Genomic DNA, 113,900 nt, shown 5'->3' with positions numbered 1-113,900 from the left:
TTGCAGTATTTCAAAAAAGAATTGCAATGAAATTTATTTGGATTTTATTACTCGCTTTACCTCTTTTTGGGGCAAAAATTCTTGATTACAATATTTATCCAAGAGAAGATAGGGTGGATATTACTTTTTCATTTGATGTTCCTTATAAAGAAGGTATTAGTCAAAAGAAAAAAGATGGTATTATTATTTTTACTTTAAATGCTAAAAGTGCAAAAGAGGAAGATAGAGCGTTAAATTCTGATATTATAAAAAAAATTAAAATTTTTTCAGAAGATAAAAAAACTTTTATAGCTTTAAGTGTAGGTAATAAAATACAAATTACCGCTGATGCGATTGGTGAATATGGTTTAAGATTGCGTGCTCGAAAAGAAGGTGTAAATTTAAGTACTAAAAAAAGCTTAGAGGAAAAAAACGAGGAAATAAAAATGCAAGAATATGATTTTACAAATTATATTTTAGTTGTAAGCGTTTTGATACTTTTGCTTGTTGGACTTTGGTTTTTAAAAATATATCTAAGACAAAAACACCCTTTAGATAGGAATTTTAATTTAATCTTTCAAAGACCACTTGATAGACACAATCAACTTGTAGTTTTTGAATATGGTTTAAAGCGTTATACTATGATTATAGGAAATTCTAATGTAGTATTAGAAACAAATGAAGCTTTGATAAAAAATGAAGAACAAAACAAAGCACCTCAAAAGCCAAAAGAAAAAGATTTTGACTCTTATTTTGAAGAAAATAAACAAAGATTGCAAAATTTACTTTTAAAACAAAATAATTAATTTTGCTGATTAAAAGCCAAAATGATAAGTTTTGGCTTTGAAATTTTTTTGATTTCTTCTTTCGAAAAATAAATTTGTTTTTTAGTCGAGTATATATACAAAGTATGATTTTTTAGCGTGAAATCAAGATTCTCATCAGTGTCTTTTGCAAGTTTTTTTGATAAAGCTAAAATAAAATTAAGCCAAGCTAATATGTGATTATTTGGTAATAAATCTTTTATATTTTCTATTGCAAATGGATTGATTTTTTTTCCATTAGCTTTTAAAATAGTAGAAATTAATAAAATTTCTTTATGTGAAAAACCAAAATGCAGGCTATTTAGAGCTATATAAGCACTATGTTCATTGGCAAAATAAAAATTAATTCTCTCACCTATATGCGATAATTTTGCAGCATTTATAAGATCTTTTTTAAAAGCAAGATTAATTTTATGGATAGGTAAAAGGGCATCAAATAATTTATTTGCAAAATAAGCACTTTTATCATTATAATCTATACTAAAACGATCTTGTATAGATTTTAAGCTTGGATTGAAATTCGGAGGAAATTTGGCATTAAATTTTGAAAAATCCGTTGTTTCGTTTTTTATTTTAGTATATTTTTGAAAAAGATTAGATAAAAATACACCTTCTCTAACACCCACTGCAGAGGTGATGATATTTTTAGCTTTTAAATTTTTTGCTAGTGCTAAAAATATCACACATCCTTCTTTTATAGTATCAAAACGATCTTTTTTTATGTTAAAATCATTTAAATTTTTAGCATTTTGAATTTTTTCTATGTGATTTTTTTCTTTTTCAAAACTATAACTAAAATTATGAATCATTTTTAACGGGTAAGAGTTTTTTTTCATTATAGAATTTGACAATGCCCTTAAACTTCCACCTATGGCAATGATATTTTCATTTTGAAAATGCTTTGGAACTTGTTTTAGTGCTTCTTGTATAAATTGGTCTAGTGCATTAAATTTTTTTGTATCGTAAAAAATTTCTTTTAATCTTACTGTGCCAAGATCAAGTGAAATACAATCTACAATCTTACCTTCTTTGATTAAACAAAGCTCAGTCGATCCTCCACCTATATCTATAGTGGTGGCATTTTGAATATCTGATAGTAAATTTAGCGCAGCAAGCCCACCTAAAAATGACTCTGTTTTTCCATTAATACATTTTATATTTAAACCTACATTTTTTGCTATTCTAGCTATGAAATCTTTAGCATTGGGTGCATCTCTTAATGCGGAAGTTCCAACAGCAATAATTTTTCTACATTTTTCTTTTAAAGCTTTTTCCTTAAAATAAGTTAAAGCTTTTTCGGCTTTAAGCATGGCTTCTTCTTGAAGAATTTTATTATTATTGTAAGCATTTTCTCCAAGTCTTACTTTCTTTTTGTGCTCACTGCAAATGAAAAAACCATATCTTGAGGTTTTTTCAAAAACTACCATACGAACGGAATTAGAGCCAAGGTCAATTACTGCTGTTTTTTTAGCCATTAAATATCTTTATTTTTATGTTTTAAACGAAGCTCATCAATGCTTTCTACATTATCAGGATCAGGTATGATACAATCTACTGGACAAGCTACTATACAAGCTGGTTCTGAAAATTCATTCACACATTCAGTACAAAGATCAGGATCTATGACATAAATTGGATCATTATCATAGATTGCTTCATCGGGACATTCTTCCCTACATGCATCACAGGATATGCATTCTCTAGTGATTAAAAGTGACATATTTTTTTCCTTTTTATAAGTAATAAAGCAAACTTATACTATATAAAAACTTATAGGTAATTTAAAATGAAAGAAAAAACAAAATCTACTTTTTAGAATGATTAAATCATTCTAAAATTTTAGTTAGTTTTTTTAGGAAAACAAAAACGATACCCTCTACGACGCACGGTTTCTATGGTAGAGATGTTAAGCGGTTTATCCATTTTTTGTCTTATTTGATTGATTGCAACCTCTATAACATTTGGAGTTACAAGTTCAGGTTCTTCCCAAATAGCATCTAAAAGTTGTTCTTTTGACACAATCTGATCTGAATGTCTAGCTAAATGAGTTAAAACTTCAAAAGGTTTTCCTTTTAATTCTATATCTTTTCCTTGATAAGTGATTTTTTCTTCATCAGGATCAATCACTAAATCATCGATTTTGATCACATTTGTTCCGCCAAATCTAAGTCTAGCTTCAATTCTCGCCATTAAAATTTCAAAATCTAAAGGTTTTTTTATATAATCATCTGCTCCAGCTTTCAAAGCTTTGATTTCATTTTCTTTATCTGCTTTTGCGCATATTGTAACTATAGCGGTTCTTGGAGATTTTTGCTTAATGGCATTAATTAAATCACTTGCGTCATTATTGCCAATAGTCCAATTTGATAATACTAAATCATAGTGTCTAATACCTATAAAATACTCAGCGTCTTTAAAATTTTCTGAAGTATCACTTTGGTAGCCAAACTCATTTAAGGTATTTGATAGAGTTTTATTAAGTGATGCTTCATCTTCTACAACTAAAATACGCATTTTATTCCTTTGAAGATAGTTTTAGTCCAAAAGTATAACACAAATTAAGCAAATGTTCAAAATTCTTTAAAAAAATTTTAATATTTTTTACTCAGACTAGCTCCAACGCATGCATTTTTGATAATATCAGGTTTGTAACAAGTGATATTTATAAATTTAAGCTTTTTATTATGTTTTTTAATATCCTTGCATATGTATTTTAAAGATTTTTCTATAGTTTTAAATTTTTTCTTTTTATAAATTTTTTCTATTCTAATACAAAGTTTTGCATAATCTAAAAATTTTTTACTTTTAGCTTCTAGTTCTATAATAACTTTTTGTTCTTGAATTCTTTCAAAATCCAAAAGCCCTATAATACATTTAAATTCTAAACTGACTTTTATATGACTTTGCATTCTTGTTTTCCAATAAGCCTTAAAATATTTGGTATATGTTTATAAATTACTATAAATGCAATAACAAAAATTGGTGCATGGGTGTTGATCACAGGCATGTTATAATGAAAAATAAATGAAGTGGCTATTAAAACAATTAAAGCTCCTAATGAAGCTAAGCTTGAAATTTTAAATACCTTTCCTATGATAAACCAAGCTAAAACCGCAGATATTATTTCAAAAGGTAAAAATACTGTTAAGACCCCAGCCCCTGTAGCCACTCCTTTGCCACCTTCAAATTTTAAATAAGGAGAAAAGCAGTGCCCAAATACTGCTAAAACAGCCATAGTCCATAAGATATTTTCATCATAGCCCATAAATTTTGCCACTAATATAGGTATGATTCCTTTTAATGCGTCTAAAATAGCGGTTGCAATAGCAAGTATTTTAGCTAGTTTAGGATCGCTTTCTTTTACTACCCTTAAAACATTTGTAGCGCCTATACTTTTACTACCCATATTTTTAATGTTTGTTTTAGCAAAAATTTGAGCTAGCAAAAGCCCAAATGGTATAGCGCCTATGAGATAAGCTAAAAGATAGATTATTAAATTTTCCATTTACTTTTCCCTAAGATTTTTGTAAAACTCTGTAATAATAGCAAAAAACCCTGAAATAAATATTTAAGAGATATTTTATCCTATAATAATTTTTATTGTTAAATATAAATTTTTTATATTATTTAAAGAAAATTATAGATATATTTTCAATAAGTTTATTTTAAATAGGCTTTATTTTATCTTATTTAGGAGTAGATAATGAAAAAAATTTCATTATTAGTTGCATCATCATTATTAGTTGCATCAACTGCTTTTGCTAACGATAAAGCTTTGCTTGATGAAGCAAAAGCTGCAGGTTTGGCGCCTTTACCAAAAGATCAGACAGGTGTTGAAAAACTATTAAAAGAAATGGGTATTAAAGCTAGTAAATTCTCTAAAGAGAAAGCTAACCTTGGTAAAAAGCTGTATTTTGAGCCAAGACTTTCTAAAAGTGGTTTGATTTCTTGTAATACCTGTCATAATTTAGGTATGGGTGGTACTGATGGTATAGCGGCTGCTGTAGGACATAAATGGACAGCTAATCCTCATCATTTAAATTCACCAACAGTTTATAACTCAGTTTTAAATTCAACTCAATTTTGGGATGGTAGAGCAGGAACTTTAGCAGATCAAGCAAAAGGACCAATTGAAGCAGAACCTGAAATGGCAACTCCTGCTAAATTAGCAGTAGAAAAAATAGCTTCTATGCCAGAATATGTAAAAGAATTTAAAAAAGTTTATGGTAGCAGTGGAGTAACTTTTGATAATATTGCAGATGCTATTGCTACATTTGAAAGAACACTTTTAACTCCATCTAAATTTGATAAATTCTTAGAAGGTGATACAAAAGCATTAAATAAAAAAGAAAAAGAAGGTTTGAAAACTTTCATCGATAAAGGCTGTACAGCTTGTCATACAGGAGTAAATTTAGGTGGTAGTATGCAGGCTTTCCAAGTAGCAGCTAAATATAAATTTGCAAATGTAGGAGATTTTAAAGGTGATGCAAATGGCTTAGTTAAAACTCCAACCTTAAGAAATATTGCTGAAACTGCTCCGTATTTTCACAATGGTGCTATTTGGTCTTTACAAGAAGCAATTAAAGAAATGGGCAGTGTGCAACTTGGCATAGAAATTTCTGATAAAGAAGCAGCTTCTATAGAAACTTTCTTACATGCCTTAACAGGTAAAAAACCAAGCATTACTTACCCTCAACTTCCAAAAGCAACTGAAAAAACTCCAAAACCAGAGCTTTAATTTAAATCTTAAGACGCTTTTTTGCGTCTTAAGCTTACTTTATATAAAATCAAGATATAATTACTGCTTTTAGCCATTAAAGCTTTCTAAATTTATGTTTATGCATAATGCTTTATGGTGCTACCAAAATATTTTAAGAAAGGATAGCTGTATGTATGCTATTATAAAACACAGTGGAAAACAATACAGAGTAAGCCAAGGTGATGAGCTTAAACTAGATCGTTTTGAAGCTGAAGCAAAATCAAGCATAGAAGTAAGTGAAGTTCTTGCTATATGCGATAAAGAATTAAAGGTAGGTGCGCCGTTTATTGCGGGTGCAAAAGTTGTTTTAGAAGTGATTGCTCATGGAAAAGACAAAAAAGTTGTGATTTATAAAAAAAGACGTAGAAAAGACTCAAAATTAAAACGCGGTTTTAGAAGACAATTTACTCGCGTTAGAGTAGTAGATATTAAAGCTTAAGGAGTAAAGAATGGCACACAAGAAAGGTCAAGGTTCAACTCAGAATAATCGTGATTCTATAGGTCGTCGTCTAGGTGTTAAAAAATTTGGTGGAGAATTTGTTCGCGCTGGCAACATCATCATCCGCCAAAGAGGAACAGCAACTCATGCGGGTAATAATGTAGGCATAGGAAAAGATCATACAATTTTTGCTTTAATTGATGGTTTCGTAAAATTCGAAAGAAAAGATAAAAATAGAAAAAAAGTTTCTGTTTATCCTGCATAATTTTAAGGCTACTTTGTAGCCTTTTTCTTCTTTTTAATCTTAATATATTAAAAAAAATATAATATCATTTTAAAAATTTATATTTTGGTGATTGTATGTTTATAGATAATGTGAAATTAGTTTTAAGTTCAGGTAATGGTGGCAAAGGTGCTGTGAGTTTTCGCCGTGAAAAACATGTTCCACTCGGTGGGCCTGATGGTGGCGATGGTGGAAATGGCGGCGATGTATATTTTATATGTGATAATAATACCCATACGCTAGCGCACTTTAAAGGTAAAAAAGAACTTAAAGCACAAAATGGCCAGCCAGGCTTAGGTCGTAATAAAAACGGCAAAAGAGGGGAGAGTTTAGAATTAATCGTTCCTCAAGGCACTCAAGTAATTGACGCACAAAGTGGGGAAGTTTTGCTTGATATGTTAGTAGAGGGCCAAAAAGAATTATTTTTAAAAGGCGGTAAAGGTGGTCTTGGTAATACTCATTTTAAAAACTCTACTAATCAACGCCCAGATTATGCCCAACCGGGTGTGGCAGGAAAAACCTTAAGTGTGCGCTTAGAATTAAAACTCATAGCAGATGTTGGACTTGTGGGCTTTCCAAATGTAGGAAAATCCACTCTTATAAGCGTAGTATCTAATGCAAGACCTGAAATAGCTAATTATGAATTTACTACTTTAACTCCAAAACTTGGTATGGTTGAAGTAGATGATTATAATTCTTTTGTGATGGCAGATATCCCAGGTATTATAGAAGGTGCAAGCGATGGTAGGGGTTTGGGACTTGAGTTTTTAAGACACATAGAAAGAACTTCTTTTTTGCTTTTTGTGCTTGATCCATTAAGAGATATGAGCTTAAAAGAGCAATTTTGTATTTTAAGAAAAGAATTGGAAAAATTTTCAAGCAAGCTTTATGCAAGAAATTTTGGCTTAATGCTTTCAAAAAGTGATAGCGTAAATTTAGGCGAAGAATTTGCACAAAAAATAGAAGATGATTATAATGAGCTAAAAGCTTATTTGCAAAGTCAAAATAATCCGCAAAGTTTTTTCATCAAGGTTTCAAGCCTTGAAAAAACTGGACTTAAAGAGCTTAAATTTATGCTTTTAGAAGAAGTTAAAAAAATTAGAAGTCAAAATAATCTTTGATGAGTGAAAATTTAACTATAGATTTTATTCAAGAATATATCAAGTCTAATTTTAAAGGCTTGGTATATAAATTTACTTATAAAGAACATAGCTTTTTTTATAATCCCGATAAGGTTTTAAAAAACGGAGTTTATTTTTGCACTATTAAAGAAAATGATGGCATAAATGATAAAGCTTCGAATTTAAATAGAGAAGGTGTATTTCGTCTAAGTTGCTCTCTTTGTGATCAAGATTACCAAAATCTTTTTGGTAAAAAACCTAAAAAAGCTTTAAAGGGTGAGGTTGTTAGTTTAAATTATGATTTTTCTATGCTTGATTTTATCATGCCTCATCCAATTTATGCTTATATGGGATATATTTGCATCAACAACCCTTCTAGAAAAAATTTTGAAATTTTTAAAGATTATCTTGAGCTTTCATATCAAAAAGCTATAAAAACTTATAAAAAAAGGATAGTGGTATTATGAAAAATATCATTTTTATGGGAACTCCATCTTATGCAACTTGTATTTTAAAAGAGCTTGTCGATAAAGGATTTAATATCCAAGCTTTATTTACTCAACCTGATAAACCTGTGGGAAGAAAGCAAATTCTAACTCCAAGTGATACTAAAAAATTTGTTTTAGAAAATAATTTAAATATAGAAATTTTCACTCCAAAAAGCTTAAAAGATGAAAATATAATCAATGGAATAAAAAGCTTAAAACCTGATTTTATAGTTGTTGCTGCTTATGGGAAGATTTTACCAAAAGAAATTTTAGATATTGCTCCTTGTGTCAATTTACACGCTTCCTTACTTCCTAAATATCGTGGTGCTTCACCTATACAAAGTGCTATTTTAAATGGGGATAAAATAAGCGGGGTTTGTACTATGCTTATGGAAGAAGGGCTTGATAGTGGTGCAATCTTAGAAAGTATAGAATGTGATATCGCAGGTAAAAATTCAGCTGAAGTTTTTATTATGCTTTCCAATTTAGCAGCTAAGCTTACTATTTCTACGCTTTTGAATTTTGAAAAAATTATCCCAAAAAAGCAAGATGGAAATTTAGTTACACATTGTAAAAAAATCAAAAAAGAAGATGGGTTGATTGTTTTAAATAATGCAAATGAAATTTATCAAAAATTTTTAGCTTTTACACCTTGGCCTGGAATTTTTTTAGAAAATGGTGTGAAATTTTTAGACATAGAGCTAATTGATAGTGAAAAAACTCAAAAATCAGGCGTGATTTTACAAATAGAAAAGGAAGGCTTTTTGCTTTCATGTAAAAAAGGTGTTTTAAGGATTAAAAATTTACAAGAAAGTGGAAAAAAGGCTTTAGACGCTAAGACTTATTTAAATGGAAAAAGGTTAAAACTTGGAGATAGTTTATTTTGATGAGCTTGAATCAACTCAAATTTATTTAAGTGATAAAATTCGTAGTGGAGAAATTACTAACAATACAGCCATTTGTGCTTTTATCCAAAGTGCTGGTATAGGTAGTAGGGACAATACTTGGCAAAGTAAGCAAGGAAATTTACATGTATCTTTTTGCATAAAAACTCAAGAATTAGCACAAGATCTTCCTTTGGCTTCTGCTAGTATATATTTTGCATTTTTAATGAAAGAAGTATTGCAAAGAAAAAATTCGAAAGTATGGATTAAATGGCCCAATGATTTTTATATAGAAGATAAAAAAATAGGCGGATTGATGAGTTCTAAAATCAATGATTTTTTGGTTGTAGGAATAGGGATTAATCTTAAATATGCTCCATTTAATGCTGAAATTTTAGATATAGAAGTAGATATAGCAAAACTTTTAAATGAGTATTTTTCTTATGTAGATGAGAAAATTTTATGGAAGAATATTTTTAGCAAGTATATGCTAGAATTTGAAAAATCAAGAAATTTTTTTATACATAATGAAGGTAAGATTTTATCTTTAAAAGATGCTTTATTGTATAAAGATGGTTCTATATTGTTAGATAGTAAAAGGATATATAGTTTAAGATGAGTGAGATAATAACTATTGCAAATCAAAAAGGTGGGGTAGGTAAAACTACTACCGCTATTAATCTAGCGGCTTCTTTAGCAGTGGCTGAAAAAAAGGTTCTTTTGATAGATATTGATCCACAAGCTAATGCTACAACAGGACTTGGTTTTAATAGAAGTAATTATGAGTATAATATTTACCATGTTTTTATAGGCAGGAAAAAACTTTCTGAAATCATTTTAAAAACTGAACTTCCACAATTATACTTAGCTCCATCAAATATTTCTTTGGTTGGAATTGAACAAGAAGTAGTAAAAGAAAGCGGAGAATATAGAACGATTTTAAGAGAAAAAATCAAAGAAATTGCTAAAGATTATGATTTTATTATCATTGACTCACCTCCTGCACTTGGAAGCATTACGGTAAATGCTTTTGCAGCAAGCGATAGTGTTATTATCCCTATACAATGTGAATTTTATGCGCTTGAGGGTGTTGCGATGGTTTTAAATACCATAAAATTTGTGAAAAAAACTATCAACCCAAAGTTAAAAATAAAAGGTTTTTTACCAACTATGTATAGCTCACAAAATAATCTTTCAAAAGATACCGTGGAAGATTTAAAGCAAAATTTCAAGCAAAAGCTATTTAGAACAGGTGATAATGAAGATGATTTTATCATCATACCAAGAAATGTAAAACTTGCTGAAAGTCCAAGTTATGGAAAACCTATTATACTTTATGATATAAAATCCCCAGGTTCAGTAGCATATCAAAATTTAGCACATTCTATATTAGGATAAAAAATGGCAAAAAAAAGTGCATTAGGAAGAGGCTTAAGTAGTATTTTGGCTGATATTGATGAAGTTTATGAAAAAGAATTAGGATCAAAAGAAGGCAAAATAGAAGAAATTGATATAGATTTAATTAGTCCAAATCCTTATCAGCCAAGGAAAAATTTTGATACACAAGCTTTAGAAGAGCTTGCGGGGTCTATTAAAGAATATGGTTTAATTCAGCCTATTGTAGTTTTTAAAAAAGATGAATTTGATTATATTATAATAGCTGGCGAGAGAAGATTTAGAGCATGTAAGCTTTTAGAAAAAGAACAGATTAAAGCCGTAGTTTTAAATGTGGATGATATAAAATTACGCGAGCTTGCTTTGATTGAAAATATCCAAAGGGAAAATTTAAATCCTATAGAATTGGCACATTCTTATAAAGAATTATTGGAAATTCATGACATAACTCAAGAAAAATTAGCAGATCTTATTCACAAGTCAAGACCACAAATTGCTAATACCTTAAGACTCTTAAATTTAAATGAGCAAACGCAAAATTTCATTATAGAAGGTAAAATTTCACAAGGTCATGCAAAAGTTTTAGTAGGACTTGAAAAAGAAGAAGAAAAAATGATAGTTGATACTATCATAGGTCAAAAACTTAATGTAAGAGATACAGAAAAACTGATTAAAAATTTTAAAAATTCAAATAATTTAGAAAAAAATACAAATTTAAATAAGCAAAATCAATCTATATTAAATTTAAAAGAAAAAATAGAATCTTTTGGATTTAAGACAGTAGTGAAAGATTTAAAAATTATTGTTAATTTTTCTGACGAAAATGAGATTGTAAAATTTTTAAAAATACTAGATTAAATATGCTTTTAGGTATATTTTGGTATAATTGCGCGTTTTATTTAGATTTATTTAGGAGTATTAATGTTTAATGATGTACATTTTTCCATCATGATAGCTACTGGTGTCATTTTTTTGCTTATGATAGCAATTTTAAATTCTATACTCTATAAACCTTTGATTAAATTTATGGATTCTAGAGATTTGACTATTAAAAATGACGAAGAAAAAATGAAAAAAAATTCTGATGATGTTTCAAATGTAGAAAATGAGTTGGAAAAAATTCATATACAAACAAGAGATGAGATTAATCAAATCAAAGCAAAAGCAGTAGAAGAAGCTAAAATAAAACAAGAAAAAGAATTATCAATAAAGAAAAAAGAATTAGAAGAACAAATGCATGTTTTTCTAAAAAGTCTAAGAGAAAAAGAAAAAGAATTAAAAGAAGAGATGCGTTTAAAAATGCCAGAATTTAAGCAAAGCTTTAAAGATAGCTTGAGTAAAATTTAAGGAAGATAAATGTTGAAAAAAATTACATTATTATCGGTGCTTCCTTTTTATGCTTTTGCAGCAGGTAATGGAAGTGGCGAGTATGATATTATCCCAAGAGCAGTTAATTTTGTTTTGTTTGCTGCTATTTTATATTATTTTATAGCAACACCTTTAAAAAATTTTTACCACGGAAGAATTGCAAAAATTGCCTCTAGGATGAATGAAATACAAGAAAAACTTATTGCAAGCAAAAATCATAAATTAGAAATGATGAAAAAACTAGATTTAGCTAAACAAGAAGCAATTAATGCAGTTGCTCTTGCAAAAAAAGAAGCAGAAATCATTACAGATAAAATAGAAGCTGAAACAAAAATGGAGATTAAGGCTTTAGAAAAAACTTATGAAGAGCATAAAGAATATGAAATAAGAAGAATGGAAAAAGAAGTTGTGCAAGCGGTTTTAGAAGAAATTTTTGAAGATCAAAGTTTACAGCTTCAGCAAAAAGAAATTTTAAATATCATGATGAAAAAGGTGTCTTGATGGAAAGTGTAATTGCAAAAACCTATGCAAAAGCTATATTAGAAAGAAAAGATTTTGAAAATTTTTATTCAAATTTATTACAACTTAGTTCAGCTTTTGCTTCTGATAAATTTGTAAGTATTTTAAATGCTTATGAGCTTAAACAAGAAAAAAAATTAGATTTTATACTTTCTTTATTAGATAATCCAAGTGATGCTTTTAAAAATTTTATGAGCTTAGTTGTTGGCAACAATAGAGAGATGTTAATTCCAAGCATTACTAAAGAATTGAGTGAACAAAAAGCATTAAAAGAAAATGAATTTTTAGGGCAAGTTTATTCAAAAGAAAAATTAAGTGAAGAAGAAATTAAAAATTTAGAAGAAAAACTTAGTCTTAAATTCAACGCAAAGATTAGATTAGATAGTAAAATAAGTGATAATGACAGTGTAAAAATTAGCTTAGATGGACTTGGTTATGAAATTTCATTTTCAATGCAAAGCTTAAAAGCTAAAATGAATGAATATATATTAAAAGCAATTTAAGGAGACTTGATGAAATTTAAAGCAGATGAAATTAGTTCTATTATAAAAGAAAGAATTGAAAAATTTGATTTTAATCTTGAAATAGAAGAAACCGGTAAGATTATTTCAGTTGCTGATGGTGTTGCTAAGGTTTATGGTCTTAAAAATGCTATGGCCGGTGAGATGGTTGAATTTGAAAATGGCGAAAAGGGAATGGTGCTTAACCTTGAAGAATCAAGTGTTGGTATTGTTATTTTAGGAAAGGGACTTGGCTTAAAAGAAGGAAGCTCTGTAAAAAGATTAAAAAAACTTCTAAAGGTTCCAGTTGGTGATGCGTTGATAGGCCGTGTTGTAAATGCTTTAGGTGAGCCAATTGATGCTAAGGGAGCGATTGAAACAAGTGAATATCGCTTTGTGGAAGAAAAAGCAAAAGGTATTATGGCTAGAAAAAGTGTTCATGAACCATTACATACGGGTATTAAAGCTATTGATGCTTTAGTTCCAATTGGTAGAGGACAAAGAGAGTTAATTATTGGTGATAGACAAACGGGTAAAACTACTGTTGCAATAGATACAATTATTAGTCAAAAAGGTAAAGATGTTATTTGTATTTATGTGGCAATTGGTCAAAAACAAAGCACAGTGGCTCAAGTAGTTAAAAAGCTTGAAGAATACGGTGCAATGGATTATAGTATAGTGGTAAATGCAGGTGCTTCAGATCCTGCTGCATTGCAATATCTTGCTCCATATACAGGTGTAACTATGGGTGAGTATTTTAGAGATAACTCAAGACATGCGTTGATTGTTTATGATGATTTGAGTAAGCATGCTGTTGCCTATCGTGAAATGTCTTTGATTTTGCGTCGTCCTCCGGGTCGTGAAGCTTATCCAGGGGATGTATTTTATTTACATTCAAGATTGCTTGAAAGAGCAAGTAAATTAAGTGATGAGCTTGGCGCAGGAAGCTTAACAGCATTACCTATTATTGAAACTCAAGCAGGAGATGTTTCAGCTTACATTCCAACCAATGTTATTTCAATTACCGATGGTCAAATTTTCTTAGAGACAGATTTGTTTAACTCAGGTATTCGTCCTGCGATTAATGTTGGTTTATCTGTGTCTCGTGTTGGTGGTGCTGCACAAATTAAAGCAACAAAACAAGTTTCAGGTACCTTAAGACTTGACTTAGCTCAATATAGAGAATTGCAAGCTTTTGCACAATTTGCAAGTGATTTAGATGAAGCAAGTAGAAAACAACTTGAGCGTGGACAAAGAATGGTTGAAGTTCTAAAGCAGCCTCCATATTCTCCGCTTTCAGCAGAGAATCAAGTTGTGATGATTTATGCAGGAACTAAAGGATATTTAGATGATATTGCAGTTTCAAAAATAGGAGAATTTGAAGCAGCCTTATATCCATTTATTGAAGCTAAATATCCAGAAATTTTTGAGCAAATTAGAACTAAAAAAGCTTTAGATAAAGATTTGGAAGAAAAATTAGCTAAAGCGTTGAGTGAGTTTAAAGCAAACCATATATAAGGTTTTTAAATGTCTAATTTAAAAGAAATAAAAAGAAAAATAAAAAGTGTCCATAATACACAAAAAACAACTAATGCAATGAAGCTTGTTTCTACTGCCAAATTAAGAAAGGCAGAAGAGGCAGCTAAAAAGTCAAAGATTTTTGCTCAAAAAATTGATGAAGTTTTATCTGAAATTGCTTTCAAGATTAATCAATACGAAGGTCTTGATGATAAACTTCCATTTTTTAGAAAAAAAGACAATATTGAAAAAATGGATATTATTTTCATTACTGCTGATAAAGGCTTGTGTGGCGGTTTTAACATTAAAACTATTAAAACAGTAAATGAAATGCTCGAAGATTGTAAAGCAAAAAAAATCAAGGTAAGATTAAGAGCTATTGGTAAAACAGGTATTGAGTATTTTAATTTTCAAAATATTGAAATTTTAGAAAAATATTTAGACACAAGCTCTAGCCCTGATTATGAAAAAGCTTGTGCTATTATTGAAAATGCAGTTGATGATTTTATAAATGAAGTTACAGATAAGGTTGTAATTGTACACAATGGCTATAAAAATATGATTTCGCAAGAAATTCGTATTAATGAATTATTACCAGTGCAAGCTATTGCGAGCAAAGAAGAACAAGAGTCTCAATCTTTAATGGATTTAGAACCTGAAGATGAAGAAATTTTAAATGATTTATTAAAAACTTATTTTGAATATAATATGTATTTTTCTTTAGTTGATTCTTTGGCGGCTGAGCATAGTGCAAGAATGCAAGCTATGGATAATGCAACCAATAATGCAAAAGCTAGAGTTAAACAACTCAATTTAGCTTATAATAAAGCAAGACAAGAATCTATTACCACCGAATTGATAGAAATTATCAGTGGTGTTGAGTCAATGAAATAAATTTAGGAGTGATGATGCAAGGTTTTATTTCTCAAGTTTTAGGACCAGTGGTTGATGTTGAATTTAAAGAATATCTTCCGCAAATTAACGAAGCTATAATTGTAAATTATGAATTAGAAGGAAAAGAATGCAAGCTAGTGCTTGAAGTAGCTGCGCATTTGGGTGATAATAAAGTAAGAACTATCGCTATGGATATGACTGATGGTCTTGTTAGGGGTTTAACGGCTGTTGCGACTGGAAACCCAATTAGCGTTCCAGTGGGTGAAAAAGTACTTGGAAGAATTTTCAATGTAACAGGTGATTTGATTGATGAGGGCGAAGAGATCAATTTTGATAAACATTGGTCAATCCATAGAGATCCACCTCCATTTGAAGAGCAAAGTACAAAAAGTGAAATTTTTGAAACAGGCATTAAGGTAGTTGATTTGTTAGCTCCTTATGCAAAAGGTGGCAAAGTAGGACTTTTTGGTGGTGCAGGTGTTGGTAAAACCGTTATTATTATGGAGTTAATCCACAATGTTGCATTTAAACATAGCGGTTATTCTGTTTTTGCAGGTGTTGGTGAAAGAACTCGCGAGGGTAATGATCTTTACAATGAAATGAAAGAAAGTAATGTTTTAGATAAAGTTGCATTATGTTATGGTCAAATGAATGAACCACCAGGAGCAAGAAATCGTATTGCTTTAACAGGTCTTACTATGGCTGAGTATTTTAGAGATGAAATGGGACTTGATGTGTTGATGTTTATTGATAATATCTTTAGATTTTCACAATCAGGTTCTGAAATGTCAGCACTTTTAGGAAGAATTCCTTCAGCTGTTGGCTATCAACCAACTTTAGCTAGCGAAATGGGTAAATTCCAAGAAAGAATTACTTCAACTAAAAAAGGTTCTATTACTTCAGTTCAAGCAGTTTATGTGCCAGCAGATGATTTAACAGACCCTGCTCCTGCAACTGTTTTTGCGCATTTAGATGCAACTACGGTTTTAAATAGATCAATTGCTGAAAAAGGTATTTATCCAGCTGTTGATCCGCTTGATTCTACTTCAAGAATGCTTGATCCACAAATTATTGGTGAAGAGCATTATAAAGTAGCTCGTGGAGTACAATCAGTACTTCAAAAATACAAAGATTTGCAAGATATTATTGCTATTTTAGGTATGGATGAATTGAGTGAAGAAGATAAATTGATCGTTGAAAGAGCAAGAAAAATTGAAAAATTCCTATCTCAACCATTCTTCGTTGCTGAAGTATTTACAGGAAGTCCTGGTAAATATATTAGTTTAGAAGATACAATAGCAGGTTTTAAAGGTATTTTAGAAGGAAAATATGACCATTTACCTGAAAATGCTTTCTATATGGTAGGTGGAATTGATGAAGTTATTGAAAAAGCAGAAAAACTTAAGGCTTAATAATGGATAATTTAATACATATAGAGGTGGTAACGCCTCTTGGTATGATTTACAATGATAATGTAAAATCTATTGTTCTTCCTGGAAGTGAAGGTGAATTTGGTGTTTTAAAAGGACATGCATCTTTAATTTCTTCTTTAAGGGCAGGGATTATAGATATTGAAAAATCAGATTCTACCCATGAGTTAGTTGCTATTGATTCAGGTCATGCAAAAGTTTCTGAAACGAAAGTAAGCGTTTTAGCAAAAGGTGCTGTGTGGGTTGGAGGAAATAGTGATAGTGAAATAGCAAAAAGATTAGCAGATGCAAAAGATTTAATCAAATCTATGAGTAGTGATAGTGTTGCTTTAGCTTCTACTTTTGCTAAGATGGATAATAATGTAAGGCAAAAATAGTGGATTTTCAATCAATTTTTCATTTTTTTGAAAATACAAGCTTAATTACTTATATTGTATTGGTTTGGCTTTCGGTGTATTTTATACTTAGTTTTAGTATTTTATTTTCAAGATTAATGCTTATTAATAAATGGATGCAAGATGAAAGTCAGGCTTTAGAAGCTTTGATGAGAGGAGAGAGGGATTTAAGCCAAAGTGCATCAATTTTAAAAAAATGTATTGAGATTGATGAAACTAAGATGAATATTTATAAAAATTCTGTTGAGAAAAAAGCCACAATTGGATTAACTTGGCTTAGTATTATTGCTTCAACCTCTCCTTTTATAGGTCTTTTTGGTACAGTTATTTCTATACTTGAAACTTTTGGTGGTTTAGAAATGCAAAATTCTTTGAGTATTATTGCGCCAAAAATTAGTGAAGCTTTGGTAGCTACAGGTTGTGGAATTTTAGTGGCAATTCCTGCATATAGTTTTCATTTGATTATCAAACGCAAAGCTTATGAACTAATTAATATTTTAGATAGTGAGATAAAAGTATTAGTAAGTTCAGCAAAGGTTTAATTGATGTTTTTAGAAGAAAAACCCGAACTAAATATTACACCTTTAGTGGATATTATGCTTGTATTGCTTGCTATTTTAATGGTAACAGCACCAAGTATTACATATGAAGAAAAAGTTCAACTTCCTCAAGGTTCACAAAAAACTTCAAGTGCTCCAAATATCAAAAGTTTAATTATAACAATTAATGCAAAAAAAGAAATTTTTATAGGAAAAGATAAATTTAATTTTTTAAGTTTTGCGGATAATATGAATGCATTAAAAGTGCAATATAATACTCAAGAAACAGTTTTCATTAGAGCGGATAAGAATTTAAAATATGATGATGTAATGAGTGTTTTAAGAACAATGAAGCATTTGGGTTTTCAAAAAGTTGCTTTGCAAACTGAGTAAAAAATGGAAGAAAATTCTACATATAATTTTAAAGCTTTTACTTATGCGATTTTAGTTTATTTTTTTGTTGTTTTTTTAGTATTTTTTAAGTTAGTCGAATATAAGCCAAAAGCTATTGAATATACTAATGATCCCAATAGTTTTATTAATATAGAACTTGGAGATAGTATAAATCAAAATCAAGTAAATATGATACAAGAGCTACAAAAGGAAAATTTGCAAAGTTTATTTGAAGAGAATCTTTTGCAAAAATACACTACAAATAAAAATGTTAATACTCAAAATGTAGAACAACAAGCTAGTGTTTTCAATGAGTTATTTGGCAAAATAGAAGACTATCAAGAAGAAAAAACTACAAAAGTACAATCTTCAATGCCATCGAAAAAACCTACTTTTACTCAAAGAGAAAAAATCAATGATTTTTCTAAGCAATTAAATGAAAATCTACAAATTAATCAAGAATTAGGACAATCTGTTATAGAACAAAAAATAGGAGTTTATGATCAATTTTTAGGTGCTGTTAGAAAACATCTTGAAGATAGATGGAGAATATACAATCCTAGTGGTAATTTAAGTATAGAAGTAGAATTTGTAATTGATAATAACGGATATTTTTATTTGTTAAGTACCACTAGTGCACATAGTGATAATTTTGATAAAAAGGCAAAAGAATTTTTACAAAATTTAGAAGGAAAATACATAACTTTACCTCCAAATGGTAAAATAAGAAAAATTAAAATGAAACTTAGTGATATAATTGAGTTTAAAACGGAGAAGTGATGAGAAAAATATTAGCGTTTTTATTTTTTTGTTCAGTATTATTTGGGCAAGATGCGACAATATCTGTTGTAAATAAAGGTATGCAATTACCTAAAATTTATATTAAAGATCAATCAAGATTGAATGATTTAGATCTTAAAAAAAGCTTTTATAATATGCTTGTTAATGATATAAAAGTGAGTTCAAATTTTGAATTAACTCAAGATGAAAAACAAGGTGATTATATTTTTTCTTATGTTTTAAATAAAAATGGTAAGCTTTTGGATATTGATGTTGAAATTTTAGCTGCAAATGAAACAAAAACGAGATTTTATGAGCAAATTCTTTCCATTGAAGAATATCCATTTTTAGCACATAGAAGTGTCGCTCAAATGAATAGAAAATTAGGTTTTGCACCGGTTGATTGGATGGATCATAAAATTTTAATAGCTAGGACTCAAGGTAATAAGCAAAGTGATATTTTGTTGGCAGATTATACTTTAACTTATCAAAAGATATTAATATCAAAAGGTTTAAATTTATTTCCCAAATGGGCAAATAAAGAACAAGATGCATTTTATTTCACTGCTTATGAAGATGAAATTCCAACACTTTATAAATATAATATGAAAAATAAAAACATCACAAAAATCATTGCTAGTAAGGGTATGATGGTTGCTTCTGATGTTAGCGATGATGGTAAAAAAATTTTACTTACTATGGCGCCAAAAGATCAGCCAGATGTGTATTTGTATGATACAGATACAAAAGATTTAAAACAGATTACAAATTATACGGGTATTGATGTTAATGGCAACTTTGTAGATGATGATAAAAAAATCGTATTTGTATCAGATCGTTTAGGTTATCCAAATATTTTTATGCAAAATTTAGATTCTAATTTAACAGAACAGGTAGTTTTTCATGGTAAAAATAATTCTTCAGTTTCTACCTATAAACATTATATGGTTTATTCTAGCAGGGAGGTAAATCAAAGTGGGGTTTTTAATCTTTATTTAATGTCAACCCAGAGTGATTATATAAGACAACTCACTGCAAATGGTAAAAATCTTTTTCCAAGATTTTCAAGTGATGGAGAAAGTGTAGTATTTATTAAATATTTAGGTTCACAAAGTGCCTTAGGAGTTATTAGAATTAATGCAAATAGGGCTTTTCATTATGGTTTAAAGGTGGGTAAAATTCAATCAATTGATTGGTAAAATATCAAAATTGTATTTTTTTTGTTATAATTAAACATGATTTTTAAATAAAAAAGGGGAAAAGCAATGAAAAAAATCATTTTTGCTTCAATTACTGCGTTTGCTGTTATTGTAAGTGGTTGTGCTACAAAAAATACTAGTGTAAGCAGTTCAAGTAGTGTAGATGGATCAAAAGGTAGTGGTGGTTCTGATAGATTTGAAAATCTTGAATCTTTAAATTCTATTGCAAATGTGTATTTTGATTTTGATAAATTTAATGTTAGAAAAGATATGCAAAAAGTTGTTGCAGATAATGCTGAAATTTTCAACAAAGAAGCTGCGAATGCCGCAATTGTAGTTGAGGGAAACTGCGATGAATGGGGAACTGATGAATACAATCAAGCTCTAGGTTTAAAAAGAGCTAAAGCTGTTAAAGAATCTTTAGTAGCTCAAGGTGTTAGTGCAGATAGAATAAGCGTAAAAAGCTATGGAGAAACTAATCCTGTATGTACTGAAAGAACAAAAGCTTGTGATGCGCAAAATCGTCGTGCAGAATTTAAATTATCAAAATAAGTTTTAAATAAATGAAAATCAAATTATTATCAGTAGCTCTTTTAGGAGCTACTTTTTTATACGCTGAAATTTCAGCATTTGATGCAGGAAAAGTAGATACAAAAACACCTTATGGCTTAACTCAAAATGAAAAATTACAATACGAAAATCAAGAACGCTTAAAAGCTTTAAATGAATATTATACTAATTTGACTAGTAAGATAAATACTGCTGTAGAAAATATAGAAGGTTTACAAAGTGTAACCGAGGGTTTAAATGCTCAATATTCTAAAGCAAATACAAAATTACTTTCACTAGAAGAAAACTATCAAAATTTTGATGCAAATATCACAAAAGAAATTCAAAATTTAAGAGCTTATGTAGAAGAAAATAGGCAAATTCAAGAAAAAAATCACCAAGAAATTCAAAAAGTATTGAGCGAAATAACAACTTTGATCAATAAAATTAATGATGATTATGTTTCTAAAGAAGATATGAACCAAACCATAACTTTTTTTCAATCGGAAATAGCTAGAGTGCAAAATCAAACAAATAATATCCAAGTTGTTCCTATTGCTAGTGAAAGCAATAAAACACAAGAAGTCATTAAAGAAACAAATACGACTTTGGAAAAAGAAATTGTTCAAGAGAAAGATGATAGTTGGAAAAAACTGCAATCTAGCGAAATTTTAAAAAAAGCTATTGATGAAACTAATAAAAATCAATTTGATGATGCAAAAGAAAAATTTGAGCATTTAATTAGTATCCATTATAAACCTGCTAGATCTACTTTTTGGCTTGGAGAGATAAGATATAAACAAAAAGATTATGCAGGCGCTTTGGGATTTTACAAAAAAAGTTCTGCTATAAGTACCAAGGGTGATTATGTGCCAAAATTACTTTATCATACGGCTATTAGTTTAGATAAAGTTGGGGATCCAAAAAGTGCTAATAAATTTTACAAAGCTTTAAAGACAGCTTATCCTGATAGTCCTGAAGCAAAAGTTTCGCCAGATAGAAAATAAAAAAGGAGATAAAATGGCTATAGAAAAAAATAGTGTAGTTTCAATGTTTTATGAGTTAAAAGATGCAAACACAAATGAAGTTTTAGAATCAAATATTTATGCTGAACCTATTTCTTTTATTTTAGGTAAGGGTCAAATTTTAGAAGGACTAGAAGAGGAAATTCAAAAACTTGATGCCCCATGTAATGCTGATATTGTGATAAAAAAAGAAAATGCTTTGGGTGAATATGATGCAAATGCATTGCAAACTTTACCAAAAGAACAATTTGCAGGGATTGATTTGCAAATTGGTATGGAGCTTTTTGGCGAAGGCGAAGATGGTAATACAGTAAGAGTAATTGTTAGAGAAATTACTGAGAATGAAGTTACTATTGATTATAATCATGCTTACGCAGGAAAAGATTTGTTATTTTCAATTAATATTGTAGATGTTAGAGCTGCAAGTGAAGATGAAATTTTAACAGGAATTATTGCAGGTAGCAGAAGTTGTGGATGTGGTGGTGGAGGACATCATCATGATCATCATCACGGACATGGTGGTGGTGGATGTTGTGGTGGCCACGGACATGGTGGTGGCGGTTGCTGCGGTGGACACTAATGAATAGTGCATTTATTTTCCCAGGCCAAGGTTCTCAAAGTGTTGGTATGGGGCTTAGTTTTTATGAGAATTCACTTAAAGCAAGAGAATTATTAGATTGTGCAAGTGATTATTGTAAAATTGATTTTAAAAATTTGCTTTTTAAGGAAAATGAAAATTTAAATAAAAGTGAATTTACACAAATGGCCATAGTGTTAAACTCACTAATGGCTTATGAAGCTTTAAAAGAGCAAGCTAGTATAGAAGCTAAGTATAGTTTAGGCCATTCACTAGGAGAATTTAGTGCTTTAGCGACTCAAGGTGCATTTGACTTTTTAGATGTTATAGCACTTGTTAACAAGCGTGGCCAATTTATGCAGGAGGATTGCTCTAAAATCGAAGCTGGTATGATGGTGGTTTTAGGACTTGAAGATAAAGCAGTAGAAGAACTTTGTCAAAAGGCATTAAGTGAGCAAAAAAGTATTTTTGCAGCTAATTATAATTGTGAAGGACAGATTGTAGTAGCGGGTTTAAAGCCTGATTTGGCTTCTTATGAGAGTGAGTTTAAGAATGCAGGAGCCAAAAGAGCTATGCTTTTGAATATGAGTGTTGCAAGCCATTGTCCATTATTAAAAAATGCGTCTTTAAAACTTACAAAAGAACTAGAGCTTGTGTTAAAAGATGATTTTAAAAGTGTAGTTTCAAATGTAAATGCAAAAATATATAGTGATAAAACTCAAGCTTTAACACTTTTAAGCGAACAACTTATAAAGCCTGTTCTTTATAAACAAAGCATTAAAACAATAGACAATGAAGTGGATTTTTATATAGAATTTGGTGCGAGCGTGTTAAAGGGCTTAAATAAAAAAATCACTCAAAAAGAAACTTATGCTTTAAGTAAAATAGAAGATATTGATGAAATTCTAAAGGTGATTAAATGAAAATAGCTATTTTAGGAGCTATGCCCGAAGAGGTTACTCCTTTACTCGAAACATTAAAAGAATATCAAACAATTGAATATGCAAATAATACTTATTATATTGCAAAATACAAAAATCATGAATTAATCATCGCTTATTCTAAGATAGGGAAAGTAAATTCCACTCTTAGCGCGACTATTATGATAGAAAAATTTAAAGCTGAACTTATGCTTTTTACAGGAGTGGCTGGTGCTTTTAATCCTAGTTTGGAAATAGGGGATTTAATCTATGCTACAAAATTAGCTCAATATGATTTAGATATTACAGCTTTTGGACATCCGCTTGGTTATGTTCCTGGTAATGAAATTTTTATAAAAACAGACGATAAGCTTAATAATCTTGCCATAGAGGTTGCTAAAGAACTTGGTGTTAAATTACAATCAGGTATTATCGCTACGGGTGATGAATTTATTTGTGATGAGAATAAAAAAGCAAAAATTAGAGAAATTTTTAATGCAGATGCTTGTGAAATGGAAGGAGCTAGTGTGGCTTTGGTATGTGATGCTTTAAAAATTCCATGTTTGGTTTTAAGATCAATGAGTGATAAGGCAGGTGAAAAAGCTGAATTTGACTTTGATGAGTTTGTAGAAAAATCCGCTAAAATTTCAGCTAATTTTGTTTTAAAAATTTGTGAGAAATTATGATAAATCTTAGCAAAAGACTAATCAGAGAAGTTGCAAAAGCAAATGCTAAGTTTTCCTTAATAGGAGATAATGATAAAGTTTTATTAGGACTTAGTGGTGGGAAAGACTCTCTAGCTCTAGCTCATCTTTTAAAGCGTATGCAAGCACATGCACCTTTTAAATTTGAACTTAAAGCAGTAACTTTAAGTTATGGCATGGGTGAAGATTACACCAAACTTCATAATCACTGCAAAGAACATGGTATTGACCATGAGGTTATTGATTCTAATATTTATGAAATTTCAGGTGATACCATTAGAAAAAATTCAAGCTTTTGTAGCTATTTTTCAAGAATGAGACGTGGTGCTTTATATACTTACGCCTTAGAAAATGGTTTTAATAAATTAGCCATAGCTCATCATTTAGATGATGCAGTAGAGAGTTTTTTTATGAATTTCATTTATAATGGTGCTCTTAGAAGTTTAGCGCCAAAATATAAAAGTAAAAGAGGTATAGAAGTCATCCGTCCTTTGATTTTTGTAAGAGAAAGACAATTAAGAGAAAATGCTATTAATAATGAATTAGAAGTAATTGGTAATGAATTTTGTCCTGGTATGAAATTAAGTGAAAAAAATGTAAAATTTCCTCATGCTAGAGAAGAAGCTAAACAGCTTTTAGCAAATTTAGAAAAAGAAAATCCAAAATTATTTACGAGCGTAAAAACTGCATTTGAAAATATCCACACGGATAGTTTTTTCATGGTTAAGGATAATGACTAAACTTTTAATTATAGTTGATTATCAAAATGATTTTATCGATGGTAGCTTAGGTTTTGAAAAAGCTACCAAGATAAAAGATAATATTCTTACTCTTTTAAAAAATCATCAAGGTGATGTTGTTTTTACTTTTGATACGCATGATGAGAATTATTTAAAAACCCAAGAAGGAAAAAAACTGCCTATTTATCATTGTATTAAAGATACTTTTGGTTGGCAAATGCCAAGTGATTTTAATGTGTATTTAAAAAATGCAAAAAAAATCTTTTATAAGAATGCTTTTGGTAGTTTAGAATTGGCTAATTTTTTAAAACAAAATCATTATGAAAGTATAGAATTTTGTGGTTTGGTTTCGCATATTTGTGTATTTAGTAATATTATTTTAGCTCAAAGCGCCACGCCTAATTCTAAAATTATTTTACATAAAAACGCTACTGCAAGTTTTAATGAATCTTTAGAAAATAGTGCTTATGAAATTTTACAAGCTTATGGCATAGAGCTTTTATAGATGCAAGGCTTTATTTTGCACACTCAGAGCGTAAAAGATGAGGATTTGATTGTTTATCTTTTAAGTGCCAAAAAAGTTATTAAAAGTTATAGATTTTACGGAATGAGACATTCTAATATTCTAAATGGATATAAGATTGATTTTGAACTTGAAGAAAGTTCTAGATTTTTACCGCGCTTAAAAGATGTTTTACATATTGGATTTTCTTGGGTTTTAGATAGAGAAAAAATGTTTTTTTGGCAAGAATTTATCAGGCTTTTTTATTGGCATTTAAAAGATGTTGAGGAGATTGATAGTTTTTATTTTGAGCTTTTAGAAGATTGTGCTAAGCGTTTTGAAAAACAAGATTGCAAGCGTGTGATTGTGGATGCTTATTTAAAGATTCTAAGCTTTGAAGGACGCTTGCATAAGGATTTTATTTGCTTTTTATGTGATGAGTGTATAAAAGAAGATGTTGTATTGATAAGGGCTTTTTTGCCTGCGCATAAAAAATGTGCTTTTGGCTATGAGTTTAAAGCTAAAGATCTTGTGAGGTTTTATGAAAATTTTAATTCATCGCATTTTAGCGATGAATATATTGATAATTTATATAAAATCATTAAAGAGGGTTTTTAAGAGTAATATCATACATCATAATAGCCTCTTGTCTTAATTTTGCGATGATATTTGCACTATCAATATGTGTATTTTTTATAATAGCTTCCTTACTATTTTTAATATCTTCAAGCAAATTTCCAAGTTGTTTTTGGGAGCTTTGTAAGCAAGTGCTTATACATTTTGGTTGTGTTTGTTGTAAAACTTGCTCGAAATTTAAACTATGATTGTTAAGCTTTGAAGCATGTGCTGCTAGATTATTTGCACTTGTTCTAATGCCACCTAATGCTTTGTAAATCCCTTTTGAATTGATATGAGCTGCCATGAACCTTCCTTGTTTTATGGTATCTCTTCATTCATATTGCTTAGAATTTTACAAGCAAAAATCATTCCTTATTGAAAAATTCTTGCATATATTTTCGCATAATTTCTGCATCATTAATGCGATTAACACAATCTCTAAAATTTGAAGCATCTTCATAGCCTTTAGAATATTCATGTAAGTGCTTTCTAAATATGCTTATACCTTGTTCTTTATAATGTTTTAGCATTTCTTCAAAATGCGTAAAGATGATTTTGTTTTTTAAAGTTTTATCGATTTTTTTACCAGTTTTTACCTCGTGAAATATCCAAGGTTTTCCTATGCTTGCACGCCCTATCATCAATGCATCACAATTTGTTATTTTAAAAACTTCTTTAGCATTTTCTGTGCTAATATCGCCATTTGCAACTAAAGGAATTTTGATATTTTCTTTAGCTAAAGCTATAGCTTCATAATCAGAATTTCCGCTATACATTTGTTTTCTAGTGCGACCATGCATACTGATAAAATCTACCCCAGCATTTTCACATGCTTTAGCAATGATAATAGGATCTTTTTTTTCAAACCCTAATCTTACTTTGACACTAGTTAGCTTTTTATTGCTTGTTTTTTTGATAAGTTCTAAAATTCTTTGCAATTTATCAAGATCTTGCAAAAGAGCACTACCTGCACATTGTTTTATAACTTTACTTACAGGACAGCCGCAATTAAAATCAATCCCATCTATAAAATCAAAACGATTTAATATTTCTACCGCCCTTTGAATCACACTTTCATCCGAGCCTGCAATTTGAACTATATAAGGATTCTCAAGTTCAGCTTTTTCCAACATTTTAAGAGTTTTTGAGCTTTCATACACTAAAGCATTAGAACTTATCATCTCACTAATTGTTACATCAGCCCCAAATTGTTTAACTAAATTTCTCAAAGGCAAGTCTGAAAAACCTGCCATAGGAGCTAAAAACAAAGGTTTTTTACTAAAATCTATCATTGTATAAATTTTTCAAGTTCTATTTTTTTATTATGTTCTCTTAAAAAGAGTAAGAGTCTAAAATCCTTATGTTCGTTTTGATCATTTCCTAATTCATTAAGCAATTCATCATACATACCAAATTCTGCTAAAGTATAAAGATAAGCTCTTAAAGCTTGAGAATGGCTATCTTTTAACTTTTTAAATAAAGCAATTAATATTTGAGGCTCTATTTTTTTACAAAGTATTTTTGTGCATTGTAAATATGACTTATCATCTAAGGTATTCATGCTAAGCAAAACTTCGATTTCAGCATGATTTAATTCCAAATTTTCTTTTTCAAATCTATCCAAAAGTAATAAAATATCATCTTGATTTTTTTGTATTTTTAGTGTTTTAATTTGGCTATAAGGTGCATTATCTAATACCATTTTATAAGCAAAATTTTCTAATTCATTTGTCAGAGTTTCTTTATTTTTAATAAAAGAAAAAGCATAGTCGCTATCTTTTTGGAAATGATTTTTTTCATTTAAAATGAAAATTTCATTATGTGGATCGAGTTTGTATTTTTTTAATTCCACAAATTCCTTTTTGTCTAACTGCTCTAAAATATTTATAATATCATCTATTTTTGTATTTTGATTTTTTTCTTTAAAATAAAGAGCTTGAGTGTTTTTGGCTATATCTTGAAATTCTTGAGTTTTAAATTTAATTTTGCTTATTTTTTTCAAAAATACATCAATTAAAAAATTTTCATAATTTTTGCTGTCTTTAATAAGATTTTTGTATTGTAAATGTTTTAAAAAGCCATAAAAACTCATATGCAATAAAGCTAAAACCATCAAAATAAATGCAGGTAAAATTACCCATAAGCTGATAGGTAAATTTAGCTCAAAAGTAGAAATTGTGAAAGTGTAATTTCCCAAATTTAGATTATAAACTAAGACTGCTACGATTAAAAGATAAACTAAACTTGCAAAGAAAAATAATTTTACTTTCATAATTCTTTCCTTTTTTCTAAGTTTTCACGACAATTTATACAATATTTTGCGTGAGGTTTTACTTTGAGTCTTTCAGGATGTATATCTTCATCACAATACTCACAAATTCCATAAGTATTGTTATCTATTTTGCTTAATGAATGTTTAATTTCTTCTAATTCTGTTTTTAAATTTTCGTTGATTTTTAAGTCAATATGTGAGCTGTTGTCAATTTGTTGTAAATCAACTTCATCTCTTGGTTCACTATCTTGCAGATCATGGATATTGTCTATATTACCTTGAAGTTCTTGTAAAATTTCTTTTTGTCTTTGAAGTAATATATTTTTAAATTCCTCAAGATTTAACTCTTGCATAAATGCTCCTATTTGTGGTATGGATGATTTGTATTAATGCAAAATGCACGATAAATTTGTTCTAAAAGCATAGTTTTAGCAAATTTATGCACTAAAGTCATTTTGCTAAGAGCTATGCTTGTATGCATTTGTGCGATGAATTCTTTTTCAAGGCCATAAGCACCGCCTATAAAAAAAGAAATTTCATTTTTATCTTGTAATAATTTAGCAAATTCTATACTTGTAAGCTCTTTACCCTTTTCATCTAAAGCTATGCAAAAACCTTTTTTATAAGGATTTAGCGCGTTTGTATAAGATTTTTTTGCTTCTATGGTATTGGTATTTTGTGCTAAATTAATTTTATTGTTAAAAATACAAATATCATTAAAATTGCAAAATTTTTTGATGAGCTTGGTGTAGTGCTCATCTATTTTACTAAATTCATTATTATTGTTTTTTTGAATGCTTAAAAGATTAATATGCATTTTTAATTTTTAGAAAAAAATCTTAAAAAATCTGCTATAAATTTTTTATGTTCATTTCTTTCTACAATTGCATCAATTAATCCATGTTCAAGTAAAAATTCGGCCTTTTGAAAGCCTTCTGGTAAATCAGCACCTATAGTTTGTTTGATAACTCTAGCTCCTGCAAAGCCTACTAGGGCACCAGGTTCAGCCATAATGATATCTCCAAGCCAAGCAAACGATGCGCTCACTCCACCCATAGTTGGATCAGTTAAGACAGAAATATAGGGAAGCTTTTCTTCTGCTAATAGCTTTAATGCTGCACTTGTTTTGCTCATTTGCATTAAAGAATAAGTGCTTTCTTGCATTCTAGCTCCACCGCTTGCGCTCACTATAACAACAGGAGTTTTTCTCTCAATTGCTCTTTCAATAGCTCTAAGAATTTTTTCACCTTCTACTGAGCCCAAACTTCCACCCATGAAAGAAAAATCAAAAACAACTAATTGAGTTTTAATGCCATCTATATTGCACTCGCCGCTTATTATAGCGCTTTTTCTCCCTGTTTTTTCTTCATTTTCTGCTAATCTTTTTTTATATGATTTACTATCAACAAATTTAAGCGGATCAATCGCATGTAAATCTTTATCCATTTCTACAAAAGTATCTTCATCACTAAGTAGCTCGATGCGTTTTAAAGGATTTAATCTCATATGAAAATTACATTTAGGACAAACATTATAACAAGTTTCTATTTCTTTATAATACATTAACGCATGACAAGAATTACATTTTACCCAGTGATTTGGAGCTTCGCTTGGAGCGGCTTGTTTGCGTCTTATACTAGAAAAAATATCTAAAAAATTCATTATCTCTACCTAAAATAAAATTTCAAAATTATAGCAAGATTTTAGTATTTTTAAAATCTTGCACCCAACATAAACTCGAATTTGCTTAAGTCGTCTTTTGAATTAGTGTTAAATGGTTTAGCAAAAACTAAATTTAAAGCACCTAGTGGGGTTAGCCACTCAAAGCCAATACCTGTGCTCCATCTTTGAATTTGACTTAAAGAACTTTCTCCTATGGCACCATAGTCAAAAAATACACTTCCTCTTAGTTTGATTCTATCAAAGATTGGAAAGCTAAGCTCTACAGAATTTGCAAAAGCCACTGTACCACCTGTTTCATCACCCCATTCGTTTTTAGGACTCACGCTTCTTCTATCAAAACCTCTAATAGTTCCTATGCCTCCAAGGTATAATTTTTCATTGATAGGTAAATAACCTTGATCCCATACCTTATAAAAACTTGCTTTATAGCGATAAATCAAATCCCAACCTATAAATTCTTCTAAGCCTTGATAATAATTAAATTTAGTAGTAGAGCTTATAAATTCTTGATCTCCACCTAAGCCTGCATATTCAAGTGAGGTTGAAGCGATAAAACCTGATCTTGGTAGATAATAATCATCTGTATTGTTAAATACTATTGAAGGAGTGATAGAGCTTTTGTAAGTTTTACCAAGTTTATATCCTTGAGCGATTAAGCGATCACTCAAATGATAAATATCACTTTGCTCAAGATTGTAAGTTAAATCTATGCTTGTATATCTTCCCAAAGTTTTACCAACACTTATATCAAAACCATAGTTTCTCTCATCATAACTATCCCATTCTAAACGATCTGAATATAATGATCCTCCAAGAGAATAATCACTATCATTTACTCTAGGATTTCTTAAAGATATTCTACCTGAAAGTGTATCATCGCCTTTGTCTATACTTACACTTCCTTTCATGCCAGAGCCTAAGATATTTGCATCAGATAATGAAGCACTAAGTAAAATTCCATCACTAGTTCCATAACCAATACCACCTGAAATAGCTCCAGTTGAAGCTTCTTTGACTTCTACTATCAAATCAATATGTGTATCATCTACTCTTTGTTCTTTAATATCTACATTTTCAAAATATGCAGTTCTTCTTAGAGCATTTCTTGAGTCTATTAAATCAGTTCTATTGTAAAGATTGCCTTCGGTTAGATAAAGCTCTCTACGAATAACCCTATCAACTGTTTTAGTATTACCTGAAATTTCAACATTTCTAACATATACTTTTTCATTAGGTATGACTTTAAAAATAATCATAGCTTCATGGTTTTCTTTATCTTTTTGTATATCAGGTATAACCTGTACAAAAGCATAACCCAAATCAGCTGTCTTTGTTTCTATAGTTTTTATATCTTCTCTTAGTTTTTCTATATTAACTATTTTCCCAACACTTAATTTTAAATCATTTACTAAAGCTTCATTTTCTTCATCACTAAAAATAGGATTAAAAATTTTAATCCCTTTAACTTTATAAACCTCACCCTCGTTGATAAAATAAGTTAAATCAGCTTGATAAGTATCTGTATAAGTATTTAAAAAAGCAGGAGATACGCTCACATCAAGATAACCTTCTTTTAAATATACATCTGAAATTCTTGAGCTATCATTTGCAAGATCAAAGATTTTAAGCTTACCATCGTTAAAGCCCCACATCCAACCTAGAGCTTCTCTTTGTTTATTTGCTACCGCAGGTTCAATATCTGAATAACTTAAATTTTTTGCACCACTTAAATGAACTTTTTCTATGATGATATTTTCCCCACGATTTACAACAAAAGTAAGTTTTAATGAGCTTGAATTACTTAATTTTTCATCTTTGATTTCTACAACAGTATCATAAAAACCTTTGGCTTGATAAAAAAGTTTGATTTTTTCAGCTGCGTCTTTAGCTGAATTTTCATCATATAAAATTCCAGGTTTTAAACCAACAAGACTTTCTATTTGTTTTCTATCATTACTTGCTATACCTTGAATGTCTATTTTTCCAATGGAAGGTTTTTCTATTACTTTAAAAATTAGCACCCCATTTTTTTCTTCTACTACTATATCTTTGAAATAATTTCTATCAAAAAGATTTTTAATCGCTATGTCTATACTAGCAGGATCGATTTTTTGTCCTATTTTTAATTTAGAAATCGCAATAGCACTTTCTTTAGAAAGTTGCGATAAGCCTTCAAATTTTATATCTTTAATCGTAGCTGCACATAAAGAACTTGAGAGTGCAAAGAAAACAAACCATTTTTTCATCATTTTACCTAAATTTTTATATACAAAATCGTTATAATACCAAAATATTTTTAACTAATGCTTTTTAAGGAAAATTTATGAAAGTAGGTATAATCGGACTTGGCTTAATAGGTGGATCTTTGGGCCTTAGCTTAAGAGAGAATAAATTAATAGATTTAGTTTGCGGATATGATATAAACAAAGAATTTGAACAAATCGCGCTAGAGCGAAAATTAATAGATAAAATTGTTTCGTTTGAAGAGTTAAAAAAATGTGATGTGATTTTTTTAGCTATCCCTGTAAGAGCTATTGTAAAAATTTTAAAAGAATTTCAAGATATTTCTAAAGATTGCACTATCATTGAGCTTGGAAGTACAAAAGAAGAAATTATTAAAAATTTACCATCTGATTTACAAAGTCAATTTATCGCGGCTCATCCTATGGCAGGAACTGAAAATAGTGGTCCAAATGCAGCTATAAAAGACTTGTATAAAAATGCAGTTTGTGTTTTGTGCGATGTGCAAAATGCTGATCATATCCATCAAAAAAGGGCTATAGAAATTTTTTCAGATTTAGGAATGAAGCTTGTATTTATGGATAGTATTTCACATGATCATCATGCTTCTATCATTTCACACTTACCGCATGTGATTAGTTTTTCTTTGGCAAATTTTGTGATGAAAGAAGAAAATAAAAAAAATATAGCCCATCTAGGAGGTCCTTCTTTTAAAGATATGTGTAGAATTGCAAAATCAAACCCTCAAATGTGGAGTGGTATTTTTGAACAAAACAAACAAAATTTATTAAATTCTATTGATTTATTTCAAAAAGAATTACAAGAGTGTAAAAAAATGATAGAAAAATGTGATATAAATGAACTTGAAGCTTGGATTAAAAGTGCAAATAAGTTAAGAGAAATTTTGTAAAATTTTTTATAATTTACTCTTAATTTGCTAAAGCATAATATATTTTTACAAAAATTATACAATGAAAGTGGAGAATATGGTTTTTACGCGTAAAAGATCAAATAAAAAATGGGTTTTTCTAGTTTTTTTAATACTTTTAGCCTTTGGGGTTTTTGTGTTAAATACAAAGCTGTTTGAAAAAAATCCTCCATTAATCCAAACAAAATCAGATATTATTTATAGCAATTTAACAGATCCTATATCTATAGAAATAAGCGATGAAAGCGTTTTAAAAGATGTTAAAGTCACACTATTTAAAGCAAATGAATTAAATGGTGAAATGCTTGTTAATGAACATGTTAAAGGTAATAAAAAAAGTGTCCATTTTGATTTAAAACTACCAAAACCAGCTTATAAAGAAAATGTTGATTCTTATAAGCTTGTAATAGAAGCAAGTGATAGTAGTTTTTGGAATTTCTTTTTAGGAAATCAAGCGCTTAAAGAAGTGAAAGTTATCATTGATACCAAAAAACCATTTGTAGAAATTTTAGACAATTCTTATCAAATCGAACAAGGTGGAGTAGGTAGTGTGGTATTTAAAGCAAGTGATGAGAATTTACAAGAAGTTTATATCACAACTGATAAAGATAAAATTTTTAAAGCAACTCCTTATGTGAAAGAAGGATATTATGCTGCTTTGATTCCTTGGGAGGCAACTGATGAGCATTTTAGAGCTTATGTGGTGGCAGTGGATAAAGCAGGTAATGTAAACAAGCAAAGAATTAGATATTATTTTACCAATAAAAAATACCGTGTATCAAATATAAAAGTAAGTGATAGATTTTTAGATGGAAAGATTGAATTTTTAGCACAAAAATATGCTCCAAAAGATAGAGAGTTAAGCAGGCTTGAAAAATTTAAATTTGTTAATGAGGACTTAAGAGCTTCTAATGAAGTTATCATTCATGATATTACGAGTAAAGTTCCTGATACTATGATTAATAATTTTAAAGTCAATCTTTTCAAGCCTTTAAAAAATGGCCAAAAAGTAGCTGATTATGCTGACCATAGATTTTATTCTTATAATAATCAAGCATTTAGTAGTTCTTATCATATGGGACTTGATTTAGCAAGCGTAAAAGAAGCGCCTATCATTAGCAATAACGATGGTGAAGTGGTATTTGTACAAGAAAATGGAATTTATGGACTAAATATTATTATTTATCATGGTTTTGGGATTTATACTCTTTATGGACATTGCACTAATGTGGATGTAAATGTGGGTGATAGAGTTAGAGCAGGTGATGTTATAGGAACTACAGGCACTACAGGCTTAGCGCTTGGAGATCATGTGCATTTTGGTGTTTTGGTGCAAGGTGTTGAAGTGCGTCCTGAGCAATGGCAAGATGCAAAATGGATAAAAGAAAATATCTATAATGTATTAGAATCAAGCAAAAAAAGAATTTTGAGTGAATAAAAATGAATCAAACAACAATAGCAAAAGAAGTTAAAGGTGTTGGCATAGGTTTGCACAAGGGTGAGCCTATTAGTATAAAATTAGAGCCATTAGAAGCTGGTAGTGGTATAGTGTTTTATAGAAGTGATTTGGGAATTTCTTATGAAGCAAAGCCTGAAAATGTCATCGATACACAAATGGCTACTGTAATAGGCGATCATAGGGGTTATGTTTCTACTATAGAACATTTAATGAGTGCGATTAATGCTTATGGTATTGATAATGTGTGTATAGTTTTAGACGCAAACGAAGCTCCTGTAATGGATGGTAGCAGTATAGGTTTTTGTATGATGCTTGAAGAAGCAGGTATAAAAGAGCTTGATGCGGCAAAAAAAATTTTAGTGATTAAAAAAAGTGTAGAAGTAAAAGAAGGCAATAAATTTGTGCGTTTAAGTCCTACGGATATGCCTATTATAAACTATACAATCGAATTTGATAATCCTATTATAGGCAAACAAAATTATTGTTTTGAATTTAGCAAACAAAACTACATAGAGCAAATAGCAAGAGCAAGAACTTTTGGATTTTTAAAAGATGTTCAAGCTTTAAGAGCTATGAATTTAGGTCTTGGTGGAAGCCTAGAAAATGCTGTTGTGATTGATGATAATCGTATTTTAAACCCTGAAGGTTTGCGCTTTAAGGATGAATTTGTGCGTCATAAAATTTTAGACGCTATTGGGGATTTAACCTTGCTTGGATGTAGAGTTTTTGGAGATTATACTTCTTATGCAGGTTCACACAAGCTTAATCATCTTTTAACTAAAGAACTTTTAAAAGATCCTAGTACATATGAGGTAGTAAGCTTAGAAAAAAGCACACATAAGGTTTATGAAAAGGTTTTTGCATAAAAAAGGTTACTTTGCTTTTAAATGCCATAGCAAAACCTTTAATGCTTGGTATTTATGAAAATGATTTATTGTTAAATACCATTGAAAGTGATTTAAAAGTTAGCGAGGTTTTACCAAAAATATTGCAAGAATTACTTTCACAATATGAGTTTGAAAAGCTTATTTATGTACATGGGCCAGGTTCTTACATGGGTATAAAAATTTCTTATGTTTCTTTTGAGACATTAGCCATAGTCAAAAACATTCCTTTAAAAGCAATCAGTGCTTTTGAGTTAAATAACAACACTCCTATATCTGCAAACAAACATTTATGTTTTGTAAAAAAAGACAATGGCGAAATTATTTTAGAGAAGACACAAGCAGGAAGTTTTTTTATGCCTCAAAGTTTAAAAGGTTTAAATTTAAGCAAAGAAAATACACCTTTTTATGTTTTAGATGCAATTAATTAAGGTAAAAAATGAAAATTTTAGTTCCTGCGACAAGTGCAAATTTAGGTCCTGGTTTTGATTGTTTGGGCTTGAGTTTGAAACATTTTAATCAAACTATAGTTGAAAAATCTAAATTTTTTAGTATTAACATACATGGAGAAGGTGAAAATAATATCTATCTTAAAAAAAATAATACTTTTGTTAATATTTTTTATGAAATTTATCAAAGACTTAGTGGTAAAAAAGATAATTTTCGTTTTGTTTTTCAAAATAATATCCCTTTAGCAAGAGGTATGGGAAGTTCCTCTGCTGTAATAATTGGAGCTATTGCTTGTGCTTATGAATTAAGCGGATTTAAAGCAGATAAAAATATCATTTTAAATGAAGCTTTAAAATATGAAAATCATCCAGATAACATAGCTCCAGCAGCTCTTGGAGGTTTTGTGTGTGCATTAAATCACAATCAAAAAGTCTTAGCTATAAAAAAAGAAGTAGATAAAGACTTACAAGCTGTTATAACTATACCAAATGTAGCGATGAATACTCAAAAATCAAGAACAGTTTTAGCTAAAAAAATTAATCTAGAAGATGCTGTTTTTAATCTTTGTCATGCTTCATTTTTAACTGCTTGCTTTTTAGAGAAAAAATATGATTTATTAAAATATGCAAGTTTAGATAAACTTCATCAAAATCAAAGAATGAAACTTTTACCTGAGCTTTTTGAAGTACAAAAATTAGCTTTAGATAATAATGCTCTCATGAGCACGCTTTCAGGCTCAGGTTCGAGTTTTTTCACTCTAGCTTATAAAGATGATGCTAAACAAATCAAAGAAAAAATCAAAAATAAATTTGCTAAATTTAGAGTTGAGCTTTTAGAATTTGACGATGAGGGCTTTAAAATTTGCTAAAAATTCCAAAAAAAAGATATAATTTTGAAAAACCATATACCCATTAGAATGTGCATTGTTTGCAAAGGTCGTTATGAAAAGCAAAGTTTGCATCAATTTCAAATAAAAAATTCTCAAATTATCACTAAAGTGGAATTTGGTAGGAGTTTATATATTTGTAATCCATGTTTTGAAAAAGATGAAAAAACATTGCAAAAGGCTTTTATGAGAGCTTGCAAAGGCAATTTTTATGGCAGTATAAATCAGCAGGATTTAAAGGAGATATTTTTTAATGACAGATGTAAAGATTAGCGAAATCGCTCAAGAGTTAGGATATACTAGTAAAGAAATTATAGAAAAAGCCAATGAAATAGGCTTAGAGGATATAAAATCCCCTAACAAAAAAGTATCTTCTGAAATCGCAGAAGCGATTTATCAATATGTACAATCAGGTGAAATACTAGATGTGGTAAAAAAAGTGGCAAAGCCTAAAAAAGAAAGTGCGACTAAAAAAACTACTACTAAAAAAGAAGAAAGCAAAAAAGAAGAGAAAAAAACTACTAAAAAAGAAACAAAAACTCCTGTTAAAACAACAAATGAAAAGAAAGAAGAAAGTAAAAAAGAAGAAAAGCAACCTGAAAATCCTATTAAAAATGAAGCATTAGAAGAAAAAAAAGAAGAAATTAAATTCGATGAAAAACTAGGCTCTAATTTAAATTTAGCTAAAAGAAGAGGTTTAGTTATCGTTAAAAAGAAAAAAGAAGAAAGCAAAGAAAACCAAATAAACAATGAAGAAAAATCTAATATGCAAAATACTCAAGGCTTGAGCCTTAGTATGATTTTTTCAAATTCAGATGAGAATTTAAAAAGAAAGAAAAAAGAAAAGAAAAATCATCCTGTAGCAAGTAAAAAAGAAAGCACTACTAAAATGGATCTTTTAGGAGATAAAGACTTTGCTGATATTTCTTTAGAAGATGATGATATGGTAGTTTTACCTGATTTTAGTGTAAAAGAAAACAAACCAGCACAACCAGCAAACAAAAAACAACCAAATATCTTAAAGCAATCTTTAAATAATTCTATCAATCCATTTGGCGAGGGTGGTATACAAAGAAGAAGTCGTAAAAAACCACCTAAAAAAGTAGAGAAAAAAGAAAGCGAAGTGATCACAAGTGTAAGTATACCTAAAGAAATTCGTGTGTATGAATTTGCTGAAAAACTTGGTAAAAACACCGGAGAAGTTATCTCTAAACTTTTCATGCTTGGTATGATGACGACTAAAAATGACTTTTTAGATGAGGATGCTATAGAAATTCTTGCAGCTGAATTTGGTGTGGAGATTAATATCATTGATGAGGCTGATGAGTTTGATTATGTAAAAGATTATGATGAAAACCAAACAGAAGAAAATTTAAGCCAAAGAGCTCCGGTTATCACTATCATGGGGCATGTGGATCATGGTAAGACTTCTTTGCTTGATTATATAAGAAAATCACGCATTGCAAGTGGCGAAGCAGGTGGGATCACTCAGCATGTTGGCGCTTATATGGTGGAAAAAAATGGTAGAAAAATCACTTTTATCGATACTCCAGGCCATGAGGCATTTACTGCTATGCGTGCAAGGGGAGCTAGTATAACTGATATTGTTATTATCGTAGTAGCTGCAGATGATGGGGTAAAACCACAAACTAAAGAGGCGATCAATCATGCAAAAGCAGCCAATGTACCTATTATCATTGCTATTAATAAAATGGATAAAGAAAACGCAAATCCTGACATGGTAAAAACCCAACTAGCAGAAATGGACATCATGCCAGTAGAATGGGGCGGAAGCCATGAATTTGTGCCAGTTTCAGCTAAAAAAGGTGATGGTGTAGAGGATTTACTTGAAATTGTATTATTACAAGCTGATATTTTAGAGCTTAAAGCAAATCCAAAAGCCCATGCTAAAGCAAGTATTATAGAATCTTCAGTGCAAAAAGGTAGAGGTCCTGTGGCTACTATCATCGTGCAAAATGGTACTTTAAGAGTAGGAAATACAGTCGTAGCAGGGGAAGCTTATGGTAAAGTGCGTGCTATGAGTGATGATCAAGGCAAAGCTTTAAAAGAAATAGGTCCAGGTGAGTGCGGGGTGATCATAGGTCTTAGTGAAGTAGCCGATGCAGGAGAAACTCTAATAGCTGTAGATAGTGATAAGCAAGCAAGAGAATATGCTAATAAACGCCATGAATACAACCGCCAAAAAGAACTAAGCAAATCCACTAAAGTAAGCATAGATGAGCTTGGTGCAAAAATCAAAGAAGGCAATTTAAAAGCCCTTCCTGTGATCTTAAAAGCAGATGTGCAAGGTTCACTTGAAGCGATTAAGGCTAGTTTAGAAAAACTTAAAAACGATGAGATCAAGGTTAATATTATCCATAGTGGGGTAGGTGGGATTACTCAAAGCGATATAGAGCTTGCAAGTGCGAGTGAAAACTCTATCGTTTTAGGCTTTAATATACGCCCAACTGGTGAGATCAAAGAGCGTGCCAAAGATAAAGGCGTAGAGATAAAAACTTATAATGTTATTTATAACTTGCTTGATGATGTAAAAGCCTTACTAGGTGGTATGATGAGTCCTATCATCTCTGAAGAACAACTTGGTCAAGCTGAAATTCGCCAAGTGATCAGTGTGCCAAAACTAGGACAAATCGCAGGTTGTATGGTGACAGAAGGCACGATCAATCGTGGTGCGAAAATCAGGCTTATTAGAGATGGGGTTGTGGTATTTGAAGGTAATGTAAGCTCGCTTAAACGCTTTAAAGATGATGTAAGAGAAGTTGCAAAAGGCTATGAATGCGGTGTAGGCATAGAAGGTTGTAATGATATGAGAGTGGGGGATTATATAGAAAGTTATAAAGAAGTTGAGGAACAAGTAAGCCTATGAACCCAGCCGAAATCAAAAAGCTACGCACAGAAAGCATTTTAAAAGAACTTATACCAGAAGCTTTAGCAAATTTAGACAACGAAGCTTTAAAAAATTTGTGCGTAGTGGATGTAGAGTGTAAAAAAGGCAGATACGATGCTTTTGTGTATTTAGATAAAATGTTTTTTAATACCCAAGAGCAAGAAATCATACTCAATCAACTCAAAAAAGCCGCCCGTGCTTTGCAAAATTATTGCATGAGTGAGCAAGGGTGGTATAGATGTCCGAATTTTCACTTTAAATTTGATGATAGATTAGAGTATCAAAATCATATGGATGCTTTATTTGAAAAAATCAAAAAGGAACAAAATGAATCTTGAAGCACTTTGTAAAGAAGCAGGGCTTAGCTTTTATGATGATGAGCTAGTAAGTGAAAATGGTAGAAAGATTTATAGAATTTATGTGCAAAAAGAAGGCGGGGTAAATCTTGATGATTGTGCTAAGCTTAGTGAGATTTTATCGCCTATTTTTGATGTAGAGCCACCTGTGGGCGGGGAGTATTTTTTAGAAGTATCAAGCTGTGGGCTTGAGAGAAAACTTAGCAAAATTGAGCATTTTGCAAAAAGCATTAACGAACTTGTAAAAATCACAACTAGTGAAAAAGAAAAAATCGAAGCAAAAATTATCGCCGTAGATGATGAAAATATCACTTTAGAAAATTTAGAAACTCAAGAAAAAACTACTTTAAATTTTAGCGACATAAGAAAAGCTAAAACTTTCATACAATGGTAAAAATTTAGAAATCTAAATTTTTACTCATCTTTTGTATAATTAAATTTAAATACATTATTTTGTAATTTATTATAAAATAAAATAGGATTTAGATATGAATATTATTTTAGATGAAAAACAAAAAGAAAGTAATAAATTTTTAGAATTTCAAAAAATTTGGACTTTAGAAAAAGTTAAAAGTATGAGTCTTGAAGAATATACAAATCTTAAACATGAAAACCCAAATTATTATTGTTATTGGTTAGATGTTTTATTAAAAGAATATGCAGGATTTGGAGGAAATGATGCTGGAAAATTTGGAATTTATCGTTATAAAAAACCACCTAAAAAAGATGATTATTTATATGATAATAGATATGCTTGGAGAAAAAATCTTGGAAATACTAAAGATGAAGTTTTTGAAAAAGTAAAAAAAGAAATAGTTAAAGTTATAGAATATTCGCAAAATAATAATTTAAAATGTATTGATAAAGAAGTTTTAAATGAAATTTTACCTTTTGGTTTAAAATGGAAGATAGCGTTTCATTATCAAAATCCAAATGATATTAAAATTGTTAATATATTTAAAAAAGATATATTAGAGGCAATATGTAAAAATGAATTTAAAAGCAATTTAGAAATTTATGAATTACATAAAAAGTTGTTAAAAGATAAAATTTATACACTCGATAGTATGAGAAATGAAGTTTCGGTTCCATTATGGGAGTGTTATTCAAATTCGAGTAATAATACAATCGAACAAAATAAAATTAATTTTTCTATATACTTAAATAAAGTTACTAAAAAAGATGGTAGCAAACTAAGCGAAGGAACTAAAGAAAATTATATAAAAGATATTTCTCGAATTTCTGCCAAATATTTGAATATAAATCTATATAAATGTGATATAAAACAATTTAATCTTAAATGTAAAGAATTAGAAAATAATAAAAAATATTTAGATCAGAATTCTACAAATAAAAATAGATATTCAAGTGCTATAAAATATTATAGAGATTTTCTGATTAATTCTTCCGATGAAGAGTTTTATAATAACAAAGAAACAAATAAAGGATCGAATGTAGAAAATCCACCTTTAAATCAAATTCTTTATGGACCTCCAGGGACAGGAAAAACTTATCATACTATAGATAAAGCTTTGGAGATATTGGGTGAAAATTTAGCAAATAAAGATAGAGATGAGAAAAAAGCAAAATTTGATGAATATGTAAAAAATAGGCAAATAGTTTTTACTACTTTTCATCAAAGCTATGGATATGAAGAATTTGTAGAAGGTATAAAGCCTCGTATAGATAGCAAAGAAAATTCTAAGGAAGTAGAATACGAAATAAAAGACGGAATTTTTAAAGAACTTTGTAAAAAAGCTTTGGATAATTATGAGAATAGTATCTTAAATATAGATGAGTTAAATAAAAAAATAGAATTAAAGGAAAAAGTTGAAAATTTTTTAAATTGGCTTTTGGAAACAAATGAGCCTATTGGTAAAACAAAGGGTGGAAATTTCTTTGTTGTTGATATCAATGATAAAACGGTTATGATTTATAGTGAAGGAGTAGAGAGATTTGATGGAAATTTTAATTTAAGTATATCTATATTTATGGAATTATTAAAACACAAAGATGAATTTAATAATGCCGCTGAAATGTTTAAAAAAGTATTTGATAGAGATTATGCCGATAGAACTCATACTTATTATTTTAATTTAGTGAAAAAATTTAAAGCATATGAAAAACAATCAACTGCAAAGAATGAAAATAAGAAAAACAACGATAATTCTTTAAAACCTTATATAATAATTATAGATGAGATTAATCGTGGAAATGTAAGTAAGATTTTTGGTGAACTTATAACCTTGATTGAACCTAGCAAGAGAATAGGCGAAAGCGAGGGATTAAAAGTTACTTTGCCTTATAGCGGTGAAAAATTTGGAGTGCCTAAAAATGTTTATATCATCGGCACTATGAATACAGCCGATAGAAGCATTACTTCGCTTGATACAGCTTTGCGAAGACGCTTTGAATTTATCGAGATGATGCCTAAACCTAATGTTTTGTCTGATAATTGCAAAGGTGTAAATTTACAAAAATTACTAGAAGCTATCAATACGCGTATAGAATACTTGCTAGATAGAGAAAAGACTATAGGCCATGCATTTTTTATAGGCATTGATAGTTTAGAGAAATTAAAAAATGTTTTTCAAAATAAAATCATCCCACTATTGCAAGAGTATTTTTATAATGATTATGCTTTGATTGACGCAGTTTTAAATAAAAATGGTATGTTGGAAAATGTTATTGTTGAAAATAAAGATTATTTAAAAAATATGACAGAATTTATAGAAAGTGATAAGGTTATTTATAAGTTTAGTGATAGTCAAAAATGGGATGAAGCTACTTTTAAAAAAATATATGAATAATGAAAACAATTAACACTTTTTCTATCATCGAATATCAAGCTTTTTCTAAAGAAGATTTAAAAGAAATTTTCAAAGAAAAGACTGAAATATTTTATAAAGAGCTAGAAGACTTTGCAAAAAATAATGAAAGTCTTCTAGGCTTTAAAAATAAAAACACCTTAAAAGCTAAAAATTATGTCGGCATTATACAGACTAAAAGTGGTGTTTTAGAGATCTTGCCAAAATGCACAAATTTGGATAGCTATAAAAAAGAGGATAAAACCTCAAATTATGATAAAGAAAAATTAAAAAAATACTACGAATTAGAAAATATCTCTATAAATGATGATTTTTATAAAAAAGATTATGAAGTTAATCCTAGTATTCTTTTAATCAACATGTTAAAAACCTTAAAAAATTCTCCCTTTAAAAAGTCTCAAATTTCATCTTTACAAATTGCCAAAATGCCTTTGTTTGAAGTATTTATCACGATGTTTTTAGATGAATTTGATAGTGTGTATAAAAAAGGTTTGATGAGATCTTATGTAAGTAGTGAGGAAAATAGAACTTTTTTAAAAGGAAAGTTGCTGTTTAATGAGCATATAAAATCAAATTTAATACACAAAGAAAGATTTTTCACAAGTAGTGATGAATTTGTTTTAGACATAGCGCCAAATCGTTTGATAAAATCAACCCTAAATTTTTTAAAATCCAAAACAAGCTCGAATAAATTTAAAATCATCAAAGCTATGCAAATGCTTGATGAGGTAGAATTTTCTAAAAATTATGAAAAAGATTTTAGTTTTAAAATTTCAAGACATTTTGATTATTATGAAAATATACTTTCTTGGTGTAAGATATTTTTACAAAATCAAAGCTTTGCTCCATATAAAGGTAAAAACGAAGCCTTTGCTTTACTTTTTCCTATGGAAAAACTTTTTGAAAACTATGTGGCTTATATGTTTAAACTTGCTAATCCTAGCAAAAATATAAAAACCAAAAGTAGTGGAAAGTATTTAATCTCAAAAAATGATGAAAAATGTTTTATGTTAAAGCCTGATTTATATATAGAAAATAAAATGATATTAGATACCAAATGGAAAATTCCAGATGATAACGAAGATGAGAAAAAACATGGTATATCGCAAAGTGATTTATATCAAATGTTTGCTTATGTAAATAAATACGAGATAAAGGAAATTTATCTCATTTATCCTCTATGTGAGAGAACTTTTGATTTAAGAGAGAAATTAAAAACTAAAGATATTAAGTTTTTAGCGCAAGGTTTTTTAAAAGCTTGCGATGAGCATGTAAAGCTTAAGGTATTTTTTGCACCTTTACCTTTTTAGGAAGTAATATGAATCACGAATTTTATATGAATTTAGCTATAGATGAAGCTTGGAAATATCAGCTTTTAACCTACCCTAATCCAGCCGTAGGTTGTGTGATCTTAGACAAAAATGGCAAAATCTTAAGCATAGAAGCACACAAAGAAGCAGGCAAGGCTCATGCAGAACTTGAAGCAGTGAGTAAAGCCTTAAAAGCACTTAATCCAAATTTAGATTTACCACAAAATGCAAATGATTTGCATGAGTTTATTTGCAAAAATCATCAGGGGTTATTAAAAGGCGCTAGTGCTTATGTGAGTTTAGAACCTTGTAATCATCAGGGTAAAACCCCACCTTGTGCAAAGCTTTTTAGTACACTTGGTTTTAGTGAAGTTTTTATCGCTACTAAAGATGAGCATAAGCTCGCAAGCGGTGGGGCAGAGTTTTTAAAAGATCAAGGCATAAAAGTTCACATGGGAATTTGCGAGCAAAGAGCCAAAGAGCTTTTAAAGCCTTTTTTAAAATGGCAAAAATCAAGTTTTAAATTTTTTAAACTAGCCCTTTCTTTAAATGGCTCTGCTTATGGTAAAATCGTAAGTTCTAAAGCAAGTAGAACCTATGCCCATGCATTACGCTCAAAGCTTGATTTGCTTGTAGTGGGCGGAGAAACTATAAGACATGATAGGCCTATTTTAGATGCAAGGTTAGTTCAAGCTAAAGCACCAAATTTATGCATACTAAGCCATCAAAATTTAGAAAGTTTTGATCCAAACATTCCTTTATTTAGCGTACCTAAAAGAGAAATTTTTACAAGTATTCCTAGTGAAGCAAAGCTCATCATGTATGAGGGTGGGGAGAATTTTTTAAAAGCCTTTAAAGATGAGCTAGACATGCTTTTGATTTTTTCAAACTCGAATTTAAATACCTTTGAAAATGTTAAGTTAGATTTAAAGCTAAAGCCTTTATACAAAGGCTTTTTAGAAAATGATACTTATGGGTTTTATGAGATTATTAAATCTTAATAAATTTTTTGTGAGCTTACTTGTGTGAAAAATTGCGCTAAAGTGTTAGCAAAAAAGCTAGCACTTTGCTCTTCTAATCGTTTTAAAAACTTATCTATAGCATCTTCTTTTTGCCAGATAGGGTTTTGCACTTTGGCTAGTTTTTCTAACTCTTTTTTGGCTTGCTCGTAATTGCCTATTTTATCAATGAGTTTTAATTTTAAAGCCTCATTTGCTAAAAACACTTTCGCATCAGCCCATGAGCTTGTTTGGTTTAAGTCTAGCTTGCGATTTTTAGCGACAAATTGCGTGAAAAGTTCATAGCTTTGATTGGCTAAATTTTGCAAAAAGTTTTTTTCATCTTCACTCCATTTACGCATGAAAGTTCCTGCTTCTTTATAGCTTCCTGCTTTGATGGTTTGCTCATTTATACCAAGTTTTTGTGCAAGCTCACTTACTTCAAAACCTTGCATAATTACCCCAATAGATCCTACAAAGCTAGCAGGATTAGCGATGATCATATCAGCTCCCACCGCGCTTAGGTAGCTTCCGCTTGCTATAGTTCCACCTGCATAGACTACCACAGGTTTTTTAGCTTTAAGATCTTGTATAGCTAAAGCTATTTCCATGCTTGGTGCAAAAGCTCCACCAGGGCTATCTATAAAAAGCAAAACCCCTTTTATAGCTTTATCATCTTTGACTTTGTAAATTTGTTCTAAAAGATTGCTTGCATCGCTAATTTCACCTTTAAGATTAATTTGAGCTAGGTTTGCATTAGAAAGTTTGGCATTATCCCCGCTTGGAGTAAGGATTAAAAACACGATAAACAAAAACACAAAGGTTTTAAAATAAGTGTTGATATAAGAAATGGTTTTTCCAATTCCTTTAAAAAATGATTTTATAATTTGCATTCTTTTCCTTCTATAAAAAGTTTTAACACTTCTTTGCTTTGTAAGATAAATTGCAAAGGAAGTTGTTTTAAATTTGCACTATTTGGTAAAGCAAAAAGACTAAAATCAGCTATTTTGCCTTTTTGAATTTGACCTAGGTTTAAATTTAAGGCTTTTGCGGCTTTATTTGTTGCCATTAAAAGTAACATTTTAGCAAAATTTTCTAACTCTAAATCATCATGCATAAGTAAATTTACTCTCATTTCATCAAGCATGCTTAAAGAAGTATTTGAACTTAAGCCATCGGTTCCTAGATGGATATTAATACCATTTTTTAAAGCAGATTTTAATTTAAAAGTATTTTTACTCAAAAGCCTATTTGAAAAAGCACAATGCGTGATTGAGTGCAGATTTTTATCTAGCAAATTCCATTCTTTAAAATACACACAATGTGTAAATAAAGTCCTTTGATCTTTAAAAAGTTCTAAAAAGCTTTGCGGAGTGTAAAATGGCATAGGATTTTTGCTAAATTTAGCCAAGCTCTTTTTAAAACCACCTTTTTTAAACCTTAGCCAGTTGTTTTCATGATTGCTTTCAAGAAAATGTGTGCTTAGCAAATGATCGTTTTCTCTAGCAAGTTTTATAGCAAATTTAGCAAGCTCTGGGTGGGTTGAGTAGGGTGCATGCACTGAAATAGCAGGGATAAATTTAGAAGTTTTAAAGCTCATGCTTTTTTCATAACGAGTTAAAAATTCCTCTTTTTTTGCTTGGATAAAATTTTCACTTGAACCTAAAATTTCATTGAAAAATATCACTCTAGCTTGTGAATTTACACAAGGGTTTAAATCGCCCCCAAAGCTTGAAATTTCTCCTATAGTAGCAGTGCCACTTTTTAGCATTTTATGAATATTTTGTGAGATTAATTTTTCTTTGGCTTTTTCGTTTAATTGCTCGCGGTTATTAAAAACGCTATCAAGCCATTTTAAAAAGTCTCCAAAGACTAAATTTCCATTATTTGCACTAAATTCTAAATGTGTGTGCGGGTTGATAAAGGCGGGTAAAAGTAAGGTATTTTTTGGAGTTGGTATAAGCTTGGCTTTTGGATAGGATTTTTGTAAATTTTCTAAAGTATCAATTTCTAAAATATTATCATCAAAAAGAATAGCTTTTTTTTCTAAAATACTAAATTTATCATCACAGGTTAGGATGATTTTGGGTGCTATTATAAACATTTTCCATCCTTTAAAAAGGTAAATTGTAGCTAAAATTTAGCTTTAAAGTGTTATAATATAGTAAATTTTACTAAATAAAGGTTAGATTATGAAAGTTATGGTGATACAAGGACCAAACATTAATATGCTTGGTGTAAGAGAAACTCACATTTATGGTAATATGAAAATGGAAGATATCCACGAGCAAATGAAACAAGCCGCAAAACAAGCTAATGTGGAGATTGAGTTTTTTCAAAGTAATTTTGAAGGTGAGTTAGTTGATAAAATTCAAGAATGCTTAGGCAGTGTAGATGGAGTGATTATTAATCCAGCTGCTTATGCACACACTTCTATAGCAATCCGCGATGCAATTGCAGCGATTAATATGCCTGTGATTGAAGTGCATATTAGCAATACTTACAGAAGAGAAGAATTCAGACAAAAAAGCATGATAGCGCCAGTTTGTGCAGGTAGCGTGGTAGGTTTTGGTCCTTTTGGTTATCATATGGCTCTAATGGGACTTTTCCAAATTTTTGATCAAATCAATGCATATAAAGCAGCTCAAGCAAAAGCACAACAAGCAAATCAATGAATTTTATCTTAAAAAACGAAAATGCACTTTTTTATGAGTGCGGCTATTCTTGCGATAATGCTTTATTTTTAAAACTTGAAGATAAAGCTTTTTTCATTACTGATGCAAGATATAGCTTTGAAGCTAGCGAAATGATAAAAAATGCTAAGGTAGTTTTAGCACAAGATCTTTTTGCTAGTGCTAGAGAGCTTTTAGAAGAAGCAGGAATTGATAGGGTGTGTTTTGACCCAAAAGACTTTAGCTATTTTGAATTTAAAGAACTTAGTAAAAGTGTTAATATCGTTTTTGAAGAAAAATTAGACTTAAGTAAAAATAAACGCATTATAAAAAATGCCAAGGAATTACAACTTTTGCAAAAGGCTGTAAATTTTGGTAAAGAATGCTTTGAAGAATTTGCTAAATTTATCAGCCAAGAAGGCCATGGAAAAAGCGAAAAAGAATTACATTTTAAAGCATGTGAAATTTTTCAAAAAAAAGGTGCTTTAGGACTTTCTTTTTCACCTATTGTAGCTATTAATGAAAACGCAGCTAAAGCACATGCTTTACCTAGTGATAAATGTTTAGAATATGGAGATTTGTTATTAGTTGATGCGGGTGTGGTTTATCAAAGGTATTGTTCTGATCGTACAAGAACGGCTTGTTTTGATGAGAATGGTATAGTTTTTGATAAAAATAAGCCAAATTTTAAAGATAAAGAAATTATGCAAATTTATGAAGTGGTTAAGCAAGCTCAGCTTCAAGCTATAGAAAAAGCACGCGTTGGTATGATGGCAAGTGAGCTTGATTTTATCGCAAGAGAAGTGATTAAAAACGCAGGTTTTGAAAAAGAATTTATTCATAGCTTAGGGCATGGAGTGGGACTTGATATACATGAGTTGCCAAATATTAGTCCAAGAAGTGATTATGAGCTAAAAGAAGGTATGGTATTTACCATTGAACCTGGAATTTATATCAAAGATAAACTTGGCATTAGGATAGAAGATATGGTCTATCTTGATAAAGAAAAGGCAGTGGTGTTATAACTTGCTGATTAAAGGGGCTAGAAGGTTAGAAAAAATTCGTTTTTTTCCTTTTTATTCAAAGACTGATAAAAAAGGAAAATACATAGCCATTATAGGACTTGGAAGCAATATAGAAGATGAAAAAAAACGCTTTCGGAGTTTATTTAGGCTTTTAATGCAAGATAAACGCTTGCAAGTATTGCAAACATCGCCATTTTTGATTAATAAAGCTTTTGGCTTTGAAGAGCAAAAAGACTTTACTAATGCAGTGATGGTTGTAAGCACAAGTTTGCATGCAAGAGCACTTTTAAAAGTTTTGTTTTTTTATGAGTTTAAATTCAAAAGAAAAAGAACTTTTAAAAATGCTCCTAGAACGCTTGATTTAGATTTGTTGTATTTTTCAAAAAAAGCGCGTAAAGATGAGTATTGCATAGTGCCTCATGTGGGGGTAAATGATAGAATTAGCGTAACTTTGCCTTTGGGCTTGTTAAGATAAGGAAAAATATGGGACAATTGATTCATACTTTTACGGTTGAAAGCACAGATGAGATTATACCTAAGGTCAAGCAAGATTATGGCGATAAGGCTTTGATAGTAACTAATAAGCAAATTCGTCCAAAAACTATCAATCAAAAGCCTTTGTATGAGGTTATAGTGGCGATTGAAGAAGCTGATTATGAAGAGCATTTAAAACAAAATAATTTGCCTATGCCACCAAAGAAAAAACCAAATACAGCAAGTTTTCCTGAGGCTAAAATTCAAGCTTCAAAACTTGAAGATGAAAAAAAAGAAGAAGATGTAGTGCTTGATTTTTCTTCAAAAGCTAAGCAAAAACCTATTAATCCTTATTTAAATACAAGCAAAAAAGATGATAATTTTTTAAATTTAAAAAACAAACTTTCTCAAGTTAGTTCAGAAATTAGCAAGGTTTCAAACTATCAAGATTTTTCTATGCCAAATCCAAATTATGATAAAAAAATAGAAGCTTTTGAAAAACAAATGAACAAGCTTAATGATAAAATGAATTTACTTGTGGATATGATGTGGGATGATAAGGCAGATTTACGCAAAGAATTAGCTATACCACCTGAGTTTGCAAGTATTTATAAGCAAGCTAAAGCAAGTGGCATGCAAGAAGCGCATTTAGAAGCGATTATGAAAGCGACTATTGAAAATATGCCAAGCACCATGAAAGCAAATCAAGAAGCAGTGCAAAGGTATTTTTACTCACTTTTGCGTAATATGCTTCCATGCCGTTTAGAAAGTGAAATTAAAAAGCAAAAAATCATGATGTTAGTAGGTCCAACAGGAGTAGGTAAAACTACAACTTTAGCAAAGCTTGCTTTTCGCTATGCTTATGGGGATAGACGCTATAAAACCGGTATTATAACTCTTGATACTTATAGAATAGGCGCAGTAGAGCAACTTTTCCAATATGCTAAGATGATGAAACTTCCTATTATTGATAGTATAGAGCCAAATGACTTAGATGATGCGATTAGAAGTTTAAATACTTGTGAGGTTATTTTAGTAGATACAACCGGAAATTCACAGTATGATAAGGCAAAACTTGAAAAAACAAAAGAATTTTTATCGCATTCTAATGCGCAAATTGATGTGAATTTAGTGCTTTCAGCAAATACAAAATATGAAGATTTATTAGAAACTTATAATAATTTTTCATTTTTAAATATAGACACTTTAATCATTACAAAATTTGATGAAACAAAAGTATTTGGAAATGTGTTTTCTTTGCTTTATGAAACTAGCACTCCGATGAGCTTTTTTTCCATAGGTCAAGAAGTACCTGATGATATAGAAGTAGCAAATAGCGACTTTTTGGTGCGTTGTGTGTTAGAAGGTTTTAGAAGGGATGAAAATGAGTAATCAAGCAGAAAAATTAAAAGATCTAGTAAAAAATGAAAACTCAAATGTAAAACATACCCATTTTATCGCAGTTACTAGCGGTAAAGGTGGGGTTGGAAAAAGTACTTTTAGTGCAAATTTGGGCAACATCCTAGCTAAAAATGGATATAAAGTAGGGCTTTTTGATGCAGATATAGGGCTTGCAAATTTAGATGTGATTTTAAATGTGCGTGTAGAAAAAAACCTTTTACATGTTTTAAAAGGTGAATGCTCACTAGAAGATATTCTAATAGAAGTCAAGCCAAATTTATGGCTTATCCCAGGTGAGAGTGGCGATGAAATTTTAAAATACAATGATAAAAATATTTATGAGAGATTTTTAAATCAAACAAGTATTTTAGATGATTTAGACTTTTTAATCATTGATACAGGAGCAGGTATTGGTGGTAATATAGGGAATTTCTTAGAAATGTCTGATGAGGTTATTGTCATAACTGTACCTGATCCTGCCGCAATTACCGATGCTTATGCTACTATAAAAACTACTTCAAAGACTAAAGAGAATTTATTAATGGTATTTAATGTAGTTAGAAATGAAAATGAGGCTTTAAGAATTTTTGATAATATTAAAAAAGTAGCAGATATTAACATTAAGCATAATTTAAATTTAGAATTTTTAGGATTTTTAGGTCAAAGTAAAGATATTAGTTCTAGTATTAAAAAAAGAACTTTATTTAGCGATGATGATACTAATGCAAGTGATGAACTCAAAGCCATAGCTTCTAAGCTTTTGTATAGGTTGGAACAAAAAGTGCTTAATAATGTGGGAGATAAAAGCATTATGAGTTTCTTCAAAAAGCTTTTGGATCGTTTTTAGATTGAAGGAAAAAGATGAGACCAGAAAATTTTGTTGCTTTTTTTACTGTTTGTGGTTTTTTTATAGGATTAATGTTCACCATAGTTAATATAGAAGATGCAGTAGAGATAGTTGTATATACTTGTTTGATTACTTTTGTATTTTATGTGTTAATCCATATAGTAATTATGATTTTTGTAGATGCAAATAAAATTAGTGGTAGAAGCTTTAATAAAGAAAAATATGAAAATGAAAATAATAGCTTTATAGCAGAATTAGCTGCAAGAGAAAAGAAAATGGATTACTTGCTTGAAAAACTTCAAGAAGAGCGTGAAGACCTTAAAAAACTTGATAGCTCTTCAAAAAGAAAAGTAAAACATGCAGCCGCATAATGCTTATGCTTCTACGCTAAAAAAAGAACAAGATGACTTAGTCATCTCTTATATGCCCGCATTAAGAGCTATGGCTTTTAGACTTAAAGAGCGTTTGCCCGCAAGTATTGATGTAAATGATTTAATTAGTATTGGCGTAGAAGAGATGATTAAACTCTCGCGTCGCTATGATAAAGAACAAAATGACAATTTTTGGGGTTTTGCAAGAAAAAGAGTAAATGGAGCTATGCTTGATTATCTAAGAAGCCTTGATGTAATGAGTAGAAGCAATAGAAAAATCATCAAAGATATTGATGCTATTATAGATGAGTTTTATCAAGAGAATGAAAAAGAACCTGATGATGAGTATTTAGCACAAAGATTAAATTTAGAAGTAGAAAAGGTAAAAGAAGCAAGAGCAGCTCATGCTATATCGCTTGTTATGCCTTTAGATGAACAGCTAAATTGTTTTAATGATAGTAATATCATAGAACAAATAGAAAAAGAAGAATTAATAGAAAAAATCAACGCGGTTTTGGAAGAATTTAAAGAAAGAGAAAGGCTTGTGATACAGCTTTATTATTATGAAGAATTAAATTTAAAAGAAATTGCAGAGATTTTAGAGATTAGCGAGTCAAGAATTTCACAAATTCATAAGCGTTTGCTTAAGAAGATTAGAGAAAGGCTAGTTTAATGGCTGAAATACTTTCCCAAGAAGAAATTGATGCTCTTTTAGAAGTCGTTGATGATGATAGCGATGATAGTGCTGCTTCTTCAAAATTAGAAGAAATAGAAGATAAAAGAGATATTGTAGTATATGATTTTAAGCGTCCAAATAGGGTTTCAAAAGAACAACTTCGTTCTATTAAAGGAATTCATGATAAATTAGCTAGAAATCTTGCTTCGCAAATTTCATCTATGATGAGAAGTATAGTTGAGATTAAACTACACTCAGTTGATCAAATGACTTATGGTGAATTTTTGATGTCTTTACCTTCACCGACAAGCTTTAATGTTTTTTCTATTAAGCCTTTAGATGGAAATTGTGTTTTAGAGATCAATCCAAGTATTGCTTTCCCTATGATAGATAGGCTTTTGGGTGGTCAAGGTGAAAGTTTTGACACCTTAAGAGAGCTTACAGAAATAGAACTTAACTTGCTTGATTCTATTTTGCGTATTATTATGCAAAGACTTAAAGAAAGTTGGATGAATGTTACGGAAATTTATCCAAGTGTTGAAGCAAAAGAATCAAGTCCAAATGTTGTGCAAATTGTTTCTCAAAATGAGATTGTTATCATGGTGGTAATGGAGATTATCATAGGAAATTCAAGTGGTATGGTAAATATATGCTATCCAGTTGTGCATTTGGAAAGTATTTTGAGCCGTTTAGCAAATCGTGATATTATGATGGGTGAAACTTCGGCTAAAAAGTCAAGAAACAAAGAACTTAAAACTTTGATCGGTCGTGCTGAAGTGATTTATGAAGCTATGCTTGGTAAAACTTTTATCAATGTAAATGAATTTTTAGATTTAAAACAAGGAGATATTTTAAAACTTGATAGAAGTGCAGATGATAAAGCTATAGTAGCCATAGATAAAAAAGAAGTATTTTTAGCTCAAGTAGGACTTCATAGATTTAGAAAGTCGATTAAAATCTTAGAACTTATTAAAACTGATAAAGATGAGATTAAAGAAATGCTTGAAAAATATGAAGATGAAAGAAGAGCAAAGGCAAATTCTTATGATGAAAATGAAGAGTTAGAAGAGGAAGAAGATGATCAATGATTTTTTAGGCATATTTGTCAACGAGTGCATAAGCACAATAGAAGGCTTAACAGGGAAAAGTGCTGAATTTAGCGAGTATTATGAGTATGATGTAAATTCTCAAGATTCTATGACTCCGCCATTAGTTAGTGCTACTTTTAGTGTCAATAATGAGATGAAAATCAAAATCTTAGCAAGTGCGGTTTTAATGAGTGCAATTGGTGAGTGGATGATGGGAGAAGAAGAAATCTCTAAAAATAGTGAGCTAAATGAAGATGAAATGGACGCGGCTAAAGAAGCTATACAAAATATCATTTCAGCATTTTCTACAACCTTAGGTGCACAAAAAGAAATTCCAAAAATGGAATTTAGTTTAGAAAATTGTGAATTTGTTGCAGATAGTCTAGAACTTGGCGGCTTTCATAAAATATATTTATATAATGTAAAAATAGCTGATTTAGAAGAGAAAATTTCCTTAGTATTTGATGAGAAAATTTATAAAGTTTTAACTAAAACCGATTTAGAAGAAATTGTTACAACTCATGAAGAGCATACTCAAGACCATAAAACCTTAGCAAGCGTTGAAGAGTTAAGAAATATCGGCTTGATTATGGATGTGCGTTTGCCTATAAGAGTGCGTATTGGTAGTAAAAAAATGCTTTTAAAGGATGTTTTAACTATGGACATAGGTTCAGTTATCGAGCTTGATCAATTAGCTAATGATCCTTTAGAAATTTTAATAGGTGATAAAAAGATTGCCTATGGGGAAGTAGTTATTGTAGATGGAAATTTTGGAGTACAAATTACTGAGATTGGCTCTAAAAAAGAAAGATTAGAGCAATTAAGATGAAAAATTAGTTCTCTAATCAAAAAACAATAAAAATCAATATAAGCTAAAAGGCTTAAAATCAAAATGTAAAGATTTTGGAGTGTTTAGCTTGAAAGGTTTTAACTCTTTTTTAGGAGTAACAATTAAAGCATAACAGCCTTTATTATATCTATCCTAAATACTAAAAAATTGACTTTTAGAGCTTATGTATTCTCCATGGCTTGGATCAAGCGCTTGTAAATAATTCCCCTTGTGATTAATAATTACCACAAAATGTGGGAAGCGTGGGTCGTCTTCAATTTTTACAAGCATTGGAATATTTACAAGCTTGTCTAAGCTTTCTCTATTGATTTGGTATGAATTGCTTTCATAACCTAGCTTTTTAACCGCATCGCTTAAATCTGCAAAGCTTACCATATCCGTATAAAGCTTTTGTCCGCTCATGGTTTGTAAAAGTTTAAGCTCATCAAACTTTTTATCATCAAGTATATTGATTAAAGTTGCCAAAGATGAAGCCCCGCAAGATTGCTCGTAAGTTTGTCTTATTACTCTTTCGTTTTTAATTTCTTGATAAGACTTGACTACCCATTCTGCTTTTGCATTCAAAGAAAGAATGGATAAAAATAATAAAATTTTTAAAATTTTCTCCATAAGCTTATCCCAAATATACTATCAGGCGAAGCAGAACTTCCCCCCCCCAAAAAAAAACTAGCATTAACAGAAACTGCGGTATCTGAATTAATGCTATAAGTAGAACCTAGACTTAAAGTTGGAATAGAACGCACTTCAGAATTTTGATAACCATTGATTTTTTGCTCGGTTTGAAATCTTTACTCTGCTCCTAAATCTAAAGTAATCTTAGGACTTAGTATGATAGATAAATCCCCACCCACATAAATACTATTTCCATACTCTATTTTAAGGGTTTTAAATTTTCTTGATTGATTATAACCAAAACCGGTATAAATGCTATATACAACAGGATCGCTATATCCCCTTAAACTAGCTTGTAAGCTTTGTGATTTTAGATAAAAGTTTTTGGTTTGATTGATTGCTTTTTCTCTTTGAACGACTGCAGTTTGAAAGGTAATTTGTGGAATTAAGTCTGCAATGCTATCTCCTGTATAAATAAAACCTAGCCAAAGATTATCAAATCCTATACGATTTTTATTTTCAAAATCCCCCGTAAGAAAATTCCTATATTCTTGTCTTGCATAACTCCCTCCTCCTGACACAAGTATATCGAAGTTGGGTGTTAGGGTATAAATAAAAGTTTGAGTTAAAAATACTTGTTTTGTATCATTCCAAATTTTAGGATCTCCACCTACAATGATGTTAGGGATAAAGTGCATAAGAATTTGCATTTCCTGTACTAAGCAAAGAAAAGCTTGTGATACTTTTAAGCCTATTTGCTTTTTAAATAAACTGTCTATACTTAGTTCATCACTAGCAAAAACACAACTAAGTAAAACCATAAATGTTAAGAAAATCTTTTTCATTGTTACCTTTCTAAATATTTTTAGATTTTTTCCATTAAAATAATAAATGTTTCAAATAACAAATTGATTTTAATATGTAATTTGTGATATTTTTTAAAAAAGAGTAAAAATAGCTAAAAAAGGAAGTTATAGAAGTTAACAAGTTCTTTGATTTTAGGTTCTTTGTTAGTAAGTTCTGCTTTTGCTGGGGATTTTTTAGCTAAAGTTAGTAATGGTGCTTTAAGTGATAATTCTCAAGGGGTTAAAGCTCTTAATTTAGATGAGATGAAACAAGTTAAGGGTGGGTATAGAGTTAGTTTTAAGCTAGTTGCAAATGATGAGCTTTTAGCTTTTGCCAAAACTACACCGAGTGAAATAGGATACTATACAGATAACAATGGCGATACATATTATTGGAATAGTCAGGGATTAAGGCAATTTGGTGGAATGTGTGGTATAGAAGTCACAAATTGTATGGTAAATAATAACCATACATATGCTAACCAAAAAAGACTTTGGAAAACTATGAGCATAGTAGGCGATGATCCATACCACTATTATCTTGGTTATACAGTAAAAGAAATATAGGTGTATCAAATTTAGGACAAAGATTTGTATATTTTTCCTATGGCATAGCTGTTATTAATGAGCAATTAGGTTCTTGGTATAGGGTGAATTCAAGTGCTGTTTTAAATAATTACCAAGTTATTAAAGAAATTAGTTCCAAATATAAAAATGATATGGAAATGGCTCTTAGTGGTAATTATTTGAGATATAGGAATAAGCCATGATAAATAGTATAAATTCAAATTTAAACTATAACTATAATACTTCAAATTTTAAGCAAGATAAAAATATTGACTTTAAAATAAACAAGCATGGAGTAGCTGTTGTAACAGGAGAAGGTGCTTTGCCTTATCGTGGAAAAAAATTTGAGTATAATCCTAAAATATTCGGACTTGATGAAAATATTAGCAAAAAAGATATGCAAGAATTTAATAACTTTATGAAGTCAAATGCTTTAAAAGATCCAAATAAAATAGAAAAGTCTTCACTTAAAAATCTTGGTAAAGATGATAATTGGGATATAAAAGATGAAGATATTAAATTGATGAACTTTTCTTCTTACTCTCAAATGTTTAATCTTGGATCTGATATTACTATAAAAGCATCTAATTTTAGGAATGAATTTAATAAACTTTTACAAGAAGATTTAACCCTAGAAGAATTTAAAACTAAATATCTTGACTTCAAACAAAGACACGATGAGTTTGTAAAAGAATTTGAAATGACTATGGGCGATAAAATGCTACTTGCTAATAATAATGATATTAGTATGCAAGAAGACAAAGAAAAACCCTTTAAACCTATACAAGCAGAAAGTAAAAACAAAGAAACTTACAAAGATGATAGTACAAGAAACGAACTTGTAAAAAAAACTATTAGAAGATAAATTTTGTACAAGCGATGAGTTGAAAATTCTTTTTGGTGTTAAAATAGATGTAAAGATTTAAATAATAACGAATTTACTAAAATCTTTTCATAATTAAGTGTGCATAATATATAAAAGTGTGAATTTGAAAGTTTAGAAATTTAAAAAAATCTAATTTAATGCAGTTTGTAAAAGAAAATTATTTAAAAATTACATAAAAGATTATTATAAAAATTTAGCTAGAATGGAATTTATTTTAACTAAAGGTTATAAAATGAATGAAAAAATAATCCAAGATTTAGAAAAATTTGCTAACATGCCAAACCTAAAAAATGCTATAACTTTTTTTGGTTCTGCAAGATTAAAAGAAGACAATGAGTATTGTATTTTGGCTTCAAAATTAGCTCAAAAGTTAGCTGATGAGGGTTATAGCATCATCAGTGGTGGTGGCGGTGGTATTATGCAAGCTGCTAATCATGGCGCTATGCAAAGTCAAACTTCCCACTTAAAATCTTTTGGATTTAATATACATTTACCATTTGAGCAAAAAGCAAATGACTTTTTAGAGTATAATATCACTTTTAAGAGCTTAGCCATTCGCAAAATGGCTCTTATCCAAAAGAGTCTAGCTTTTGTGATTTTCCCAGGCGGCTTTGGAACATTAGATGAATTTTTTGAAATTCTTACTCTTAAGCAACTTAGTTTTAAAAAAGATGTTCCTATTATTTTAGTTGGGCAAAAATTTTGGCAACCTCTTGATGAATTTATCAAAACTTCTTTACTAGAACTTGGAACTATATCTAAAAATGATGAGTTAAAGTATAGTATAAGTGATGATTTAGATGAAATTATAAGAATGATAAAGGAAAAAGATGAAAATTCTTGTTGCAATGAGTGGGGGTGTAGATAGCACTGTAACTGCTTATAAGTTAAAGCAAGCAGGACATGAGATTATAGGTTGTTATATGAAGCTTCATGGAAAAGCTAATTATCATGAAGAAAATATACAAAAAGTTGAAAAAGTTGCTAAATTTTTAGACATCAAATATCATATTTTAGACTTACAAGAAGATTTTAAAAATCAAGTTTATATGCCTTTTGTTAATACCTACAAAGAAGGAAAGACGCCAAATCCTTGTGCTTTGTGTAATCGCTTTATTAAGCTTGGCAAGCTTTTAGAATTTGCTAAGAGTTTGGGTTGTGAGAAATTAGCCACAGGTCATTATGCAAGGATAGAAAATGGTTTGATTAAAATTGCAGTTGATGAGAGTAAGGATCAAAGCTATTTTTTAGCAAATGCAGAGAAAGAGGCTTTGGAATATTTGATTTTCCCTCTTGGAGAGATGAGAAAAGAAGATGTGAAAAAATTTGCTTCTACAATTGATGTTTTAAAATCTTTTGCAACACAAAAGGAAAGTTCTGAAATTTGTTTTGTGGAAGATACTTATGTGCAAGTTTTAGATCAGTTTATGGATACTAAAATTCCAGGTATTGTAAGAGATAGTAGTGGTAAAGAAGTAGGAAAACACGAAGGTTATATGCACTATACCATAGGTAAAAGAAGAGGTTTTGAGGTACGCGGGGCTCATGAGCCACATTTTGTGTTAAAAATTGATCCTAAAAAAAATGAAATCATAGTAGGTAAAAAAGAAGAACTTAAGATAAGTGAATTTAATCTTGATAATATTAATTTATTTGTTGATGCTAAAGAGCTAGATTGTGAAGTAAAAATACGCTATAGATCAAGATCGACCCCATGTAAAGTTTTGATTAATGAAGATAAAAGTGCAAAAATCATTTTACAAGAGCCTGTTTATGGGCTTGCTAGCGGACAAATGGCGGTATTTTACGATAAAGATTTGGTTCTTGCAAGCGGATTTATTAAATAAAAAAGCTAAAGGGTTGCACCCTTTATACTAACTTTTTTTAAAAATTAAAATTATTTTATTGTAATAAAAAATAAGAAAATTGCGGTTGAGGTTTTTCTAAGATAGATTAAGCAAATCTTGTCTTAGAAAAATTATATTGCATTTGATAAGTTGATCTTATTCAGTCATATCAACAATTGCTCCACGATCTTCACATCTTTCTTGTTTTACCTATTTTCGGTATGTTTATAGTTACTTTAGACTGTGTTTTTAAAGCTAAAATATCTCCATAATGCTTATATCAAACCATAAAAGATCAAATTTAAGTAAAATTCCATAAATTACTGCACTAAATAATCCTGCGAAAATTCCTGCTAAAACATCATCTAGCATTACGCCTAAACCACCTTTAGTTTTTTTGTCAATTTTACCTATGATAGAAGGTTTTGTGATATCAAAAAATCTAAATAAAACAAAAGAAAGCAAAAAAGTAAAAACACTCTGTCCGCAAATTGCCAAGGCTAAAAATACCCCAACAACTTCATCTATTACAATATGCTTATCATCGTGTATGCCTGTTTGTTTTTCATATTGATCGATGATTTTTATAGAGATTAAAAAAAGTAAAATTGCAAGCAAGATTAAAGTTCCTATACCCAAATACCTTAAAATAAAAAAAGCAGGGATTAGCGCTGCTATTGTACCAAAGGTTCCTGGAGCTTTATTAACACTACCTGAATAAAAAAAAGTTAAAAATAATTTTTGCATGATTACACCATATATGACATTTGATGAAGTTTTATAAGTTGCTCATAAAATTCTTTATCGCTTCGATACTCTAAAATACCATGTGTAGGGAAAAGATTGCTATAGATATTTTGTTTATTATGAAAGCGATTTGGGAAAAGCTCAGATAAAATCAAAGCTGAAATTTCTCTTCTTATAAAAACTGCTGGTGGAATGATACCAAGTCTAAGTAAATTTTTTAAAGAATCACCATGGTATTTCATATGATGATGAGCTCCATGGGGACATGATTTGGTACTTACTACCATTTTACATTCATCACAAAATACAAATTCAGGAAGTATGGTAACTTCTATATTATAATCTTTTGCAAAATCATCAAGCACGGTAAAGGTTCTGTTTTGATTAAAATACATTCCAAGTCCTGCATGATTTTGTCCTACAAAAAGTTTATTGCAATCAAAACTTTTAGCCAAAGCGCACTCAAGCACAGGGTTTAAATGCGAGGCAAAAATTTTGATATTATGTAAAGGTATGAGTAAAACCCTAGAAGATGGTAAGTAATTTTGCGCAAAAACATCAAAACAACGCTTTTTGAGTTTTAAGCTCAATCCGTTGTTTTCATAGGATTCTATAAGGAAAATAATCACTAAATCAGATTGTTCTATAGCCCATCTTAAAATTCTCTCATGTGCTCTATGAAAAGGATCAAAACTTGAAACAATGGCTGTGATATTAGAAGGATTTAATCTTTTTTTGATTTTTTCAAAATCTTCTTTAATGGCTTTGATATTATTGTGATAAATTTCAAATTCACCACTTATACAAATTTTTCCAAAATCTTGGATCAAGCAAGCATTAGGTCTAAAAATATCATTGCTATTTTTATCATTTTCAAATTTGCTTTCTAAAATGATATGTCCTATGGGTTTATCATTGCAAATAAAGTCTATTTTATCGCCAACTTTTGCATTTTCTAAAGCAGTATTATTTTCTTTTGTACTTGCAGGTGCAAAGGTAAGAGTATAAGGAATTTTTTGTTTATGTATCATTCCTGTGGCTATAACTTCATCTCTTTCTTTTTGATTCATTAATTTTGTAAAAGAACCAAAAACTCCTTCTTTGATAAAACATAAAACTTCGTATTCTTCTTCTGAGATTGTAATACTATTTTTTCTTTGTAATGCCATATTTTTTCCTTTTTTCCCATAAAGATTTTCTAGAAATTCCTAATTTTTTTGACAAATCTGTATCAGGAAAGACATTTTGATAACTAATGATAATATGTTTAACATAATTATCAATAGTTAAAATTCCATTACTTTCGAAGTTTTTCTCATCCTCACCCAGTTCTAAAATTTGAAAATCACTATGTTCAACATTTGTACTTGTATGTATAATAACAGCTTTTTTTAAAGCAAGGTTTAACACTTTTTCTTTGTCTGATGATTTTAGAGTTTGGAAATTTACAAGATAGTATAAACAATTATCTTTAAAGATTTTATCTAAATTTTGTTGATGTGAAAGATCTATGTAAATATTTGCGACATTATGCTCATTGGTATAGTTAAATACAAAATGATCTGCAAAATTTTGATTATTAGTTTTTAAAATCAAAGGCAATTTGAATTTTTTATAATCAAAAGTTGGTAATTTAGCTGTCTCAAATTTATGTTTTAAATAAGACTGATAAGTATGATTTAAAATATTTATTTTCTTAAATTCTTGAAAATGTTTGATTTTTCGCGTTAATTCTTCTATCATAAAAGGCTTTTGTATATAATCACTCGCACCGGCTTTTAGTGGCGCTAAAACTGTATCTGAGCTTATATAAGATATGAGTAAAATAATAATTTTATGCTTAAAAATTTCTACAATATGTTCAAAATTAGCCATACTAGTAGAAAGCAAAATGATTTCATAATCATGATGAGCAAGCTCATTAACATTTGCAATAATATCACAATCATAACCTATAGAATTAAGTTTTGAACCTATGCTTTGAGCTAAATAAAATTCATTTTCTACTATTAAAACTTTCATAATTTCATCCAATCAAAATATTTTAAATTCGCACTTACTAAAACAGCAATTCCTTCTTTTCTTCCTACAAAACCTAAATGCTCTGTGGTGGTGGCTTTGATATTGATTTTATTTGGTGTTACTTTTAATATTTTGGCTATATTAAAAGCAATATCTTCTTTAAAATCTTTCATCTTGGGCGTTTGTGCAATGATTGTAATATCAGCATTCACAAGCTCAAATCCATAATTTTGCACCAAAGTATAAGCATTTTGCAATAAAAGCATAGAATCTGCGTTTTTATATTGTATATCATTATCTGGAAAAAGTTCTCCAATATCTCCAAGTCCTGCTGCACCTAAAAGCGCATCAATTAGTGCATGAGCTAGCACATCTCCATCAGAATGAGCTTTCAAGCCCATATTTTCATGTACTTTTACTCCGCCTAAAAGTAAGGCTCTTTGCTCTCCAAATTCATGCACATCAAAACCATTTCCATTAAAAATTTCCCAAGATGGTTTTGGTAAATTTAAGCTTTTTAAATCTTCTTTAAAGGTAATTTTTTTAGCTAACTCATCACCTTGTACATACCAAATCTTACCACCAATAGCTTGTATTGCTGTGCTATCATCGGTAAAATTTGCATTTTGCTCTAAAGCTTTTTTGAGCATACTTGTGCGCGAAAGTTGAGGGGTTTGTATGAGTTTTATTTTATCTCTGTCGATAACTTCTTGAGCATAAATTGCTGTATCGCTTACTTTTAAAACAGGTGTAATACAATCTGCTTTATCGTAATTTTCTATAATATTATTAAAAAGGTTTTTAGAAATCAAAACCCTTGCGACATCGCTAACTAAAACATATTCACTTTGTACTAAATTTAAAGCATTAAGTAATGATTGTGCTCTTGTATTACCGCCTTTAACAAAATGATACTCAGGTGCAAATCTTTTCATATAAGAAATATTACCAGAAGTAACAATTACTTGTTTAAAAGGGTAAAAAGAACTTAAATTTTTAGTTGCATAAAGCCATAATGGATGTTCACCTAGTCTTAAAAACTGCTTTTTTACTGGAGCATTAAATCTTGATGACTCCCCTGCTGATAGCATAATCAAGGAAATATCTAACATTTGTTACACCTTAATTTTTTATTAATGTTACGATATTATACACCATAAAAGCCAAAATTTATATTTAAGTTAGTAGAATTAATCATTTTAAACAACAAGGAGAAAAATTGAAGGAAAAAATCGAAGAAAGACTAAAACAAGTTATATATCCGGGATTTAAAAAAGATATAGTAAGTTTTGGTTTTGTAAAAAAGATTGATTTGAATGAAAAACAAGCTCATATTGTAGTCGAAATTGTTTCGGCTAATGCTCAAATTGCACAAGAACTTAGACTAAACATTGCAAATGTTTTAAAAGATTTAAATTTAGAGCTTAATTTAGAAATCATACAGCCAAAAATTCCTGAAGAAAAAAGCAATTCAAGAAGTGGTAAAAATATCGCTCCGCAAATTAAAAATTTTCTTATGATTTCAAGTGGAAAAGGTGGGGTAGGTAAAAGTACTACAACTTTAAATTTAGCGATTTCTTTGGCTAAAATGGGTAAAAGGGTAGGGCTTTTGGACGCAGATATTTATGGGCCAAATATACCAAGAATGCTAGGTGAGAGTAAAAGCAAACCTGAAATTGTAGGTCAAAAAATTCGTCCTATTTTATCTCATGGGGTTTATATGATGAGTATGGGTGTGTTGATAGAAGAAGGTAAGGGTTTAATGTGGCGTGGCTCTATGATCATGAAAGCGATTGAACAACTTTTAGCTGATGTGCTTTGGCCTGAACTTGATGTATTATTGCTTGATATGCCTCCAGGAACAGGTGATGCACAAATTACCCTAGCTCAAAGCGTGCCAGTGAGTGCAGGTGTGTGTGTAAGTACTCCTCAAGTAGTGTCTTTAGATGATAGCAAAAGAGCGCTAGATATGTTTGAAAAATTGCACATTCCTGTTGCAGGTATTATAGAAAATATGAGTGGCTTTTTATGTCCTGATAATGGTAAAGAATATGATATCTTTGGTAAAGGCACCACAGAAGAAATGGCAAAAGCTTATAAGTGTGAAGTTTTAGCTCAAATTCCTATCGAAATGAGTGTAAGAGAAGGTGGAGATAGCGGTAAGCCTGTAAGTTTTTATATGCCTGAGAGTGTAAGTTCAAAAAGATATTTACAAGCTGCTGAAAAAATTTGGGAATTTATAGAAAAGGTTAATCAAGAAGGTAAAGTAGATAATTCAGCTATTCAACCTATAATGAATGGCAAAAGCGCGTGCTCGCAATAAGGAGGAAAATATGCCAATAGAAAGTAAAGAAGAATTTTTAAATTTAATCAAGCAAATCGAACAAAGGATTAATTATAAAAAGCCTAAAGCTTTTGCTATAGCAAGACTTGATCTAAGTCAAGTTGATCCTAATAAAAAACTTCAAGCTAATTTTGGTGTGATTAATTTTGAGCAAAATTATGCTGCTGCAGCTGTTATGTTTGAAGCTTTTTTTAGAAGAGGGGTTGATGTTGATTTTAATGAAAGTGAGTTTGTGGCTACTTTGATTAAAGAGGATTTGGACTTTGCACTTGAATGCTTTGCGCCATTTTTACAAGAGCAAGGTCATAAAAATATAGAAGCAATCAAAGCAGCAAAGGAAAATTTTAGAGAAAATGCTTTTTCTTTTGTTTGTATTTTTGAAGATGAAGCACCAAAAAGCTTAGAAAGTGTGTATTTAAAACTTTACTTACTTTCAAATAAAAAAGTACCTTTGAGGAGTTTAAATTTAACAGGTGCTTTTGGGATTTTACCAAATGTTGCATGGAGTGATAATAAGCCTATTGATTTGGACTTTTTAAGAGAAAATGAGATTGATTTAAAAATGAGTGGAAGGTATCCAAGGATTGATTATGTAGATAAATTTCCAAGATTTTTAGCTCATGTTATTCCTGAGGATAATACTAGAATTTTAGAAAGTTCTAAAGTAAGAATGGGGGCGGTTTTAGCTGCAGGTACTACTATAATGCCAGGGGCTGCTTATGTGAATTTTAATGCAGGTACAACTGGAGCTTGTATGGTAGAAGGGCGTATTAGTTCATCAGCTGTTGTGGGCGAAGGTAGCGATGTAGGAGGCGGTGCTTCTATACTTGGTGTTTTAAGTGGTACAAGTGGTAATGCTATTAGCATTGGTAAAGCTTGTCTTTTGGGTGCAAATTCGGTTACGGGAATTCCTTTAGGGGATAATTGTATCGTTGATGCAGGCATTGCTGTTTTAGAAGGGACTAAATTTGCTTTAAAAAATAAAGAAGAACTTCAAAAAATCAATCCTGATTTTAAATTTGACAAAGATATATACAAAGGTTTAGAATTAGCAGGGCTAAATGGCTTGCATTTTAGACAAGACTCTCAAAGTGGAGTGATGATAGCAGCTTTAAATAAAAAAGCTGTAAAACTTAATGAAGATCTACATTAAATTCTTAGCCCTTATGGGTTAAGAATTTTAAAACTCATGTTGTAGATTTTAAATTAAACTATAGATATTGTAAAAATGATTTTTAGTATTTAGCTTTTTTAGTGAAAATTCCTACATAAAAGCTTGGGCTGAATACTTATCTAAATAATATTTTGTGATGATCATTTTTCAATGATATATTTTTGTTTAAAAATACATTGAGTTGCTATAAACTATAATTATTAAATAGTACTTAAGCGAACTTGGAATTTTATAAGAGTAGTTTCTCTTGGGAAGTTAAATTTGTTTTTTGACTTAAAGCAATAAAGCTTTGCAAGTCAAAAAACATTATAAATTCTTACATAGAGCAAGTATTTTGGATAGTTGAATTAAGCATCCAAAGAACTTTTTCATATTTTGCGATATTTTCTTGAGCAAATGCTGCAGTTGTAGTATCGCTTGCTTTTTCAGCTTCTTCATTTAATTTTTTAAATTCAGCTAAAAGATATTTATAATCTTCTCTAATAAATTCTAAAACTTCTACAGGAGTAAAGCAATCTTTACCATTTTCTAGTTTTGGGCTTTTTGCATTTTCCATTAAAACTTTTTGGCAAGTAATAGCTTTTTCTCCAAGTTGTAAAACTCTTTCGGCGCAATCATCAAAAAGTTCTGCCATTTCTTCATAAGCTTTTTCTGTATATTCATGAATTGAAAAAAACTGTAAACCTTTTACATTCCAATGATAATTATGAAATTTAACCCATAAATGATGAGCATCTGCTTGTAATTGTAATAATTGTTTTGTTACTGACATGTTATCTCCTTTTTTTATTTTTAAAATTATAACATAAAATTCTTAAATAATAATAATTATTATCTAATAAATTTTAATGTTAATAATTATTATATTTTCATTATACTCTTTTTTTACAATAAAGCAAATTTATTTACTTAATATATTTTTGAGTATTAATTTTCCTACCTCTACGCCAGGTTGATCATAAGTGTTAATTCCAAGCATAATGCCACATGCAGAAGTAAATAACTCATAATAATACATCAAATACCCACAGTGATAAGCATCTAATTTCTCAAGTTCTATTACATCAACACTTAAATTTTCAGCAATTAATGCATGCATGGTTGCATCGCATTGCGCGTTTAAAAGATTATGTAAATTAACTTCATTAGTAAAATCACAATTTTGTAAATGATTAAAGCTTATATTCGGGATACTAGGAGATTTTTGACTATCTTTGATTTTTAAAAAAGTAACAGTTTTATCTTTGGGTCCATCCATGATAAGTTGTAAAAAGCTATGCTGATCTCTAGCACCAATTAAAGCAATAGGAGTTAAACCTATGCGTTTAAAGCCTTGTTTTTTACCTAGACTTTCAGCAATTAGTTGAATATACCATTCATTAAAACCTTTAAAAGCATCTCCATAAGAAAAAAGCACATTAATATGTGCACTTTTATGTGTGCAGTAATGATAAGCCTTTTGCAAAATTTGATCACATTTTTTCTCAAAAAAATCCACATAACAAGCTTTTGCACCTTCTAATAAGGCTTTAGTATCATAGCCACAAAAGCTCAAAGGAACAATACCAATAGCAGATAAAACACTAAATCTACCACCGACATTTTTAGGTATAAAAAAGCATTTTATGTTTAATTCTTCTCCTAGTTTGTGAAGTTTTGACTCAAAATCAGTAATAAACACAAAATTTTTGTGTAAATTTTCATTTTTAAAATCAAAATGAGCAATGATGAGTTTAAATAAAGAAATCACTTCTATAGTTGTACCTGATTTGCTTGCTATGATGAAAAGTGTTTTTTTGGGATTTATTTTTTGCATAGTTTGGGTAAAAGTATGTGAGGAAGTATTATCTATGATGAAAAGTTTTTTTTCTTCTACTTGATCAAATAAAAGCTCTTTTAAAGCTTTAACCCCACAACTTGATCCACCCATGCCCACTAAAACGATATTTTCTATATGAGTTTTAGTTGCGATAAATTCTTTACTTTCTTTGATTAAATCAAAGCTTGTATCTACTAAGTGATAATACCCTATATCGCCACTTTCTAACTCATCATTCATTCTATTTGCATAAGCGGTAATTTTTTTAAAATCTTGGGTTTTAAAAAATAAAGTATTATTTAGCATTTTTACTTTTCTCATAAAAATAATTTGTCGCCTCAACAAAGCCTTCTACGCTTCCACAATCAAACCTTTTTCCTTTAAATTTATAAGCTAAAACCATATTATTAGTTGCTTGTGAAAGTAATGCATCAGTTAGTTGAATTTCTCCGTTTTTACCTGCTTTAGTATTTTCTAAAATACCAAAAATATCAGGCGTTAGAATGTATCTTCCTATGATAGCTAAGTTGCTTGGAGCATCTTTTGGATCAGGTTTTTCTACCATAGAATTTACCATGATCAAATCCTCTTCCACAGCATTTCCTGCTATAACCCCATAGTTTGAAACTTGATCAGCTTCAACTTCCATCACAGCTATAACAGAGCAGCGGTATTTTTCATAAATTTTTACCATTTGAGCTAAGACATTTATCCCATCTTCATTTACACATAAATCATCTGCTAAAATAACTCCAAAAGCTTCATCTTGCACTAAAGGCTTTGCTTTTAAAACCGCATCTCCTAAGCCTTTCATTTCATTTTGTCTTGTAAAAGTAAAAGTGCAGCGATCTATGAGTGTTCTTATTTCACTTAAAAGATATTCTTTTTTAGTACCTGCGATTTGGTGTTCAAGTTCATAAGAAATATCAAAATAATCCTCCAAAGCCCTTTTTCCACGCCCTGTAACAAAGCCCATGGTTTCCATACCAGCTTCTAAAGCCTCATCCACACCATAATGAATTAAAGGCTTAGTTAGTATAGGTAGCATTTCTTTAGGTAGGGTTTTTGTAGCAGGTAAAAATCTAGTACCATAACCTGCTGCAGGAAAAATACAAGTTTGAAGCATAGTTTATCCTTAAATTTTTATAAGTTGTTTTGATTATAATTTTATTTAAATATTATAACTAATTTAAGGAAAAAATGAAAACTATTGATCAAATTTATCAAGCAAAAATAGAAATCAAAAAATCAACTTTTTTGTCTTTTTTATGTCCTTTTGAAGATTTTCAAACTTTAATGCAAAAGCTAAGAAATGAGCATTTAAAAGCCGTGCATTTTGTATATGCTTATAGGTATTTAAATGAATTTGATCAAATCATAGAAGATAAAAGCGATGATGGTGAGCCAAAAGGAACTTCTGCTATGCCTTGTTTGAATGTATTAAGAGGGGCTTTGCTTGTTAATTGTGCGGTGATTGTGGTGCGTTATTTTGGAGGGATTAAACTTGGTACAGGTGGTCTTGTAAGAGCTTATAGTGAAGCTACAAATGAAGCTATTTTAAATGCAATGCTTTTAGAATTTGAAGCTAAAAATATTTTAAGTTTAAACATTCCTTTTTATCTTTATGCAAGATTTGAGCATTTTTTAAATAAAAATAACATTTCTTATGAAAAAAAATTTCAAGAAAATGTTGAATTGATTTTAAGTGTTAATGCAAAAGAAGAAGAGGAATTTAAAAAATTTGCAAAAGAGTTTGAATTTAGTGGACTTATTTGGAAGTAAGCGTTTGCTTACTTCATTTTCATAAAGAATTTAAAAGATCTTTTACCATATCTTTTTGTGGCTCTTGTTTTTCTTCTATATTAACTTGCATAGGAGTTTCGTTTTGTCCTCTAAAACGATAATTGTAAATATTTGACATATTTGAGCTAAAAATTCCTGTGCTAAATTGATCTTGACTCATGGCTTTTGAAAAAAGCTCATCAAGTTTTATACTTTGCTCGTTTAAATTTTCGCTATTGTTTTGACTAAGTAAAGACATAAAGTCTTCATTAGCTCCTTGAGTGCTTTTATAGGCACTACTTTGACCATATCCATACTCTTTAACCGATAAATTATCATGGTTAACTTGCATGTTTTCTCCTTTCAAAATATTACAAGGAAAAAACAAGCAAAAATCATTCCTTAATCACCATGAGTTGGGTAGTATTCAGCTTCTATTTCATTGTTTTTGATAAACTCTTCTCTAGCTTTATTACAGCGCTCATCTCTTAGTTTTCTATAAGCATTTCTACTTTCTAATTCTTGAGAAGTTAAAGGGCGATCTTCTAAAAATGAAATGTGAAAATAAGTATCATCTTCTTTGCTGAATTTTTCATAAAATTCAACATAGTCAAAATAATCTTTTTCACTTTGAAAATCAATACTTTCTTCTACATAAATAGTTGGGCCAAAACCTCTGTGATTTTGAGTAAAATGTCCAAAACCAGCTGCATATTTTATCTTAAACGAATTCATTCTAAACCTCCTAAAAATTCGTCATAATTTCCTTTAAAGTCTGTTAATTTCCCATCTTCTAAAAACCATATACGATTAGCAAAAGCACTAATTAGCTCTCTATCGTGGCTTATGCATATCACACAACCTTTGAAATTATACAAGGCTTCACCTAATGCAATGATACTTTCAAGATCTAAATGATTATCCGGTTCATCTAAAAGCAAGAAATTTCCGCGTTCTAACATTAATCTTGAAAGCATTAAGCGGTGTTTTTCACCTCCACTTAAGCTAGAAGCCATTTTTTCTTGATCACTTCCGCTAAAGAGCATTCTACCAAGACATTTGCGAATTTCATCTAAATCTTTGAATTTTTCACTCATTAACCATTCATAAAGTTTCAAATTTTCATTGATTAAATTTGTCGTATCTTGTGAAAAATATCCCATTTCTATGGTAGCACCAAGGTGGATGTGGCCACTATCAGGTTCTAATTTTGATGCAATGATTTTAGCTAAAGTGCTTTTTCCAACACCATTTGCTCCGATTAAGGCTATTTTATCACCTTTTTCTAATTTTAATTCTAAATTCTCAAATAAAGTTTTATCATAAGCTTTGCTAATACCTTTTAATTCTAAAACTTCATTTCCTATTTCTCTATTTGTTCTAAAAACTATACTAGGATCACGCCTACTTGAAGTTTTAATCTCTTCAAGCTCAAGTTTTTCTAAAGCTTTAGCTCTACTTGTAGCTTGTTTGGCTTTTGAAGCATTAGCACTAAAACGGCGTATGAAATTTTCTAATTCTTCTCTTTCTTTTAAGGTTTTATCGCGTTTGAGTTCAGCTTGTTTAGCAAGCAAGGTTGAAGCCATATACCAATCATCATAATTTCCAGCAAAATCGCGTATTTGTTTAAAATCCACATCTAAAATTCTTGTACAAACTTTATTTAGAAAATGTCTATCATGGCTAATTACTACTAAAGTTCCCTCATGTCTTAAAAGTTCATTTTCAAGCCAAGAAATAGCTTCTAAGTCAAGGTTGTTTGTAGGTTCATCTAAAAATAATACATCAGCACCTAAAAATAATACTTGAGCTAATAAAACTTTAAATTTATCCGCACTTTGTAAAGTACTCATGAGAGCATTAAAATCTTTAATATTTAAAGAGCTAAGAATTTTTTCACATCTAAGTTCGCAATCATAGTTTGGATCTTCTTCTGCTGTTATGATTTCAAGCTCGCTTAATCTATCATTGATTTCATCGGTAAATTCTTCACTCATATAAAGTTTTTCTTTTTCTTTTAGTGCATCATATAATCTTTTATTTGCACACATTACCGCATCTTTGATAGTGTAGTTTTCAAAAGCAAATTGATCTTGTCCTAACACTGCGATTTTTAAATTTGGATCTATGCAAATTTCTCCACTGCTTGATTCTATTTCACCTGAGAGAATTTTTAAAAAGGTTGATTTTCCTGCGCCATTTGCACCTATAAGTCCATATCTTTCACCACGGTTTAATTTTAAATTTACATCTTCAAATAAAAGTTGATTTGCAAAACGCATAGTGAGATTTTTTATTTCTACCATAATTTTCCTTAAGAATTTTCTAGATATTGTAGCGAAAAACTTTTGAATGAAGAAGGGCTTGAATCAAGTCAAACCTAAAATATCATACTAAAGAAAAGATTTAATCGTTTTGTAAAGCTCTTCAGAACACTGCTCTACATATTTCTCCATTTTTGTCTGTAAAAATTTCCCATTTTCCTCATAAAACTCACTCTTAATTAGGCTTTTAAACTCTTTAACTCTCGCTTGAGTATTTTGCTCTAAGTATTGTTTTATAATTTCACAAGTTTTACCCCTTGTGCGATATGCAACTATAAAAACATCGAAGCACTTTACACCTTGCTCCAAAGCTTCCTTATTTAAGAGCTCAAATTTATTTACAAGTTCCAAATCATCACCAGCTGAGCAAAAAGACACATATTGATCTTTAAATTCTACTATGGCTATAAAATCTCCTTTTTCATAATATTTAAAATATCTTATCAAAGGCTTCTTTTCTAAGGTACGTAAAAATGCACGAGAAATGCTTGCAGTTTTTCCTGTGTTAGCTGCACCTTGAAGTGTAATTAACGCGTTAAAATTCATCATTATTTATTCTTGTTTATCTTCATTTTCTATATTTTGTATCAAATCCATAATTTGATAAAAATTATAACTATAAGCCAAATCATCAGCTCTTGTAATATCCCAAATCCATAAAATTATAATTAAGATTTTTAAACCGATTAAAATTGCACCTCCAAATACAAATGCAATCCCTGCGAATTCACTTTGGAGTCCATTAAACACAATCCGTGGAAGAATAAGTATAGCAACCAAAAGAAATATTCTTATCCAACCTGCAACTTTTCGCCCAGTCATAAATCTAGCAATTCCAAAAGCACCGAAAAAAAATGTTAAAAATCGTAATTTTGGTGCTTCTTTTAAATTTAGTTTATCTATCCTACTATCAAATTGCTTTAATTGTTCGCTAGAAAATTTTCCAAGCTTTTGTTCAATTAAATCTAATTCATAATCACCACCAATAGCCCACGCAATGTTTGCTATCGAATCCACTTTATCCACAAAAAACTCCTTTTTAAAAAATGATATTAAATTATTCCACAATTTAGCTTAATTAATATTGAAATAATCAATATTAATTAAATAAAACATAGAATATTTCAATTGTTTTTAATAAAGAATTTTTAATGTAAAATCAGCCCATAAGTATTTAAAAATTTAGGGTAGCTTATGGCAAAAAAGAGCAAACGCGATATGGCATATGAATTAGATATTGATGTTAGCACTTTGTATAATTGGAGAAAATACAAACCTAATTTATATCGCATCGTTATGCTTGGCTTTAAATTTGATGAACTTTTGGAAAAAAATAAAAAAAATTATGAAGAGCTACTTGAGATAAATCAAACCATACAAGATGAAATTGCAAAATTTAAATAAAAACAATTTAATGATTTTAATATATTTATTAGCTTTTTAATTTCATAAAGTTTTATTTTAAAAGTTTTTTCGTGTTATCATTTGTTGCTTTGAAATTTAACTATCTAAGATAAATTACATTATTTTTTACTAAGCATATTTCAGGCATATTTATTTTAATTTCTATTTTTTATTTTACTTATAATATGTATTAAAAAAATAATTCAAAATTGTTGTATAATTTTTAAAATTATTTTTAAATTAAGGTTATTTGATTGAGTTTAGTTTTATTATCTTTTTTACCTTCTTTTAGTTTTGTTTTGGAATTTTTAGCTTTATTTTTAGCTTATTTTTTTAAGCAAAATAAGATTTTTTTCTTGCTTTTGTTGATTTTATGTGCTAGGGCTTTATCTTTAGTGGCAAGTGAATATCAAGCGCATTTGTTTATCTCGGTATTTTTACCTTTTTCTTTTGTGCTTTTTGTGTTTTTGCAAGATAGTAAGCTTGTTTTTGAAAGAATTAATTTTATTAAATTTGCGTATTTAGCCTTTATGGGTTTTGTAGCGTTAATACTTAGCACAAGTACTAATTTTAATGCAAGCATTACAAGTGAAATTTTTGGCCTTTCAACGCAATTTTTTAAGCCTATTAGTGAGTTAAGCTTTTGTGTGTTTTGGGTAGGAATGATATTTTTATTATTTTCATATTTTAAAAATAATGATTTTCATTTTTTACTTGCTTATATGGGCTTGAGCGTGCAATTTTTATTTTACAATAGTGTTGATTTGGGTTATTATGAATTTGCTTCTTTGGTGTTGATAGGATTTTTAGTGTATAAAGCTTATAAAATAGCCTTTTTTGACACTTTAACCAATTTGCCAAATTTAAAGGCCTTAAGAAGATATGCCCAAGGACTTGAAAATTTTCATTTAGCCTTGATTGAAGTAAAAAATATCAATGAAATCTATCATCAAAAAGACTCAAAAATGGGCGAGTTTATAATGCATGAATTTGCTAGGATTTTAAAAAAAGCTTTACATGCTAGGGTTTTTAAAGATGATAAGGATTATTTTATTATTGTATTTGAAAATGAAAATATAGCCTTTGTACAAAGCAAGCTTCAAATGCTTGAAAATTTTATGCAAAAATATTGTTTTGAATTTAAAGAACAAAATGTAAAGTTAGAAATTAAACTTTGTTTATCAAGCAAAAATGAAAACATAGAAGAAAGTTTAAAACAAGCAAAATTAGAACTTAGAAGACAAAAGGATTAAAATGTTAGATTTGATTTTTAGAGAGTATGATATAAGAGGGCTTTACCCAAGTGAGTTAAATGAAAAAAGTGTAAAAGCTATAGGCTATGCTTTGGGTTTAGAAATGAAATCAAGGGGTTGTGAGAAAGTAAGCGTAGGCTATGATGCAAGATATAGTGCAAATGAACTTTTTAACTATTTAATCAGCGGTTTAAATAAAGCTAATATGCAAGTTTTCAATATAGGCTTAGCACCAACTCCTATGGGGTATTTTAGTCTATTTTTTGATGATATTTTTGATGCAAACATCATGATAACAGGTTCGCATAATCCAAAAGAATACAATGGCTTTAAAATAACGATTAACAAAGAAAGTTTTTTTGGCGCTGATTTGAAAAAGCTTTCTTTAAAAGTGCAAGAGTATTTAGAACTTGAAATCAATGATGATTTAAGATATGAAAATTATGATATTAAAAGCTTATATATAGACTTTTTAGTTAAACATTTTTCACATCTTAAGGGCTATAAAGAAAAAATCATTATTGATTGTGCAAATGGAGCTACTGGAGTGATTATAAAGCCTTTGGTGGAAAAATTAAATCTTAATGCACGAATTTTATTTGAAAATCCTGATGGAAATTTCCCAAATCACGCGCCCGATCCAACAGAGCTTGAAAATTTACACGCATTGCAAGTTGCGCTAAAAGAAAATGAAAATGCAAAAATGGGCTTTGCTTTTGACGGAGATGGGGATCGTTTAGTAGTAGCAAGTAAAGACTATGTATTTAAGGGCGATGAGCTTTGCTATTTGTTTGCTAAAAATATAAAAAATCCTAGAGTTTTAGGTGAAGTAAAATGCTCTAAAAACCTTTTTGATGAGGTAGCTAAATTTGGTTTTATCATGATGGGTAAGACTGGGCATTCTAATATTAAAAAAATGATGAAAGAGCAAAATATAGACATAGCAGCAGAGCTTAGCGGGCATATTTTCTTTAAAGATAGATATTTTGGTTATGATGATGGAATTTATGCATTTTTAAGAACCTTAGAGCTTTTGGTAAATGGTTTTGATATAGAAAAATTAGTTAAAGAATTACCAAAACTTTATGCAAGTGAAGAGATCAAGCTTAAGGTTAGTGAGGAAAATAAATTTCAAATCATAGAAAAATTTAAAGAAAAAGTAAAAGCAAATGCTTTTGAAAATGTGCTTGATTGTAATGAAATTGACGGAGTTAGAATTACCTTTAAAGAAGGCTGGGCGCTTTTGCGTGCTTCTAATACAAGTCCATATCTTATCATGCGTGCTGAAGCTACAAGTGCTGAATTTAAAGACTTTTTAGAAACAAGAGTAAAAGAACTTTTTGAAGAAATCATAAAAGAGCTTGCATAAGTTCTTTTACATCAATATTTTTTGTGTATAAATATGCTCTTAAGAGTTTAGGGATTTTTGCTTTTCTATAAATTTCTTTAAATTCTTTTGGCATTTTCTCACAACTTACAAAAGGAAAAATCAAAACTTTTTCTTGTATGTAAACAATGCCTATTTTATGCGAAATTACTCCATCGCCTTTTAAAGCTTCTTGTCTTTGTTTAGCACTTAAAAGTATTCCAAGTTTTTTAAAGCATTTTGCGATTAAACTTTCATCTTTATGAGTAATATAAATATTTTTAAATTCACAAATATTTTCTTCTTTTAAGTCTTTTTCTAGGTATTTAAAGCTCTTTTTTACTCCATTTGGATAAAGCTTTAAAAACTCATTGGCAAAATTTTTGCGTATGAAATTTCTAAAATATTTTTCATCATCATTACTCTCATCATGAAAATAAGCGATATTGTTATCTTTTAGGTAGTTTGAAATTTCTTCTTTTGGAATTTCAAGCAAGGGTCTTATGATAGTAAAATATTTTCTTTTTTCAATATCTTTAAAACCAAGTAATTCTCTAAGTCCTGCGCCTTTGGAAAATTGCATTAAAAACCATTCTAGTTTATCATTTAAATGATGAGCTAGTAAAAGATTATCATAAGAGTGATTTTTGCAAAGTTCTTCAAAAAACTCATAACGCAAAGTTCTTGCACAAGCTTCGAAATTTTTTGTTATCTTGGGTGCGGTTTTGATGTAAATTTTTTTATGAAAATGCTTGGCTAATTCTTTAGCACTTTGCTCTTCTTTATCGCTATTTTTGCGAGTTTTGTAGTTTATAAAAGCAAGATCAAAATCTATATTTTTTTCTAAAAGCATGAAAAATAAAGCGCTAGAATCACTCCCATGAGAAAATGCTAAAAGATTTTTCCCTTGCTTTAAATGATTTAAATATTTGCTATCAATCATCAAACTTTCTTAAGGCTTTTGCAATGAGTTTTTTATCTAAGCTCTGTGTGATTTCACACTCATAAAGCTCGCCCATTTCCAAATTTCCACAATCACTTTCATTGATGAGAATTTCTCCATCAATATTTCTATCCCAACGCAAATCTTTTGCACCGATGAAAAATTCTCCTTCAGAGCTTTGACCTTCACAAAATGCTAAGGTTTTTTTGCCAACTTGTTGATTAAAGCTTTTTTCTATGCAATCATCAACAATTTTTTCTATCACTTTTAATCTTGCATTGATGATTTTACTAGGAATTTGTTCCATTTCAAAAGCTGCGGTATCTTCTTCTTTAGAATAAGCAAAAACACTAATTCTATCAAAACCAAATTCTTTTATAAAAGTGCATAATTCTTCAAAGTCCTCATCACTTTCTCTAGGATGTCCTACTATAAAACCTGTGCGTAAAAATGAATTTGGAGCTTGTTTCATTAAATTTAAAAGCTCGATTAATTTAGCTTTGTTAGCTCCGCGTTTCATGATTTTAAGCATATTATCACTGATGTGTTGTAAAGGCATATCAAAATAATTTACAAAAACTTTTGACTGAATGATTTTTTCTATCACTTCTTTACTAATGCTTGTTGGATATAGATATAAAATTCTAGCAGCCTTTACACCTTGGATATTTTCTATAGCTTCAATAAGCTTTAAAAGTCCATCTTTTTGACCTTGATCAAACAAATACGAGCTTGTATCTTGAGCAATAAAAGAAAAGTCTTTATAGCCTTTTTTAACAAGTTCTTTTACTTCATTTATAATACTTTCTAAGCTTCTTGATTTAAGTTTGCCTTTAAAACTTGGTATAGCGCAAAATGAACATTTTTGATTGCACCCTTCAGCTATTTTGATAAAAGCATGATAGTTTGATCCTGTGATCACACGATTAGTATTTTTATCTTGCAAGTAAGTAGAATTTGAAAATAGATTAGTTTTTTTAAGTATCATTTCATCAATTTTTTCATAATCTCCCACACCGGTAAAAAGATCAACTTCAGGTAGTTCTTTCATTAATTCTTCGCGGTAGCGCTGCATTAAACATCCTGTTACAACCAGCAACGAGTCCTTTTTTCTTTGCTCGTGTAAGTCTAAAATCGCATTTATGCTTTCTTTTTTAGCACTATCTATAAAACCACAGGTATTTACAATCAAAACATCAGCTAAGCTTGGCTCATCACAAATTTCATAATTACTTAATCTTCCAAGCATGATTTCACTATCAACTAAATTTTTATTACAACCTAAAGACATTAAAAAAAGTTTTGGCATATTTCTCACTTTAAATGTTTTATTTTTTGCTAAAATTATAAGATTAAATTATATCAAAATTAGAAAGAAAATTTTTATGGATAATTACGAATACAGCGAACTTTTAAAAAAATTAAAAAACAAAGTTGGAAATATCGCTTCTATTATTAAGCCTGAAGAGATAAAAACAAGATTAAAAGAAATAGAAAATTTAGAAAATTCCCCTTCTTTTTGGAGTGATGTAAAACAAGCAGGCGTTATAGGTAAAGAAAAAACTAAAATTTCAAATTTACTTAAAAATTATGAAAATGCAAATAATGCTTTAAATGATGCAAGCGAGCTTTTTGATCTTGCTAATAGTGAAAATGACTTAGATACTATAGAAGCTTTATTTGAAGATGCAAACAAGCTAGAAGATCTTATTGTAAATCTTGAAATTTCTATGCTTTTAAGTGGAGAAAATGATGGTAAAAATGCCATAGTTTCTATTCACCCAGGAGCAGGTGGAACGGAGAGTAATGACTGGGCTAGCATGCTTTATAGGATGTATTTGAGATTTTGTGAAAGAGAAGGTTTTAAAGTGGAAACACTTGACTTTCAAGAAGGCGAAGAAGCAGGGCTTAAAGATGTTAGCTTTTTAGTAAAAGGTGAAAATGCTTATGGGTATTTAAAAGCTGAAAATGGCATTCATCGTTTAGTAAGAACTTCTCCATTTGATAGTGCAGGGCGTCGCCATACGAGTTTTTCTAGTGTGATGGTTTCACCTGAACTTGATGATGATATTGAAATAGAAATTGAAGAAAAAGATATAAGGATTGATTATTATAGAGCAAGCGGAGCGGGTGGACAGCATGTTAATAAAACTGAATCAGCAGTGCGCATAACTCATATGCCAAGTGGTATAGTAGTGCAATGTCAAAACGATAGAAGCCAACACAAAAACAAAGCCACAGCCTTTAAAATGTTAAAATCACGCCTTTATGAGCTTGAGCTTATGAAACAACAAGATGAAGCAAATTCAAGCGAAAAAAGTGAGATAGGTTGGGGTCATCAAATCCGTTCTTATGTACTTTTTCCTTATCAACAAGTTAAAGATACACGCTCAAATGAAGCTTTTTCACAGGTTGATAATATCTTAGATGGAGATATTAAAAAAATCATAGAAGGTGTTTTAATAGCGCAAAAAGCGCAAGATTGATACTACAAAAGGATATTAAATGGAAAAAATTCTAGTTTGTGTAGATGTTTTAGAGCCTTGTAGGGAAAGTTTGCATTATGGGGTGTATTTAGCTAAAAAGCTAGATTTGCCTTTAATGTTTTTATATACTATAGAACCAAATTTTACTAATGCTGAATTAGCTTGTAGTTTTGGCATAGGCGCTAGTGGATGTGTGATTGAAGATTTAGTAGAAGAGCAAAGTCAAAAAAATGAAAATCTTTGCAAAAAAGGGCAAAGAATTTTAGAAGAATTTTGTGCTTACGCAAAAGAACAAGGCGTAAAAGAATGCTTTAGTGTGCAAAGAGATGGAGATTTAGAAGAGGTTTTAAAAGAATACAATGATCAAATAAGGTTAGCCATAGCAGGTTTAAAAGGCGGAGGTAAGAAAAATAAAATAGGCATTCATACAGAAGAATTAGTAAGAGCTTTAAATGTGCCTATTTTGCTTGTAAATTCTGCTTTTAAAGAGATTAAAAGTGTAATGATGGCTTATGATGGGAGTAATTTAGCTAAAAAGGCTATAGAACAAGCCATTAAAAGACCTATTTTTAAAGAAGCAAAGCGTTATGTAGTAAATGTATCTAAAGATGAAAAAGCTTCTTGTGAATTATTAGCTCAAGTAAGTCAAATTTTTAAAGAAGCAAATTTAAATGTGCAAACTCAATATTTAAATGGAGAGATTACTCAAGCTTTATTTGATTTTGGTGAGCAAAATGATATAGATTTATTGATCATGGGGGCTTACTCACATCACTGGGTAAAAAGTATTTTATTTGGTAGTTTGACAAATGATATTTTAACTAAGGCTAAAAAACCTTTATTGCTGATTCGCTAACATTAATTTATTTTGATTAAAGATTATAAAATAAATACATGAAGAATTTTCATGTATTTATAAATTTAATAATAAAATAAAACTAATTGATATAAAGATTAACCATATAAAAAGAAAAAATGCCATTAAAAATGGTTTAAAACCTGCATTTTTTAAAACATTTTTATGGATATTTACTCCTAAAGCTACCATAGCCATAGAAAGCAAAAGTGTGTCTATAGTTTGTATGCTTGGTTTTATATAGTTAAGCGCAAAATCTGTATTTAATATTTCAAGTGAGCTAATACCGCATGCAAATAAAAACCACAAAGCAAAATAAGGAATATTTGCTTTAATGGAGATTTTTTCATTATTTTTACTTAGAAATTTCAATGAAAAAAGACTTAAGAAAATCAAAAAAGGCACTAGCATTAAAACACGCATCATTTTTTCTATGACAGCACCATCTCCTGCTTTTACAGCTTCACCTGCTGCAACAGCATGTGCAACTTCATGCAAGCTTGCTCCCATGAAATACCCTATTTGCTTTAAATTAAAAAAATCAAACCAACCTAAATTCCAAGCCAAAGGATATAAAAACATCCCTAAAGTTCCAAACACAACCACAGTGCAAACTGCTACGCCAACTTTAGCAGAGCCACCTTTAACAATGCTTTCACTAGCCATCACAGCAGCTGCTCCACAAATGCTTGAGCCACTACTTATAAGTATGCTTTCTTTAAGATCAAGTTTGAAGAATTTTCCTAACAAAAGTCCCATAAAAAAGGTAGAAAACACCACTAAAAATGCTAATAAAATTCCATTTAATCCAACTTTTTCTAAATCATTAAAAGTAATTCTAAAGCCATAAAGTATAATTCCAAGTCTCAAAATTTCTTTTGTTGCTATGTTTAAAACTCCTGATTTTTTAAGTAAATTTGCATTTTGATGAGCTAAATTTCCTATTAAAGCTCCTAAAATCACGGCTATGATTAAAGCTGAAATTCCAAGATTTTTAAAAAAATTAAGCTCAGAAATAGCAAAAGCACAAAAAGCAAGAGTAAAAAGCAGTAAAAAAGCTTCAAATTTTCTATGTTTATATATATTTTTATGCATGAATTTTTCCTTTTTTTGTTTTTTGTAATCTTAATGATTTTTTTGTGATAAGTAAAATTAATTTTATTTGATATAATGATTAAAAATATTTATCAAAAGAGTGCTTATGACTTTTAAACAAATAAAATATTTTCAAGCCTTGTGTAGAAATTTAAATTTAAGAGCTTGTGCTAAAGAATTAAATATAACTCAATCTGCTTTGTCTTTAGCTATATTTGAACTTGAAAAAAGTTTAAACACCAAGCTTTTTGATAGAAATGCTAAATTTTTAAGTTTAAATGAAAAAGGAAAAGTGTTTTTAAAACAAATCACTCCTTTGATTTTAGAATTTGAACGCATAGAAAAAGCAATGCAAGATGATCAAAGCTATGAAATAAGTATGAAAGTTAGTCAAAATGTAGGTACTTATTTACTAGGAACTTTTTTGGATCAAAAGGCAGAAAATATCAAATTAAATTTGTCTTTGGATAATAGTCAAAATATTATCAAAGATATTTTAGATAAAGAAATCGATATAGGTTTGATTGAAGGGATTTGCAAAGATAAGGATATAAAAAAGATTAAAATTTGTGATGATGAGCTTATTGTGGTGAGTAAAAATGACTTCAAAAAAGAATTTTTCATAGATGAATTAAAGGATTTTAAATGGCTAAGTCGTGAGCAAGGTTCAGGTGCAAAAGAAGTGTTTTTAAATGCTTTGCCTAAAGATGTAAAGCTTAATTTGGTTTATGAGTTAAACTCAACTGCTATGATAAAAGAGTTGACTAAAAAAGGTAAATTTTTAGCAGTTTTACCTAAATTTAGTGTTAAAGAAGAGCTCGAAGCTAAAAGTTTATTTGAAGTAAGATTAAAAAATTTTAAAATTTCAAGAGAGCTTTGCTTGATTTATCATAAAAATAAAGAACCAAGCAATAAATTTATAAATTTATGTGAGTTTTTAAAATTTTGCATTCAAAAAGATTTAGCTTAATTCTTGAATACATTTTTTAAAAAGATCTCCTCTTTCTTCATAAGACTTAAACTGATCTAAGCTTGCACAAGCAGGGCTTAGTAGGGCTACTTCATCATTAGTTAAGTTTTGATTGATTTTTTCTACCGCTTTAGGTAAAAACTCACAAAAATGTGCTTTTAAATTAACATTTTTAGCATAATCAAGTATTTTATTGGTGCTTTTTCCTATGGCATAAAGCTCTATATCAAGCTCTTTCATAAAAACAAATAAAGCGCTTAAATCCACTCCCTTGTCATCCCCACCTATGATAAGATGAATTTTTTTATCCTTATAGCGTTTAAGAGCAGCTAAACTAGCATCAAGATTAGTTGCTTTAGTATCATTTACCCAAAGTCTATTTTTATGATCAAATATTTCTTCAAGTTTGTTTTTTTCTATCTTAAACTCGTTTAAAAGCTCATAAGAGCAACGATCTAGTATGATTTTTTCTATACTTAAGGCAATAAGAGCATCAAGCAAAAATGGGGTTTTAAAATGAATTTTTTCTAAATCAATTTGCATTTTTTTAGCTAAATCTTGCTCATCTTCATAGCTTATAACATAAGCATGAGTTGGATAAGCCTCGTATTTTTTAGGTAAAATTACCACATCATTTTCATTCATTCTTTCAAGCACACTAAGCTTTGCTCGCTCATAATTTTCAAAGCTTTTGTGCCAAGAAAGATGATCAGGTGTGATAGGTAAAAGTGCATAAATTTCAGGTTTAGCTACTTTGGTGTAAAAAAGCGAAAAAGATGAGCTTTCTAAAATCCATAATTTAGCACTAATATCCATTTGTGCTAAAGGAGTTCCTATGTTTGCTCCCATTTGTGCATTGATATGTTTTAAAAGATGATGTGTCATTTGGGTGGTGGTGGTTTTGCCATTTGTTCCGCTTATCCAAACACTTTTTGGCATGCCATCATAAAAAAAATCATACTCACTGCTTAAATTTTTTGCTTGCTGTATGAGAAAATGATCATTTGGAAAGCCAGGACTTGGAATTTCTAAGTCACTTTTTAAAGGATCAAATTCACAAGGCGGTAAAAGTGTATTGTTAAATTCATCTTTACTTATACTTGCAAAATGATCATCATAAATATCGCAATTTCCAAAACGCTGCGCAAAAGCTTTAGTTGTTTTTCCGTATCCAAAAAGTGAAATTTTCATTATCTTAACTTTATACTAATTAATGCAATGATATTTGCAAGTAAGGCTATCATCCAAAAACGCACGATGATTTTATTTTCCACCCAACCTATTTTTTCAAAATGATGATGAATAGGTGCCATTTTAAATACTCTTTTATTAAAGATTTTAAAACTTCCTACTTGTAAAATCACTGAAATAGTTTCTAAAACAAATACAAAACCTATAAGCAAAAGCAAAATTTCATTTTTACTTACTATACCAAGATAGCCTAAAAACGCCCCTATGCTTAAACTCCCACTATCTCCCATAAAAACTTGTGCAGGATAGCAGTTATACCACAAAAATCCCATAAGCGCACCAACTAAAGCCGCACTTATTACCACAAGTTCTCCTAGACCTTGAATTTTAGGTAAGAATAAATAAGAACTATAAATAGCATTTCCACTTAAATACAAAAAAGCACCAAGACTTAAAAGAGAAAATATAGAAGGCACGGTTGCAAGACCATCAAGCCCATCGGTTAAATTTACAGCATTAGAGCTTGATACAATAACTAAAATCCATAAAAACAACATAAACATACCACCATCAAAAATAGCATGTTTGTAAAAAGGTAAATAAAATTCAGTATTTATATCAAATAAATATAATAATCCAACACAGATAAAAGCAGCGCTAAATTGCCCTAGTAGTTTCATTTTTGGGCTTAATCCTGCGTGATTGTCTTTTTTTAAAATTTTCCCCAAATCATCAACTAAGCCTATAGTACAAAATAGTACTAAACATAATAATCCAACGATTACAAAACTATTATTTAAATCAGCACTTAAAACACTTGCTATGATAGTAGCAAAGATAAAAACAAGCCCACCCATAGTAGGGGTATGAGATTTAGCTTGGTGTGATTGTGGAGCGTATTCATAAATAGGTTGATTTGCTTTTTTATTTTGAGCCCATTTGATAAATTTTGGCATTAAATACAAACTCAAAAATAAAGCAATAAAAAATGCAAAACCAGCACGCACGCTAATATAAGAAAAAAACATATAATTTGTATATTCTGTAAGATAAAGCAAAATTTTAACCTTGTATTTGTTTTTTAAAAGCATAATTTTAGTAAAATCACATAAATAAATTATAAAAAAGAGTAAAAAATGAGTCAAAAATGTATTTTGATAATCACAGATGGTATAGGACATAATACAAATTCAAACTATAATGCTTTTTTTCATGCTAAAAAGCCAACTTATGATAAGCTTTTTGAAAATACCCCTAATGTTTTGATAAAAACAAGTGGCTTGGCAGTTGGCCTACCTGAAGGTCAAATGGGTAATAGCGAAGTAGGGCATATGTGTATAGGTAGCGGACGCATAATCTATCAAAATTTAGTCAAGATAAATAAAGCCATAGAAAATGATACTTTAAAAGATAATAAGGCTTTAAAAGATTTATTGCAAAAATGCAAAAGAGTGCATATTATAGGGCTTTATAGTGATGGTGGGGTGCATTCTATGCATACACATTTTAATACACTTTTAAAAATTTGTAAGCAAGAAAATAAAGAAGTTTTTGCGCATGCAATTAGTGATGGTAGAGATTGTCCTCCAAATTCAGGTTTAGAATTTATAAAATCTTTACAGGAATTTTGCGAAAAAGAAGGGGTTAATTTTGCTTCTTTATCGGGAAGATTTTATGCTATGGATAGAGATAAGCGCTATGATAGGATTAAGTCTTATTATGATGCTTTATTTGCTAAGGCACCAAAGTGTGATGATTTTGTGCAATTTATACAAAAAAGCTATGATAAAAATATCACGGATGAGTTTTTAACCCCAGTTATTAGTCAAAACTTTGATGGAATTAAGGCTGAAGATGGTGTGATTTTTATCAATTTTAGAAATGATAGAATGCGTCAATTAGTCGCTTCTTTAACCCAAGAAAGTTTTAATGAATTTCCAAAAGAAGTGCTTATAAAAAATGCTATTACTATGAGTTTGTATGATGAGAGTTTTAAACTACCTGTGATGTTTGAAAAAGAAGAGTTAAATAATACTTTAGCTTCTGTGATAGCTAATGCAAATTTAAGCCAACTTCACACAGCTGAAACAGAAAAATACGCTCATGTAACCTTTTTCTTTAATGGGGGAAAAGAAGAATTAGAATGCAATGAAACAAGAATTTTAATTCCAAGTCCTAAAGTAAAAACATACGATGAAAAACCTCAAATGAGTGCTAAAGAAGTCACAGATGAGGTGCTTAAGGGTATAGAAAGTGGTATGGATTTTATCGTAGTAAATTTTGCAAATGGTGATATGGTAGGACATACGGGTGATTTTGAAGCTGCGATTAGTGCGGTTGAATGTGTAGATGAGTGTTTGGGTAGGGTTATTGCTAAAGCAAGAGAGCATGATTATGCTTTTATTATTACTTCAGATCATGGAAACTGTGAAGCGATGAGGGATGAAAAAGAAAATATGCTCACTAATCACACAACCTTTGATGTTTTTGCTTTTGTCGAAGCTAAAGGATTAGAAAAGCTTAAAGAAGGCATGGGGCTTAGTAATATAGCACCAAGTGTGCTTAAAATTTTAAACTTATCTATCCCAAAAGAAATGGATGAGGCTTTATTTTAATTTAAAGGAGAACAATGAAATTTAGTGGAAAAAATGTTTTAATAACAGGTGCAAGTAAAGGTATAGGTGCAGCAATAGCCAAAGAATTAGCAAGTTATGGCTTAAAAGTTTGGATTAATTATAGAAGTAAGCCTGAACTTGCTGATGCACTAAAAGAAGAGATAGAAAAAAGTGGTGGTTGTGCGGCTGTGATTAAATTTGATGCAAGTGTTGAAGAAGAATTTACAAGCGCTATTGCAACTATAGTAGAAAGTGATGGTGAGCTTAGTTATTTAGTTAATAATGCAGGTATTACTAATGATAAATTAGCACTTAGAATGAGTATGGATGATTTTTCTTCAGTGATTAATGCTAATCTAAATTCAAGTTTTTTAGGTTGTAGAGAGGCATTAAAAACTATGAGTAAAAAGCGTTTTGGTGCGGTTGTAAATATCGCTTCTATAGTTGGAGAAATGGGAAATGCAGGCCAAACTAATTATAGTGCTAGTAAAGGCGGTATGATAGCTCTAACAAAATCTTTTGCTAAAGAAGGCGCAGCAAGAAATATAAGATATAACTGTATTACTCCAGGTTTTATAAAAAGTGATATGACTGAAGTTTTAAGTGATGAGATTAAACAAAATTATATTAACAATATCCCTTTAAAGCGTTTTGCAGATACAAGCGAGGTAGCTCAAGCTGTGGCGTTTTTATTAAGTGATCATTCTTCTTATATCACAGGAGAAATTTTAAAAGTCAATGGCGGGCTTTATATGTAAGCAAGGTTTTAACCTTGCTTAGTTTCTATAGCTACTACTGCTATAGCAAAACCCCCATCATGCGCTACGCTTACACTTGCTGATTTAATTTTGAATTCTTGCATGACTTTTTGAGAAAAACTAATGTGTGGAGCATTTTTATCATCCTTAGAGATGATGATGTCAAAAAAAGAACATTCTTTAGAAATTCCAACCCCCAAAGCCTTAGAGGCAGCTTCTTTAATAGCCCAAAATCCGGCTAGAGTGTTGGTATTTTTTATATAACTTTGCTCTTTCTTGGACAAAAATTTATCCAAGAAAAGCATTTTATGTCTTTCATAAATTTTTTCTATGCGAGAGCATACGACTATGTCACAGCCTATCATTAAGATACTACAAAGTCGGTAAAATAAATATTTTTGATAAAACCATCAGTTAAAACTTCATTGATCTTACCGGTTAATTCATCTTTTAATCTTTCTTTACCCTTTGTAGTGCTTACTTCTTCAAAGGTTTTTGATGTTAAAGTTCTAATGATAATATCTCTAATAATAGCAACTTTTTTATCAAGTTCAGGAGTTAAGGTTTCAACATTTTGTTCAAGTTGAATGGTACATTTTACATATCTTGATCCACCATCACTTAATAAATTTAGCGTAAAAGGTGCTAAAGGATACATCACGCCAATATTTGCATAATCACTCCCTCTAGCTGCTACTGCATTTGTTTTTTTAGGAGCTTGTGCAACTTGTGCGCTTTCTTCAGTTTGCGGGGTAGGATTTTCTTCAGAGCCACCACTAAACATTAGATAAGCAATTGCTCCTACAATAACAAGTAAAAATACAAATAAAAATACAACGATAATGATTACTAAAGTATTCCCGCCTTTTTTCTTTGATTCACCTTGTTCATCCATCATATCATCAGCCATATTTTTCCTTTTATAAAATTTTAAAATGTTATTGTATCAAAAATTATATTTTTTTTAAATTATGATTATTTAATCTTTTGTAAATGTCTATAAACACTAGGTTCTGAAATATTTAAAAGCTCCGCAACTTTAGGAATAACACCTTTTACATTAAATATGCCTTTTTCATATAAGCTAGCTATCATTTTTTGTTTTTCCTTTGGTTTTAAACTTTTATTTTTAAAACTTTCAATATCTATCCCCGTAATATCTTCAACGATTTCTTCTAAATCAAGTTTTATGTATTCTTTATTTTCTTGTTCAGGACTTTCATAAGAATTATCATAAATATTTCCAAGATTTAAAATTTCATCAGAGATTTTTTTAAATGCTGAAGTATCATGATTAATACAAAGCAAACCTTCAAGTTTTTCATCTTTTTTAATAAAAAAAGTAGAGCCTGACATTACTTGTGAGCTTTTAGCTGAAGTTTTATAATGTGTTATATAATCACGCTCTAAATAGATTTTGTTTTTAATCATTTCAATAGCAAAGCCTGTTAGAGGTGAATTTATAGTTCTTTTGCTAATATGATTATTAGCTATTTCTGCTATATTAGTACCATCTTCACTTACATCATGCAAAACTATTTCATAATTTCTTCCCAAAGCATCAGCAAGAAATTTCACTAATTTAATATAGTAAGTTCTTGTTTCTTTATCCATTAAACTCTCCTTGTTTTATTAATTTTGTAGTAAAAATATTTAAAATAAGAGTACTTATTCTTATTTTTCAACAATTTTAATACAAAATAAAAATAATTATGCTTAAAAAAAGATTATTTTTTCAAAAATAATAATTTTTATTGTTTAATTTTATTTTAATAATATAGGGATATAATTTATCAAATAATAAAAATTATTATTTATAAAAAGGAGAAAAGATGAAAAAACTAACCAATGATTTCGGAAATATCATAGCCGATAATCAAAATTCATTAAGCGCAGGTGCTAAGGGTCCACTTTTAATGCAAGATTATATTTTGTTAGAAAAACTTGCCCATCAAAATAGAGAAAGAATTCCAGAAAGAACTGTTCATGCAAAAGGGAGCGGTGCTTATGGGGAGCTTAAAATCACTAAAGATATTTCTCAATACACCAAGGCAAAAGTTTTACAGCTTGGAGAAAATACACCTTTATTTATAAGATTTTCAACCGTTGCAGGCGAAGCAGGTGCAGCTGATGCAGAAAGAGATGTAAGAGGTTTTGCTATTAAATTTTATACTAAAGAAGGAAATTGGGATTTAGTAGGTAATAATACTCCGACATTTTTTATAAGAGATGCATATAAATTTCCTGATTTTATCCACACTCAAAAAAGAGATCCAAGAAATCATTTAAGAAGCAATAATGCTGCATGGGATTTTTGGAGTCTTTGTCCTGAAAGCTTACATCAAGTTACTATTTTAATGAGTGATAGAGGTATTCCTGCAAGCTATCGTCATATGCATGGTTTTGGAAGTCACACTTATAGTTTGATTAATGATAAAAACGAAAGATTTTGGGTGAAATTTCATTTTAAAACAAGGCAAGGTATTAAAAATTTAACCAACGAAGAAGCGGCAAATTTAATAGCAAATGATAGAGAAAGTCATCAAAGAGATTTATATGAAGCCATTGAAAAAGGAGATTTTCCAAAATGGACTTTCCAAATTCAAGCTTTAAAAGAAGATGAAGCAGAAAAATTAGGTTTTAATCCTTTTGATTTAACTAAAGTTTGGCCACATAGTATTGTGCCTTTAATTGAAGTAGGCGAATTAGTACTTAATAAAAATGTACAAAATTACTTTAATGAAGTAGAACAAGCTGCATTTAGTCCAAGCAATATTGTTCCTGGTATTAGTTTTAGTCCTGATAAAATGCTGCAAGCTAGAATTTTTTCTTATCCTGACGCACACAGATACCGCATAGGGACAAATTATCATTTATTACCAGTTAATCGTGCAAAAAGTGAAGTAAATACTTATAATGTAGCAGGTGCTATGAATTTTGACACTTATAAAAATGGTCTTGCTTATTATGAACCAAATAGTTATGATGATAGTCCAAAAGAAGATAAAAATTACCTAGAGCCTGACTTAGCACTTGAAGGTAATGCGCAAAGATATGCTCCACTTGATAATGATTTTTACACCCAACCAAGAGCCTTGTTTGATATAATGAATCAAGATCAAAAAGAGCAATTATTTAAAAATATCGCTGCTTCTATGAGTGGGGTTGATGAAAAAATTATTGCTAGAGCATTAAGTCATTTTGAAAAAATTTCAAGTGAATATGCAAATGGCGTTAAAAAAGCTTTGAAAATGTAATTTTTACTTGCCACTTTAAAAGTGGCAAACTAAAGATTATAAAGGAAAAATATGTTTAATAATGAAGAAGAAAAAAGAATTCAAGAGCTTTGCACTATGGCTTTTGATTACGCAAGACAAAATGATTTACAAAATTTAAAGACTATGATAGAAGCGGGTTTGAGTGTGAATTTAAAAAATCATAAAGGCGATAGTCTTTTAATGCTTGCAAGTTATCATAATGCTTATGAATGTGCTAAGTTTTTACTAGAAAATAATGCTAGGGTAGATGAGAAAAATGATAGAGGACAAACTCCATTAGCAGGGGTGTGTTTTAAAGGATATTTACCTATGTGTAAGCTTTTGGTAGAACATGGAGCAAATATTGATGAAAACAATGGTCTTGGTATGACACCTTTTACTTTCGCGTTGATGTTTGGGCATAGAGATATAGTAGAGTTTTTAACAAAGCATTCTAAAAAAAGTTTTCTTAAAAAAATAGCTTTTAGTGTATTAAAAATTTTCAAAAAATAGTTAAAAATTTATAATATATTAAAAATATATTTTATTTATTTAAAATTATCAAAAAATTCTATTATTAAATTATAAATTTTTAAAATTTTTTATTATAGAAATAAAAATTTTAAGCTAAATTAAAATAAATTCAAATAAAATTACCCCTAATTTTTTAATGAAAGGATAACAAATGTCTAACAAAGCAGAAAAATTATGGGGTGGGCGTTTTGATTTACCTACAAATAAATTAGTTGAAGAATATACTGCTTCACTACCAGTTGAGCCAAGACTTGCTCCTTTTGATATACAAGGTAGTATAATTCACTGCACCATGCTTGCAAAACAAGGTATTATAAAAGAAGATGAAGCAAAAACTATCATTAAGGGCTTAGAACAAGTTAGAGAAGAAATTCAAAATGGAACCTTTGTTTTTGATATAGCTGATGAGGATATTCATATGGCTGTAGAAAAAAGAATGACACAAATCGTAGGTCCAGTAGGTGGAAAACTTCACACCGCAAGAAGTAGAAATGACCAAACTACTCTTGATTCAAAAATTCATATGAGAGCAGTTATTAAAGAAGTATTAACTCAAATTACTACTTTGCAAGAAGAAATCGTCCATCAAGCTCAAAAAAATATCAAAGCTATTATGCCAGGTTATACGCATTTGCAAACGGGCCAGCCAGTGCTTTTTTCACATTGGATTATGGCATATTTTTGGATGTTAAGTAGGGATTATTCTCGTTTTGAGGATTTATATAAAAGAATGAATGAGTGTCCTTTAGGAGCAGCTGCACTTGGTGGAACTACATTTAATATAGACAGACATTTTTGTGCCAAAGAACTAGGCTTTACTAAACCAACAGAAAATAGCATTGATAGTGTAAGTGATAGAGACCACATGGTTGAATTTACTGCTATTGCTGCAATGTGTTTCATGCACCTTAGTCGTTTTTGTGAAGAGCTTATACTTTTTTCAAGTCAAGATTTTAAATTTATAGAATTAAGTGATGATTTTTGTACAGGTTCAAGCATAATGCCTCAAAAGAAAAATCCTGATGTAGCCGAAAAAATGCGTGGTAAGACAGGTAGAATGTATGGTAATGTTATGGCAATGCTAACTATTATGAAAGGTATTCCATTAGCTTATAATACTGATATGAGTGAAGATAAGGCTCAAGTTTATGATTCTATGGATACTTTAATGGCAAGTTTAAAAATTATAACTCCTATGATAGAAAAAATGCAAGTAAATACTAATAATACAAGAGCAGCAGCTGCAAAAGGATTTTCAAATGCCACAGATATGGCTGATTATTTAGTAAGAAAAAATATACCATTTAGAGAAGCTCATAGTATAGTTGGTGGTACTGTGAATTATTGTATTAAACACGGAAAAATGCTTGAAGAGCTTAGCATGGAAGAATTCCATCAATTTAATGAAAATATCCAAGAAGATATTTATGAAGCAATTGCTTTAGAAACTTGTATAGACGCAAGACTTTCTTATGGCGGTACAGGAACTAAAGTTGTATTAGAGCAAATTGAACATGCAAAAGAATTGTTGGATAAATGTAAAAAATAAACAATAAGGGCGAAGATTAGATGGATATTATTTTTATACTTCAACTTTTTATTATTTTTTCTATGATAGCCATAGGTGGTAGATATGGTGGTATAGGACTTGGGGTTGCAGGTGGGTTTGGTATGTGTATTTTGGTGTTGGTTTTTGGTATGCAACCAGCTTCACTTCCTGTGAGTGTTGTGTTTATTATACTTGCTGTGATTACTTGCGTGAGTGTTTTGCAAAGCGCAGGCGGGCTTGATTTGCTAGTAAAAATAGCTGAAAAAGCATTAAAGAAAAAACCTCAAGCTATTGTTTTTATGGGCCCATTAATCACATCCACATTTACAATATTTTGTGGTACTACTTATGTAGCTTTTTCTATTTATCCAGTGATTGCTGAAGTAGCTGCTCAAGCTAAAATTCGTCCTGAAAGACCACTTTCAGTTTCAGTTATAGCAGCAGGTATTGCAGTGGTAGCTTCTCCTATGAGTGCAGCCACTGCAGGTATGGTAGCCATTTTAGCCATTAGCGGTGTAGGACTTGTTCAAATATTAGCTGTGGTAATGCCAGCATTTTTAATTGGTGTTATATGTGCTTGTTTGAGCGTTTTTAAAAGAGGAAAAGAGCTTGAGCAAGATGAGGAATTTCAAAGAAGAGTAAGAGCAGGGGAATATCAGTTTTTAACTCAAGATAAACAAGAAGATAAACAAGAAACAGATCCTAAAGTAAAAAGAGCTTTATTAATATTTGCTTTGGGGATTTTAACCATTATTTTCTTTGGGACTTTTACAAATTTGTTACCTCACTATGAGCTTGCAAATGGTAAAATAGAAAGACTTTCTACCCCAAATTTAATTCAAATGATCATGCTTGCAACAGCTTGTTTAATTATGCTTTTTGCTAAAGTTCCTGCTAATAAACTTGGTGAAGCTTCTGTATTTAAATCAGGACTTATAGGCGTTGTAGGGGTTTTTGGTATAGCTTGGATGACAGGGACATTTTTTGAAGCTTACAAGCCTTTATTTAGTGATTCTTTATCACATATTGTAGAAGATTATCCATATTTATTTGGCGTGGCTTTATTTGCCTTTTCTATGGTGATTTTTTCTCCAGCTGCAACAGTAGCTGCTTTGATGCCCTTGGGTGTGAGTTTGGGAATTCCTCCTCAAATTCTTATCGTGCTTTATCCTTGCGTGAGTGGAGATTTTATAGTTCCAGGAGCTAATCAAATAGCTTGTGTGGCTTTTGATAGAACAGGCACAACAAAAATAGGAAAATTTGTGATCAATCACTCTTATTTAAGACCAGGTTTTGCTTTAATCATTGGTGCTGTTGTGAGTGCTTATTTTATATCGCAAATAGTTTTTAGCTATTAAAGGCTATTTTTAAATTTTTGCAAATATCTGTAGACGCTAGGTTCTGATATATTAAGTGACTTAGCAACTATAGGTATACTTCCTTTTATATTAAAAATTCCCTTTGAATGAAGCTTTTTAATAATCTCATCTTTTTGTTCAGTGCTTAAGCTATATCCTGAATTTAAATATTTTAAGTCTATGTTTTCAGCTAGAATATCTTCTATAGAATGACTAAGTGTTTCTATATTACTCACATTGTGTAAATTTACATTGTTTTGATTGTGAATATCTAATAAATCACTAAAATCATTAATTTTTTCTAGTTCTATGATTTTACTAATAGCATTTCTAAGTTCTGTGGTGTCGTGATTTATACATAAAATTCCTACAATTTTATTTTGGTTTTTTATAAAAAAGGTTGATCCGGTAACGATCTTAGACTTTCCAACCTTTGCTTTGTAATCACATAAAAAATCTTTATTTAAATACTCTTTTTCTTGTACAAGCTCACTCGCAAAAGAGGTTAATGGAGAATTGATTGTCCTTCCGCTAATATGATTATTTGCAATGGCTGCTATATATGAACCCTCAGGTGAAATCACATGAAAAACTATTTCATACTGATCTCCAAGAACTTGCCCTAAAAATTGAGTGAGTTTGATAAATAATTCTTTTTGTTGTTCATCCATGATCTAGACCTTTTTGTTGTTTTTTGTTATTTTACAAAATATTTTCATCAAAGTTGTTAATATTTACAACAATAAAAAAAATTATTATTATGATAAAAAAATATTGACAATTTATTATTATGATGATAATATTATATTATGATTTCATTTAAACACAAGGAGTATACATGGCAAATTATCCAAAGGCTATAGGACCATATTCAGCTTATAGAGAAGCTAATGGTTTGTTATTTATTTCAGGACAACTTCCTATTAATCCACAAAGTGGAAACATAGAAAGTGAAGATGTAAAAGAACAAACAAGACAATCATTGTTAAATATCAAGGCTATATTAGAAGAAAATAATCTTTATTTTAATAATGTAGTTAAAACGACTTGCTTTTTGGCAAATATTGATGATTTTTTGGCTTTCAATGAGGTTTATTCTGAATTTTTCGCAGCTCCATATCCTGCAAGAAGTGCTTTTGCGGTAAAAGATCTTCCTAAAGGAGCAAAAGTGGAGATAGAGGTTATTGCTCATAAAGGATAGAGCATGTTGGGTTTATTTTTTGCGGGATGTTCTGTATTTTTACTTGTTTTTATGCTCTATAAAAAAATCAACGCCCACATGGCGTTGCTTTTAAGTGGTTTATTCTTGTTAGCTTTAGCAGGAATTTTTGGACTTTCTCCAATTATTAATGAAAAACAATCTTTACATTTAGGTCTTTTTGATATTTTTCAAGTAGTAAATACTAAAATGTCAAGTACTCTAGCAGGTCTTGGACTTACTTTAATGTGTATAGCAGGATTTTCTGCTTATATGGATCATGTAGGTGCAAGTTATGCTTTATTTAAAGTATTTGAAAGACCTTTAAAAGCTGTGAAATCACCTTATGTTTTATTGTTGGTTTCATATTTTGTGATCCAGTTTTTAGTGCTTTTTATACCTTCACATGCAGGTTTAGCACTTTTGCTTATGGTTACAATGTACCCTATTTTAGTGCGTTCAGGTGTTTCTAAGCTTTCTGCGCTTTCGATTATTGCTATTTGTCAATACATTGACCATGGTCCAGGAAGTGGTAATGTAATTTTAGCTGCAAAAACAGCTGAAATTGATCCTGCGGTATATTTTGTGCATTATCAGCTTCCTACAACTGTGCCTATTATTATAGCAGTGGGTATTGCGATTTATTTTTGCTCAAAATATTTTGATAAAAAAGAAAATTTCACATTTAACCGTGATGATGTTGAAAAAGAATTAGCAGAACATGATGGCAAAAGTGAAGAGCTTAAAAAACCACCTAGAATTTATGCGATTTTACCTATTATACCTTTAGTGTTAATTTTGGGCTTTAGTAGTGTTTTAGATAGCATTATGGTGTTAACGGGATTTACTACCATGGAAGAAGTTAAAGCAGCTTCATCTACTGCAATTAGAATGAATGTACCGGTTGCTATGATGATTTCAACTTTTATAGCAATTATTTTTGAAATCATTCGTTATAAAAGTTTAATTGATACTTTAAATTCTATCATGGTATTTTTCAAAGGTATGGGACATTTGTTTGTAATCACGGTTTCTTTGATCGTTTGTGGCCAAGTTTTTGCAAGTGGCCTTTTATCGGTTGGTTTTGTAGATACTTTAATAGACTTTGCAAAAGATGCAGGTTTTGGAGTGCTTGCTATCATCATAGCAGTTTCTATTTTACTTGCTGTGTGCGCATTTTTAATGGGTTCAGGAAATGCAGCATTTTTTTCTTTTGCACCACTCATTCCAAATATAGCAAAATCTTTTGGAGTTGAAACTATAACTATGATAGCACCTATCCAAATCATGACAGGTTTTGGTAGATGTGTTTCACCTATTGCACCAGCTATTTTGGCAATTTCAGCTATGGCTAAAGTAAATCCATTGCAAGTTGTAAAAAGAACAGCTATTCCTATGCTTGTAGCTGCTATTGTTAATGTGATTATGACTTATGTTTATTTGTAAAAAGGACTTAAAATGAATAATAAAACTAAATTAATCCACCTAGGAAGAGGCGATCAAAACGCTGAAGCAAGATCAGTTAATCCAACCTTAATGCGTGCATCAACCATACTTTTTAAAGATCATGCTACTTGGCAAAAATACCGCGAGCTAAGAAAAAATGAGCGTGTTTTAAGTTATGGTGCTAGAGGAACAGCTACAAATTTTGAACTTGAAAAACTTATTTGTGAGCTTGAGGGTGGTTATAGAGCACAACTTTTCCCAACAGGGCTTGCAGCATTAGCTATGGTGCTTTTAAATTATGCTAGTAAAGATGCTCATTTTTTAATCACTGATGCTATTTATGGACCTGTTAGAACAATTTGTGATTTATTTTTAACTAAAATGGGCGTAGAAATTGACTTTCTAAAAGCTGATGCTTCTGATGTAGAGGAAAAAATCAAACCAAATACAAAATTAATCCTTTGTGAAAGTCCAGGTTCTATACTTTATGAAATCATAGACTTACCAAAACTTTGCGAAATTGCGCACAAACATAACATACCAGTAGCGATTGATAATACTTATTCAAGTGGGTATTTTTTAAACCCGCTTGAGCTTGGAGCAGATATTTCAGTAATTGCAGCGACTAAATATCTAAGTGGGCATTCAGATGTTACTATGGGTATAGTAGTGATTAATGAAAAAGAATGGAAAAATTTTGACAAATTACCAGAAGCTTTAGGATTTACTACAAGTCCTGATGATGCTTATTTAGTGCTTCGTGGTATGAGAACTTTAGATGTAAGAATGAGGGCTCATGAAAAAAGTGCAGATGAGGTAGTAGAGTTTTTACAAAGTAGAAAAGAAGTTAAAACAATTTTTTATCCAAAATTAAAAACTCATCCAAACCATGAAGTTTTTATGCGTGATCATAAAGGCGCTAATGGTATGGTAACGATTGAATTTGCAGATGGCATTTCTAAAGAACAAGCCGTTAAATTTGTAGATAATTTAGAGTATTTTTCAATCGGTGCAAGCTGGGGTGGATATGAGAGTTTAGCTACTGTTACTACTCCGCCAAGAACAGCAACAGATTGGAGTGCTAGAGGGCCTTTTGTGAGATTTCATATAGGTCTTGAAGATAGTAAGGATTTGATTGCTGACTTAAAACAATCATTTGAAAAAATAAATTTTAAAGGATAAAACATGGGTGTGAGTGTATTTGATATGAGGTTGCTTCAAGATTCTTGGAGCACTCCTGCAATGAGAGCTATTTTTAGCGAGGAAAATAGGATTCAAAAATGGCTTGATGTAGAAGCTGCCCTGGCAAAAGCTCAAGCAAAACTTGGCATTATCCCTAATGAAGCAGCTACAGAAATAGCTAAAAAAGCTCATTATAAATTTATGGATATGGATTTTATTTTTGCTGAATTTAAAAAGACTAAACACCCTTTAGTGCCTACTGTTAGAGGTTTGGAAAAAGCTTGCGAAAATGGTCTTGGTGAATATGTGCATTTTGGTGTAACAACACAAGATATCATTGACACAGGCATAGTTTTACAATTTAAAGAAGCTATGGCTTTAATCAAACAAGATTTAAAAGATATAGCTAAAAATTTAGCAAAAATCGCAAAAGAGCATAAGAACACTGCAATGATGGGAAGAACTTTAGCTTTACAAGCTTTACCTATAACTTTTGGACACAAAGTTGCAATTTGGCTAAGTGAGCTTAATCGTCACTATGAAAGAATTATCGAACTTGAAAAAAGATTATATGTAGGATTAATCGTAGGTGCAGTGGGAACTAAAGCAAGCTTAAGTGACAAGGCTAATGAAGTAGAAAAACTTACTTTAGAAAGTTTAGGTTTAGAGGTTCCTGACATCTCATGGCAACCAGCAAGAGATCGTTTTATTGAGCTTGGTTATGTTTTAGGTAATATCAACGCAACCTTTAACAAAATAGCACATCAACTTTTAATTTTAGCTCATAATGAAATCGATGAAATTGCTGAGCCTTTTGGAAAAGGTCAAGTAGGAAGCTCTACTATGCCTCATAAAAGAAATCCTGCAGTAAGTGAAAACGCAGTGACTGTAAGTAATGCCCTAAGAGCTAATATTGCAATTTTAAGTGATATAGAAAGACATGAGCATGAAAGAGATGGTCAAGTTTGGAAAATGGAATGGAAGCTTTTACCAGAAGCATTTTTAATGCTTTCAGTAGTATTAGCAAATATGAAATTTGTCTTTGATGATTTAGAAATTAAAAAAGACAAAATGTTAAAAAATCTTGATACGCTTAATGGCTTTGTATTGGCAGAACGCGTGATGTTTGCATTGAGTGATCATTATGGTAAGCAACATGCACATGAAATTGTTTATGAAAATGCTATGAGAGGTATAGAAAATCATAAAACTTTTAAAGTTGTTTTACTTGAAGATGAGCGTGTAAGTAAGGTTTTAAGTGAAAAAGACATTGATGTTTTAATGGATGCTACAACTTATGTAGGTTATGCGCCAAAATTAGTTGATGAGTTCTTAGAAAAAATCGCTAATGCACCAATTCTAAAGTAGGAAAAAATGTATTTAAGTGAAAAACTAGCCGAATTTATCGTAAATTTAGATTATGAAGCTATTCCTAGTGAAGTAAAACAAAGAGCAAAAGAGCTTATGCTTGATGCACTAGGAACAGCCCTAGCTGCTAAAAATGAAGCTTGTGTTTTAAATGCAACTAAGGCTTTTGAAGCTTTAAGCGTAAATCCTAGTGAAAAAATTTGGAGTGGGGATAAAAAGCTTGATGTGATTTATACCGCGATGGTAAATGCTATTGCAGCGCATGCCCTTGATTTTGATGATACTCATACTGAAGCTATTTTGCACGCTAGTGCTATTTTAACCCCGCTTTGTTTAACTTATGGATTTAGTGTAAGTAAAGATGGAAAGAAAGTTTTAAAAGCCTTTATTATTGGTTGGGAAATTGCTGCTAGAGTGGGTATAGCAAGTAAAGGAAGTTTCCACAAATGTGGCTTTCATACTACAGCTATAGCAGGAATTTTTGGTAGTGTGGCTGCAAGTTGTGTTTTGCTTGATTTAAACAAAGAACAAATCATCAATGCGCTAGGTTTAGCAGGAAGTTTTGCAAGTGGGGTAAATGAGTTTTTATCTAATGGTTCTAATTCTAAAGTTTTACACATAGCTAATGCTTTGAAAAATGGAATTTTGGTAGCAAATTTCGCAAAAGCTAATATGAGCGGTCCTTTGAGTATATTTGAAGGAAGGGATAATGTCTTTAGAACTTTTGGCTTAGAAGATGAATGTGATAAAAATGAACTTTGTAAGGGGTTGAATGAAATTTGGCAAGTAATGCAAGTTTCGTTAAAACCTTATCCAAGTTGTCATTTTGCACATGGGCTTATTGATTGTGCTATGAGTTTAAGAAATGATGGCTTAAAAGCACAAGATATCAAAAGTTTGCATTGCTTTGTAGATGAAGTGCCAATTTCATTTATTTGTGATCCAATAGAAGCAAAATACACTCCACAAAGTGCTTATGCGGCCAAATTTTCCATGCCTTTTTTAATGGCTTTAGCGTTTTTTGATGGCAAAATTACTTTAAAATCTTATGAAAATTTAAATAGAGCTGAGCTAATAGAATTTGCTAAAAAAATTAGCTATGAGAAGAAAAAATCTAGCGGTTTCCCTAAATACTTTCCAGGACATTTAGAAGCTGTTTTAAATGATGGAAGGGTAATTAAAAAAGATGTGTTTATAAATAAAGGAAATTTTGATAATCCTTTAAGTTTTGATGAATTAAAAGATAAATTTCTTTCTAATGCTAGCATAGCACTTTCTTTAGAAAAGGCTGAGGAATTAGTCAAAAAGCTTCAAAATTTAGAAAATCTAAATGATTTTGATTTCTAGCAATCTCAAAAAATGAGATTGCTTATTATTTTAAAAAATAAATAATTGAATTTTTTATATAATGTCTTATCTTAGTTTTTGTAAGGAAAAACATGACTTTAGATACATTAAAAGACAATGAAGAAGCCTTTATAGTAGGCTTTGAAGCAGATAAACAACTCCAAGCAAGACTTTTTAGTTTTGGTTTTGCAAAAAACAAAAAAGTTAAAAAAATTCGCTCTTCTATAGCAAATTCTACTATTATGGTAGAACTTGATACAACTTGCGTGATTTTACGCTCAAGTGAAGCAAAAATAATACAAATTTCAAAAGAGTTTTAATGAAAGAAATCATCGTTGCTTTAGTAGGTCAGCCAAATGTTGGTAAAAGTTTATTAATTAACGCACTTTGCAAGGCTAATATGAAAGTTGGAAATTTTAGCGGTGTTACAGTTGAAAAGGCTGAGGCTAGATTAGTTTATAAAAATTATGAGTTTAAATTTGTAGATTTACCAGGAACTTATGCATTAGATGGTTATAGCGAAGAAGAAAAAATTACAAAAGATTTTTTAAAAAAGGGTAAATTTGATCTTGTAGTAAATGTGCTTGATTCTACAAATTTAGAGCGTAATTTGATTTTGAGTGCATCTTTAATAGAAGCTAAAATCAAAATGATTATGGCTTTAAATATGCAAGATGAAGCTAAAAATGAAGGTTTTAGTATAGATTTTAAAATTTTATCCCAACTTCTAAATACACCTTGTCTTGGCGTGTGCGCTAAAACTAAAGAAAATCTAAATGCACTTTTGGATTTAATCATTTCAACCCATGGAGCTAAATTTGAAGCCAAAGAGCGTGTTTATAGTGATATTATAGAAGAAGAACTTGCAAAAATAAGTGAATTTTTAAATCAAAATGAAATTACTTATTTAGATTTTTCTACAAAAGATTTAGCGATAGCTTTGCTTAAAAATGAAGCTAATATAGTCATTTCGCACGCTTTGAGAAAAATACTTGATGAAGCTTTAGAAAAAATTTATATGGCATATCATAGCAAAGATATGGAAAGTATTTTTAAAGAAGAGCTAATTGCTTTTGCAAATGGTATATGTGTTAAGGTTTTAAGCAAGAGTGTTAAGTATAAAAATCATACCAAAGAAATAGATTCTATTTTAATTAATAAATTTTTAGGAATTCCTATATTTTTGTTTTTTATGTGGGCTTTATTTCAACTAACCTTTGCTTTAGGTCAAATCCCTATGGATTATATAGAAATGCTTTTTGCTAATTTAGGTGATATAGTAAAAAATAATATTAGCAATGAATTTATCGCTTCAGCCTTAGCTGATGGTGTTTTAGGTGGGGTTGGTGCGGTTATAACTTTTTTACCAAATATTATGATTTTATTTTTTGGCATAGCTTTGCTTGAAACAACTGGATATATGGCTAGGGTCGCATTTTTATTAGATGGAATTTTATACAAATTTGGCTTACATGGTAAAAGTTTCATCCCTTTAATCACGGGTTTTGGTTGCTCAGTACCTGCATTTATGGCTACAAGAACTTTAAAAAATAAAAAAGATAGATTATTAACTCTTTTTATTATTAATTTTATGAGTTGTGGTGCAAGACTTCCTGTATATGTGCTTTTTGTTGGAGTGTTTTTTCCTGCTGATGTGGCGGGAAATTATCTTTTTGGGATTTATCTTTTGGGTGCGTTTTTGGGTTTGATTGCAGCTAAGATTTTAAGAATGAGCGCTTTTAGAGGACAAGATGAACCTTTTGTAATGGAAATGCCAAAATATAGAATGCCAAATTGGAATTTGGTATGGTTTATGGTGTTTAACAAAGCCAAAATGTATTTAAAAAAAGCAGGAACATTTATTTTGATAGCTTCTTTGCTTATTTGGTTTGCGAGTAATTTTCCTGCACAAGAAAATAATACTCAAGATGCTTTAACTCAAGAGCTTCAGATAGAAAATAGTTATCTTGGACAATTTGGCAAAGCAATAGAGCCTATTTTTGCACCACTTGGCTTTGATTGGAAACTTAGTGTATCTTTGGTAAGTGGTTTAGCGGCTAAAGAAGTGATGATTTCCACTATGGGTGTGCTTTATTCTTTAGGCGATGAAGTTGATGAGACAAGTTTAAATTTACAAGAGGCTATAAAAGAAAACATCCCTTTTAGCACAGCAGTTGCTTTTATACTTTTTGTTATGATTTATAATCCTTGTTTTGCAGCAACTATAGTTTTTGCTAAAGAAGCGGGAAATAAAAAATATGCATGGTATCTTTTTATATTTACGTCTTTATGTGCGTATTTGATCGCTTTTTTTGGGATTAATATTACTAAATTGATAATTTAATCATCTTTATGATGATTAAATTTCCATTTTTTGCTCTAAAGAGTGTTGCCAAAAGGCCGTTTCAAGTCTTATAGTAGTATAAAAAATTTCGTTTAATTTTTTAAATTTTTCTTCACTAATGCTATTTGCATAAGAATTAAAAAAGTCTTTAAATTCTTTAATTTCATCTTGAAATTCTTTACCTGCATAGGTTAAAATCCACTCTTTGTAAGGATGATTTTCTAAGCTTTTTTCACTAAGTCCTTTATAAATTTCTTCCCCTATATATGCATAACCTATAGCACAAGCACTCAAAGCACACAGCATATCCAAATAATCTCCATTTTGTCCCACACTTAGTAAGTATCTTGTATACGCAATATTAGTTAAACTTTCATCTTTATAGTCAAGTTTTTCTACATTAATGCCTAGTTTTAAAATACTTCTGTGAAGTTCTAATTCTCCTTCTAAAGTGTAGTTTTGATTTTTAATAGCAAATTGAATTTCTTTAGCGTTATTTGCATTTAAAGCAAGCAAAGCATAGCATTTTGCATAATTATTTAAAAAAATATAATCTTGTTTAAGATAAAACAAAAATGTATCTTTTTCTAAAGTACCATTTTGAAGTTTTTTTACAAATTCATGATAGATGTATTGCTCCCAAGTTTTTTTATTTTCTTTTATAAGTTTATCCAAAAGCATAAATTTCCTTTGCTAAAATTTAAGCTTTTATTTAAACACAGATAATTAAATTTTTCGTAATAATCTTTAATTTTTAACTTTTTAAACAAGAAATTTATTTTTTTATTGTAAAATGCGTTTTAATTTTTTAAACTAGGAGATAAAAATGGCAATTTTTGATGATGTAAAAAAAGTAGTTGTTGAGCAACTTAGTGTTGATGAAGATGCAGTTAAAATGGAATCTAAAATCATTGAAGATTTGGGTGCTGACTCTTTGGATGTTGTTGAATTAGTTATGGCTTTAGAAGAAAAATTTGATGTAGAAATTCCAGACAGTGATGCTGAAAAACTAGTAAAAATTGAAGATGTTGTTAATTATATAGAAAATCTTCAAAAATAATTTTAATTTTTAATAAGGAGTGCGGTTTGAAACGCGTTGTAGTAACAGGTATAGGAATGATCAATGCTCTTGGCTTAGACAAAGATAGCTCATTTAAAGCAATTTGTGATGGCAAAAGTGGCGTTGATAAAATCACCCTTTTTGATACCACTGATTTTCCAGTGCAAATTGCTGCTGAAGTAAAAAATTTTGATCCTTTAAGTGTCTGCGATGCTAAAGAGGTTAAAAAAATAGATCGTTTTATACAACTTGGTATTAAAGCAGCAAGAGAAGCTATGGAAGATGCTAAATTTGATGAAACTTTAAACAAAGAAGAATTTGGTGTAGTTTCAGCAGCTGGTATAGGTGGTTTACCAAATATAGAAAAAAATTCCGTTACTTGCGCACAGCGTGGACCACGCAAAATAACTCCTTTTTTCATACCATCAGCTTTGGTTAATATGCTTGGTGGAATTATATCAATCGAGCATGGATTACAAGGACCAAATATCTCATGCGTGACTGCTTGTGCAGCAGGAACTCATGCTATAGGCGAAGCATATAAAAGCATAGCTTTAGGCAATGCAGATAAAATGCTTGTAGTGGGAGCTGAAGCAGCTATTTGTGCTGTAGGTATAGGTGGCTTTGCTGCTATGAAAGCTCTTTCTACTAGAAATGATGATCCAGCTAAAGCTTCAAGGCCATTTGATAAAGAAAGAGATGGTTTTGTGATGGGTGAAGGTGCTGGTGCTTTGGTTTTTGAAGAGTATGAGGCTGCTAAAAAGCGTGGAGCTAAAATTTATGCTGAGTTGGTAGGTTTTGGCGAAAGTGCAGATGCACATCATATCACTTCACCTACTTTAGAAGGGCCATTGCGTGCTATGAAAAAAGCCTTAAAAATGGCAGGAAATCCAAAAGTAGATTATATTAATGCACACGGAACTTCTACTCCAGTAAATGATAAAAATGAAACAGCAGCTATTAAAGAACTTTTCAAAGATCAAATTCCTTTAGTTAGTTCTACAAAAGGTCAAACAGGACATTGTTTAGGTGCTGCTGGTGCTATTGAAGCTGTTATTTCTTTAATGGCACTTGATCAAGGTGTAATACCGCCAACTATCAATCAAATCGTAGCAGATGAAAATTGCGATCTTGACTATATACCAAATACTGCAAGAAAAAGCGAAGTTAATGTTGTAATGAGCAATTCTTTTGGTTTTGGTGGAACAAATGGTTGTGTGATTTTCAAAAAAGTAGATTAATATGGCTTCTTATTTAGATTTTGAAAAAAATATTCAGCAAATTGATGAAGATTTAGCAAATGCTAAAATCAAAGGTGATGATGAAGCAGTAAAAATTTTAGAAAAAAACCTTGAAAAAGAAACTCAAAAAGTTTATAAAAATTTAAGCGATTACCAACGCTTACAGCTTGCAAGACATCCTGATCGTCCTTATGCGCTTGATTATATTCAAGCTATACTAAGTGATGCTTATGAAATTCATGGTGATCGTGCTTTTAGAGATGATCCTGCTATTGTGTGTTATGCAGGTTATATAGGTGGGAAAAAAATTATTGTTATAGGTGAGCAAAAAGGTAGAGGTACTAAAGATAAACTTCATAGAAATTTTGGTATGCCTCATCCTGAAGGTTATAGAAAAGCTCTAAGAGTAGCAAAAATGGCTGAAAAATTTGACATACCGGTGTTATTTTTAGTGGATACTCCAGGTGCTTACCCAGGAGTGGGTGCTGAAGAGCGTGGTCAAAGTGAGGCTATAGCTAGAAATTTATACGAGTTAAGCGCCCTTAAAACAATCACTATAGCAGTAGTTATAGGTGAAGGTGGAAGTGGTGGTGCTTTGGCTATAGGAGTAGCTGATAAACTTGCTATGATGAAAAATTCAGTTTTTTCTGTGATTTCACCTGAGGGTTGTGCTGCTATTTTATGGAATGATCCATCAAAAAGTGAAGCTGCTACTAAGGCGATGAAAGTAACTGCTGATGATTTAAAAACTCAAGGTTTAATAGATGATGTTATCGAAGAGCCAATGAGTGGAGCTCATAGAGATAAAGAAAATGCGATTAAAAATTTAAGTGATTATATCTTAAAAGCTATAGAAGAGTTAGAACAATACGATAAACGCGAATTAGCCGCATTAAGAATGCAAAAAATCTTTAAATTTGGTGCTTTTGCTGAATGATTTGCATTTTTATGCAAATTTCAACTTTTTTTAAAAAAACTATTGTATAATTACAACTTCAATTCAGTGGTTGGATAGCTCAGTCGGTAGAGCAGCAGACTGAAAATCTGCGTGTCGGCAGTTCGATTCTGCCTCTAACCACCATCTTCATTTTCTATTATAAAAATCATCTAATTTTTGAAGTTCATTTTCACTAAATCCTGCTTGTATTCTAGCTGTTTTATTATATACTTTTCCTAAAAGATTAAATTCTTTATATTTGGCACAAAGATCAAGGTAATCATCATTTTCATTTTTTGCATAATTCCACCAAAAATCTCCTTTATTTACATGTTTAATCTCATCATTTAATATAATGGTAAAAATTTCATTGAATAAACTTTTTATAGGATGATTAGTTGTGTTTAATTTTTCTAAGACAAAAGGATTGGCATCAAGTCCTTTTGCTTCAAGTCCTCTATGCACTATGCCCATTCTGTGAGCAAGATTATCTTTGGTTAAAAATAAGGCTTTTTCAAGATTATCATGGGCATAGAAATCTCCATATTTAAAACCAAGTTCATTTAAAGTTTTTTCTAAAAGCAAAAAATGCTTAATTTCCTCATCAGCTACCTCAAGCCAATCTTGATAAAATTTCAATGGCAAATTTTTAAATCTATAACTAGCATCTAAGGCCAAATTTATAGCACTATATTCTATATGTGCAACTGAATGTAATATTTTAGCTAAAGATGAAGTACTATTTGCCTCTTTTGGACGCCTTATTTTCATAGGATGAAGGATTTTAACTTGTGAGTTTTCATAAATGATCGCTTCATGTGAATGATTAAAATCATATAAATTAGTTTTAAAATTTTCATAAAATTCATTAAATAATTCAATCTTTTTAAAAATATCTTTGTGATATAAAATTTTTTCTAATTCTTCAAAAAAATTTCTTTTCATTTTTAAACCTTGTTAAATATTATATAAGATAAAAAAGTATAATATAAAAATTTTGAAAATTTAAAAAGGTTTGCTAAAAATATGTTTAATGTCATACATGCTCTTTTTTTTAGAGAGTTAAAGACAAGATTTGGTATTAATAAATATTTGGGCTATTTTTGGGTAATCGGAGAGCCTATGATGGTAGTTTTGGTAATCACTTCTATTATAACAGCTATTAGAGAATTTCATCATCAAATCATGCCTGAAGGTGTTTCTATCTTTTTATTTTTAGCAGTAGGGATTATACCTTTTTTTATGTTTAGAAGCATTATTAATCAGCTTTTAAATGGTATTAGTTCTAATCTAACTTTATTTGCTTATAAACCTATTCGCCCTATACATGTATTTATTGCTAGGGCTATGCTTGAATTTTGTATTTATTTTACTATTTTTATTTGTGTAATGTTTTTAGCAGGTTGGTTTTTGCATATGCAAGTTATACCTAAGCATTTTCTAGAAGTGATGTTTTCGTTTTTTTTGCTTGTGGTATTTGGCTTTGCTATGGGGATGTGTTTTGCTATAGCAGGACATTTTGCAGAGCCTTTAAAAATGGCTTTAAATTATTTAAATATAGTTTTATACTGGACAGCTTTGGTGGTATTTCCTATATGGATAGTTCCAAAACCTATTTTAGACATTTTATATTACAATCCACTTTTACATATTATGGAACTTTTAAAATATAATTTTTTTCAAAATTATCCATTACTTGATGATTATAATTACTATTATCCTATTGCATGTTTGAGTGTGATTTTGTTTTTGGGATTGTTTTTTTATTATTTTACTAGAGAAAAGTTGATAGCGGTGCGATGATAAAATTAGTTAATTTAACAAAATCTTTTCCTTTACGTAATGGTGAAAGGCATTATGTTTTTAAAAACTTAAGTTTTGAATTTCCTGAAAATTGCAGTATAGGTTTAATGGGACGCAATGGTGCTGGAAAATCAACCTTAATGAAACTTTTAAGCGGCTCCTTGCTTCCTGATAGAGGTAAGATTATAACTAATAAAAAACTATCTTGGCCATTAGGTTTGGCAGGCGCATTTCAACACAGACTTTCAGCAAGAGATAATGCACGCTTTGTAGCTAGAGTATATGGTTATAAAGGAAAGGCTTTAGAGGAAAAGATTAAATTTGTTGAAGATTTTGCCGAGCTTGGAAAATTTTTCGATGAGCCTATGAATACTTACTCAGCTGGTATGAGCGCTAGAATATCTTTTGGCTTAAGTATGGCTTTTGATTTTGATTATTATTTAATTGACGAAGCAGGTGCTGTGGGAGATCCTAAATTTAGAGAAAAAAGCTCTAAAATCTATAAAGAAAAATTAAGTAGGTCAAAAGTTATTATGGTTTCGCATAATGTAGCTGAAATTAAACAATGGTGTGATAAAATTATATTCATGCAAGATGGACAAGCTACTATATATGATGATGTAGATGAGGGTATAGCGGTATATCAAGGAAAAGTAAATGCAAAATGACTTATTAAAAAAACTTAAAAATTTAAAGATACTTAATTCTTTTAAAATAGTGTTGATTTTGACAGCATTTGTTGTATTTTATTATGTTTTTATAGCAGCAAATCGCTATGTGAGTGAAAGTGTTTTAAGTGTGAAATCAACGACAGGAGATAGCGGAGCTATTACTGGAATTGCTGCATTTTTGACTAATAATTCTTTTTCAAGCGAGGATATTAATTATTTAAAATCTTATATTCATTCTTTAGATATGTTAAATATCTTAGAAGAAAAAGTTCAAATTCGTGAGTTATATCAAAAACAAAAACTTGATTTTTTTTATAGTATTTCCTCATCAGCCAATCAGGAAGAGTTTTTAAAGTATTATCAAAACCGTGTTAAAATTACTCAAGAAAACTCAGCTAATGGGCTTTTGCGTGTAGAAGTTGAAGGTTTTGATCCACAAAGTGCACATTTGATAGCTTCAACTATAGTTAAAGAAAGTGAAAAATTTATCAATGAAATTTCACACAAAGCCGCAAGAGATCAAATGCAATTTGCTGAAGAAGAACTTTTGCAGTTTAAAAAAAGATATCAAAAGGCTAAAGATGAGCTTTTAGCTTTTCAAAATAAATATGGGGTATTTGATCCACTCAAACAAGCAGAGGGCACTCTAAAACTCATAGCTGAACTTGAATCAAAAATAGCAGCCAAAGAAGCTGAGCTTTTAATGATGCAAAGTTATATAAATGATAATGCACCACAAATTGTTACTATAAAAAGTGAAATCACAGCCTTAAAAAAACAACTTCAAAAAGAAAAATCCAAAGTTTCATCCCCAAAATCCTCTCAAAAACTTAACGATCTTGCAGCTAAATTCCAAGATCTAACCATAGAGGCAGGTTTTGCAGAAAGTGCTTACACAGCTGCATTAAAAGCTTATGAGAGTGCTAGGATAGAGGCCTTAAGAAAGATAAAGCAGGTGGTTATAGTTCAAAGTCCAAGCTTACCTCAAAGTGCTAAATATCCAGAAGCTTTGTATAATATACTCACAGCTTTTATGGTTTTATCTTTGATTTATGGAATTGTTAAATTTATTAAAATGATTATAGAGGAGCATAGATACTAATGAGAAAGATATTTTTACTTTTACTTTTACCTTTGTTTTTATTTTCAGCAGTAGATGTTTCTCAAATTGCAAAAACACAAGCAGATAGTATAAAGCAAATTCAAGATAAAAAATTTTTACAAAGTGATTTAAATAAAACAGTAATTATAAATACTAAAGTTTTTGGTGCGCATTTGTTTAATGGAAACTTTACTAAATTTACTCAACATGTTTATAATCCTGATTATAAACTAGCAGTAGGCGATAGGATTAATGTAAAAATTTGGGGTGCGGTAGAGTTTATACAAACCTTAACAGTAGACTCTCAAGGAAATATTTTTATACCAAAAGTAGGTGCGATTAATCTTTTGGGTGTGAAAAATAGTGCTTTGGTACAAGTTATTACAAAAGCTATTAATAAAATTTATAAAAGCAATGTCTATGTATATGCGGATATGGATATTTATCAAAATGTATCGGTATTTGTTACAGGAAATGTAAATCAACCAGGCCTTTATCAAGGATTAAGTTCAGATTCTATTATACAGTATTTAGATAAAGCAAGCGGTATTAATCTAGAATATGGTAGTTTTAGAGATATTCAAATTTTAAGAGATAATAAAGTCATTAAAAAAGTAGACTTGTATGATTTTTTACTTAAGGGTCAGCTTGATCTTTTTCCTTTTAGAATGGGTGATGTGATCTTAGTGGGTAGTGTGCAAAAGTATGTTTTTGTTGAAGGAGATGTGCAAAAGCCTTTTAGATTTGAGTTAAGTAATGATATTTTAAATTTAGAAGATATAGCCAAAGTTGCAGGAGCTAAACCTATAGTAACTAATGCTGTGGTAAAAAGCTATAGAGATGATCATAAATTACATGTGGATGCTTACAGCAAAAAGCAGTTTTTAGGTGTGAAGTTATACAATGGCGATGAGATAGAATTTAGACCTGATTATACTGCGCAAAATATTAGTATTAGTATAGAAGGTGAGCATAGTGGTTTGCACTCAGTAGTGATAAAAAAGGGTACAACCTTGGCTGAACTTGCTAAAATGATTACAGTTAATGATCAATCAAACATTAATGCTTTACAAGTTTTTAGAAAAAGTGTAGCAGCTACCCAAAAACAACTTATTGAAGCCCAACTTAAAGAGCTTGAAACACTAGCTCTAACAAGTTCTTCAGTTAATGCTGAGCAAGCTAGCATTAGAGCTACTCAAGCTAAAACGATTTTAGAATTTATTGCGCGTGCAAAACAAGCTCAACCAAAAGGACAAATCGTTATAGACAATGTCAAAGCGTATAATTCTATAGTATTAGAAGAAGGTGATGTGGTAAATGTACCTAGTAAAAATAATCTTGTTTTGGTTCAAGGTGAAGTTTCTATACCAGGTGCATTTGTATATATGGATAAAGAAAAATTAAGATATTATATTAACCTAGCGGGTGGTTTTAGCGATAGGGCTGATATATCAAGAGTTTTAGTAATTAATGCTAATGGTAAAGCAACTAAATACAGCGGTAGAAGTTCAGCAGATATAAAAGCGGGAGATTCTATTTTAGTTTTACCAAAAGTAGATAGTCAAAATCTCCAAATTTTTAGCATGCTAACACAAATTTTATATCAAATAGCTATTGCAACTAATGTAGTGTTAAATATATAGGAATTTAGATGAGCCAAATAGATGCGATTAAAATAGCCAAAGAAGTTTTTGAGATAGAGTCAAAAACGATTTTAGATTTATGTGATAATTTAGATGAAGGTTTTAATAAAGCCATTGAGTTGATTTTATCTATCAAAGGTAGATGTGTAGTAAGCGGTATGGGTAAATCAGGTCATATAGGGGCTAAGATAGCTGCAACCTTAGCTAGTACAGGTACCCCGAGCTTTTTTATGCATCCGGGCGAAGCATTGCATGGAGATCTTGGTATGCTTACAAGCGAGGATGTGCTTTTGGCTATTTCAAATTCAGGAGAAACTGAAGAGGTTTTAAAACTTATACCTGTGATTAAAAAAAGAAAAATTCCTTTGATCGTCATGGCAGGAAATCAAAATTCTACTTTAGCTAAACAAGCAGATATTTTTATAAACATAGCAGTAAAAAAAGAAGCTTGCCCACTTCAGCTTGCTCCAACTTCTTCTACTACGGCCACTTTAGCTATGGGTGATGCTATAGCAGTAGCTTTGATGAGAGCAAGGAATTTTAGACCTGATGATTTTGCTTTATTTCACCCAGGAGGAAGCTTGGGTAGAAAGCTTTTGACTAGGGTGGGTGATTTGATGGTGTCAAATAATCTACCTATGGTAAGCCCTGAGAGTGAATTTAATGAGTTGGTTGATGTGATGACTAGTGGTAAGTTAGGGCTTTGTATAGTACTTGAGAATGAAAAACTAGTTGGAATCATCACAGATGGGGACTTAAGAAGAGCTTTAAGGGCAAACGGTAAGCCAAGATTTGATTTTAAAGCTAAAGAAATCATGAGCGATAGTCCAAAAACCATAGAAGCAAGTGCTATGGCAAGCGAGGCAGAAGAGCTTATGCTAAAACATAAAATTAAAGAAATAGTTGTCACTCAAGATGAAAAAATAGTAGGCATTATACAACTTTATGCGATAGGTAATGTGTGAAGCTTTCCATTGTTATACCTTTTGGTTTAAGTAAGGAAAGAATTTATATAAAAGATCGTGTTATTCAAAAAGCATGTGAGTTTAAAAGTGATGATAGAGTTGAATATATTTTTGTTGAAGGGTATTCTTCTTTAGAAAATGATTTAAAGTGTATTATCAAAGAAAATGGGCATATTTATCATAAAGATGAAAGTCAAAAAGATTTTTTCTCCCAAGGAAAATGCCGCAACCTTGGTGCATCTTTTGCAAATTCAGATGTTGTGATGTTTTTAGATGTGGATTATTATTTATCACAACAATTTTTAGAGTATATTTTAGATCTTATTGATATCAAAGAAATATCCTTAAAACCAAATCATATTTTGTCTTTACCAGTTGTATTTTTAAATCAAAAGGGTAACGAGTTTATTTATACTCAAGATAAAAAATTATGGGATGGTTTGATAAAAAATGATTTAATTAGCGGAAAAAAAGAGTGGATCAAATTTTTTGCTCCAAGTTCTACTTCTAGTATAGTGATTAATAGGCATAAATTTTTAACACTTGGTGGAAATGATGAGCAATTTATAGGCCACGGATATGAGGATTTTGATCTTTTAGCAAGAATTTTATACTCTTGTATTGATTTAGAGCAAATACCAGCTAATTTAAACTATGATGCAAGAAATTGGAATTTTAAAAATTTTGAAGGATTTAGAGCTTGGTTTGCTTTACTTGGATATGAAGCAAGTTTTCATGGGGTGTATTTATATCATTTTCATCATGATGAACCAAATCAAAATGGTTACATGGATAATAAACATAAAAATCATCAAAGATTTTATAAACATATATCAAATATTAAATCACATTCTATAAAGCATTTATGCGATAAAAGTGTTTACCGAGATAATGTTTTATTTATTCATTCCAAGGAAACATTATATTCCATAAAAGAAATACTACCTTATATAGGTAATATTATATATATAAATGAAGATAATTTAATTTACAAAAGCCAAAAAGAACTCGAAAGTATAATCACGGAAAAACAAATTCATAAAGTTTTGCTTTTCAATGGACACATTAAAAATGAAAATCTATTAGATTTTTTTCAAAAGCTAGATTTAGAGATTTTTTATTTTGAAAAAGGAATTTTACCCGAGTCATATTTGATAACTAGTAACAAAAATAAAATGTTAGAATTTGATAAAACTTTATATCAAGATGAAATAACGCAAACAAGATTGTATTTAAAAAGTTTATCAAAAGAAGACAATGATAAAATTTTAAATTTTATGGTAGAAAAAAATATAGATAAAAATGATTTAGATTTTTTTGTAAATTTTTTAATTAATGATTTATACTGTTTTGGTAAAAAAGAACAAGAAATTATAAAATTTTATAAGATAAATCTAGAAAATAAAAAAATATTTTTTAAAGATATTCAAAAAAGCAAATATAGTCTAAATTCTTTGATTTATAAGCCTTTTATATACGAAATTTCATCATTTTCATTTATAAAAATGTTTAATAAATATATAGGTTTAAAGCTTGTGCAAACTAAAATTTCTCATACGAAGTTTTATCGTTTACTTCGAAAGTTTTTTTATAATCCGAATAATTTTTTTAGTGATTCTAAATTTTTTAAAAAGTTTAAAAATGCAAACTAAAACCATTGGCGTAGTAATCCCCATATACAATGTAGAAAAATATCTAAAAGAATGTTTAGATAGTGTAATCAATCAAACCTATACTAACTTAGAAATCATACTCGTAAATGATGGTAGTACAGATGAAAACTCACTCAATATTGCAAAAGAATACACTCTAAAAGATAAAAGAATTACTCTTTTTGATAAAAAAAATGGTGGTTTAAGTAGTGCTAGAAATGTAGGTATAGAATATTTTAGTGGAGAATATAAACTCAAAAACAAAACCCAAACTTTAAAAGAAAATTCTTTAATAGAATTTAATATAGAAGGTAATAATCCTTATGAAATATATACTGTATATAAAAGCTATAAAGCTTTTAATGATGAACAAGATTTAACTAGCTTTACTTATCCTATTATAGATTATATTATCTTTTTAGATTCTGATGATTATTGGGAATTAAACTGCATAGAAGAATGTGTACCTAGAATGGATGGGGTAGATGTGGTGTGGTTTGATTATAGGCCTTTATATGATAAAGTCAAAAGAAAACATATTAGCCAAATGACTTATTTTGATTATAAAAATGAGATTATCATCACGCCTAAAGAATGGCTAGAGAAAGCTAGAGAAAGAAAACTTTTTTATTTTTGGTTTGCTTGGCAAGGTATGATTAATTTTGATTTTTTTAAAAATATAAAATTACAATTTATTAATGGAATTTTTGCAGAAGATTGCCATTTTGGAGTGTTATTATTTGCATTAAGTAAAAATATTTATATATTTCCAAAGCAAATATATGTTTATCGTTTAAGAGAATTAAGCTCTATGAATTTTACTAATAAAAAATGGGTAATACACCCCAGTTCGCATCTTAAAAAAATAGATGTTTTTGAGAATTCAAATACGACTAGGCTATATTATGAAAGTGCAAGCTGGATGCAAATTGCATTAAATTTTATAAAATTTATTGATTCTAATCACTATTTGAGTGAAGATATAAAAACACATTTTTTACCAGTGGTTTGCAATAAAGCTTTGACTTTAAAAAAGTTTGATAAAGATCCATTATGTTTAAAAAAATACACTAAAAATTTAAAAATATATATACAAAATCAACCCTTAGGAGCAGTTGATAGAGTGAAAGAATATCTTTCGTATAAACTTGTAAAAAAAATTAAAAATAAAAAAAAATTGAAAAAATATTTTTTTGGATTCTTGATTATAAAAATAGTGTTAAATCATCAATTAAATATATATTTATATCGCTTAAAGACTACAAAAAACATTTCTTTAAAAAGATATCCTTTAGAGTATTACAGAGATTATCAGAAAGCACTGAAATTAAAAGAGCAACTAAATAATGTTAAAAAAAGGATGTATTGATTATGAATAAAAAAAAATC

The 113,900-nt window shown here is 30.0% G+C and carries 122 protein-coding genes, 1 tRNA gene and 4 pseudogenes (1 of these 127 running past the window's edge); 88 read left to right on the top strand and 39 right to left on the bottom strand.

Annotated elements, in window-relative coordinates; all coding sequences use genetic code 11:
- Positions 1–30, top strand: partial view of a flagellar motor switch protein FliN gene (gene fliN, locus E2O22_RS06010; protein WP_133319684.1) — the end only. 267 nt of this gene lie to the left of the window's left edge; 30 of the gene's 297 nt are visible here — the last part of the coding sequence; its start codon lies beyond the left edge, outside the window; it ends in the stop codon at positions 28–30.
- Positions 27–785 carry a hypothetical protein gene (locus E2O22_RS06005; RefSeq protein WP_133319683.1) on the top strand — a complete coding sequence of 253 codons (759 nt, stop codon included), beginning with the start codon at positions 27–29 and terminating at the stop codon, positions 783–785. Before fliN ends, E2O22_RS06005 begins: the two co-directional genes overlap by 4 nt.
- Here the strand turns inward: E2O22_RS06005 and E2O22_RS06000 are convergent.
- From E2O22_RS06000 to plsY, 5 genes are all read right to left on the bottom strand, one after another.
- Entirely contained in the window at positions 782–2,278 is a 1,497-nt protein-coding gene (locus E2O22_RS06000; protein ID WP_133319682.1) for a Ppx/GppA phosphatase family protein, read from the bottom strand. The genes E2O22_RS06005 and E2O22_RS06000 overlap by 4 nt on opposite strands.
- Positions 2,278–2,523: a YfhL family 4Fe-4S dicluster ferredoxin gene (locus E2O22_RS05995; RefSeq protein ID WP_012660922.1), complete on the bottom strand. Its 246-nt coding sequence runs from the start codon at positions 2,521–2,523 to the stop codon at positions 2,278–2,280. Before E2O22_RS05995 ends, E2O22_RS06000 begins: the two co-directional genes overlap by 1 nt.
- A gap of 119 nt (positions 2,524–2,642) precedes the next feature.
- Positions 2,643–3,317, bottom strand: a complete 675-nt coding sequence (hsrA, locus tag E2O22_RS05990) for a homeostatic response regulator transcription factor HsrA (RefSeq protein WP_133319681.1) — start codon at positions 3,315–3,317, stop codon at positions 2,643–2,645.
- A gap of 77 nt (positions 3,318–3,394) precedes the next feature.
- The gene (locus E2O22_RS05985; protein WP_133319680.1) at positions 3,395–3,712 is read right to left on the bottom strand and encodes a dihydroneopterin aldolase; all 318 of its coding nucleotides are present in this window, start codon (positions 3,710–3,712) and stop codon (positions 3,395–3,397) included.
- Positions 3,697–4,308, bottom strand: a complete 612-nt coding sequence (gene plsY, locus E2O22_RS05980) for a glycerol-3-phosphate 1-O-acyltransferase PlsY (RefSeq protein ID WP_133319679.1) — start codon at positions 4,306–4,308, stop codon at positions 3,697–3,699. The genes E2O22_RS05985 and plsY overlap by 16 nt, the downstream gene beginning before the upstream one ends.
- 198 nt (positions 4,309–4,506) lie before the next feature.
- Between plsY and E2O22_RS05975 the strand changes: the two genes are divergently transcribed.
- The 28 genes from E2O22_RS05975 (at position 4,507) to recO (ending at position 25,342) form a co-directional block, all read left to right on the top strand.
- Complete coding sequence (locus tag E2O22_RS05975; protein ID WP_133319678.1) at positions 4,507–5,541, top strand: cytochrome-c peroxidase; 1,035 nt, start codon at positions 4,507–4,509, stop codon at positions 5,539–5,541.
- A gap of 151 nt (positions 5,542–5,692) precedes the next feature.
- The gene (gene rplU, locus E2O22_RS05970; protein WP_133319677.1) at positions 5,693–6,001 is read left to right on the top strand and encodes a 50S ribosomal protein L21; all 309 of its coding nucleotides are present in this window, start codon (positions 5,693–5,695) and stop codon (positions 5,999–6,001) included.
- A 10-nt stretch (positions 6,002–6,011) separates the two neighbouring features.
- Positions 6,012–6,266, top strand: coding sequence for a 50S ribosomal protein L27 (rpmA, locus tag E2O22_RS05965; protein ID WP_039649045.1), 255 nt, complete (start codon positions 6,012–6,014; stop codon positions 6,264–6,266).
- A gap of 95 nt (positions 6,267–6,361) precedes the next feature.
- A complete protein-coding gene (obgE, locus tag E2O22_RS05960) occupies positions 6,362–7,405 on the top strand; it encodes a GTPase ObgE (RefSeq protein ID WP_133319676.1) in 1,044 nt (347 codons plus the stop codon).
- The gene (locus tag E2O22_RS05955) at positions 7,405–7,872 is read left to right on the top strand and encodes a DUF6194 family protein (protein ID WP_133319675.1); all 468 of its coding nucleotides are present in this window, start codon (positions 7,405–7,407) and stop codon (positions 7,870–7,872) included. Before obgE ends, E2O22_RS05955 begins: the two co-directional genes overlap by 1 nt.
- Positions 7,869–8,780, top strand: coding sequence for a methionyl-tRNA formyltransferase (gene fmt, locus E2O22_RS05950; protein ID WP_133319674.1), 912 nt, complete (start codon positions 7,869–7,871; stop codon positions 8,778–8,780). Before E2O22_RS05955 ends, fmt begins: the two co-directional genes overlap by 4 nt.
- Complete coding sequence (locus E2O22_RS05945; RefSeq protein ID WP_133319673.1) at positions 8,761–9,396, top strand: biotin--[acetyl-CoA-carboxylase] ligase; 636 nt, start codon at positions 8,761–8,763, stop codon at positions 9,394–9,396. Before fmt ends, E2O22_RS05945 begins: the two co-directional genes overlap by 20 nt.
- A complete protein-coding gene (locus E2O22_RS05940) occupies positions 9,393–10,175 on the top strand; it encodes a ParA family protein (protein WP_012660935.1) in 783 nt (260 codons plus the stop codon). The genes E2O22_RS05945 and E2O22_RS05940 overlap by 4 nt, the downstream gene beginning before the upstream one ends.
- A 3-nt stretch (positions 10,176–10,178) precedes the next feature.
- Entirely contained in the window at positions 10,179–11,030 is an 852-nt protein-coding gene (locus E2O22_RS05935; RefSeq protein WP_133319672.1) for a ParB/RepB/Spo0J family partition protein, read from the top strand.
- Positions 11,031–11,093: 63 nt separating this feature from the next.
- The gene (locus E2O22_RS05930; protein ID WP_133319671.1) at positions 11,094–11,519 is read left to right on the top strand and encodes a FoF1 ATP synthase subunit B'; all 426 of its coding nucleotides are present in this window, start codon (positions 11,094–11,096) and stop codon (positions 11,517–11,519) included.
- A gap of 9 nt (positions 11,520–11,528) precedes the next feature.
- Positions 11,529–12,041 (top strand): F0F1 ATP synthase subunit B, encoded by a 513-nt coding sequence (locus E2O22_RS05925; RefSeq protein ID WP_133319670.1) that lies wholly within the window; start codon positions 11,529–11,531, stop codon positions 12,039–12,041.
- Positions 12,041–12,562: a F0F1 ATP synthase subunit delta gene (locus E2O22_RS05920; protein ID WP_133319669.1), complete on the top strand. Its 522-nt coding sequence runs from the start codon at positions 12,041–12,043 to the stop codon at positions 12,560–12,562. The genes E2O22_RS05925 and E2O22_RS05920 overlap by 1 nt, the downstream gene beginning before the upstream one ends.
- 9 nt (positions 12,563–12,571) lie before the next feature.
- Complete coding sequence (gene atpA, locus E2O22_RS05915) at positions 12,572–14,077, top strand: F0F1 ATP synthase subunit alpha (RefSeq protein WP_133319668.1); 1,506 nt, start codon at positions 12,572–12,574, stop codon at positions 14,075–14,077.
- Positions 14,078–14,086: 9 nt separating this feature from the next.
- A complete protein-coding gene (gene atpG, locus E2O22_RS05910) occupies positions 14,087–14,971 on the top strand; it encodes an ATP synthase F1 subunit gamma (RefSeq protein ID WP_133319667.1) in 885 nt (294 codons plus the stop codon).
- A 14-nt stretch (positions 14,972–14,985) separates the two neighbouring features.
- Positions 14,986–16,383, top strand: coding sequence for a F0F1 ATP synthase subunit beta (atpD, locus tag E2O22_RS05905; protein ID WP_133319666.1), 1,398 nt, complete (start codon positions 14,986–14,988; stop codon positions 16,381–16,383).
- Positions 16,384–16,385: 2 nt separating this feature from the next.
- On the top strand, positions 16,386–16,778 hold the full coding sequence (atpC, locus tag E2O22_RS05900; protein WP_133319665.1) for an ATP synthase F1 subunit epsilon: 393 nt from the start codon (positions 16,386–16,388) through the stop codon (positions 16,776–16,778).
- Positions 16,778–17,338: a MotA/TolQ/ExbB proton channel family protein gene (locus E2O22_RS05895; protein WP_133319664.1), complete on the top strand. Its 561-nt coding sequence runs from the start codon at positions 16,778–16,780 to the stop codon at positions 17,336–17,338. The genes atpC and E2O22_RS05895 overlap by 1 nt, the downstream gene beginning before the upstream one ends.
- On the top strand, positions 17,339–17,728 hold the full coding sequence (locus tag E2O22_RS05890; protein WP_133319663.1) for an ExbD/TolR family protein: 390 nt from the start codon (positions 17,339–17,341) through the stop codon (positions 17,726–17,728). It begins immediately after the preceding gene.
- A 3-nt stretch (positions 17,729–17,731) separates the two neighbouring features.
- Positions 17,732–18,508, top strand: a complete 777-nt coding sequence (locus tag E2O22_RS05885) for a TonB C-terminal domain-containing protein (protein WP_133319662.1) — start codon at positions 17,732–17,734, stop codon at positions 18,506–18,508.
- Complete coding sequence (gene tolB, locus E2O22_RS05880; RefSeq protein ID WP_133319661.1) at positions 18,508–19,707, top strand: Tol-Pal system protein TolB; 1,200 nt, start codon at positions 18,508–18,510, stop codon at positions 19,705–19,707. Before E2O22_RS05885 ends, tolB begins: the two co-directional genes overlap by 1 nt.
- A 66-nt stretch (positions 19,708–19,773) precedes the next feature.
- Entirely contained in the window at positions 19,774–20,259 is a 486-nt protein-coding gene (pal, locus tag E2O22_RS05875) for a peptidoglycan-associated lipoprotein Pal (RefSeq protein ID WP_133319660.1), read from the top strand.
- An 11-nt stretch (positions 20,260–20,270) separates the two neighbouring features.
- The gene (locus tag E2O22_RS05870) at positions 20,271–21,263 is read left to right on the top strand and encodes a tetratricopeptide repeat protein (RefSeq protein WP_133319659.1); all 993 of its coding nucleotides are present in this window, start codon (positions 20,271–20,273) and stop codon (positions 21,261–21,263) included.
- A 13-nt stretch (positions 21,264–21,276) separates the two neighbouring features.
- The gene (locus E2O22_RS05865) at positions 21,277–21,861 is read left to right on the top strand and encodes an FKBP-type peptidyl-prolyl cis-trans isomerase (RefSeq protein ID WP_133319658.1); all 585 of its coding nucleotides are present in this window, start codon (positions 21,277–21,279) and stop codon (positions 21,859–21,861) included.
- Positions 21,861–22,781, top strand: coding sequence for an ACP S-malonyltransferase (fabD, locus tag E2O22_RS05860; protein WP_133319657.1), 921 nt, complete (start codon positions 21,861–21,863; stop codon positions 22,779–22,781). The genes E2O22_RS05865 and fabD overlap by 1 nt, the downstream gene beginning before the upstream one ends.
- Positions 22,778–23,464: a 5'-methylthioadenosine/adenosylhomocysteine nucleosidase gene (locus E2O22_RS05855; protein WP_133319656.1), complete on the top strand. Its 687-nt coding sequence runs from the start codon at positions 22,778–22,780 to the stop codon at positions 23,462–23,464. The genes fabD and E2O22_RS05855 overlap by 4 nt, the downstream gene beginning before the upstream one ends.
- Positions 23,461–24,222 carry a PP-loop family protein gene (locus E2O22_RS05850; RefSeq protein ID WP_133319655.1) on the top strand — a complete coding sequence of 254 codons (762 nt, stop codon included), beginning with the start codon at positions 23,461–23,463 and terminating at the stop codon, positions 24,220–24,222. Before E2O22_RS05855 ends, E2O22_RS05850 begins: the two co-directional genes overlap by 4 nt.
- Positions 24,215–24,727 carry a cysteine hydrolase family protein gene (locus E2O22_RS05845; protein WP_133319654.1) on the top strand — a complete coding sequence of 171 codons (513 nt, stop codon included), beginning with the start codon at positions 24,215–24,217 and terminating at the stop codon, positions 24,725–24,727. The genes E2O22_RS05850 and E2O22_RS05845 overlap by 8 nt, the downstream gene beginning before the upstream one ends.
- On the top strand, positions 24,728–25,342 hold the full coding sequence (gene recO / locus E2O22_RS05840; RefSeq protein ID WP_133319653.1) for a recombination protein RecO: 615 nt from the start codon (positions 24,728–24,730) through the stop codon (positions 25,340–25,342).
- Here the strand turns inward: recO and E2O22_RS05835 are convergent.
- From E2O22_RS05835 to bamA, 7 genes are all read right to left on the bottom strand, one after another.
- Positions 25,326–25,646: a hypothetical protein gene (locus tag E2O22_RS05835; RefSeq protein WP_133319652.1), complete on the bottom strand. Its 321-nt coding sequence runs from the start codon at positions 25,644–25,646 to the stop codon at positions 25,326–25,328. The genes recO and E2O22_RS05835 overlap by 17 nt on opposite strands.
- A gap of 61 nt (positions 25,647–25,707) precedes the next feature.
- Positions 25,708–26,634 carry a tRNA dihydrouridine synthase gene (locus tag E2O22_RS05830; RefSeq protein ID WP_133319651.1) on the bottom strand — a complete coding sequence of 309 codons (927 nt, stop codon included), beginning with the start codon at positions 26,632–26,634 and terminating at the stop codon, positions 25,708–25,710.
- Positions 26,631–27,614: a hypothetical protein gene (locus E2O22_RS05825; RefSeq protein ID WP_133319650.1), complete on the bottom strand. Its 984-nt coding sequence runs from the start codon at positions 27,612–27,614 to the stop codon at positions 26,631–26,633. Before E2O22_RS05825 ends, E2O22_RS05830 begins: the two co-directional genes overlap by 4 nt.
- The gene (dksA, locus tag E2O22_RS05820) at positions 27,611–27,967 is read right to left on the bottom strand and encodes an RNA polymerase-binding protein DksA (RefSeq protein ID WP_133319649.1); all 357 of its coding nucleotides are present in this window, start codon (positions 27,965–27,967) and stop codon (positions 27,611–27,613) included. Before dksA ends, E2O22_RS05825 begins: the two co-directional genes overlap by 4 nt.
- A gap of 8 nt (positions 27,968–27,975) precedes the next feature.
- Entirely contained in the window at positions 27,976–28,431 is a 456-nt protein-coding gene (locus E2O22_RS05815) for a 23S rRNA (pseudouridine(1915)-N(3))-methyltransferase RlmH (protein ID WP_133319648.1), read from the bottom strand.
- 2 nt (positions 28,432–28,433) lie between these two features.
- Positions 28,434–29,276, bottom strand: a complete 843-nt coding sequence (accD, locus tag E2O22_RS05810) for an acetyl-CoA carboxylase, carboxyltransferase subunit beta (RefSeq protein ID WP_133319647.1) — start codon at positions 29,274–29,276, stop codon at positions 28,434–28,436.
- Between the two features lie 50 nt (positions 29,277–29,326).
- Entirely contained in the window at positions 29,327–31,543 is a 2,217-nt protein-coding gene (gene bamA / locus E2O22_RS05805; protein ID WP_133319646.1) for an outer membrane protein assembly factor BamA, read from the bottom strand.
- Between the two features lie 77 nt (positions 31,544–31,620).
- Here bamA and E2O22_RS05800 point away from each other — a divergent pair, with 77 nt between their 5' ends.
- The 12 genes from E2O22_RS05800 (at position 31,621) to ribD (ending at position 44,548) form a co-directional block, all read left to right on the top strand.
- Positions 31,621–32,448 carry a prephenate dehydrogenase gene (locus tag E2O22_RS05800; RefSeq protein ID WP_133319645.1) on the top strand — a complete coding sequence of 276 codons (828 nt, stop codon included), beginning with the start codon at positions 31,621–31,623 and terminating at the stop codon, positions 32,446–32,448.
- A gap of 76 nt (positions 32,449–32,524) precedes the next feature.
- Entirely contained in the window at positions 32,525–33,904 is a 1,380-nt protein-coding gene (gene pgp6, locus E2O22_RS05795) for a peptidoglycan metallopeptidase Pgp6 (RefSeq protein ID WP_133319644.1), read from the top strand.
- A 2-nt stretch (positions 33,905–33,906) separates the two neighbouring features.
- A complete protein-coding gene (gene lpxC / locus E2O22_RS05790) occupies positions 33,907–34,791 on the top strand; it encodes a UDP-3-O-acyl-N-acetylglucosamine deacetylase (protein WP_133319643.1) in 885 nt (294 codons plus the stop codon).
- Between the two features lie 41 nt (positions 34,792–34,832).
- Positions 34,833–35,240 carry a tRNA threonylcarbamoyladenosine biosynthesis protein TsaB gene (locus tag E2O22_RS05785; RefSeq protein ID WP_165955275.1) on the top strand — a complete coding sequence of 136 codons (408 nt, stop codon included), beginning with the start codon at positions 34,833–34,835 and terminating at the stop codon, positions 35,238–35,240.
- An 8-nt stretch (positions 35,241–35,248) separates the two neighbouring features.
- Positions 35,249–36,127, top strand: coding sequence for a homoserine kinase (thrB, locus tag E2O22_RS05780; protein WP_133319641.1), 879 nt, complete (start codon positions 35,249–35,251; stop codon positions 36,125–36,127).
- A 24-nt stretch (positions 36,128–36,151) separates the two neighbouring features.
- On the top strand, positions 36,152–36,418 hold the full coding sequence (locus E2O22_RS05775) for a DUF448 domain-containing protein (RefSeq protein ID WP_133319640.1): 267 nt from the start codon (positions 36,152–36,154) through the stop codon (positions 36,416–36,418).
- Positions 36,399–39,032, top strand: a complete 2,634-nt coding sequence (infB, locus tag E2O22_RS05770) for a translation initiation factor IF-2 (protein WP_133319639.1) — start codon at positions 36,399–36,401, stop codon at positions 39,030–39,032. The genes E2O22_RS05775 and infB overlap by 20 nt, the downstream gene beginning before the upstream one ends.
- Complete coding sequence (gene rbfA / locus E2O22_RS05765) at positions 39,029–39,391, top strand: 30S ribosome-binding factor RbfA (protein WP_039617407.1); 363 nt, start codon at positions 39,029–39,031, stop codon at positions 39,389–39,391. Before infB ends, rbfA begins: the two co-directional genes overlap by 4 nt.
- Positions 39,381–39,803 carry a ribosome maturation factor RimP gene (gene rimP / locus E2O22_RS05760; RefSeq protein ID WP_133319638.1) on the top strand — a complete coding sequence of 141 codons (423 nt, stop codon included), beginning with the start codon at positions 39,381–39,383 and terminating at the stop codon, positions 39,801–39,803. Before rbfA ends, rimP begins: the two co-directional genes overlap by 11 nt.
- 94 nt (positions 39,804–39,897) lie before the next feature.
- Positions 39,898–42,219, top strand: coding sequence for an McrB family protein (locus tag E2O22_RS05755; RefSeq protein ID WP_133319637.1), 2,322 nt, complete (start codon positions 39,898–39,900; stop codon positions 42,217–42,219).
- Complete coding sequence (locus E2O22_RS05750) at positions 42,219–43,547, top strand: McrC family protein (RefSeq protein WP_133319636.1); 1,329 nt, start codon at positions 42,219–42,221, stop codon at positions 43,545–43,547. The genes E2O22_RS05755 and E2O22_RS05750 overlap by 1 nt, the downstream gene beginning before the upstream one ends.
- 8 nt (positions 43,548–43,555) lie before the next feature.
- Positions 43,556–44,548: a bifunctional diaminohydroxyphosphoribosylaminopyrimidine deaminase/5-amino-6-(5-phosphoribosylamino)uracil reductase RibD gene (ribD, locus tag E2O22_RS05745; RefSeq protein ID WP_133319635.1), complete on the top strand. Its 993-nt coding sequence runs from the start codon at positions 43,556–43,558 to the stop codon at positions 44,546–44,548.
- Here the strand turns inward: ribD and sppA are convergent.
- Together sppA and mqnF are read right to left on the bottom strand one after the other, a co-directional pair.
- Positions 44,545–45,438 (bottom strand): signal peptide peptidase SppA, encoded by an 894-nt coding sequence (sppA, locus tag E2O22_RS05740; RefSeq protein WP_133319634.1) that lies wholly within the window; start codon positions 45,436–45,438, stop codon positions 44,545–44,547. The genes ribD and sppA overlap by 4 nt on opposite strands.
- Positions 45,426–46,649 carry an aminofutalosine deaminase family hydrolase gene (gene mqnF / locus E2O22_RS05735; RefSeq protein WP_133319633.1) on the bottom strand — a complete coding sequence of 408 codons (1,224 nt, stop codon included), beginning with the start codon at positions 46,647–46,649 and terminating at the stop codon, positions 45,426–45,428. Before mqnF ends, sppA begins: the two co-directional genes overlap by 13 nt.
- An 88-nt stretch (positions 46,650–46,737) precedes the next feature.
- Between mqnF and aroQ the strand changes: the two genes are divergently transcribed.
- The 9 genes from aroQ to fliY are packed head-to-tail and all read left to right on the top strand — an operon-like array spanning position 46,738 to position 53,928.
- Entirely contained in the window at positions 46,738–47,220 is a 483-nt protein-coding gene (aroQ, locus tag E2O22_RS05730; RefSeq protein ID WP_133319632.1) for a type II 3-dehydroquinate dehydratase, read from the top strand.
- Positions 47,217–48,242: a M24 family metallopeptidase gene (locus E2O22_RS05725; RefSeq protein WP_133319631.1), complete on the top strand. Its 1,026-nt coding sequence runs from the start codon at positions 47,217–47,219 to the stop codon at positions 48,240–48,242. Before aroQ ends, E2O22_RS05725 begins: the two co-directional genes overlap by 4 nt.
- A 1-nt stretch (position 48,243) precedes the next feature.
- On the top strand, positions 48,244–48,717 hold the full coding sequence (gene folK, locus E2O22_RS05720) for a 2-amino-4-hydroxy-6-hydroxymethyldihydropteridine diphosphokinase (protein WP_133319630.1): 474 nt from the start codon (positions 48,244–48,246) through the stop codon (positions 48,715–48,717).
- An 8-nt stretch (positions 48,718–48,725) separates the two neighbouring features.
- Entirely contained in the window at positions 48,726–50,108 is a 1,383-nt protein-coding gene (flhF, locus tag E2O22_RS05715) for a flagellar biosynthesis GTPase FlhF (protein ID WP_133319629.1), read from the top strand.
- Positions 50,101–50,964: a flagella biosynthesis ATPase FlhG gene (flhG, locus tag E2O22_RS05710; protein ID WP_133319628.1), complete on the top strand. Its 864-nt coding sequence runs from the start codon at positions 50,101–50,103 to the stop codon at positions 50,962–50,964. Before flhF ends, flhG begins: the two co-directional genes overlap by 8 nt.
- 14 nt (positions 50,965–50,978) lie before the next feature.
- Entirely contained in the window at positions 50,979–51,335 is a 357-nt protein-coding gene (locus E2O22_RS05705; protein WP_133319627.1) for a hypothetical protein, read from the top strand.
- The gene (locus tag E2O22_RS05700; protein WP_133319626.1) at positions 51,322–52,008 is read left to right on the top strand and encodes an RNA polymerase sigma factor FliA; all 687 of its coding nucleotides are present in this window, start codon (positions 51,322–51,324) and stop codon (positions 52,006–52,008) included. The genes E2O22_RS05705 and E2O22_RS05700 overlap by 14 nt, the downstream gene beginning before the upstream one ends.
- Positions 52,008–53,099, top strand: coding sequence for a flagellar motor switch protein FliM (gene fliM / locus E2O22_RS05695; RefSeq protein WP_133319625.1), 1,092 nt, complete (start codon positions 52,008–52,010; stop codon positions 53,097–53,099). Before E2O22_RS05700 ends, fliM begins: the two co-directional genes overlap by 1 nt.
- Positions 53,089–53,928 (top strand): flagellar motor switch protein FliY, encoded by an 840-nt coding sequence (gene fliY, locus E2O22_RS05690; protein ID WP_133319624.1) that lies wholly within the window; start codon positions 53,089–53,091, stop codon positions 53,926–53,928. The genes fliM and fliY overlap by 11 nt, the downstream gene beginning before the upstream one ends.
- Before the next feature lie 33 nt (positions 53,929–53,961).
- Here fliY and E2O22_RS05685 read toward each other — a convergent pair.
- Both E2O22_RS05685 and E2O22_RS07985 read right to left on the bottom strand, forming a co-directional pair.
- A pseudogene (locus E2O22_RS05685) lies at positions 53,962–54,558 on the bottom strand (C39 family peptidase).
- A pseudogene (locus E2O22_RS07985) lies at positions 54,543–55,406 on the bottom strand (hypothetical protein). The pseudogenes E2O22_RS05685 and E2O22_RS07985 overlap by 16 nt, the downstream one beginning before the upstream one ends.
- 264 nt (positions 55,407–55,670) lie before the next feature.
- On the opposite strand from E2O22_RS07985, the pseudogene E2O22_RS08150 reads away from it, so the two are divergent.
- From E2O22_RS08150 to mnmA, 4 genes and pseudogenes are all read left to right on the top strand, one after another.
- A pseudogene (locus E2O22_RS08150) lies at positions 55,671–56,176 on the top strand (hypothetical protein).
- Positions 56,173–56,881 (top strand): annotated as a pseudogene (locus E2O22_RS05670) (Cj0814-related protein); the annotation flags it as partial. The pseudogenes E2O22_RS08150 and E2O22_RS05670, both read left to right, overlap by 4 nt.
- A 210-nt stretch (positions 56,882–57,091) precedes the next feature.
- Positions 57,092–57,727, top strand: a complete 636-nt coding sequence (locus E2O22_RS05665) for an LOG family protein (RefSeq protein ID WP_133319622.1) — start codon at positions 57,092–57,094, stop codon at positions 57,725–57,727.
- Positions 57,690–58,706, top strand: a complete 1,017-nt coding sequence (mnmA, locus tag E2O22_RS05660; RefSeq protein WP_133319621.1) for a tRNA 2-thiouridine(34) synthase MnmA — start codon at positions 57,690–57,692, stop codon at positions 58,704–58,706. Before E2O22_RS05665 ends, mnmA begins: the two co-directional genes overlap by 38 nt.
- Positions 58,707–58,961: 255 nt before the next feature.
- Here mnmA and E2O22_RS05655 read toward each other — a convergent pair whose 3' ends face one another.
- The 4 genes from E2O22_RS05655 to E2O22_RS05640 are packed head-to-tail and all read right to left on the bottom strand — an operon-like array spanning position 58,962 to position 62,587.
- Positions 58,962–59,453 carry a phosphatidylglycerophosphatase A family protein gene (locus E2O22_RS05655; RefSeq protein ID WP_133319620.1) on the bottom strand — a complete coding sequence of 164 codons (492 nt, stop codon included), beginning with the start codon at positions 59,451–59,453 and terminating at the stop codon, positions 58,962–58,964.
- A gap of 2 nt (positions 59,454–59,455) precedes the next feature.
- Positions 59,456–60,622 carry a sulfate adenylyltransferase gene (locus E2O22_RS05650; protein ID WP_133319619.1) on the bottom strand — a complete coding sequence of 389 codons (1,167 nt, stop codon included), beginning with the start codon at positions 60,620–60,622 and terminating at the stop codon, positions 59,456–59,458.
- Complete coding sequence (locus tag E2O22_RS05645) at positions 60,600–61,475, bottom strand: DNA-binding transcriptional response regulator (protein WP_133319618.1); 876 nt, start codon at positions 61,473–61,475, stop codon at positions 60,600–60,602. Before E2O22_RS05645 ends, E2O22_RS05650 begins: the two co-directional genes overlap by 23 nt.
- Positions 61,472–62,587, bottom strand: coding sequence for a bifunctional 2-C-methyl-D-erythritol 4-phosphate cytidylyltransferase/2-C-methyl-D-erythritol 2,4-cyclodiphosphate synthase (locus E2O22_RS05640; protein ID WP_133319617.1), 1,116 nt, complete (start codon positions 62,585–62,587; stop codon positions 61,472–61,474). The genes E2O22_RS05645 and E2O22_RS05640 overlap by 4 nt, the downstream gene beginning before the upstream one ends.
- Before the next feature lie 107 nt (positions 62,588–62,694).
- Here E2O22_RS05640 and E2O22_RS05635 point away from each other — a divergent pair, with 107 nt between their 5' ends.
- Entirely contained in the window at positions 62,695–63,798 is a 1,104-nt protein-coding gene (locus tag E2O22_RS05635; RefSeq protein ID WP_133319616.1) for an Mrp/NBP35 family ATP-binding protein, read from the top strand.
- 10 nt (positions 63,799–63,808) lie between these two features.
- Positions 63,809–64,972, top strand: coding sequence for a tetrahydrodipicolinate N-succinyltransferase N-terminal domain-containing protein (locus tag E2O22_RS05630; RefSeq protein ID WP_133319615.1), 1,164 nt, complete (start codon positions 63,809–63,811; stop codon positions 64,970–64,972).
- 337 nt (positions 64,973–65,309) lie between these two features.
- On the opposite strand, the gene E2O22_RS05625 is transcribed toward E2O22_RS05630, so the two are convergent.
- The 3 genes from E2O22_RS05625 to galU all read right to left on the bottom strand — a co-directional run bounded on the left by E2O22_RS05625 (position 65,310) and on the right by galU (position 67,938).
- Complete coding sequence (locus E2O22_RS05625) at positions 65,310–65,765, bottom strand: Dps family protein (RefSeq protein WP_133319614.1); 456 nt, start codon at positions 65,763–65,765, stop codon at positions 65,310–65,312.
- Positions 65,766–65,894: 129 nt separating this feature from the next.
- Positions 65,895–67,118: a glucose-6-phosphate isomerase gene (locus E2O22_RS05620; protein ID WP_133319690.1), complete on the bottom strand. Its 1,224-nt coding sequence runs from the start codon at positions 67,116–67,118 to the stop codon at positions 65,895–65,897.
- Entirely contained in the window at positions 67,108–67,938 is an 831-nt protein-coding gene (gene galU, locus E2O22_RS05615; RefSeq protein ID WP_133319613.1) for a UTP--glucose-1-phosphate uridylyltransferase GalU, read from the bottom strand. The genes E2O22_RS05620 and galU overlap by 11 nt, the downstream gene beginning before the upstream one ends.
- Positions 67,939–68,012: 74 nt before the next feature.
- On the opposite strand from galU, the gene E2O22_RS05610 reads away from it, so the two are divergent.
- Positions 68,013–68,594: an IMPACT family protein gene (locus tag E2O22_RS05610; protein ID WP_133319612.1), complete on the top strand. Its 582-nt coding sequence runs from the start codon at positions 68,013–68,015 to the stop codon at positions 68,592–68,594.
- Between the two features lie 19 nt (positions 68,595–68,613).
- On the opposite strand, the gene E2O22_RS05605 is transcribed toward E2O22_RS05610, so the two are convergent.
- The 5 genes from E2O22_RS05605 to E2O22_RS05585 form a co-directional block, all read right to left on the bottom strand.
- A complete protein-coding gene (locus E2O22_RS05605) occupies positions 68,614–68,946 on the bottom strand; it encodes a hypothetical protein (protein ID WP_133319611.1) in 333 nt (110 codons plus the stop codon).
- A 50-nt stretch (positions 68,947–68,996) separates the two neighbouring features.
- A complete protein-coding gene (locus E2O22_RS05600) occupies positions 68,997–69,329 on the bottom strand; it encodes a hypothetical protein (RefSeq protein WP_039617462.1) in 333 nt (110 codons plus the stop codon).
- Entirely contained in the window at positions 69,326–70,900 is a 1,575-nt protein-coding gene (locus E2O22_RS05595; protein ID WP_133319610.1) for an ABC-F family ATP-binding cassette domain-containing protein, read from the bottom strand. Before E2O22_RS05595 ends, E2O22_RS05600 begins: the two co-directional genes overlap by 4 nt.
- Before the next feature lie 87 nt (positions 70,901–70,987).
- Entirely contained in the window at positions 70,988–71,467 is a 480-nt protein-coding gene (locus tag E2O22_RS05590) for a hypothetical protein (RefSeq protein ID WP_133319609.1), read from the bottom strand.
- 3 nt (positions 71,468–71,470) lie between these two features.
- Positions 71,471–71,944, bottom strand: coding sequence for a hypothetical protein (locus E2O22_RS05585; protein ID WP_133319608.1), 474 nt, complete (start codon positions 71,942–71,944; stop codon positions 71,471–71,473).
- A 168-nt stretch (positions 71,945–72,112) separates the two neighbouring features.
- Here E2O22_RS05585 and E2O22_RS05580 point away from each other — a divergent pair, with 168 nt between their 5' ends.
- The 3 genes from E2O22_RS05580 to E2O22_RS05570 all read left to right on the top strand — a co-directional run bounded on the left by E2O22_RS05580 (position 72,113) and on the right by E2O22_RS05570 (position 74,944).
- Entirely contained in the window at positions 72,113–72,322 is a 210-nt protein-coding gene (locus E2O22_RS05580) for a hypothetical protein (protein ID WP_039662706.1), read from the top strand.
- Between the two features lie 254 nt (positions 72,323–72,576).
- Positions 72,577–73,575, top strand: a complete 999-nt coding sequence (locus tag E2O22_RS05575; RefSeq protein ID WP_133319607.1) for a nucleotidyl cyclase domain-containing protein — start codon at positions 72,577–72,579, stop codon at positions 73,573–73,575.
- A 1-nt stretch (position 73,576) separates the two neighbouring features.
- Positions 73,577–74,944 (top strand): phosphomannomutase/phosphoglucomutase, encoded by a 1,368-nt coding sequence (locus E2O22_RS05570; protein ID WP_133319606.1) that lies wholly within the window; start codon positions 73,577–73,579, stop codon positions 74,942–74,944.
- Here the strand turns inward: E2O22_RS05570 and tilS are convergent.
- Both tilS and rimO read right to left on the bottom strand, forming a co-directional pair.
- Positions 74,925–75,887, bottom strand: a complete 963-nt coding sequence (tilS, locus tag E2O22_RS05565; RefSeq protein WP_165955274.1) for a tRNA lysidine(34) synthetase TilS — start codon at positions 75,885–75,887, stop codon at positions 74,925–74,927. The genes E2O22_RS05570 and tilS overlap by 20 nt on opposite strands.
- On the bottom strand, positions 75,877–77,193 hold the full coding sequence (gene rimO, locus E2O22_RS05560) for a 30S ribosomal protein S12 methylthiotransferase RimO (RefSeq protein WP_133319604.1): 1,317 nt from the start codon (positions 77,191–77,193) through the stop codon (positions 75,877–75,879). The genes tilS and rimO overlap by 11 nt, the downstream gene beginning before the upstream one ends.
- A 76-nt stretch (positions 77,194–77,269) precedes the next feature.
- Here rimO and prfB point away from each other — a divergent pair, with 76 nt between their 5' ends.
- The gene (prfB, locus tag E2O22_RS05555) at positions 77,270–78,370 is read left to right on the top strand and encodes a peptide chain release factor 2 (protein ID WP_133319603.1); all 1,101 of its coding nucleotides are present in this window, start codon (positions 77,270–77,272) and stop codon (positions 78,368–78,370) included.
- A 19-nt stretch (positions 78,371–78,389) separates the two neighbouring features.
- Entirely contained in the window at positions 78,390–79,226 is an 837-nt protein-coding gene (locus E2O22_RS05550; protein ID WP_133319602.1) for a universal stress protein, read from the top strand.
- Positions 79,227–79,283: 57 nt separating this feature from the next.
- On the opposite strand, the gene E2O22_RS05545 is transcribed toward E2O22_RS05550, so the two are convergent.
- A complete protein-coding gene (locus E2O22_RS05545) occupies positions 79,284–80,321 on the bottom strand; it encodes a YeiH family protein (protein WP_133319601.1) in 1,038 nt (345 codons plus the stop codon).
- Positions 80,322–80,427: 106 nt separating this feature from the next.
- Here E2O22_RS05545 and E2O22_RS05540 point away from each other — a divergent pair, with 106 nt between their 5' ends.
- Entirely contained in the window at positions 80,428–81,291 is an 864-nt protein-coding gene (locus tag E2O22_RS05540) for a LysR family transcriptional regulator (RefSeq protein ID WP_133319600.1), read from the top strand.
- Here E2O22_RS05540 and murD read toward each other — a convergent pair.
- Together murD and mraY are read right to left on the bottom strand one after the other, a co-directional pair.
- Positions 81,283–82,482: a UDP-N-acetylmuramoyl-L-alanine--D-glutamate ligase gene (gene murD / locus E2O22_RS05535; RefSeq protein WP_133319599.1), complete on the bottom strand. Its 1,200-nt coding sequence runs from the start codon at positions 82,480–82,482 to the stop codon at positions 81,283–81,285. The genes E2O22_RS05540 and murD overlap by 9 nt on opposite strands.
- The gene (gene mraY, locus E2O22_RS05530; protein ID WP_133319598.1) at positions 82,482–83,540 is read right to left on the bottom strand and encodes a phospho-N-acetylmuramoyl-pentapeptide-transferase; all 1,059 of its coding nucleotides are present in this window, start codon (positions 83,538–83,540) and stop codon (positions 82,482–82,484) included. Before mraY ends, murD begins: the two co-directional genes overlap by 1 nt.
- A gap of 78 nt (positions 83,541–83,618) precedes the next feature.
- Between mraY and gpmI the strand changes: the two genes are divergently transcribed.
- Both gpmI and fabG read left to right on the top strand, forming a co-directional pair.
- Positions 83,619–85,097, top strand: a complete 1,479-nt coding sequence (gpmI, locus tag E2O22_RS05525) for a 2,3-bisphosphoglycerate-independent phosphoglycerate mutase (protein WP_133319597.1) — start codon at positions 83,619–83,621, stop codon at positions 85,095–85,097.
- 14 nt (positions 85,098–85,111) lie between these two features.
- Positions 85,112–85,855: a 3-oxoacyl-ACP reductase FabG gene (gene fabG / locus E2O22_RS05520; RefSeq protein WP_133319596.1), complete on the top strand. Its 744-nt coding sequence runs from the start codon at positions 85,112–85,114 to the stop codon at positions 85,853–85,855.
- 8 nt (positions 85,856–85,863) lie between these two features.
- Here fabG and acpS read toward each other — a convergent pair whose 3' ends face one another.
- From acpS to E2O22_RS05505, 3 genes are all read right to left on the bottom strand, one after another.
- The gene (acpS, locus tag E2O22_RS05515; RefSeq protein WP_133319595.1) at positions 85,864–86,220 is read right to left on the bottom strand and encodes a holo-ACP synthase; all 357 of its coding nucleotides are present in this window, start codon (positions 86,218–86,220) and stop codon (positions 85,864–85,866) included.
- Complete coding sequence (fliL, locus tag E2O22_RS05510) at positions 86,220–86,765, bottom strand: flagellar basal body-associated protein FliL (protein ID WP_133319594.1); 546 nt, start codon at positions 86,763–86,765, stop codon at positions 86,220–86,222. The genes acpS and fliL overlap by 1 nt, the downstream gene beginning before the upstream one ends.
- A 65-nt stretch (positions 86,766–86,830) precedes the next feature.
- Complete coding sequence (locus E2O22_RS05505; RefSeq protein ID WP_133319593.1) at positions 86,831–87,469, bottom strand: helix-turn-helix transcriptional regulator; 639 nt, start codon at positions 87,467–87,469, stop codon at positions 86,831–86,833.
- A gap of 218 nt (positions 87,470–87,687) precedes the next feature.
- Here E2O22_RS05505 and E2O22_RS05500 point away from each other — a divergent pair, with 218 nt between their 5' ends.
- The 4 genes from E2O22_RS05500 (at position 87,688) to E2O22_RS05485 (ending at position 92,553) form a co-directional block, all read left to right on the top strand.
- Positions 87,688–89,112: a catalase gene (locus tag E2O22_RS05500; RefSeq protein WP_133319592.1), complete on the top strand. Its 1,425-nt coding sequence runs from the start codon at positions 87,688–87,690 to the stop codon at positions 89,110–89,112.
- A 51-nt stretch (positions 89,113–89,163) separates the two neighbouring features.
- The gene (locus E2O22_RS05495) at positions 89,164–89,625 is read left to right on the top strand and encodes an ankyrin repeat domain-containing protein (protein WP_133319591.1); all 462 of its coding nucleotides are present in this window, start codon (positions 89,164–89,166) and stop codon (positions 89,623–89,625) included.
- Between the two features lie 172 nt (positions 89,626–89,797).
- Positions 89,798–91,195: an argininosuccinate lyase gene (gene argH, locus E2O22_RS05490; RefSeq protein ID WP_133319590.1), complete on the top strand. Its 1,398-nt coding sequence runs from the start codon at positions 89,798–89,800 to the stop codon at positions 91,193–91,195.
- A 20-nt stretch (positions 91,196–91,215) separates the two neighbouring features.
- Entirely contained in the window at positions 91,216–92,553 is a 1,338-nt protein-coding gene (locus E2O22_RS05485) for an anaerobic C4-dicarboxylate transporter family protein (protein WP_133319589.1), read from the top strand.
- Here the strand turns inward: E2O22_RS05485 and E2O22_RS05480 are convergent.
- Entirely contained in the window at positions 92,550–93,224 is a 675-nt protein-coding gene (locus E2O22_RS05480; RefSeq protein ID WP_133319588.1) for a helix-turn-helix transcriptional regulator, read from the bottom strand. The two genes, E2O22_RS05485 and E2O22_RS05480, sit on opposite strands and share 4 nt — an antisense overlap.
- Before the next feature lie 167 nt (positions 93,225–93,391).
- On the opposite strand from E2O22_RS05480, the gene E2O22_RS05475 reads away from it, so the two are divergent.
- The 7 genes from E2O22_RS05475 (at position 93,392) to feoB (ending at position 101,438) form a co-directional block, all read left to right on the top strand.
- A complete protein-coding gene (locus E2O22_RS05475; RefSeq protein ID WP_044598311.1) occupies positions 93,392–93,754 on the top strand; it encodes a Rid family detoxifying hydrolase in 363 nt (120 codons plus the stop codon).
- Positions 93,755–93,757: 3 nt separating this feature from the next.
- Positions 93,758–95,197, top strand: coding sequence for a C4-dicarboxylate transporter DcuC (gene dcuC / locus E2O22_RS05470; protein ID WP_133319587.1), 1,440 nt, complete (start codon positions 93,758–93,760; stop codon positions 95,195–95,197).
- A 12-nt stretch (positions 95,198–95,209) separates the two neighbouring features.
- Entirely contained in the window at positions 95,210–96,379 is a 1,170-nt protein-coding gene (locus E2O22_RS05465; RefSeq protein WP_133319586.1) for a trans-sulfuration enzyme family protein, read from the top strand.
- A 3-nt stretch (positions 96,380–96,382) separates the two neighbouring features.
- The gene (purB, locus tag E2O22_RS05460) at positions 96,383–97,747 is read left to right on the top strand and encodes an adenylosuccinate lyase (protein WP_133319585.1); all 1,365 of its coding nucleotides are present in this window, start codon (positions 96,383–96,385) and stop codon (positions 97,745–97,747) included.
- A 6-nt stretch (positions 97,748–97,753) separates the two neighbouring features.
- Entirely contained in the window at positions 97,754–99,094 is a 1,341-nt protein-coding gene (locus E2O22_RS05455; RefSeq protein WP_133319584.1) for an MmgE/PrpD family protein, read from the top strand.
- Positions 99,095–99,186: 92 nt separating this feature from the next.
- Entirely contained in the window at positions 99,187–99,414 is a 228-nt protein-coding gene (locus E2O22_RS05450) for a FeoA family protein (RefSeq protein WP_039627920.1), read from the top strand.
- Positions 99,414–101,438 (top strand): ferrous iron transport protein B, encoded by a 2,025-nt coding sequence (gene feoB, locus E2O22_RS05445; protein WP_133319583.1) that lies wholly within the window; start codon positions 99,414–99,416, stop codon positions 101,436–101,438. Before E2O22_RS05450 ends, feoB begins: the two co-directional genes overlap by 1 nt.
- Positions 101,439–101,453: 15 nt before the next feature.
- Here feoB and tenA read toward each other — a convergent pair whose 3' ends face one another.
- Positions 101,454–102,119 carry a thiaminase II gene (gene tenA / locus E2O22_RS05440; RefSeq protein WP_133319582.1) on the bottom strand — a complete coding sequence of 222 codons (666 nt, stop codon included), beginning with the start codon at positions 102,117–102,119 and terminating at the stop codon, positions 101,454–101,456.
- 145 nt (positions 102,120–102,264) lie between these two features.
- On the opposite strand from tenA, the gene acpP reads away from it, so the two are divergent.
- The 4 genes from acpP (at position 102,265) to E2O22_RS05420 (ending at position 104,820) form a co-directional block, all read left to right on the top strand.
- Positions 102,265–102,498: an acyl carrier protein gene (acpP, locus tag E2O22_RS05435; protein ID WP_039617517.1), complete on the top strand. Its 234-nt coding sequence runs from the start codon at positions 102,265–102,267 to the stop codon at positions 102,496–102,498.
- A 26-nt stretch (positions 102,499–102,524) separates the two neighbouring features.
- Positions 102,525–103,739 (top strand): beta-ketoacyl-ACP synthase II, encoded by a 1,215-nt coding sequence (locus E2O22_RS05430; RefSeq protein WP_133319581.1) that lies wholly within the window; start codon positions 102,525–102,527, stop codon positions 103,737–103,739.
- 1 nt (position 103,740) lies between these two features.
- A complete protein-coding gene (locus E2O22_RS05425) occupies positions 103,741–104,676 on the top strand; it encodes an acetyl-CoA carboxylase carboxyltransferase subunit alpha (protein ID WP_133319580.1) in 936 nt (311 codons plus the stop codon).
- 68 nt (positions 104,677–104,744) lie between these two features.
- Positions 104,745–104,820 (top strand) — tRNA-Phe (locus tag E2O22_RS05420).
- A 3-nt stretch (positions 104,821–104,823) separates the two neighbouring features.
- On the opposite strand, the gene E2O22_RS05415 is transcribed toward E2O22_RS05420, so the two are convergent.
- Complete coding sequence (locus E2O22_RS05415; protein WP_133319579.1) at positions 104,824–105,621, bottom strand: ferritin-like domain-containing protein; 798 nt, start codon at positions 105,619–105,621, stop codon at positions 104,824–104,826.
- A gap of 81 nt (positions 105,622–105,702) precedes the next feature.
- On the opposite strand from E2O22_RS05415, the gene kpsM reads away from it, so the two are divergent.
- The 7 genes from kpsM to E2O22_RS05380 are packed head-to-tail and all read left to right on the top strand — an operon-like array spanning position 105,703 to position 113,881.
- A complete protein-coding gene (kpsM, locus tag E2O22_RS05410; RefSeq protein WP_133319578.1) occupies positions 105,703–106,479 on the top strand; it encodes a capsule polysaccharide transporter KpsM in 777 nt (258 codons plus the stop codon).
- Positions 106,476–107,147 (top strand): ABC transporter ATP-binding protein, encoded by a 672-nt coding sequence (locus tag E2O22_RS05405; RefSeq protein WP_133319577.1) that lies wholly within the window; start codon positions 106,476–106,478, stop codon positions 107,145–107,147. The genes kpsM and E2O22_RS05405 overlap by 4 nt, the downstream gene beginning before the upstream one ends.
- Complete coding sequence (locus E2O22_RS05400) at positions 107,137–108,252, top strand: KpsE/RkpR family capsule polysaccharide export protein (protein ID WP_133319576.1); 1,116 nt, start codon at positions 107,137–107,139, stop codon at positions 108,250–108,252. Before E2O22_RS05405 ends, E2O22_RS05400 begins: the two co-directional genes overlap by 11 nt.
- Positions 108,252–109,895 (top strand): polysaccharide biosynthesis/export family protein, encoded by a 1,644-nt coding sequence (locus tag E2O22_RS05395; protein WP_133319575.1) that lies wholly within the window; start codon positions 108,252–108,254, stop codon positions 109,893–109,895. The genes E2O22_RS05400 and E2O22_RS05395 overlap by 1 nt, the downstream gene beginning before the upstream one ends.
- 8 nt (positions 109,896–109,903) lie before the next feature.
- Positions 109,904–110,860, top strand: a complete 957-nt coding sequence (locus E2O22_RS05390; protein WP_412175278.1) for a KpsF/GutQ family sugar-phosphate isomerase — start codon at positions 109,904–109,906, stop codon at positions 110,858–110,860.
- Positions 110,857–112,512: a galactosyltransferase-related protein gene (locus tag E2O22_RS05385; protein WP_133319574.1), complete on the top strand. Its 1,656-nt coding sequence runs from the start codon at positions 110,857–110,859 to the stop codon at positions 112,510–112,512. Before E2O22_RS05390 ends, E2O22_RS05385 begins: the two co-directional genes overlap by 4 nt.
- Positions 112,502–113,881: a glycosyltransferase family 2 protein gene (locus tag E2O22_RS05380; protein ID WP_133319573.1), complete on the top strand. Its 1,380-nt coding sequence runs from the start codon at positions 112,502–112,504 to the stop codon at positions 113,879–113,881. Before E2O22_RS05385 ends, E2O22_RS05380 begins: the two co-directional genes overlap by 11 nt.
- Positions 113,882–113,900 lie beyond the last annotated feature (19 nt).

Source organism: Campylobacter lari (assembly GCF_004357905.1).
GTDB classification, from domain to species: domain Bacteria; phylum Campylobacterota; class Campylobacteria; order Campylobacterales; family Campylobacteraceae; genus Campylobacter_D; species Campylobacter_D lari_D.
Note: the sequence above shows the minus strand (reverse complement) of the source record. Positions and strands in the feature narration are given on the sequence as shown.

Excerpts from the sequence above, each read along its gene's own strand:
- E2O22_RS06005 (WP_133319683.1), top strand. The coding sequence starts at position 27 with ATGAAATTTATTTGGATTTTATTACTCGCTTTACCTCTTTTTGGGGCA.
- E2O22_RS06000 (WP_133319682.1), bottom strand. The coding sequence starts at position 2,278 with ATGGCTAAAAAAACAGCAGTAATTGACCTTGGCTCTAATTCCGTTCGT.
- E2O22_RS05995 (WP_012660922.1), bottom strand. The coding sequence starts at position 2,523 with ATGTCACTTTTAATCACTAGAGAATGCATATCCTGTGATGCATGTAGG.
- hsrA (WP_133319681.1), bottom strand. The coding sequence starts at position 3,317 with ATGCGTATTTTAGTTGTAGAAGATGAAGCATCACTTAATAAAACTCTA.
- E2O22_RS05985 (WP_133319680.1), bottom strand. The coding sequence starts at position 3,712 with ATGCAAAGTCATATAAAAGTCAGTTTAGAATTTAAATGTATTATAGGG.
- plsY (WP_133319679.1), bottom strand. The coding sequence starts at position 4,308 with ATGGAAAATTTAATAATCTATCTTTTAGCTTATCTCATAGGCGCTATA.
- E2O22_RS05975 (WP_133319678.1), top strand. The coding sequence starts at position 4,507 with ATGAAAAAAATTTCATTATTAGTTGCATCATCATTATTAGTTGCATCA.
- rplU (WP_133319677.1), top strand. The coding sequence starts at position 5,693 with ATGTATGCTATTATAAAACACAGTGGAAAACAATACAGAGTAAGCCAA.
- rpmA (WP_039649045.1), top strand. The coding sequence starts at position 6,012 with ATGGCACACAAGAAAGGTCAAGGTTCAACTCAGAATAATCGTGATTCT.
- obgE (WP_133319676.1), top strand. The coding sequence starts at position 6,362 with ATGTTTATAGATAATGTGAAATTAGTTTTAAGTTCAGGTAATGGTGGC.
- E2O22_RS05955 (WP_133319675.1), top strand. The coding sequence starts at position 7,405 with ATGAGTGAAAATTTAACTATAGATTTTATTCAAGAATATATCAAGTCT.
- fmt (WP_133319674.1), top strand. The coding sequence starts at position 7,869 with ATGAAAAATATCATTTTTATGGGAACTCCATCTTATGCAACTTGTATT.
- E2O22_RS05940 (WP_012660935.1), top strand. The coding sequence starts at position 9,393 with ATGAGTGAGATAATAACTATTGCAAATCAAAAAGGTGGGGTAGGTAAA.
- E2O22_RS05935 (WP_133319672.1), top strand. The coding sequence starts at position 10,179 with ATGGCAAAAAAAAGTGCATTAGGAAGAGGCTTAAGTAGTATTTTGGCT.
- E2O22_RS05930 (WP_133319671.1), top strand. The coding sequence starts at position 11,094 with ATGTTTAATGATGTACATTTTTCCATCATGATAGCTACTGGTGTCATT.
- E2O22_RS05925 (WP_133319670.1), top strand. The coding sequence starts at position 11,529 with ATGTTGAAAAAAATTACATTATTATCGGTGCTTCCTTTTTATGCTTTT.
- E2O22_RS05920 (WP_133319669.1), top strand. The coding sequence starts at position 12,041 with ATGGAAAGTGTAATTGCAAAAACCTATGCAAAAGCTATATTAGAAAGA.
- atpA (WP_133319668.1), top strand. The coding sequence starts at position 12,572 with ATGAAATTTAAAGCAGATGAAATTAGTTCTATTATAAAAGAAAGAATT.
- atpG (WP_133319667.1), top strand. The coding sequence starts at position 14,087 with ATGTCTAATTTAAAAGAAATAAAAAGAAAAATAAAAAGTGTCCATAAT.
- atpD (WP_133319666.1), top strand. The coding sequence starts at position 14,986 with ATGCAAGGTTTTATTTCTCAAGTTTTAGGACCAGTGGTTGATGTTGAA.
- atpC (WP_133319665.1), top strand. The coding sequence starts at position 16,386 with ATGGATAATTTAATACATATAGAGGTGGTAACGCCTCTTGGTATGATT.
- E2O22_RS05885 (WP_133319662.1), top strand. The coding sequence starts at position 17,732 with ATGGAAGAAAATTCTACATATAATTTTAAAGCTTTTACTTATGCGATT.
- tolB (WP_133319661.1), top strand. The coding sequence starts at position 18,508 with ATGAGAAAAATATTAGCGTTTTTATTTTTTTGTTCAGTATTATTTGGG.
- pal (WP_133319660.1), top strand. The coding sequence starts at position 19,774 with ATGAAAAAAATCATTTTTGCTTCAATTACTGCGTTTGCTGTTATTGTA.
- E2O22_RS05870 (WP_133319659.1), top strand. The coding sequence starts at position 20,271 with ATGAAAATCAAATTATTATCAGTAGCTCTTTTAGGAGCTACTTTTTTA.
- E2O22_RS05865 (WP_133319658.1), top strand. The coding sequence starts at position 21,277 with ATGGCTATAGAAAAAAATAGTGTAGTTTCAATGTTTTATGAGTTAAAA.
- fabD (WP_133319657.1), top strand. The coding sequence starts at position 21,861 with ATGAATAGTGCATTTATTTTCCCAGGCCAAGGTTCTCAAAGTGTTGGT.
- E2O22_RS05855 (WP_133319656.1), top strand. The coding sequence starts at position 22,778 with ATGAAAATAGCTATTTTAGGAGCTATGCCCGAAGAGGTTACTCCTTTA.
- E2O22_RS05850 (WP_133319655.1), top strand. The coding sequence starts at position 23,461 with ATGATAAATCTTAGCAAAAGACTAATCAGAGAAGTTGCAAAAGCAAAT.
- E2O22_RS05845 (WP_133319654.1), top strand. The coding sequence starts at position 24,215 with ATGACTAAACTTTTAATTATAGTTGATTATCAAAATGATTTTATCGAT.
- recO (WP_133319653.1), top strand. The coding sequence starts at position 24,728 with ATGCAAGGCTTTATTTTGCACACTCAGAGCGTAAAAGATGAGGATTTG.
- E2O22_RS05835 (WP_133319652.1), bottom strand. The coding sequence starts at position 25,646 with ATGGCAGCTCATATCAATTCAAAAGGGATTTACAAAGCATTAGGTGGC.
- E2O22_RS05830 (WP_133319651.1), bottom strand. The coding sequence starts at position 26,634 with ATGATAGATTTTAGTAAAAAACCTTTGTTTTTAGCTCCTATGGCAGGT.
- E2O22_RS05825 (WP_133319650.1), bottom strand. The coding sequence starts at position 27,614 with ATGAAAGTAAAATTATTTTTCTTTGCAAGTTTAGTTTATCTTTTAATC.
- dksA (WP_133319649.1), bottom strand. The coding sequence starts at position 27,967 with ATGCAAGAGTTAAATCTTGAGGAATTTAAAAATATATTACTTCAAAGA.
- E2O22_RS05815 (WP_133319648.1), bottom strand. The coding sequence starts at position 28,431 with ATGCATATTAATCTTTTAAGCATTCAAAAAAACAATAATAATGAATTT.
- accD (WP_133319647.1), bottom strand. The coding sequence starts at position 29,276 with ATGAATTTTTTAGATATTTTTTCTAGTATAAGACGCAAACAAGCCGCT.
- bamA (WP_133319646.1), bottom strand. The coding sequence starts at position 31,543 with ATGAAAAAATGGTTTGTTTTCTTTGCACTCTCAAGTTCTTTATGTGCA.
- E2O22_RS05800 (WP_133319645.1), top strand. The coding sequence starts at position 31,621 with ATGAAAGTAGGTATAATCGGACTTGGCTTAATAGGTGGATCTTTGGGC.
- pgp6 (WP_133319644.1), top strand. The coding sequence starts at position 32,525 with ATGGTTTTTACGCGTAAAAGATCAAATAAAAAATGGGTTTTTCTAGTT.
- lpxC (WP_133319643.1), top strand. The coding sequence starts at position 33,907 with ATGAATCAAACAACAATAGCAAAAGAAGTTAAAGGTGTTGGCATAGGT.
- E2O22_RS05785 (WP_165955275.1), top strand. The coding sequence starts at position 34,833 with ATGCTTGGTATTTATGAAAATGATTTATTGTTAAATACCATTGAAAGT.
- thrB (WP_133319641.1), top strand. The coding sequence starts at position 35,249 with ATGAAAATTTTAGTTCCTGCGACAAGTGCAAATTTAGGTCCTGGTTTT.
- infB (WP_133319639.1), top strand. The coding sequence starts at position 36,399 with ATGACAGATGTAAAGATTAGCGAAATCGCTCAAGAGTTAGGATATACT.
- rbfA (WP_039617407.1), top strand. The coding sequence starts at position 39,029 with ATGAACCCAGCCGAAATCAAAAAGCTACGCACAGAAAGCATTTTAAAA.
- rimP (WP_133319638.1), top strand. The coding sequence starts at position 39,381 with ATGAATCTTGAAGCACTTTGTAAAGAAGCAGGGCTTAGCTTTTATGAT.
- E2O22_RS05755 (WP_133319637.1), top strand. The coding sequence starts at position 39,898 with ATGAATATTATTTTAGATGAAAAACAAAAAGAAAGTAATAAATTTTTA.
- E2O22_RS05750 (WP_133319636.1), top strand. The coding sequence starts at position 42,219 with ATGAAAACAATTAACACTTTTTCTATCATCGAATATCAAGCTTTTTCT.
- ribD (WP_133319635.1), top strand. The coding sequence starts at position 43,556 with ATGAATCACGAATTTTATATGAATTTAGCTATAGATGAAGCTTGGAAA.
- sppA (WP_133319634.1), bottom strand. The coding sequence starts at position 45,438 with ATGCAAATTATAAAATCATTTTTTAAAGGAATTGGAAAAACCATTTCT.
- mqnF (WP_133319633.1), bottom strand. The coding sequence starts at position 46,649 with ATGTTTATAATAGCACCCAAAATCATCCTAACCTGTGATGATAAATTT.
- aroQ (WP_133319632.1), top strand. The coding sequence starts at position 46,738 with ATGAAAGTTATGGTGATACAAGGACCAAACATTAATATGCTTGGTGTA.
- E2O22_RS05725 (WP_133319631.1), top strand. The coding sequence starts at position 47,217 with ATGAATTTTATCTTAAAAAACGAAAATGCACTTTTTTATGAGTGCGGC.
- flhF (WP_133319629.1), top strand. The coding sequence starts at position 48,726 with ATGGGACAATTGATTCATACTTTTACGGTTGAAAGCACAGATGAGATT.
- flhG (WP_133319628.1), top strand. The coding sequence starts at position 50,101 with ATGAGTAATCAAGCAGAAAAATTAAAAGATCTAGTAAAAAATGAAAAC.
- E2O22_RS05705 (WP_133319627.1), top strand. The coding sequence starts at position 50,979 with ATGAGACCAGAAAATTTTGTTGCTTTTTTTACTGTTTGTGGTTTTTTT.
- E2O22_RS05700 (WP_133319626.1), top strand. The coding sequence starts at position 51,322 with ATGCAGCCGCATAATGCTTATGCTTCTACGCTAAAAAAAGAACAAGAT.
- fliM (WP_133319625.1), top strand. The coding sequence starts at position 52,008 with ATGGCTGAAATACTTTCCCAAGAAGAAATTGATGCTCTTTTAGAAGTC.
- fliY (WP_133319624.1), top strand. The coding sequence starts at position 53,089 with ATGATCAATGATTTTTTAGGCATATTTGTCAACGAGTGCATAAGCACA.
- E2O22_RS05665 (WP_133319622.1), top strand. The coding sequence starts at position 57,092 with ATGAATGAAAAAATAATCCAAGATTTAGAAAAATTTGCTAACATGCCA.
- mnmA (WP_133319621.1), top strand. The coding sequence starts at position 57,690 with ATGAAAATTCTTGTTGCAATGAGTGGGGGTGTAGATAGCACTGTAACT.
- E2O22_RS05655 (WP_133319620.1), bottom strand. The coding sequence starts at position 59,453 with ATGCAAAAATTATTTTTAACTTTTTTTTATTCAGGTAGTGTTAATAAA.
- E2O22_RS05650 (WP_133319619.1), bottom strand. The coding sequence starts at position 60,622 with ATGGCATTACAAAGAAAAAATAGTATTACAATCTCAGAAGAAGAATAC.
- E2O22_RS05645 (WP_133319618.1), bottom strand. The coding sequence starts at position 61,475 with ATGAAAGTTTTAATAGTAGAAAATGAATTTTATTTAGCTCAAAGCATA.
- E2O22_RS05640 (WP_133319617.1), bottom strand. The coding sequence starts at position 62,587 with ATGTTAGATATTTCCTTGATTATGCTATCAGCAGGGGAGTCATCAAGA.
- E2O22_RS05630 (WP_133319615.1), top strand. The coding sequence starts at position 63,809 with ATGCCAATAGAAAGTAAAGAAGAATTTTTAAATTTAATCAAGCAAATC.
- E2O22_RS05625 (WP_133319614.1), bottom strand. The coding sequence starts at position 65,765 with ATGTCAGTAACAAAACAATTATTACAATTACAAGCAGATGCTCATCAT.
- E2O22_RS05620 (WP_133319690.1), bottom strand. The coding sequence starts at position 67,118 with ATGCTAAATAATACTTTATTTTTTAAAACCCAAGATTTTAAAAAAATT.
- galU (WP_133319613.1), bottom strand. The coding sequence starts at position 67,938 with ATGCTTCAAACTTGTATTTTTCCTGCAGCAGGTTATGGTACTAGATTT.
- E2O22_RS05610 (WP_133319612.1), top strand. The coding sequence starts at position 68,013 with ATGAAAACTATTGATCAAATTTATCAAGCAAAAATAGAAATCAAAAAA.
- E2O22_RS05605 (WP_133319611.1), bottom strand. The coding sequence starts at position 68,946 with ATGCAAGTTAACCATGATAATTTATCGGTTAAAGAGTATGGATATGGT.
- E2O22_RS05600 (WP_039617462.1), bottom strand. The coding sequence starts at position 69,329 with ATGAATTCGTTTAAGATAAAATATGCAGCTGGTTTTGGACATTTTACT.
- E2O22_RS05595 (WP_133319610.1), bottom strand. The coding sequence starts at position 70,900 with ATGGTAGAAATAAAAAATCTCACTATGCGTTTTGCAAATCAACTTTTA.
- E2O22_RS05590 (WP_133319609.1), bottom strand. The coding sequence starts at position 71,467 with ATGATGAATTTTAACGCGTTAATTACACTTCAAGGTGCAGCTAACACA.
- E2O22_RS05580 (WP_039662706.1), top strand. The coding sequence starts at position 72,113 with ATGGCAAAAAAGAGCAAACGCGATATGGCATATGAATTAGATATTGAT.
- E2O22_RS05570 (WP_133319606.1), top strand. The coding sequence starts at position 73,577 with ATGTTAGATTTGATTTTTAGAGAGTATGATATAAGAGGGCTTTACCCA.
- rimO (WP_133319604.1), bottom strand. The coding sequence starts at position 77,193 with ATGCCAAAACTTTTTTTAATGTCTTTAGGTTGTAATAAAAATTTAGTT.
- prfB (WP_133319603.1), top strand. The coding sequence starts at position 77,270 with ATGGATAATTACGAATACAGCGAACTTTTAAAAAAATTAAAAAACAAA.
- E2O22_RS05550 (WP_133319602.1), top strand. The coding sequence starts at position 78,390 with ATGGAAAAAATTCTAGTTTGTGTAGATGTTTTAGAGCCTTGTAGGGAA.
- E2O22_RS05545 (WP_133319601.1), bottom strand. The coding sequence starts at position 80,321 with ATGCATAAAAATATATATAAACATAGAAAATTTGAAGCTTTTTTACTG.
- E2O22_RS05540 (WP_133319600.1), top strand. The coding sequence starts at position 80,428 with ATGACTTTTAAACAAATAAAATATTTTCAAGCCTTGTGTAGAAATTTA.
- murD (WP_133319599.1), bottom strand. The coding sequence starts at position 82,482 with ATGAAAATTTCACTTTTTGGATACGGAAAAACAACTAAAGCTTTTGCG.
- gpmI (WP_133319597.1), top strand. The coding sequence starts at position 83,619 with ATGAGTCAAAAATGTATTTTGATAATCACAGATGGTATAGGACATAAT.
- fabG (WP_133319596.1), top strand. The coding sequence starts at position 85,112 with ATGAAATTTAGTGGAAAAAATGTTTTAATAACAGGTGCAAGTAAAGGT.
- acpS (WP_133319595.1), bottom strand. The coding sequence starts at position 86,220 with ATGATAGGCTGTGACATAGTCGTATGCTCTCGCATAGAAAAAATTTAT.
- fliL (WP_133319594.1), bottom strand. The coding sequence starts at position 86,765 with ATGGCTGATGATATGATGGATGAACAAGGTGAATCAAAGAAAAAAGGC.
- E2O22_RS05505 (WP_133319593.1), bottom strand. The coding sequence starts at position 87,469 with ATGGATAAAGAAACAAGAACTTACTATATTAAATTAGTGAAATTTCTT.
- E2O22_RS05500 (WP_133319592.1), top strand. The coding sequence starts at position 87,688 with ATGAAAAAACTAACCAATGATTTCGGAAATATCATAGCCGATAATCAA.
- E2O22_RS05495 (WP_133319591.1), top strand. The coding sequence starts at position 89,164 with ATGTTTAATAATGAAGAAGAAAAAAGAATTCAAGAGCTTTGCACTATG.
- argH (WP_133319590.1), top strand. The coding sequence starts at position 89,798 with ATGTCTAACAAAGCAGAAAAATTATGGGGTGGGCGTTTTGATTTACCT.
- E2O22_RS05485 (WP_133319589.1), top strand. The coding sequence starts at position 91,216 with ATGGATATTATTTTTATACTTCAACTTTTTATTATTTTTTCTATGATA.
- E2O22_RS05480 (WP_133319588.1), bottom strand. The coding sequence starts at position 93,224 with ATGGATGAACAACAAAAAGAATTATTTATCAAACTCACTCAATTTTTA.
- E2O22_RS05475 (WP_044598311.1), top strand. The coding sequence starts at position 93,392 with ATGGCAAATTATCCAAAGGCTATAGGACCATATTCAGCTTATAGAGAA.
- dcuC (WP_133319587.1), top strand. The coding sequence starts at position 93,758 with ATGTTGGGTTTATTTTTTGCGGGATGTTCTGTATTTTTACTTGTTTTT.
- E2O22_RS05465 (WP_133319586.1), top strand. The coding sequence starts at position 95,210 with ATGAATAATAAAACTAAATTAATCCACCTAGGAAGAGGCGATCAAAAC.
- purB (WP_133319585.1), top strand. The coding sequence starts at position 96,383 with ATGGGTGTGAGTGTATTTGATATGAGGTTGCTTCAAGATTCTTGGAGC.
- E2O22_RS05455 (WP_133319584.1), top strand. The coding sequence starts at position 97,754 with ATGTATTTAAGTGAAAAACTAGCCGAATTTATCGTAAATTTAGATTAT.
- E2O22_RS05450 (WP_039627920.1), top strand. The coding sequence starts at position 99,187 with ATGACTTTAGATACATTAAAAGACAATGAAGAAGCCTTTATAGTAGGC.
- feoB (WP_133319583.1), top strand. The coding sequence starts at position 99,414 with ATGAAAGAAATCATCGTTGCTTTAGTAGGTCAGCCAAATGTTGGTAAA.
- tenA (WP_133319582.1), bottom strand. The coding sequence starts at position 102,119 with ATGCTTTTGGATAAACTTATAAAAGAAAATAAAAAAACTTGGGAGCAA.
- acpP (WP_039617517.1), top strand. The coding sequence starts at position 102,265 with ATGGCAATTTTTGATGATGTAAAAAAAGTAGTTGTTGAGCAACTTAGT.
- E2O22_RS05425 (WP_133319580.1), top strand. The coding sequence starts at position 103,741 with ATGGCTTCTTATTTAGATTTTGAAAAAAATATTCAGCAAATTGATGAA.
- E2O22_RS05415 (WP_133319579.1), bottom strand. The coding sequence starts at position 105,621 with ATGAAAAGAAATTTTTTTGAAGAATTAGAAAAAATTTTATATCACAAA.
- kpsM (WP_133319578.1), top strand. The coding sequence starts at position 105,703 with ATGTTTAATGTCATACATGCTCTTTTTTTTAGAGAGTTAAAGACAAGA.
- E2O22_RS05405 (WP_133319577.1), top strand. The coding sequence starts at position 106,476 with ATGATAAAATTAGTTAATTTAACAAAATCTTTTCCTTTACGTAATGGT.
- E2O22_RS05400 (WP_133319576.1), top strand. The coding sequence starts at position 107,137 with ATGCAAAATGACTTATTAAAAAAACTTAAAAATTTAAAGATACTTAAT.
- E2O22_RS05395 (WP_133319575.1), top strand. The coding sequence starts at position 108,252 with ATGAGAAAGATATTTTTACTTTTACTTTTACCTTTGTTTTTATTTTCA.
- E2O22_RS05390 (WP_412175278.1), top strand. The coding sequence starts at position 109,904 with ATGAGCCAAATAGATGCGATTAAAATAGCCAAAGAAGTTTTTGAGATA.
- E2O22_RS05380 (WP_133319573.1), top strand. The coding sequence starts at position 112,502 with ATGCAAACTAAAACCATTGGCGTAGTAATCCCCATATACAATGTAGAA.